The organism is Massilia sp. DD77, assembly GCF_036961685.1.
Classification (GTDB): Bacteria; Pseudomonadota; Gammaproteobacteria; order Burkholderiales; family Burkholderiaceae_D; genus Telluria.
The window spans coordinates 1-114321 of sequence record NZ_JBAMDH010000010.1; the positions used below are offsets into that span (position 1 = coordinate 1).

Consider the following 114321-nt stretch of genomic DNA (forward strand, 5'->3'; position numbering starts at 1 on the left):
TCGCGCTTTTTCGACCTTCCACCCCACCTTTTTCGCAGTCCGTCGCACACCGCTGGAGCCCCGCGGCCGCTTTTCCTATAGTGCATCCATCGACAGCCGATTTGGCTTACCCACTTACCCGAAGGAGCACATCATGAACGTCCTCAAGAACATGGAAGCCATCTTCCTCGCAGCCCTGATCGTTGTTAGCGGCAGCAGCTACGCGGTGGCCGCGACCGAGAAAGCCTCGGACAGCTACGCCGCCCAGGTCTCGGTCGGCATGGCCAAGGTCGCCGTGGTGAAGGTGAGCGCCGCCCGCTGAACCCTGTCGCAAGGCAAGCGGGCGAAAAAAAAGCCCGCTGTTGAGGCGGGCTTAAATCCAATTCTTTTCTGAGGAGAGTTGGAGGAGACAGGAGTAAGTATGCTGCGTCACAGCATATAAATCCAATTTCCTTTTCAAATACTCGACATTAGAATTGTGAATGTCTCTCAGGTGCGCGGCACGCAGGTGATGTTGATGTTCTCCACCTTGGCGTCGCCCATCACACCGGTCGCGTTGGCGATGGTGCAGTTCAGGCCGGCAGGATTGGTGATCACGGTCACGCCGTAGGTCACGCCGTAATTCACCGCCACCGGCATCTGGTAGTCGACCGCGGCCGAGGTCGTCGCCTTGGTCAGGGTCAGCGTACCGCCGGTGCTGCCGTTGGCCAGCACCAGGCCGTCCGCCGTCATTCCGGTGATCTTGCCGCCGATGCTGTAGGCGTTCACGGCGCAATTGACGATGACGTCGATGCGCGCCAGGCGGCCGGCCGTGTTCTTGTTGATCGGCTCGTAACCATTCTGGAAGTTGCAGGTCTGGTGCAGCGGCTGCTGCTTGAACTGGACGTTGTATTCGTCGCCGTACTCCAGCTTGTTCGGGAAGGCATAGCTGACCGCCGCGCCGGTCGTGGCAGGCGGGGCAACGGCGACTTCCATGCCGTTGGTCGTCAAGACCAGGCCCGGGTAGACCAGGCCGTTGACGGTGCCGGCCACCGTGTACTCGGCTTTGCCGCTACCGCCGCCGCAGGCGGACAGACCCAGGGCCAGCGCCAGCGCAAGCGCCGGACGAATCGGGAAAGACTTCATTGAATGACTCCAGGAGAATTTACGGGGTGCAAGTGACGGCCACGTTGTTGATGGCGGCGGCGCCCATGGTGCCGCTGGCGTTGGCGATCGTGCAGGTCTGGCCGGCCGGCTGGGTCAGGATGGCGATGCCATAGACGCCGTCCTGCGGCACCTTGGCCATGGCGAAGCTCGTGGCGCCGGCCGGAATGGTGACCTTGTCGGCGCCGTTGACCAGCACCAGCTCGCCCTTCAGGTTGGCGACGCTGCCGCCCAGGTCGTGTTTCTTGAAGGTGCAGGCGACATCCACGCGGTTGGTCGAGAACACCGCGCGCCCGGTAGGGGCGATGACCTGGCAGCTTTCCACGTTGTCCGGCTTGCTCTTGACCTCGACGTTGTACTTGGAGTCGGTTTCCACCAGGTTCGGGAAGAACCAGTTGCCGACGCCGCTGGTGGTCGGGACGACCGCGTAGTCCGAGCCGCCGTTGTTGGTCAGCACCAGGCCGGTCTTGGTCACGCCGGAAAAGCTGCCGCCAATGGCAAGCTGGCCATCGTCGCCGCCGCCGCAGGCGGTCAGCGCGAGCGTGCAAGCCAGCACGGCGCCGGCACGCAGATTGGAACTCTTCATGTACTTACTCCACAATATTCGGACGGGAAAGCGCGTTGCGCGGATAGATAGACAAAATCGCCCAACATTTTAGTCCATTTGGCAAGCTGCTGGTCCATTTGCCTTTGTATCGGGGTGTAACGACGTCTGTATGCGATTGATTTTCAAGGAGCGGCTCGTTATGCTTGGGGCGACACCTGCAACCCGCGCACCATGACAAAACCCTGGCCAAAAGCCGTTCTGTTCGATCTCGACGACACCTTGTGGCCGATCGCGCCCGTCATCATCGAAGCGGAGAAGATCCTCTATGCCTGGCTGGCCGAGCATGCGCCCCGCGTGGCGCAGCAATACACGATCGAAACCTTGCGCCAGGCGCGCCTGGAACTGCTGGCCAGCCGCCCCGAATTCCAGCTCGACCTGGGCGCGCTGCGCCGCGCCGGCCTGATCGCCGCCTTCGAGCAGGCGGGCGAGGATACCACCAAGGTCGAGCTTGCCATGGTCGAATTCTTTGCTGCGCGCAATGCCGTGATTCCCTACGACGATGTGGTGCCCGGCCTGCTGCGCCTGAAGAGCCGGGTGCTGATCGGCTCCGTGACGAACGGCAACGCCGACCTGGAGACCATCGGCCTGGCGCGCCACTTCCAGGCCTCGGTGGCCGCCCACCAGTTCGGCAAGGCCAAGCCCGCTCCCGAGATCTTCCAGGCCGCTTGCGCAGCGCTCGGCGTGCGATTTTCCGAGGCCGTGTACGTGGGCGACGACCTGCTGCTCGACGTCCAGGGCGCCCAGCGCGCCGGCCTGCGCGCCGTCTGGATGAACCGGGTCGGCAAGCGCAACCCGATACCTCATCTGGTGGAGCCCGACGCCGAAGTGACGAGCCTGGACGAACTCATCGACTGGCTCAAGCGCGAACATGCCTGAAACCGGTTTGAGCAGGCGCATGCCTCGCCTTGCGCAGGCTTGCAGTTGCGGCGCCGCGTCCCCACCTATTTATAATATAGGCAGCAACTCTTTTGCTTCCAGGAATCATGCAACTCGATAACCGTGCCCAAACCCTGCTCAAAGCGCTGGTCGAACGCTATATCGCCGACGGCCAGCCGGTAGGCTCGCGCGCGCTGTCGAAGATCTCCGGCCTGGACCTGTCGCCGGCCACGATCCGCAACATCATGGCGGACCTCGAGGAGATGGGCTACGTGGCCAGTCCGCATACCTCGGCCGGCCGCATCCCGACGCCGCGCGGCTACCGCCTGTTCGTGGATACCCTGCTGACGGTACGGCATCTCGACGAGCAGACCGTCGCCGCCGAGCGCATGCGCCTGCCGGTGCAGCAGCCGCAGAAGATCATCGCCAACGCCGCCCAGATGCTGTCCTCGCTGTCGCAGTTCGCCGGCGTGGTGCAAAGCCCGCGCCGCGAATCGGTGTTCCAGCAGATCGAATTCCTGCGCCTGTCCGAGAAGCGCATCCTGCTGGTGATCGTCGACCCGCGCGGCGATGTGCAGAACCGCCTGCTCCTGACCGACGTCGACTACACGCCCGGCCAGCTGACCCAGTCGGCCAACTACCTGAACCAGAACTATGCCGGCCTGACCTTCGACGAGGTGCGCGCCCGCCTGACCGGCGAACTGCGCCAGCTGCGCGACGACATGGGCAGCCTGATGCAGGCCGCGGTGGAGGCGGGCAGCGAGGCGATGGCCGAGGGCGACGACATGGTGATCTCGGGCGAGCGCAACCTGCTGTCGGTGTCCGACCTCTCCTCCAACATGAGCTCGCTGCGCCAGATGTTCGAGATGTTCGAGCAGAAGACCGGCTTGATGCAGCTGCTGGACGTGTCCAGCAAGGCGGGCGGGGTGCAGATCTTCATCGGCGGCGAGTCGAAGCTGGTGCCGATGGACGAGATGAGCGTGGTGACGGCGCCCTACGAGGTGAACGGGCGGATCGTGGGGACCTTGGGGGTGATCGGGCCGACGCGGATGGCGTATGAGCGGGTGATTCCGATTGTGGATATCACGGCGAAGCTGCTGTCCAACGCGCTCAGTCAGCCGTAAAAAAAAGCACGCGTCCGCGGCGTGCTTTTAACTTGGGTTCTCGCCTGCGCAGGGAGTCATAGCCGCCAGTGGCGGGTATGACGGTTTTTAGGTCGGTGGCAGGGAGCGCCGATCGTAGTCGGCTCCTTTAGAACGTCATCCCCGCGAAGGCGGGGACCCAAGTTCGTCGATCAGCCGGCAACGCATCCTTGCACCGCACGCCGTATTTACTGCTTCCTCGGGCAATTCACCTTCACGCAATTCCCATAAATCGCCAGCGCATGCTCGGCGATCTTGAACCCGCGCTCGGTCGCCACCTTGTGCTGGCGCGATTCGATCTCTTCGTCGTAGAACTCCTCGACATGCCCGCAATCCAGGCACACCAGGTGGTCGTGGTGGGAGCCGGCGTTCAGCTCGTAGATCGCCTTGCCGGTTTCGAAGTGGTTGCGGTTGAGCAGCCCGGCCTGCTCGAACTGGGTCAGGACCCGGTAGACGGTCGCCAGGCCCACGTCCATGTTATCGGCCAGCAGGATCTTGTAGACGTCTTCCGCCGTCAGGTGCCGCACTTCGCTGTTCTGGAAGATTTCCAGGATTTTCAGTCGCGGCAGGGTAGCCTTCAGGCCGCTGGCCTTCAGGTCGGAGGGGTTGTTACTCATGTTTGTTGCTCGTAGTTTGGCGGAGTGCTTTATGATATAGCGTTTTGGAGCTCCCGCTCAAACGTTTTGAGGTTATCTATGCGCGTCAACCATGCCGTTTTTCATCGATCCTCCGCCAGGACTGCGCTTCTTGCAGGCCTCGCGTGCACCCTGATGCTGTCCGGCTGCGCCAGCTGGCGTAACCAGACGCGTCCGGCAGCGCCGGTGAACACGGACCCGGCCGCAACCGCCGCCGCCGCCGAGAAATCGGCCGCGGCCGCCAATGCCGGCGCGCAGACCACCCAGGTCACCAAGCTGCAGAAATTCCTGTGGGTGTTTTCGCCTTACCGTCCGGACATCCAGCAGGGCAACTTCGTCTCGCAGGAGATGCTGGCCCAGCTGAAGGTCGGCCAGACCCGCGACCAGGTCCGCTTCATCCTCGGCAGCCCGCTGCTGACCGATGCCTTCCACGCCGACCGCTGGGACTATCCCTTTTACCTCGCACGCGGCAACGGCGAGCTGACCACCAGCCGCGTCACCGTCTACTTCAAGAACGACGTGGTCGAACGCTTCGAAGGCGGCAACCTGCCGAGCGAACGCGACTACATCGACCGCATCGCCGGTCCGGCCAAGGGCACCAAGGCCAAGCCCGAGACCCGCCCCGTCGAACCAGTAAAGGTCGGCGGCGCGCCTGTGGTGCAGCCATGAGCGCAAGCCTGAAGATCGCTGTCGCCGGCGCCAGCGGCCGCATGGGCCGCATGCTGATCGAAGCGATCCAGGCCGCGCCCGACGCCGAGCTGGCGGGCGCGCTCGACGTCGCCGGTACGCCGGCCATCGGCATGGACGCCGGCGCCTTCGCCGGCCAGCTGACCGGCGTGATCATCCAGTCCGACCTGGCCGCCGCGCTGGACCAGGCCGATGTCCTGATCGATTTCACCCGCCCGGAAGGCACCCTGCATCACCTCGCATACTGCGCCGCCCACGGCAAGCAGATGGTGATCGGCACCACCGGCTTCGACGAGGCCGGCAAGGCCGCGATCCGCGCCGCCGCCGAGAACACCGCGGTGGTGTTCGCCCCCAACATGAGCGTGGGCGTGAACGTGACCCTGAAGCTGCTGGAAATGGCGGCCAAGAGCTTCTCGGAAGGCTACGACATCGAGATCGTCGAAGCGCACCACCGCCACAAGGTCGATGCTCCCTCGGGCACCGCGCTGAAGATGGGCGAGGTGATCGCCGACGCCCTGGGCCGCGACCTGAAGGACTGCGCCGTCTACGGCCGCGAAGGCGTGACCGGCGAGCGCGACCCGTCGACCATCGGCTTCGCCACCGTGCGCGGCGGCGACGTGGTGGGCGACCACACCGTCATGTTCCTCGGAACCGGCGAACGCATCGAGATCAGCCACAAATCGAGCAGCCGCGTGACCTATGCCCACGGCTCGCTGCGCGCCGCGCGCTTCCTGGCGGGCAAGCCGAACGGCTTGTACGACATGCAGGACGTGCTGGGCCTGAAGGCTTGACATGGCAGTCGCGGAACTGAACGGCGCCGCCATCGTCGACGAGGCCTCCTTCCACGCCGAAAGCCGCCGCGCATTCGGCTTTCCGGATGCGTACGTGGACTCCATCGACGCCTGGGTGGACTGCATGAGCTACCTGCGCGACGACGAGAACATGACCAAGTTCCGGCTCAAGCCGGACGAGGTGCTGGAGATCGTCATTCTGGACGCCGCCAAGATGAAGGCGGCCGTGCCGGATTTGCTGGAAGAGATCGCCTTCTGCGTCGGCGGCATCAACGAGCGCTATGAGGATTATGGCGAGAAGCCGGCGCTGGAGCTGGTGCTGCGCTGAGTCGGCCACTAACCTAGACTCCGACCACTATCCTTGAAACCGTCATCCCGGCCTGCGCCGGGATGACGGTTTTTAGTTTTGTGGTCTTAAGGACAATATCCTTTGAGCTGGCTATCCCTACGGCAGCACACTTCGCCGCAGTGCAAAATGAACCAGTATAATGTTCTGTTCCACCCTCCACGTCCGCAAGAAATCATGCAAGAAAAATATAGTCCAGCCGAAGTCGAACAGGCCGCCCAGGCCTACTGGAAGTCGATCGACGCCTATAAAGCCGTCGAGAACGACCCGCGTTTCCCAAAAGGCAAGTACTACGCCTGCTCGATGCTGCCTTACCCGTCGGGCAAGCTGCACATGGGTCACGTGCGCAACTATACGATCAATGACGTGATGTACCGCTACCTGCGCATGAACGGCTACAACGTCCTGATGCCGATGGGCTGGGACGCGTTCGGCATGCCGGCGGAGAACGCCGCGATGGCCAATAACGTGCCGCCCGCGGAGTGGACTTATTCGAACATCGCGCACATGAAGAAGCAGATGGAGTCGATGGGCCTGGCCATCGACTGGTCGCGCGAGATGACCGCCTGCAAGCCGGAATACTACAAGTGGAACCAGTGGATGTTCCTCAAGATGCTGGAAAAGGGCATCATCTACCAGAAGACCGGCACCGTGAACTGGGACCCGGTCGACCAGACCGTGCTGGCCAACGAGCAGGTGGTGGACGGCCGCGGCTGGCGTTCGGGCGCGCTGATCGAGAAACGCGAGATCCCGATGTACTACGTGCGCATCACCGAGTACGCGGACGAACTGCTCGACTACGTCGACAACAAGCTGCCGGGCTGGCCGGAACGCGTGCGCGTGATGCAGGCCAACTGGATCGGCAAGTCGACCGGCGTGCGCTTCGCCTTCCCGCACGTGATCATGGACGAGGCCGGTGAGCTGATCAACGACGGCAAGCTCTACGTCTTCACCACCCGCGCCGACACCATCATGGGCGTGACCTTCTGCGCCGTGGCGGCGGAACACCCGCTGGCCCAGCACGCCGCGAAAAACAACCCGGAACTCGCCGCCTTCATCGCCGAGTGCAAGCTGGGCTCCGTGATCGAAGCCGACATGGCGACGATGGAAAAGAAAGGCATGCCGACCGGCCTTACCGTCACCCATCCGGTGACGGGCGAGCAGGTGCCGGTCTGGGTCGGCAACTACGTCCTCATGACCTACGGCGACGGCGCCGTGATGGGCGTGCCGGCGCACGACGAGCGCGACTTCGGCTTCGCCAAGAAGTACGACCTGCCGATCAAGCAGGTGGTGGCCGTCGACGGCCAGGAATTCTCGCTCGACGGCTGGCAGGAGTGGTACGGCGACAAAGAGCAGGGCAAGACCATCAACTCGGGCAAGTACGACGGCCTGGACTACACCGCCGCCGTGAACGCCGTGGCGGGCGACCTGGCGGGCCAGGGCATCGGCGAGAAGAAGACCACCTTCCGCCTGCGCGACTGGGGCATCTCGCGCCAGCGCTACTGGGGCACCCCGATCCCGATGATCCACTGCGGCGACTGCGGCGCGGTCCCGGTCCCGGAACAAGACCTGCCGGTCGTGCTGCCGGAACACCTGGTCCCGGACGGCACCGGCAACCCGCTGAACAAGGACGAAGCCTTCCTGAAGTGCGACTGCCCGAAGTGCGGCAAGCCGGCGCGCCGCGAGACCGACACGATGGACACCTTCATCGACTCGTCCTGGTACTACATGCGCTATACCTCGCCGGGCTCGAACGAGGCCATGGTCGACGCGCGCAACGATTACTGGATGCCGATGGACCAGTACATCGGCGGCATCGAGCACGCCGTCATGCACCTGCTGTACGCGCGCTTCTGGACCAAGGTCATGCGCGACTTCGGCCTGGTCAAGTTCGACGAGCCTTTCGTCAACCTGCTGACCCAGGGCATGGTGCTGAACGAGACCTACTACCGCGAAGACGCCTCCGGCAAAAAGACCTGGTTCAACCCCGCCGACGTCGAACTGACCTTCGACGACAAGGGCCGTCCGCAAAGCGCCATTCTCAAGGCCGATGGCCAGCCGGTAGTCCTGGGCGGCACCGAGAAGATGTCGAAGTCGAAGAACAACGGCATCGACCCGCAGGCCCAGATCGAGCAGTACGGGGCCGATACCGCGCGCCTGTTCACCATGTTCGCCTCGCCGCCGGAACAGACCCTGGAATGGTCGAACAGCGGCGTCGAAGGCGCCAGCCGCTTCCTGCGCCGCGTATGGGCCTATGGCTACGCACAGCGCGAGCGCATCGCCGCGGCACTCGGCGGCAAGCAGGAAGGCACGCTCGACGACGCCCAGAAGACCCTGCGCCGCGAAGTGCACAAGGTGCTGCAGCAGGCCGACTACGACCTCAAGCGCATCCAGTACAACACCGTGGTCTCGGCCTGCATGAAGATGCTCAATACCCTGGAATCCAGCAAGCTCGAAGATAACGTGGCCAGCAACGCCGTGATCGCCGAAGGCTTCTCGATCTTCCTGCGCCTGCTGAACCCCGTCTCGCCGCACATCACCCATGCGCTGTGGCAAGACCTGGGCTATGCCCAGGCCTATGGCGACATCCTGAACGTGCAGTGGCCGGAAGTCGACCCGGCCGCGCTGGAGCAGTCCGAGATCGAGCTGATGATCCAGGTGAACGGCAAGCTGCGCGGCTCGGTCAAGGTGCCGAAGGAAGCCGACAAGGCGGCCATCGAGGCGGCTGCGCTGGCATCCGAAGCGGTGCAGAAATTTGTCGAAGGGACGCCGAAGAAAGTCATCGTCGTGCCGGGCAAACTGATCAACATCGTGGTGTAAGCGAATGCGCGCACTCAAGACCCTGGTAGGTGTGGTGCTGGCGGCGGCGGTCCTCGCGGGCTGCGGCTTCCAGCTGCGCGGCTCGAACGGCCAGTACAACCTGCCGTTCCAGAGCATCTGGCTGGCCTTCCCGGAGGCTTCGCCGCTGGGCACTGAGCTCAAGCGCAACCTGCGCGCGGCCGAAACCGTGCGCATCGAGCAGGACGCGTCCAAGGCCCAGGCCTTGTTCGACGTGCTGTCCGAGTCGCGCGGCAAAGCGATCCTGTCGCTGAACAGCCTGGGCCGGGTGCGCGAATACACGCTGAGCTACACCCTGGTGTTCCGCGTGCGCGACGCCAACAACCGCGAGCTGCTGGCCCCGACCGAGATCACCCTGCGCCGCAACATCGCCTTCGACGAAGGCCAGGTGCTGGCCAAGGAATCGGAAGAAGCGCTGCTGTACCGCGACATGCAGACCGACCTGGTGCAGCAGATCCTGCGCCGCCTGGCCGCGATCAAGCCGGCCGCCTGAGGAAGCACGATGCAGTTGCGGCTCGAGGCGCTCGACGGCCACCTGTCCAAGGGGCTGGCGCCCCTGTATGTGATCACCAGCGACGAGCACCTGCTTGCGCTGGAGGCGGCCGACCGTATCCGCAAGACCGCGCGCGCGCAAGGCTACACCGAGCGCGACGTGCTCACGGTCGAGCGCAGCTTCAAGTGGGGCGAGCTGCTGGCGGCCAACCAGGCCTTGTCCCTGTTCGGCGACAAGAAGCTGATCGAGCTGCGCATCCCGGGCGGCAAGCCCGGCAAGGACGGCAGCGCCGCCCTGCAAAGCTACGCCAAGGACCTCAGTCCCGACAACCTGACCCTGATCACCCTGCCCAAGCTGGACTGGCAGACCGCCAAGGCCTCGTGGGTGACGGCATTGCAGCAGGCCGCGGTCTACATCGAGATCCCGAACGTGGAAAGGGCGCAGCTGCCGGGCTGGATCGGCATGCGCTTATCGGGCCAGGGACAGAGCGCCGAGCGCCAGAGCCTGGACTTCATCGCCGACCGCGTGGAGGGCAACCTGCTGGCGGCGCACCAGGAAATCCAGAAGCTCGGCCTGCTGTACGAGCCGGGCAAGCTGAGTTTCGAGCAGGTGCAGGACGCCGTGCTGAACGTGGCGCGCTACGACGTGTTCAAGCTGTCCGAGGCGATGCTGATGGGCGACCCGGCGCGCCTGGCGCGCATGCTGGAAGGCCTGAAGGGCGAAGGCGAGGCGCTGCCGCTGGTTTTGTGGGCGGTCAGTGAAGAAATCCGCACGCTGCTAAAATTGAAGACCGGGATGAGCCAGGGGCGGCCGCTGGGCGCGCTGCTGAAGGAATACCGGATCTGGGGACCGCGCGAGCGGATGATGGAACCGGCGCTGCGCCGCGTGTCGCTCGGCACGCTCGAGGCAGCGCTACAGGACGCGGCGCAGGTGGACCGGATGGTCAAGGGCCTGCGCGCGAAGCAGTTCGCGGGCGATGCGTGGGATGCCATGTTGCAGCTGGCCTTGAAGGTGGCGCGCTAGCGTCGCGGTCTGTCAGCGCCGGTTGAACGCGTCGGCAGAAACCTGCCGACCCTACGTAGGGTCGGCGGGTCCCCCGCCGACGCGTCCAGCTCACGCATGAACGACGGCACCACCCTCCGCATACCAACTTTGCAATTGGACGACACGATGGACATCACCGCACACATGCACACCTTGGGCCGCCAGGCCCGGGCCGCCTCGCGCGCCATGGCGCGCGCCGACGGCGCCACCCGCAACCGCGCGCTGCTCCTGATCGCCGAGGCGATCGAACGCGAAGCCGACGCCCTGCGTAGCGCCAACGGGCAGGACATGGATGCAGCCCGCGCCAACGGCCTGGCCCCGGCCCTGCTGGACCGCCTGGCCCTCTCAAGCGCCGCCATCGCCACCATGGTGACCGGCCTGCGCCAGATCGCCGAGCTGCCGGACCCGATCGGCGAAATCTCGAACATGAAGGTGCGCCCGACCGGCATCCAGGTGGGCCAGATGCGCGTGCCGCTGGGCGTGATCGGCATCATCTACGAAGCGCGTCCGAACGTGACGGTGGACGCGGCCGGCCTGTGCATCAAGAGCGGCAACGCGGCCATCCTGCGTGGCGGCTCGGAAGCCATCCACTGCAACCGCGCGCTGGCGAAACTGGTGGCCGAAGGCCTGCAGAAGGCCGGCCTGCCGCTCGAGGCGGTGCAGGTGGTCGACACGGTCGACCGCGCCGCCGTGGGCGCCTTGATCACCATGCCGCAATACGTGGACGTGATCGTCCCGCGCGGCGGCAAGGGCCTGATCGCGCGCCTGATGGAAGAGGCGACGGTCCCGATGATCAAACACCTGGACGGCATCTGCCACGTCTACATCGACGCCAAGGCCGACCTCGAGAAAGCCCTGCCGGTCGCCTTCAACGCCAAGTGCCACCGCTACGGCACCTGCAACACCATGGAAACCCTGCTGGTGTCGCGCGCGATCGCCCCGACGGTCCTGCCGCGCCTGGCGGAGCTGTACAAGACGAAAGAAGTCGAGCTGCGCGCCGATCCGGAGTCGTTCGCGATCCTGGCGGGCTATCCGCATCTCGTCGCCGCGACGGATGAAGACTGGAGCACCGAATACCTGGCGCCGATCCTGGCGGTCAAGATCGTGGCCGGCATCGACGAAGCGATCGACCACATCAACACCTACTCGTCCAAGCACACCGACGCCATCATCACCGAGGACTTCAGCGGCGCGATGCGCTTCCTGAAGGAAGTCGATTCGGCCTCGGTCATGGTGAATGCCTCGACCCGCTTCGCGGACGGCTTCGAATACGGCCTGGGCGCCGAGATCGGCATCTCGAACGACAAGCTGCACGCGCGCGGCCCGGTGGGACTGGAAGGACTGACCTCGCTGAAATACGTCGTGTTCGGTCACGGCGAAATACGTCAATAACAACAAGGAAGCGCATGTACCTCTGGATCAAGGCCCTGCACATCGTCTTCATCGCGTCCTGGTTCGCCGGGCTGTTTTACCTGCCGCGCATCTTCGTCAATCTGGCGCAGGAGACCAACCCGGCCGTGACCGAGCGCCTGCTGGGCATGGGGCGGCGGCTGTACCGCTTCACCACCATCCTGATGGTGCCGGCGCTGGTGCTGGGCCTGTGGCTGTGGCTGGGCTATGGCGTCAGCGGGGGCTGGCTGCATGCGAAGCTGGCGCTGGTGGTGGTGACGATCGGCTACCATCATGCGTGCGGGTCGCTGCTGAAGAAGTTCGAACGCGGGGTGAATGCGCGCAGCCACACCTGGTACAGGTATTTCAATGAAGTGCCGGTATTGCTGCTGCTGGCGATTGTGATTCTGGTGGTGGTGAAGCCGTTCTGATTGAACGCTGGCAATAATCACCTTACTTAGTTAGTTTCAAAACCGTCATCCCGGCGGAGGCCGGGATCCAAGGTCGTCGAGTCGCAACGAACGTCAACTTAGGTTCCGGCCTCCGCCGGAACGACGGTCTCACGGTTATCAGCGAAAACAGATAACGCGTAACTCAACAGTTTTATTAACGGACAAAGGGTACCCCTCATGGCCTCCTATTTTTGCCCATGCCCGCGCGGCATGGAAGCGGCGCTTGCCGAAGAACTGGGCGAGATCGCCCAGCTGAGCACCACCCTGAAGGTGCACAACCAGGTCCCCGGCGGCGTGCACTGCTCCGGGTCCCTGACGGACGCTTACCTGGTCAACCTGCACTCGCGCATCGCCTCGCGCGTCCTGATGCGCATGGGCCAGCGCAGCTACAACAACGAGAACGACATCTACGACCTGGTGCTCGAGCAGCCCTGGGAAGACTGGTTCGGCACCGAGCACACCATCCGCGTCGACGTCACCGCGGTTAAGTCGCCGCTGAAGAGCCTGGAGTTCACCACGCTGAAGATCAAGGACGCCATCTGCGACCGCTTCCGCGACCAGTTCAACAAGCGCCCGTCGGTCAACACCCGCGAGCCGGACATGCGCATCGTCGGCTTCCTCGACCAGCGCAACTTCATCATCTACCTCGACACCTCGGGCGAAGCGCTGTTCAAGCGCGGCTGGCGCGAAGAGACCGGCGACGCGCCGCTGCGCGAGAACCTGGCGGCGGGCATGCTGCGGGTGTCGGGCTGGAAGCCGGGCGTGCCGCTGTTCGACCCGATGTGCGGCTCCGGCACCATCCTGGTGGAAGCCGCCCAGATGCTGCAGGGGATCCCGCCCGGCGCGCGGCGCCGCTTCGCCTTCGAAAAATTCCGCGACTTCAACCGCCAGGCCTGGCAGGACATGAAGGCCGCGATCAAGCCGAACGCGCTGCCGAGCGAACCGACCATTTTCGGCTCCGACATCTCGGGCGACATGGTGGCCATGACGCGCCATAACCTGAAGGTGGCCGGCATCCTGTTCGAGGTGCCGCTCAAGCAGATCGAGGCCCAGCACGTGAACCCGCCGACCGAGCAGCCGGGCATCCTGCTGACCAACCCGCCCTACGGCGAGCGGATCGGCGTGCGCGGCGACTCCACCATGCCGCAGGACGAGATGGCCGTGGCCTTCTACTCGGCCCTGGGCACCACCCTCAAGCAGCGCTTCGCCGGCTGGACCGCCTGCCTGTTCACGGCCGACCTGGGCCTGCCCAAGATGCTGCGCCTGAAGGAATCGCGCAAGACGCCGTTCTTCAACGGCGCGCTCGAATGCCGCCTGTTCCGCTTCGACATGGTGGCCGGCTTCAACCGCAGGGAAGAAGCCAAACCGAAGCAGGAATAAAGACCCACGAAGGACCCACGATGCTGCCGCCGACCGAACCGCCCGATCTTCCCAAGGACCCCGTCATACCGGTCCCCTTGCCCAAGCCCCACAAGATCGCGATGCTGTCGGCCGGCGGCCTCGCCACCCTGCTGGCGGCCCTGTCGATGCTGGGGCCGTTCTCGATCGACGCCTACCTGCCGGCCTTTCCGCAGATCCGCGCCGAGCTGCACGCCACGCCGATCGAAGTCCAGCAGACCCTGACCGCCTACATGCTGGCCTTCGCCGGCATGGTGCTGTGGCATGGCGCGCTGTCCGACGCCTTCGGGCGCCGCAACGTGATCCTGGTGGCGCTGGTGGTGTTCGGCATCGGCACCTTCGGCTGCGCGGCCGCGTCTTCGGTCCATTACCTGTGGGTGTTCCGCATCATGCAGGGGGTGTCGGCCGGGGCCGGCGTGGTGGTGGGGCGCGCCATCATCCGCGACCTGTATTCCGACACCGCCGCGGCGCGCCTGCTGTCGATGGTGACCATGATCTTCTCGATCGCGCCGGCCATCGCGCCCGTGCTGGGCGGCTGGATCGTCACCTGGTTCGACTGGCGCGCGATCTTCCTGGCGCTGTGCGTCTATACCATCGTGCTGGGCTGGTTCTGCTGGAAGCATTTACCCGAGACGATGCCGATGGAGAAGCGCCAGCCCTTCAACCCGCGCTTCCTGGCCGAGAGCTATGGCGCGATCTTCTCGTCCTTCCTGTTTCACATGAAGGCGGGCGTCACGGCGCTGAACTTCGCCGGCCTGTTCCTGTACATCGCGGCCGCGCCGGTGATGCTGCCCGAGAGCCTCGGCCTGGGGCCGTCGGAATTCGCCTGGCTGTTCGTGCCGACCGTGAGCGGGATCTTCCTGGGCGCGCTGGCGGCCAACCGCCTGGCCGGCAAACTGGACTTCGCGCGCCAGATCCGCATCGGGTTCTTTTTCATGCTGGGCGCGATCGCGTTCAACGTGGCCTACCACATCTTCCTGCCGCCCGCGCTGCCCTGGACCGTGGCGCCGATGTTCTTCTTTACCTTCGGCAGCTCGATCATCGCGCCTGGCGCCACCCTGCTGGCGCTCGACCTGTTCCCGCACATCCGCGGCACCGTGGCCTCGTGCCAGTCTTTCGTGTCGACCCTGCTGGGCGCGATCGTGGCGGGGGTGGTGGCGCCGCTGCTGTCGCATTCGGTGCTGGCGCTGGCCCTGGGGCAGGCCGGATTCGCGCTGCTGTCGCTGGCGTTCTGGGCGACGGCGCGCCGCTACCGCCGCCGGATGCTCAAGATGGGCAGGAGCGGGGCGGGGCGCTAAACGAGGATCGGGGAAAGCGGGGAATTACTGCTGTGCTTGCCGCTTGCGGCGGATGACGGCCATCGCGCCCAGGCCCAGGGCCAGCAGCGGCAGCGATCCCGGCAGCGGCACCTCGTGGCCGAGCCTGGTCATGCCTTCGACGACGTCGTTCTGGCAGGTCTCGCCCCAGTGCAGGGCCATGGTCGAATACTGCGCCAGGTCGCTCTTGGCGACGTTGATGCTGAAGGTCAGCGACTGGTCGGCCAGCACTTTCCAGGTGCCGACCAGGCCCGTGTTGCGCACGGTCGACGAGGTGGTCTTGACCGCGGTCGCCTGGCCTTCGCGGTAGGTGCAGTCGACCCCGTTCCTGCAGCTCATGTAGGACTCGGCATTCCTGATGCTCTGCGCATTGGTCGTGCCGTTCAGTTCATACAGCTTGAAGGTGCCGCCGGTGTTGCTGAAGCGGTTGTCCAGGCTGAAGCCGTATTCCCACAGGGTGCCGTTGGCGGCGTTGTCCTTGGCGTGGTGGACATCGGTGCCGAAAGGGTTCCATTTTTGCGCGAGGAACACGTCGCCATAGCCGATGCCGCCCGGGGCCGAGCTGGGCGAGGCGCCCGCATGGCCGGCGAAATTGGTCGAAATGACGACGGTCAGCACATCCCCGGCGCGGGAGATATGGGCGCCCTGGATGTCGTACAGGCTGCCGCCGATCACATCTCCCGCCCCGTGATCGTTGCCTCCCCAATAGCCATTGACCGCGGAGTCGCCGATGTCCCCGGCATGTGCGGTCTGTGCGGCAAGCAGCACGAGGCCGGTCATGGAGTAGGCGAGCAATCTTTTCATGGGAGGCATGTAATAATGGATGAGTAGGGGCTGCGAAGCACAGATCATGCCATTAGGAAATTATTGTTATAAATCAATGGCTTGTGAGGTTAGCGCAGGAAACAACAGTTTCCGATGTAAAAGTTCTCGACAGATTGACTGACATTTAAGCAAGGAATCATAATCCATGGCAATAATTTCGTCGAGAATCTGATGGCCGAACAACACTCAACGCGGCGTACCTGGTCCACCAAGCACATGCTGGGCGGCGGCGCCGTCATTGGCGCCGTGGCGCTGTCGGTCGGCCTGGGGCTGCACGTCAAGCAGCCGCCGGTGCCTGAACTGCGCAGCAAAGCGGCGCATTACCAGCAGCGCGGCGAATACAGCGCAGCCGTCATCCTGCTCAAGAATGCCATCCAGGCCGCACCCGCGGATGCGCAGACACGCTTCGAGCTGGCCAAGGTTTATCTCGACAGTGGCGAATCCGAAAGCGCGGAAAAGGAAATTCGCGCAGCGCTCAAGCTGGGTTACCCGGCCGGCGCCGCCATGCCCGTGCTTGCGCAGTCCCTGGTGCTCCAAGCGCAGTACCAGAAAGCACTGGATGAGACGCAAGCGGCGGCCGCCGGGCGGGATCCCGAGCTGCTGGTTGTGCGCGCCGATGCCCTGTGCGGCCTGGGCAGGCTGGACGAGGCCAGGCAAGTGTATGAGGCGGTGCTGCAGGCTGCGCCCGGCACCGTGTCCGCCATGCTCGGGCTCGGACGCCTGGCCTTGCGCACCGGCCACGCGGACGAGGCGTCGGCACTGTCCGCCCGCGCGCTCGCGGCCCAGCCGACGAATACCTCGGCCCTGCTGTTCCAGGCTGAGCTCTTCCGCAGCACGGGACGCAGCGATGAAGCCATGCGCGTCTACCAGCGGGTCCTTTCGCTCAACCCGGGGCAGCGCTACGCCTATATCCTCAAGGCGGACCTGGAAATCGTGCTGGGCCAGTACGAGCAGGCGCAGAAAGACCTGGACGCCGTGCGCAAACTGGCGCCCAGGAGCATCCTGCTTTCCTATACCCAGGCGCTGCTGTACTTCTCGCAAGGGAAGTACCAGCAAGCCAGGGAATCGGTGCAGCACCTGCTCCGTGTGGCCCCCAACCATGCGCCGAGCATGCTGCTCGCCGGGGCCATCAGCCTGCGCCTGAACTCGCCCTACCAGGCCGAGAGCCACCTGCGCGAGTACTTGAAACACGATCCCGGCAACGCCTATGCACTCAAGCTGCTGGCAGCTTCCCTGCTGCGCAGCGGGCAGGCCGGCAACGCGCTGGACCTGCTGGCGCCTGCGCTCGAGGCGGGCGGCAAGGACGTCCAGTTGATGGCGCTGGCGGGCGAAAGCCATCTGCAGGCGCGCGACTTCCGCAAGGCCGCCGACCTCTTCCAGCAGGCCAGTGCGCTGGCGCCAGGTTCGGCGGAGCTGCGCACCTCGCTGGGCTTGAGCAAGCTCGGCATGGGCGAGATGGACAATGCGATTGCCGACCTGCGCGCCGCCACGGAGCTGGACCGCGGCGCCGTCGATGCCGGCGTCGCCCTGGTCAGGGCGGAGATGAACCTGAAGCGCTACGACCAGGCGCTGGCCTCGGTGGAGAAACTGGAGCGTGCGCATGCGCGCAACGCCGCCGTGGCCGACCTGAAAGGCAGCGTTCACCAGGCCATGGGAGCGCAGGCCAAGGCGCGCGAACAGTTCGAACGCGCACTGGCGCTGCAGCCGGACTACTATCCCGCGGCGGCTCACCTGGCCGAAATGGCGCTGGGCGGCGGAGACGCCGGCGCGGCGCGCGCGCACTTGCACGCCTTCCTGGAGAAGAACAAGAACCACGTCGAAGCCTTGACGGCCCTCGCCATCCTGGCCGACCGCGCGGGCAAGCCGCAGGAGGCCACCGGCTGGCTGGAAAAGGCCGCCGCCGCATCTAGCGAGCTGAGGTTGTCGGTCGGCCTGGTCACACAATATCTGCGCACCGGGCAGACCCAGAAGGCACTGGACCTGACCGGCAAGCTCATGGTGGCGCATCCGGAAAATACCGACCTGCTCGACCTGCTCGGCAAGGGCCAGCTGGCAAATGGGCAGGCTGAAGCCGCGCTCGGCACCTACAAGTCGCTGGCGGCCGCCTTGCCGCGCTCCGCGCAGGCGCGCATGCAGGTGGCGGCGCTGGAGTTGCTGCTCAAGCAGGATATCGCGGCCGAGAGCAGCTTGAAGGACGTGCTGGCGATCCAGCCGGACTTCCCCGCCGCGCAACTGGCCCTGGCCGAACTGCAGGTACGCAAGGGACAGCACGAGCTGGCCCTGATGACGGCCGAGCGCATGCAGCGCAAGCATCCCCGGGCATCGGCGGGCTATCAGCTCGAAGGCGATATCCTGATGGCCCGGCAGCAGGCCGCGCGCGCGCTCGAAGCCTACCGGCGCGCGTACGCGTTCACGCCGAATGCGGAGCTGACCATCAAGATCAGCCATGCCTTGCGCCAGGCAGGCAAGCCCGAGCAGGCAGCTGCGCAACTGGCGCAGTGGCTGCGCGATCACCCTGGCGACCAGCGGGTCCAGCTCTACCGGGGCGAAAGCCTGCTGCGGGAAAAACAGTACCCCCAGGCGGCCGCCCAATTCGAGGAGATACTGGCGAAGGATCCGCGCCAGGTCGCGGCCCTGAATAACCTGGCGCTGGCCTACCAGCGCATGAAGGATGCACGCGCGCGCCAGTTCGCCGAGAAAGCCGTCGCCCTGGCCGGCGAGCAGCCCGCGGTCATGGATACCCTTGCGTGGATCCTGGTCGAGGAAGGCGAGCTGGCGCGCGGCCTGGCGCTGCTCAAGAAGGCGCATGCGCTGGCGCCGCAGGCACGCGCCACGGCTTACCACCTGGCTGTGGCCATGTCCAGGTCGGGCGATGGGGCAGGCGCGCGCAAGCTGCTCGAAACCCTGCTCGCCGGTAAAGGGAGTTTTGCCGACGAGGAAAACGCGAGACGGCTGCTCGCCCAGTTGCCCTGAATATAGCCAGCACGTCGCGCCGAGGCCGGGATCACCCGGCCTTTTTCATTAACGCAACACTTTCACATTGCAAGTGAAACAATATTTCATGTATGCATACAAATCGTAATAATATTTCAAGACTGTGAACAATTTCTGTTGCTCTGTTACTATCAGAACAACCGATAGGCAACAGTTTTTCCCGAAACTATTGTTCCTGATCAGAAATGTATATATGCTAAGACAAGTTTTTTACATCCACGGAATAACAGGCCACAACCCCGCCTGTTCGATGGATGAAAAGACTAGATCTTGTGGCAACCCGTTTTCAGGCACGTCGGGCAGCCACTTTCCAACCTTCACAAGTGGCGGCCGTGTTTGATAACATGCACCAATCGGACCAGGATATCCGCAATCGTTTGCTGATTGCCCGTCTGCCGGCAATGCCGCAGATCCTCGTCAAGCTGATCGAGCACCTCCAGGCGGACGACCTGGGGATGCCGGAGCTCGCCGCTTTGATCTCGAAGGATGCCGGCATGACCGGCAAGCTGCTGGCCGTCGCCAACAGCTCGGCCTACCACCGCAACGGCCGCACCGTGAACCTCGAGCAGTCCCTGGTGTCGCTCGGCACGGACATGATCAAGACCCTGGTCATCAGCGACTCGGTATTCCAGACCTTTAACAGTTTCCCGCATTCGGGCAGCATCGACCTGCGCGCCTTCTGGAAGACCTCGCTGACCGCCGCCGTGCTGGCGCGCGAGGCCGCCCGTGCGATCGACTACCCGCACCATGAAGAAGCCTACCTGGCCGGCCTGCTGCACAACGTCGGCCGCCTGGCCTTGCTCGCCACCGCACCCAAGGAATACGGCTTCAACTTCACCGCGCGCGACGACGAAGACCTGTGCGCGGTCGAGCAGCGCACCCTGCAGATCACCCACGCCGAAGCGGGCGCCTGGCTGATCGAACGCTGGCAGCTCGATTCCTTCCTGGCCGACGCGGTGCTCTATCACCACGAGCCGAGCGACCGCCTGGAATCGGCCCATCCGCTGATCCGCGCCGTGCGCCTAGCCCACGTGCTGGCCAGCCATGCCGACGACCAGGCCGCCGTGATCGAGGCCGCCGCGCTGTGCAACCTCGATGCAACCCAGGCCCTGCAGCTGCTGGACGGCGCCGCGCGCCAGGTCGACAAGGCCGCCGCCCATCTCGGCATCGACCTGGCCGGCGCCGACGAGATTCCCGCGCCGCCGGCCTATGCGCCGCCGCCCGTCGATCCGGTGCAGCAGCGCCTGTCCGAGGAAGTGCGCAACATGGTGCTGGTGTCCGAAGTGGGCCAGACCCTGGCGCGCCAGCAGGGCGAATCCGGCCTGCTGGAAGCGATGACGCGCACCGCGCGCATCCTGTTCGATTTCGAGAACGCCGTCGTCCTGCTGGAAAACCCGACCGGCCACGCCCTGGTGGGCGCGCCGACCGCGGGCAGCCAGCGCATCGCCGAATTCGCCGTGCCGCTCGCCAAGGGCGGGCCGGTGGCCAAGAGCGCCCTCGAGCGCCGCCCCGCCTTTGTCCAGCGCGAGCGCCAGCCGATCGGCATGGCCGAGGAGCAGCTGCTGCGCATGCTCGGCACCGATAGCCTGGTCTGCCTGCCGCTGGTGGCGGGCGCGCGCTGCCTGGGCGTCCTGATCGGCGGCGTGGGCGCCTGGCAGCTCCCGCATTGTCAGCGCCGCGAACGCTTCATGCAGGCCTTCGGGGCCCAGGCCGCCACCGCCCTGGAAAACCTGCTGTCGGAACGCGGCCACGCGCGCCGCCAGCTGGCCAACGTGGCCGAGGAATACCGCGAGGCCTCGCGCCGCGTGGTGCACGAGGTGAACAACCCGCTGTCGATCATCAAGAACTACCTGAGTGTCCTGGACAGCAAGCTGGCGCGCCAGGAACCGGTGGGCGGCGAGCTGTCGATCCTGAACGAAGAGATCGACCGTGTCGGCCAATTGATCGGCAGCCTGGCCGAGCTCAAGCCGCTCGACGCCGGCCCGCGCGCCACCGACGTGGCCAAGGTGGTCGACGACGTGCTGCGCCTGTTCCGCTCCAGCGGCTTCGTGCCGGCCTCGGTCGAGATCGTGTCGCACATGCACGAGGACGCGAGCCGCATCGAGGGCGACGCCGATGTGCTGAAACAAATCCTTGTCAACCTGGTCAAGAACGCGGTCGAGGCCCTCAGCGGCGCCGGCGGCCGGGTCGAGATCCTGAACCGCGGCCACGTCAACCGCGAGCGCCAGCTCTACATCGAGCTGGTGGTCAGCGACGACGGCCCCGGCCTGTCGCGCGAGGTGCTGGCCAACCTGTTCTCGCCGGTGAAGAGCACCAAGGACGGCGCCCACCATGGCCTGGGCCTGTCGATCGTGCACAGCCTGGTCAAGAAGCTGGGCGGCCACATCGCCTGCCGCAGCGGCCGCACCGGCACTGCTTTTGAAATCCTCCTGCCGGCGTGGTCCGGCGCCGGCACGGCGGTCGCCCTGCCGCCGGCGCGCGCGCTCGGTTCAGCTTAGTTCGGCTCGAATATTCCACCATGAACGCGAACCCCGCCACCATGTACTCCGGCGAACCCGCTCCGATCTCGGATACCCTGGGGACCGACAGCCTGCCACGCCTGCTGCTGGTCGATGACGAACCGCGCCTGCTGTCCTCCCTCCATGAGCTGCTGCAGGGACGCGGCTACCGCCTGGTCACGGCCTCCTCGGGCAGCGAAGCGCTGGCCCAGCTGTCGCGCCAGCGCTTCGACCTGGTCCTGCTCGACCTGCGCCTGCCCGACATCGGCGGCCACGACATCATGGACTTCATCAACGAGAAGGGCATCGACGCCCACGTGATCGTGATGAGCGGCGAAGTCGGCATCGACGCGGCGATCGGCGCCCTCAAGCGCGGCGCCTACGACTACCTGCGCAAGCCCTACAGCCGCGAAGAGCTCCTGACCACGGTCTCCAACGCCCTGCAGCAGCGCCGCCTGGCGTCGGACAACGAGCGCATGAGGCACCAGCTCGAGGCCTCCGAGAAGATGTACCGCTACCTGGTGGACTCGTCGCCGGACATCATCTATACCCTGAACCACGAAGGCCGCTTCACCTTCGTGAACGACCGCGCTTACCAGCTGCTGGGCTATACCCGCGAAGAGCTGATCGGCCAGCACTACTCGATCCTGGTGCACGAGGAAGACCTGGAGCGCGCGCGCTACGTGTTCAACGAGCGCCGCGTCGACGAACGCGCTTCGCGCAACGTCGAGCTGCGCCTGAAGTGCCGCGGCGGGAATGGCCACGACCGCACCTTCAACAACACCCTGATGACGATCTCGCTCAACGCGATCGGCATGCACGTGCCCGACCAGGAAGTGAAGAAGCTGGAGTTCTTCGGCACCTACGGCGTGGCGCGCGACATCACCGACCGCAAGCGCGCGGAAGAAGTGATCTCCTACCAGGCCTACCACGACATCCTGACCGACCTGCCGAACCGCATCCTGTTCAAGGACCGTCTCGGCCTGGCCGTGATCCAGGCCAAGCGCAAGCAGACCGAGCTCGCGGTGATGTTCATCGACCTGGACCGCTTCAAGCTGGTCAACGACACCCTCGGCCACGTGAAAGGTGACGAACTGCTGCAGCAGGCCGCGCGCCGCCTGAAGGAATGCCTGCGCAAGGGCGACACCCTGGCGCGCCAGGGCGGCGACGAATTCACCATCGTGCTGCCGGAACTGCGCGACCGCGATGACGCCCGCGTCATCGCCGACAAGTTCCTGGAAACCCTGCAGAAGCCCTTCGACCTGGATGGCCACGAAGTGCACATCTCGGCCTCGATCGGCATCGCGATCTACCCGAGCGACGGCGAATCGATCGACGAGCTGCTGCGCCATGCCGACATCGCGATGTACCAGGTCAAGGCTCTTGGCAAGAACGGCCACAGCTTCTACCACACCTCGATGCTCGACGTGTCGCACCAGAAGATCGCGCTGGAGCAGGCGCTGCGCCGCGCGCTGGAGCAGGACGAGCTAGAGATGTACTACCAGCCGCAGATCGACGCCATCACCGGCCGCATCGTCGGCGCCGAAGCGCTGATGCGCTGGAACCACCCGACCCGCGGCCTGCTGTCGGCCGGCGAGTTCCTGCCTTTCGCCGAAGAGAACGGCCTGATGCTGCCGATCTCGGACTGGATGATCGGCGCCCTGTGCCGCGACATGCTGCAATGGAAGGCGGTCGGCGGCGGCAACGTGCGCCTGTCGCTCAACCTGTCCCCGCAATACCTGGACCGCGGCGACTTCTTCGAGAAGATGCGCGGCGCCCTGGTGCGCTACGGGATCGCGCCGGGCCAGATCGAAGTCGAGATCACCGAGAACATCTGCATCCGCAATCCGCAGTACGCGATCGACCAGTTGAACAAGCTGTGCCAGCTGGGCGTGTCGATCGCGATCGACGACTTCGGCACCGGCTATTCCTCGCTGTCCTACCTGCACCGCTTCCCGATCCACACCGTCAAGATCGACCAGTCCTTCGTCAAGGAGATCCACGAGGAGAACGGGCACTACCCGGTCATCCTGGCGATCATCTCGATCGCGCGCGGCCTGGGCCTGAACCTGATCGCCGAAGGCGTGGAAACCGAGGAGCAGGCGCGCTACCTGCGCTCCAACGGCTGCCTGACCATGCAGGGCTACCTCTTCTACCGTCCGATTCCGCTGCAGGACTTCATCGGCGCGCTGCGTGCGCAGTCGAGCCCGAATTTACGTGCTGTCCAGGCGTAAGCGGCCATGCTCGATACTCCCAGTCATTCCAGCGACGCGCAGGAACGCCACACGGCCGAATTCCTGCGCGTAAAAGGCCTGGCCGAGCGCGGGGTGGCCCAGGCCCAGCACACGCTGGGCTTCATGTACGTCAACGGCCAGGGCGTGGCGCGCAACTACGAGCTGGCCGTGGCCTGGTACCGCATGGCCGCGTCCTCGGGCCTGGAGCAGGCCCAGTACAACCTCGGCGTGATGTACCAGAAGGGCCAGGGCGTGGAGCAGGACTTCGGCCAGGCCGCCTACTGGTACCGCCGCGCGGCCGAGCAAGGCTATGCGCCGGCGCAGTACAACCTGGGCTGGCTGTATGCGAAAGGACAGGGCGTGCCGAACGACGTGCAGCAGGCGCTGCACTGGTTCGGCCAGGCCGCCGAGCAGGGCGAGCCGGGCGCCCAGCACAACCTGGGCATGATGTACGAGACCGGCAAGGGCGTGCCGCAAGACCTGGACACGGCCCTCGACTGGTACCGGCGCGCCGCCGAACAAGGCTATGCGCGCTCGCAGTTCAACCTGGCGCTGCGCCACGACAGCGGACAGGGCCTGCCGCGCGACCCCTTTGCGGCGCTGGACTGGCTGCGCAAGGCGGCCGCCCAGGGCTATGCCCCGGCCCAGTTCAACCTCGGCCTGCGCTATGACAAAGGCCAGGACCTGCCCCAGGACAGCGAACAGGCCATCCTGTGGTACGGCCGTGCCGGCGAGCAGGGCCACGCCAGTTCCCAGTTCAACCTCGCCCTCATCTACGACAGCGGTCACGGCGTGCCGCGCAACGAGGAGCTGGCCCTGGGCTGGTACCTGCGCGCGGCCGAGCAGGGCCACGCGGGCGCCCAGGACAACCTGGGCATGCGCTACGAGCATGGCCAGGGCGTCGAGCGCGACCCGGCGCGGGCATTGCACTGGTACCGCCAGGCGGCGGAACAGGGCCTGCCTTCGGCCCAGTACCACCTGGGACAGCTTTATGACAGCGGCAACGGCATCGCCCAGGATGTGGAGCAGGCGGCCGCGTGGTATCGCAAGGCGGCCGAGCAGGGCCATCTGCGCGCCCAGTTCGACCTCGGCCTGCGCTACGAGGGCGGCGTCGGCGTGCCCCAGGACAGCGCGCAAGCCCTGGCCTGGTACCGCCGCGCCGCGGCCCAGAACTACGCCCCGGCCCAGTACATGGTGGGTGCGCTGCTCGACCGCATGGAAGAGAGCGACCCGCGCGAGGCGGCCGACTGGTTCCACAAGGCGGCCGACCAGGGGCACGCGCTGGCCCAGTTCGAGCTGGGGCTGCACTACGACTGCGGCAAGGGCGTCGATCGCGACTACGAAGCAGCGCATTTCTGGTACCTGTGCGCGGCGCGCCAGGGGCATGCGCGGGCGCAGTACAACCTGGGCGTGATGTACGCGGCGGGGCAGGGCGCGCAGCGCGATTTGGTGGAGGCCTATGCCTGGCTGCACCGGGCGGGGAGCGCGGGGGTGGCGCTGGCGGGGAGTTATCTCAAGAAGATCGCCGGACGGATGGAGCCGCAGGTGCTGGCGCAGGCGCAGCGATTACTGTAGGGCGGACGGCTTAAGACTACGACGGATCTGCTTCAGAAAAAAAGGCGGCCCTCAAGCCGCCTTCTCTTCAGCCGCGATTATTGCGCTTCAAACAGGCCATCAATGAGGCCACGGGTGAAGTCGCGTACTTGTTCGGCGCCAGTGATCAATCCGAGTGCGATGGCAGCGAGCGCCAAGGCGCGGCCGCCATTTACCGATTCCATTTCGGCGAAAGTCAGTTCTTGCATAATATTACCTTAATCTTTGAGTAAACGACATCAATCAGCTTTTATGCTGAGTGCTTACGAAACGTAGTGATCGGTATTTGGGGCCGGGAAGCGCGGGATATTGTCCCATGCCCAGCGCAGCGCTTTGCCGATGTTGTTACCCATTTCGTATGCGGCGCTCTTTTCGCCACCCGACACAGCTTCAATTTCAAAAAAATTCAGTTCCTGCATGACTCTTCTTTCTAACGCTTGTTAAAGTGCTTAGAGACATTCCAAGCAGATAAATTATTTTATTAATTCGACATCGCTGTCAAACATAAATTGCAAATAATTCCATCAACATAATCACGGTAATGTTGGTTGTAAAATTGCAACTTGACGCAATGTTCCTAATGCTGGATGATAAGATTCAATACGAAAGTGTTGGTACAGCTGTTTTCGCGGAATGAAGCTTCTCGTCTAATGCAATGAGGTTAGCAGTGCGTTTTTTCTATATATTTGCCCATATTGGGGTGGCTTTACTTTTCGCTGCAACCGGAGCGACGGTCAATCGGGAATTATTTGGAGCGCAGTATTCCGGACTGATTGGTAGTATCTTGTTCTTTATCCTCATCGCAAGCGGCTGCATTTATATATTCCGTCCGCACGTTGGTCTGGGCCGTGGCGCGCTTTTTTACGCGTGGGGCATAATTTTTCTGCTGTACACGCTGATAGGCTTTGCTCTTCGGTTTGCAAGTGGTGTGGATTTGTCGATCTCTCCGCTAGCACTTATTGCTGGCGGAGTGCTTCTTCTGAGCGCCTCATGCAGGAAGCATCAAGCGCGGTAACATTCCCAATTGATAGATTGTCAGCACACGTCTTTTTGCTGATATTCCGAATTTCCGAGTCGGTATAATTTGCGCTTTATTATTGCTAAGTAATGGTGCTACAAGTTACTGTGGCTGTTGTGTTTGGTGTCCCGACTTTGAACCACTAAAACGTCCGTTACCTGTGCTGGCGCAGTCGGGGTAGAGGTTCGCCGCGCTATACTGTATGTTCATACAGTCAAGCCGCCGCGATGGAACTCAACGACAAGCTCGAAATCCTGGCCGATGCCGCCAAGTACGACGCCTCCTGCGCCAGCAGCGGCGCGCCCAAGCGCGGATCCGAGGGCAAGGACGGCCTGGGCGCCACCACCGGCATGGGCATCTGCCACAGCTACACGCCCGACGGCCGCTGCGTCTCGCTGCTCAAGATCCTGCTGACCAACTTCTGCATCTACGACTGCCAGTACTGCATCAACCGGCGCAGTTCCAACGTGCCGCGCGCCCGTTTCGCGGTCGAGGAAGTGGTCAAGCTGACCCAGGATTTCTACCTGCGCAACTACATCGACGGCCTGTTCCTGAGCTCGGGCATCATCCGCTCGGCCGACTACACGATGGAGCAGCTGGTCGCCGTCGCGCGCCAGCTGCGCCAGGTGCACCAGTTCCGCGGCTACATCCACCTCAAGACCATTCCCGACGCCGACCCGGCCCTGATCGAGGAAGCGGGACGCTGGGCCGACCGCCTGTCGGTCAACATCGAGCTGCCGACCCACGACAGCGTGACCCGCCTGGCGCCTGAAAAAAGCGTCCACACCATCAAGCTGGCGATGGGTTCGATCCGCCGCAAACTCGACGAAAAGGCCGAGGAGCCGAAGGCGCCCAGTTTCGCGCCGGCCGGCCAGAGCACGCAGATGATCGTCGGCGCCGACGCCAGCGACGACCACACCATCCTGAACACCGCCGAGACGCTCTACGGCAGCTACAAGCTCAAGCGCGTGTATTACTCGGCCTTCAGCCCCATTCCGCAAAGCCCCAAGAGCGTGCCGGCCGCGCCGCCGCCGCTGCTGCGCGAGCACCGCCTGTACCAGGCCGACTTCCTGCTGCGCGGCTACGGCTTCACGGCGGGCGAGCTGATGCCCCAAAGCGGCAACCTGGCCCTGGACGTCGATCCCAAGCTGGCCTGGGCCCTGTCCAACCGCGATCACTTCCCGATGGACCTGAACCGCGCCGACGCCAGCATGATCGCGCGCATCCCCGGCATCGGGCTGCGCAACGCCAAGCGCCTGGTGGAGCTGCGCCGCTTGCGCCGCATCCGCTGGGAAGACCTGTCGCGCCTGCGCTGCAGTCTCAAGAAGCTGGCGCCCTTCGTGGTCACCGCCGACTACAAGCCGGCGCAAGGGGCGGCGGAGTCCGGCATCCTGCGCCGCCACCTGGCCGACCACCAGCCCGCGCAGCAGATGAACCTTTGGCCGGAGCTGCAGGCGGCATGAACGCCCAGGGCGCCGCCCAAGCCGTCCTGCAGGGCCGGGCCCTGGAAGTGAACGGCTTCGCGCAGTGGCGCGAGGCGGCGCGCGAGCTGCTGCGCGCCGGCGTGCCGCCCGAGGCGGTGACCTGGGGCGCGCCCGGCGCGGACCTGTTCTCGGGTGCGCCGGCGCCGGAAAGCCCCCCGCATAATGCGCCTATCCAGTTGCAGGAACCGAAACCGGCACCGCATTTGCCGCGCTCGCTGCTCGACATGCTGCAATCCGCCGCCTGCTACCGCGAGGCCGACCGCTGGGCCTTTTTATACCGGGTGCTGTGGCGCTGGCAGCTGGGCGAGCACGACGTGCAGTCGCCCGCCGACCCGGACGGCGCGCGCCTGCACGCCATGGTCAAGGCGGTGCGCCGCGAGGAGCACGACATGCACGCCTACATCCGTTTCCGCGAACGTCCCATCGAGGCCGGCGCGCCGCGCTTCGTGGCCTGGTTCGAGCCGCGCCACGACGTGCTGCCCCAGGTCGCCGAACACTTCGTCAGCCGCATGGGCAAGGTGAGCTGGATGATCGCCACCCCCGAGGCCAGCGTGCTGTGGGACGGGAACACCCTGCACAACTGCGGCCCGCTGATGTCCAGCGCCGCCGACCTCGAGGACAGCGGCGAGGCGCTCTGGCTCACCTACTACCGCAGCATCTTCAACCCGGCGCGCCTGAATACCTCGGTGATGCAGAGCCACATCCCTTCGCGTTTCTGGAAGAATTTGCCGGAAGGCGCCCTGGTGCCGTCGCTGGTGAGCCAGGCCGGCCTGGGCGCGCGCCGCATCGGCCAGGTGCAGGCGGTGGGACGGCGCAGCGGCGCCACCATCCCGATCGCGCCCGAGGCCGCCCAGCCCGAACGCCAGCAGCCGTCGAAGCTGGACGAATGCCGGCGCTGCGAGCTGTGGGAACACGCCACCCAGGCGGTCGGCGGCGCGGGGCCGAAGCGCGCGCCGATCATGATCGTCGGCGAGCAGCCGGGCGACCAGGAAGACCTGGCCGGCGCGCCCTTCGTAGGGCCGGCCGGCAAGCTGCTCGACCAGGTCTTCGAGCAGGCCGGGCTGGACCGCAAGACCGTCTACCTCACCAACGCCGTCAAGCATTTCAAATGGGAGCCGCGCGGCAAGCGCCGCCTGCACAAGACGCCGGTCCAGCGCGAGATCGAGGCCTGCCACTACTGGCTCGAGAAGGAACTGGCGGCCTGCAAGCCCAAGGTCATCGTGGCCATGGGCGCCACCGCCCTCAAGTCGGTCATGCAAGAGAAGAACGTCACCCTCAAGGACACGCTGGGCCGGCCGGTGCGCCACGGCGACAGCTGGGTCGTGACCATCTACCACCCGTCCTACGTGCTGCGCGTCCCCGACGAAGCGTCCAAGCACGAAGCCTTTTCCGTGATGGTGAAAGGGCTGCGCCTGGCCCAGGAACTGCTGGAACGTCCGGACCTCCCCGAGCCACTCCAATAAGTCATCGTTCAATGCGTGACGCATCGCGCAGCACGGTCGTTCTACTGTAACTGCGCCTATTTACAAGCTATCTACGCTTTTTGCCGGGTTGTTGCGCCGATGACGCAAGCTCAGCAAAAAGTCGTTATCGCATTAGCCAAATTCTCTCGAAAACTCTCTTTCGGCCCATAGAATTTCCGCAAGGAACTAATTCTTTGAATGCGCCGGCTGGATATCCTGCCGCACCACGCCGCGCACCGCTGTGAACCGACTTGATTGAGATTGACGATGAAATCCGCCTTTTTCCGGCTCTTGCCGGTGCTCTCCCTGACCATGCTGGCTATCCCGGCGGTGCACGCCGATGACGCCCCTCCGGCGCCCGCCACCATGACGCCCGTCGCAGCCGCGGCGCTGCCCATCACCACCACCGTGACCGTCGCCTCGCAATACGTGTCGCGCGGCGTGCGCCAGACCTGGGGCCGTCCGGCCCTGCAGGTGGGTGTCGACTATGTGCGTCCCGATGGCTGGTCCGCCGGCACCTGGGCCTCGACCATCAGCGACCGCTTCGTCGAGGGCGGGCGCGTCGAATGGGACCTGTACGGCGGCTACAGCGGCACGGCCGGTCCGGTCGGCTACAGCCTGATGGCCTATTACTACCTCTATCCGGGCGCCGCGATCAGCGCCACCAGCACCAAGTTCAACTACGGCGAACTCTCCCTCGGCGTCACCTGGAAGTCCTTCTACGCCAAGTACAACCGCACCATGACGCGCGACTTCTTCGGCATCGTGAACGCGCGCGGCACCGGCTACCTGGACGTGGGCATGAACCACGACCTGGGCGGCGGCTACGTGCTGAACCTGCATGCCGGCGACGGCCGCGTGGCCGGCGCGGGCAACGACTACTGGAACTGGCGCGACGTGAAAGCCGGCGTGACCCGCAGCTTCGACGGCGGCTGGACCGTGTCCACGGCCTGGACCCGTGCCCGCGGCGCGACCGACGCCTACGACCGCTACACCACCGGCATGGCGCGCGGCGACGGCAAGCTGGCCGTCTCGAACCCCGCCAAGGGCACCTTCACCGTCAGCGTGGCCAAGACCTTCTGACCTGCGGAGTACATCCACCATGAACGAACCGACGAAGCCGCGTAGCGGCCTGTCCTTGTCCCTGACCGCCAAGATCTGCGCCACCGCCACCGCGCTGGTGGTGCTAAGCCTGGGCATCACCTCCGCCTTCATCGGTGTCAAGAGCAGCCACAGTGCCGAAGAGGCGGCGATGGACCTGGCGCGCACCTCGGCGCGCGAGGCATCCGCCGCGATGCAGAGCCGCATTGGCGCCAACCTGGCCATTCCCGCCACCATGGCGGGCACCATGCGTTCGACCCTCGCCGCGGCCCAGCCGCTGGCGCGCGACCAGATTGCCGAGATGACCAAGGCTGCGCTGCTGAGCTCCGACGACCTGTTCGGCGCCGCCGTGACCATGGAAGCGAATGCGCTAGACGGCAAGGACGCGGAATTCTCCGGCCAGAAGCCGATGTACGACGACAGCGGCCGCTACATGCCTTACTTCACGCGTAACGGCGCGGACGGCGTGAGCGTCGAGCCGATCATCTTCCCGACCACGCCCGGCGCCAACGACTGGTACGACGTACCCAAGGCCAGCAAGCGCATGTTCTTCACCGAGCCATACTTGTACCCGGTGAACGGCAAGGACGTCATGATGGCCTCGCTGGTGGTGCCGATCCTGGTCGACGGCCAGTTCAAGGGCACCGCCAGCGCCGACTTCAACGTCAACCGCCTCGGCGCCATCCTGGCCGAGATGAAGCTGGTGGAAGGCGGCTCGCTGGCGCTGATCTCGAACGGCGGCCTGTACGCCAGCCACAAGGAGCACGCCCGTAACGGCAAGAAGGCCGAGGACCTGCCGGCCGCCGCGCTCGATGCGGTACGCGCGGGCAAATCCTATGAGTTCGTCGACGCCAAGGGCATGGTGCGCCTGCTGCAGCCGCTGCGCATCCATCCGGACATCGCTCCGTGGGCGATCTCGCTGAGCTTCCCGCACAGCGTGGCCACCGCATCGGCGCGTGACCTGATCGGCTATGCGCTGCTGGTCTCGGTGGTGTGCGCGATCGCCGCGGCCTTCATCATGGTGACCGTGCTGCGCCGCCTGACCCGCCCGCTGCGTGTGCTGAGCAAGACCATGACCGGCCTGTCCAGCGGCAACGCCGACCTGAGCGCCCGCCTGGACGTGCGCGGCAACGACGAGCTGGCGACCATCGCCAGCGGCTTCAACGGCTTCGTGGCCAAGATCGAATCGGTGCTGGCGCGCGTGCGCACCAGTTCCGACAGCGTGGCCATGGCCGCGAACGAGATCAGCCAGGGCAACAGCGACCTGTCCTCGCGCACCGAACACCAGGCCAGCGCGCTGGAAGAAACCGCGGCCTCGATGGAAGAGCTGACCAGCACCGTGCGCCAGAACGCCGACAACGCCCAGCAGGCCAACCAGCTGGCGCGGTCGGCGTCGGAAACCGCCACCCGCGGCGGCGAGGTGGTGGCGCGCGTGGTCGACACCATGTCCTCGATCAGCGAGTCGTCGAAGAAGGTGGTGGACATCATCAGCGTCATCGACGGCATCGCCTTCCAGACCAACATCCTGGCCTTGAACGCGGCGGTGGAAGCGGCGCGCGCCGGCGAACAGGGCCGCGGCTTCGCGGTCGTGGCCAGCGAGGTGCGCAACCTGGCCCAGCGCAGCGCCGCGGCGGCCAAGGAGATCAAGACCCTGATCGGCGACTCGGTCGACAAGGTCGGCATCGGCAGCGCCCTGGTGGCGGAAGCCGGCCAGACCATGGACGACGTGGTCGGCAGCGTACGCCGCGTGAGCGACATCGTGGCCGAGATCACCGCCGCCAGCGCCGAGCAGAGCGCCGGCATCGGCCAGGTCAACCAGGCCATCGGCCAGATGGACGGCGTGACCCAGCAGAACGCCGCCCTGGTCGAGGAAGCCGCCGCCGCAGCCGAAAGCCTGCAGCGCCAGTCGGCCCTGCTGGTGTCGCTGGTGGGCGAATTCAAGATCCAGGGCCAGCCCGCCGTCCCTACGCGCCTCGCGAAGAACCCTCCGCAGTTGATGATCGATTGAAAAGCATGGAACCAACATGAGCCAGACCACGCACGCGCGCCCGGCGCGCCGACTTTCCCTGTCCTTGAGCGCCAAGATCTGCGCCACCGCGACCACGCTGGTGGTGCTGAGCCTGGGCATCACCTCGTCCTTCATCGGCGTCAAGAGCAGCCAGAGCGCTGAAACCGAGGCGATTGCGCATGCTCACACGCTGACGCGCGAAGCCACCGCCATGCTGCAAGGCCGCCTGGCGCAGAACATGGCCGGCATCGACGCCATCGCTGGCGCGCTGGAAGCCACGGTCGGCGCCCAGCAGGCGCCGACGCGCGAGCAGATCAACCACATCATCCACAAGCACATTTCGCGCGCCGGAGACCTGGTCGGCAGCGCTGCGACTTTCGAGCCGAACGCGCTCGACGGCAAGGATGCCGAATTTGCCGGCCAGAAGCCGCACTATGACGACAGCGGCCGCTACATGCCGTACTTCTCGCGCGGCGCGGATGGCAAGGTCAATATCGAGCCCATCGTGTTCGGCAGCGACGCCGCCATGAACGCCTGGTATGAGGCGCCGAAGGCCAGTGGCCGCGTGTTCTTCTCGGAGCCCTATGTGTATCCGATCAACGGCAAGGACGAGCTGATCGCCTCGCTGGTGGCGCCGATCATGGTAAACGGCAAATTCCATGGAGCCGTCACGGGCGACTTCATGCTCACCAAGCTCGGCGCCATGCTGGCCGGCCTGAAGACGATGGAAGGCGGCACCCTGGCGCTGATCTCGAACGGCGGCCTCTACGCCAGCAACAAGGACCACGCCCGCAACGGCAAGAAGGCCGACGACTTGCCGGCCGCGGCGCTGGAAGCGGTACGCCAGGGCCAGCCTTACCAGTACCTCGACGACCAGGACGTGCTGCACCTGCTGCAGCCGCTGCGCGTGCATCCGGACATCGCGCCATGGGCGATCTCGCTGAGCTTCCCGCGCAGCGTGGCGACCGCCTCGGCGCGCGAACTGGTCGGCTACAACCTGCTGGTCTCGGTAGCCTGCGCAATCGCCGCGGCCCTGATCATGGTCACCGTGCTGCGCCGCCTGACCCGCCCGTTGCGGGTGCTGGGCCAGACCATGACGGGCCTGTCCAGCGGCAACGCCGACCTGAGCGCCCGCCTGGATGTGCATGGCAATGACGAACTGGCGACCATCGCCAGCGGCTTCAACGGCTTCGTGGCCAAGATCGAGAGCGTGCTGCGCCGCGTGCGCGAAAGCTCGGAGAGCGTGGCCACGGCTGCCGGTGAAATCCGCCAGGGGAATACGGACCTGTCCGGTCGCACCGAGCAGCAGGCCAGCGCGCTGGAAGAAACCGCGGCCTCGATGGAAGAGCTGACCAGCACCGTGCGCCAGAACGCCGACAACGCCCAGCAGGCCAACCAGCTGGCGCGGTCGGCGTCGGAAACCGCCACCCGCGGCGGCGAGGTGGTGGCGCGCGTGGTCGACACCATGTCCTCGATCAGCGAGTCGTCGAAGAAGGTGGTGGACATCATCAGCGTTATCGACAGCATCGCTTTCCAGACCAATATCCTGGCCCTGAACGCGGCCGTCGAGGCGGCGCGCGCCGGCGAACAGGGCCGCGGCTTCGCGGTCGTGGCCAGCGAGGTGCGCAACCTGGCCCAGCGCAGCGCCGCGGCGGCCAAGGAGATCAAGACCCTGATCGGCGACTCGGTCGACAAGGTCGGCGTCGGCAGCGCCCTGGTGGCGGAAGCCGGCCAGACCATGGACGACGTGGTCGGCAGCGTGCGCCGCGTGAGCGACATCGTGGCCGAGATCACCGCCGCCAGCGCCGAGCAGAGCGCCGGCATCGGCCAGGTCAACCAGGCCATCGGCCAGATGGACGGCGTGACCCAGCAGAACGCCGCCCTGGTCGAGGAAGCCGCCGCCGCAGCCGAAAGCCTGCAGCAGCAGTCGGCCATCCTGGTGGCCCTGGTGGCGGAGTTCCGCATGGACGGCCAGGCATCGCAGCCGCGCCTGGACAAGGAGCGCGCCCCGCTGATGCTTGGCTAATGGATTTGCAACATCCTGTTACCACCTGGTGGTGACCGGAGCAAACGCGGTAAGCTCCGTCACACATCAATAACAACAGGATGTCTTCATGAGCAAATTCGCTGTTCCGGCACTGTGCCTGTGCTTGTGCCAGTATCTGTGGTCAGCGCCGTCCTTGGCCCAGTCGGGCGATCCCGCCCCGGTTCCGCTGGAGGCGCAAGCCGAAGTGGAGAGCGTCCCCGAGCAGATCCATGTGGTGGCCCAGCGTCCCGGGCCGGGCATGTGGAAGGTGTCGAAGGACGGACACGTGCTGTGGGTGTTCGGCACCTATGCGCCGCTGCCGAAGAACATGGAATGGCGTGCGCACGAAGTCGAGGCGGCGATTGCCGGCTCGCAGGAATACCTGGCGCCAATGGGCGCCAAGGCCGACGCGGGAATTTTCAAGGCGATCACCTTGCTGCCGCACTTGATCGGCATCCGCAAGAACCCCGACGGCGCCACCTTGCGCGAGCTGATGCCGCCGGAGCAGTATGCACGCTGGACCGAACTCAAGGCCAGGTACATGCCGGACAACGACGATGCGGAGCGCGAGCGCCCCGTGTTCGCCGCCGAAGCCCTGATGCGCATCGCGCGCAAGCAGGCGGGCCTGCATGGCGACGAGGCGGTGCGCAAGCGCGTGCAGGAGCTGGTCAAGAAGAACAAGCTCAAATATACGTCCTCCACCGTCGACCTGCCGATGGACAATGCGCGGACCATGCTCAAGAACTTCAAGAAGACTTCGCTCAACGACGTCGCCTGCCTGACCAACACCATGGCCACGCTCGAGTCCGAGATTGCCGAGGCCAGCGCGCGCGCCAAAGCCTGGGCAAAGGGCAACATCGACGAGATCCGCAAGCTGGACTTCGCCGGGCGCGAGGAAGCCTGCTTCAGCAATGTGTTCGACAGCGCGGTGTTCGACGCCGATCCGGCCTTCAAGAACATGCGCACGCTAATGCGCCAGAAGTGGCTGGCGGCGGCCGAGCAGGCGCTGGCAAGCAATGCCTCGACCTTCGCGCTGCTGCAGATCAAGGACATCATCGACCCGAAGGGCGTGATTGCGGCGCTGGCGGCCAAGGGCTATACGGTCGAACAGCCTGATTGAAGCCCGTCCGGCCCGTGCGATTCGCCAGGCCGGATTGCTTGAAGGTTTGTCAAATGCCGGCAAACGCGCGTAGAATGCTGGCAACGCGGGTGTAGCTCAATGGTAGAGCAGGAGCTTCCCAAGCTTAAGACGAGGGTTCGATTCCCTTCACCCGCTCCATCCCTTGACTACCTCGACTGGGTTGTCGACATCAGTCCTTGCCGGCGCCTTCCACCTGTTTCGGCGCCGCCGCCTCGACCGGCTTGCTGAGCGTGAACGGCTGCTCCAGGTAGCGCATGCGCCATTCCGGCTGCTCCCGGTCCAGCAACAAGGCCAGTCCCGCGCCCATCGCATACACCGCCAGCCGGCGCTGCTTGGCCAGTTGCGCCCTTTTGAGTTCGCGCAGCATGGCGGCGCGCATCGCGGCGGCCTGTTCGCCATACGGCTTGAAGTCGGGCAGGGCGGCGAACGGCGCGCTGGGCTGGTAGCCTGATGCCGCCAGGCCTGCCACGCGCAGCTCGGTGTAGCGGGCCACGCCTTCCTGCCATAGCTGGAAATCGAGGTAGCGGAATTCGTCCCGGCTGACCTGCGCAGCCAGCCGCGCCTGCGCCCCCGCGACCGTGTCGGCGCCGCCCTGGTCGGTCTCCAGCGCCCGCGCCAAGGCCAGCGACAGCGTGCGGAACTGGCTTGCCACCGCCGGTTTGGTATAGGGGAAGGGATAGTTCAGCATCCACATGCCGGTCTTGTCGCCGCCGGACAGGCCCAGGCTGTCGACGCTGTCGAAGTAGCCGGGCGCGCCGGACTGCCATTGATGGAAATGCTCGTGCAGCAGGGTCAAGACCCAGGCGGTCGATTGCGGGCTGTCCGTGTTGGGCGCCTGGCCGACGACGACCGTGGAGATGCCGTTCACGGCCGGGAAGGTGGCCATCAGATTGGGCGGAAAGACCCGCTTGCGCACCAGGACTTCCTGGCCGAGCAGGGCGTCGCGGCCGAGCGGGCGGAAGTCGTCGCTGGGGGCCGGATGGCCGACCAGGAATTCGTGATCCCGGGTCACCAGCAGCACGGGGAAGATCGTACGGCTCCAGCCCGGCCAGACGCGCTCGCCGATCCAGGCTTTCAGGCGGAAGGCTTCGGCCAGCCGGATGCGGTCGGCGGAAGGCAGCGAAGGTTCGGGGACAGCTTGTCCCCGGGCCGGGTGCATGGTGATCAGGCAGAACAGGAGCGGCAGCAGTCGCCGCAAAAGGGAAGGGATCATCGTGTGCTTCGTGGAGGCGTGCGGGACGCGCGTATCCCTGCGGTTGATCGGTGGTTGAGCGGCGGCATTCGGCACGCGGCCAGACCCCATCCGTGGAAAGCCATTCTAACCAGAACCGCGCATTCCCCCTCACGCACTTGGCCAGGCTTACTGACGCAGCTCACCGCGCACCACCCAGACCCGGCTGCCCTCGCCGGGAACCAGGTTGCTGTTGACGATGGCGATGCCCCCATCGGGTGCGACGGCAAGCTTCCTGCCGAGCAGGCCCTGGTAACTGCCGTTGCCGCCGCGCGCCGGCGCGCTGCCGGGGACGGGCTGCGGCGCGCCGAAGCTGGCGCCGCCGTCCGTCGACACCGCAAGCGCCAGGCCGCGCGGGCGCGCATCGGGCCGCGGGAACACTTCCCACGACACCAGCAGCCGACCCTGTGCATCCATCGCCAGCCCCGGATAACCCGCGCCGGGCGGCGAGATGGGACGGGGTGCTTCGAATGCCGTACCACCCCGGGGCAGGCGCGCGTACATGAGCTGCGCCGGCCCGCGCCGGCGGTCCGGCTGGCGGGCATACACGAGGTGCAGGACGCCGTCCGCGCCCATGGCCAGCCGGGGCGCGTCGGCGAAGGCGTTTGCAGTACCGACCAGCCGTGGCGGGCCGAAGCTGGCGCCGCCGTCGTCCGAGACGGCCACGCGGATGGCGGCGGCGTCGTCCTCGCCCACGGTCCAGGCCAGCGCAACCCGGTTACCAGCACCGCTTGCCAGGGCGGGGGCGCGTGCAGGAACCTTTTCATCGCCCGCGATCCGCACCGGCCGCGCAAAGCCGGCGCCGGCATCCGCCGAGCGCGCGAGCCACAGCGCGCCATCGAATTCGGTCCATGCGGCGACGACCGCGCCGTCGCCCGCCACCGCCAGGTCCAGGCTGCCGTTGGACCAGGTGGCGCGGTCCAGGCGGCCCTTGCCGTCGCCGCCCCGCGAGCGGGACAGGTTGAGGGGAGGGCCGAAGCTGCGCCCCTTGTCGGTGGAGCGTGCGAACAGGATGTCGCCGCCGTGCGAGCCGCCCGAGAAGATGATCTCCTGCCAGAGCAGATAGACATGCTCCTTGCTGGCCGCGATGCGCGGATGCCAGGAGAAAGTAGCGCCGGAGCGCGACACGTTGACCGCTTCGGCGCCGGGGCTGGCGCGGAACAGCACGTCCTTGCGGCGCTGGTCGGCCCAGGCGACACCGGGCCCGCCGCCATCGAGCCAGGCGACAGTGGCGTCGTCGACGTAGTCGTAGCGCGATGCGTTCTGGCGCCACGGCCCCTTCGTGCCGCCACCGGAGGCGACCGTGACGGCTTCCTGCCAGTCGATACGGGGCGCCGGCGCGCTCCGGACCGTGGCCCAGGCCAGCAGCGCCACGATCCAGAGCGCGGCGGCGCCCGCCAGGCGCGGCAGGGGACAGGAGGCGGAGGACATGGCGATCTCCTTGAGGCACGAGGACGCTGGACAGCGCCGCGGCGTGCGCGGCCGAGGTATGCTGCATCCTACGCGCCGCATCTGGAAAGGAGCGCCCGCATGGGCCCACGTCTGCCGTCCCGCCGCCGTCTGCTGGAAACCCTGCTGGCCCTGCCCGCCGGCCTGGCGCTGCCCGCGCTGCCGGCGCTAGGCGGCGCTCCCTTGCCGCTCCTGGCCCGGCCCCTGCCTTCCTCAGGCGAAGCGCTGCCGCTCGTCGGCCTGGGCAGCTGGATCACCTTCAATGTCGGCCGCGATCCGCAGGGACGGGCCGCGAGCGCCGCCGTGATGCGCGCCTTTTTCGACGGCGGCGGCCGCATGATCGATTCCTCGCCCATGTACGGTTCGGCGCAGGAGGTGATCGGCGAGGCGCTGCGGGCCATCAGGCCGGCGCGCCTGTTCGCCGCGGACAAGGTATGGACCGCCGCCGACGGCCCGGACCAGATCGAGACCACGCGCCGGCGCTGGGGCGTGGCGCGCTTCGACCTGCTCCAGGTGCACAACCTGCTGGCCTGGGAAGCGCACCTGCCCGTCCTGCTGGCGATGAAGCGCGCGGGGCGCCTGCGCTACGTCGGCATCACGACTTCGGAAGGACGGCGCCACGCGGAGGTCGAAAAGATCATGGCCAGCCAGCCGATCGACTTCGTGCAGGTGTCCTACAACGCGCTGGACAGGGAGGTCGAGCGGCGCATCCTGCCGCTGGCGCGCGAGCGGCGCATCGGCGTGATCGTCAACCGGCCCTTCCGCCAGGGCGACCTGACGCGGGCCCTGGCCGGCAAGCCCTTGCCCGGCTGGGCGGCGGAGATCGGCTGCACCAGCTGGGCCCAGGCGCTGCTCAAGTTCATCGTCGCCCACCCGGCCGTCAGCTGCGCGATTCCGGCCACCACCAGCGTGGCCCACGTGCGCGAGAACCTGCTGGCCGGGGCCGGCCGCCTGCCCGACGAAGCCCTGCGCAAGCGCATCGCGCAAGATGTCGAAAGGCTGGCATGAGCGAATGGTGGACCTATACGCTGTCGGACCTGCTGATGTTCTCGGCGCGGAGCTACCATCGCCTGTTCGAGCTGTACAACCAGGACATCTGGCCGGCCCAGATCGTGGCGCTGCTGGCCGGGCTGGCCATCCTCGCCGGCGCGGTGGGCGGCGGTGCGCGGCCGTCGCGGATCGCCTCGCTGCTGCTGGGACTGGCGTGGCTGTGGGTCGCCTGGGCCTTCCACCTCGAGCGCTACGCCGCCATCAATACCGCGGCGCCCTGGTTCGGGGCCGGCTTTATCCTGCAGGGCCTGATGCTGCTGTGGATGGCCGCCAAGCCCATGCCGCGCCTGCTGCGCTTCACCGCCAGTCCCATCTCCTGGCTGGGACTGGCCCTGGTCTGCCTGGCGGTCGGCGTCTATCCGCTGCTGCCCATTCATGCAGGGCGCTACCAGACCCAGGGCGAGGTGTTCGGCGTGGCGCCCGACCCGACCGCGGTGGCGACCCTGGGCATCCTGCTGCTGATGCGCGCGCGCTGGCCCATGTGGGTGGTGCCGGTGGCCTGGTGCGCCATCAGCGGCGCCATCCAGATGGAGCTGCGCGTGCCGCTTGCCTGGCTGCCGGTGACCGCAGCGGCCCTCGCCGTCGGCGGATGGCTGGTCAGGCGCAGTGCGCTCAGCTCGACAGCAGATTCCCGGACCTGAACGATTCCGTCCCCGCCACCTTGCAGATGTGCATCCCGCGCAGCAGGTGGCGGTGCGCGGTGCTGGCGAACAGCAGGCCCGGCCGCGTGGCCGCAACCGTGCTCACCTGGCCGCTGACGGGATTGACGATGTCCGCCAGCGGTTCGCCCGCCTCGACGGTGTCGCCCAGCTGCTTGTGGAAGACCAGCACGCCCGCGTGCGGCGCCTCCAGCGGCTCGACGGCGTCCAGCGGCGTGGGCGTGCACAGCGCCGGCGGCAGCGCCCGCGTGGGAATGTCGAGCACGCCGGCGTGGGCCAGGTACTGGAGCAGGGCGTCGGCATCCTTGCGCGCATAGTCGTAGCGCACGTCCATCTCTCCGCGCAGTTCGACGGTGACGGCGACGCAGGCCGGCGGGATGGCGGCGTCCTTGAAGTGCTCGGCCAGGTCCCACCATGGCTTGCCGCAGGCCTCGTCGAAAGGCTCGCCGCCGGACTGGGTGGCCACCAGCACCACGCGCGCGCCCATCAGGGCCGCCAGCGGCTGCACCGCCCCGGTCAGCGGCGTGCCAGCATACATGTGCAGCACCGCCTCGTTGTCGCAATGCAGGTCGAGCATGATGTCGGCATCGATGGCCATGCCCAGCAGGATTTTCTTGAGCGTCCCGGTGGCGTCCTTGACCTTCCACTCGGCCACCGAGCGCAGCGCGTGCTGGCGGATCAGCGCGACGTTGGCCTGCGCGTCCTGGCCCAGGCGGCCGGCGAGCGCTTGCTTGAGCTCGTCCGTCACGTGGTGGTAGCCGCGGTTGAAGTTGGTGCCGGTGCCCAGGTCGTAGCGGCCGAAGGGCGCGCCGTGCAGGACCTGCGACAGGCCGAGCGGGTTGGCGACCGGCACCAGGATCACCTCGCCCTTGACCCGGCCCGCGGCGTCGAGCCGTTCCAGCTCCTGGCGCAGGAAGTGGGCCACCAGCATGGCCGGCACCTCGTCGGCGTGCAGCGAGGCCTGGATGTAGACCTTCTTGCCCGCACCGCGTTTGCCGTAGTGGTAGGAGGTGAGATGGGCGGTCGTGACGTTGTCGTCGGTGGCGATCGGGTGTTTCGTCATGTGCATGAGCGGGCTCCGGCAAGCGCTGGTGGCATCGATACCTGCGATTATGGCCGAATCGCGCCTGCCGGAACGCACGCCCGGATGGCTGGCGCACCGGGTACCTGGGCTATAATGACAGCCGTTTTTTCCTCATTCTCTTTCCCCATGTCCTCTGATACGCCAACCGACGGCCCGGCGCGGCCCATGCTTTACGATCCCACCGAACACCGCATCCGCAGCTTCGTGACGCGTGCCGGCCGGCTCTCGACCGGGCAGGCGCGGGCGCTGGAGGAACTCGGTCCCAAGTTCCTGATCGAGTACAAGAAGGAGCCGCTGGACCTGGCCCAGGCCTTCGGCCGCCAGGCGCCGGTGGTGCTGGAAATCGGCTTCGGCATGGGCGACACCACGGCCCACATCGCGCGCCTGATGCCGGAAACGGACTTCCTCGGCGTCGAAGTGCACACGCCCGGCGTGGGCAGCCTGCTCAAGCAGATCGGCGAGCAGGACATCGCCAACCTGCGCCTGATCCAGCACGACGTGGTCGAAGTGCTCAACTTCATGATCGCGGACGGTTCGCTGCACGGGGTGCACGTGTTCTTCCCGGACCCGTGGCACAAGGCGCGCCACAACAAGCGTCGCCTGATCCAGCCGGCCTTCGTCAAGCTGCTGTGCCAGAAGCTGGCCCCGGGCGGCTATATTCACCTGGCCACCGACTGGGAAGACTATGCGGTGCAGATGCTGGAAGTGCTGGGCGCCGAGCCGCAACTGCAGAACACCGCCGAAGGCTATGCGCCGCAGCCGGCCTACCGCCCGCTGACCAAGTTCGAGAACCGCGGCCTGAAACTGGGCCACGGCGTCTGGGACCTGGTCTTCACCCGCAAGTAATCGCTTTAAAGTAAGCGCTTTAAAGTAAGCGCTTTAAAGTAATCGCTTTAAAGTAATCGCTTCATCGAGGCGGATCGTCGTTCGAACGTCCGCCTTCGTCGCTCGTCGCTTACCGCTGTCCTGGACGCCAAGGGATTCCTAGACTGGGTTCATTGCTATACATTAATGAACTTAGGAGGTAGTCATGTTGCTGCGCGCCATACGGTGGTACCGGGAGTGGGAAGACGAGATCCTGGCCGTGCTCAAGCAGCCGGACCGGGCTGCCGCCGTGCCTCGTGGATACCGGCGCGGCGCGGCGGAGCGGATTGCGATGCTCTCTCCCGTCGAGCGCCGGGAGCTGCACGACTTCTTCACGCAATACCAGGGCCGCAAGGGCTTCCTGCTGATGGCCAAGATGATGCTGGCATTCAGCCTGGGCGGCGTTTTCCTCAAGCTCGTCCTGCGGCCCCAGCTCGACTGGCTCGCGGCGCTGGTCGCCGCCAACCTGCTCGGCCTGTTCATGGCCTTCATGTTTGTCGGCGTGTGGTTCAACTACCGCAAGGTGGTCCAGGCCAAGATGAAGATGTTCGTCGCCATGGTCGGCCTCGGCTTTGCGGGCGGCCTGGTCGGGATGGCGATCAGCACGCTCCTGCGCGGGAAGTCGTTCGAGGCGGCGCTCGAGCACCTGCCGCAAAACATGGCGCTGGTCCTGGTCATTCCGGCCGTGCTGTTCGCGCTGCCTTCGCTCGCCATCGCCGTCATCCGCAACCGCCGCTACGAAAGCCTGACCGCACAGCTGCAGGCCGAGGCCGAGCGCGAACGCCTGGCGCGCGCGCTGAGCGAATCCCAGCTGCGCCTGCTGCGCGCCCAGATCGAGCCGCACTTCCTCTTCAACACCCTGGGCGCGGTCCAGCAGCTGGCCGAGCAGGGGGCGCAAGGGGCGCCTCGAGCGGCGGCGCTGACCGCCGACCTGATCGAATTCCTGCGCGCCAGCCTGGGCGACATGCGCACCGAGCAGGTCAGCCTGCGGGCCGAGTTCCGCCTGGTCGAATCCTACCTGCGCGTCATGCAGGCGCGCCTGGGCAGCCGCCTCTGCTACGAGCTGGCCTTGCCCGACGCGCTGGCGTGCGTGCAGCTCCCCAGCATGATCGTGCTGACCCTGGCCGAGAACGCGATCAAGCACGGCATCGAGCCGGCCCTGCGCGGCGGCACGATCCGGGTGACGGCCGAGGACGCGGGCCCGGCCATCCGGATCCGGGTGCGCGACAGCGGCGTCGGCATGAGCGTTACCCCGGGTGAAGGCCTGGGCCTGGACAACGTCCGCCACCGCTTGCGCCTGGCCTTCGGCGAGGCCGCCGGCCTGGCCCTGTACGACGCCGACCCCGGTTTCGAAGCCGAGATCACCATCCCTAAACAGGAGACAGCATGAGCATCAAGATCCTGGTCGCCGAGGACGAACCCCTGATGCGCGAGCGCCTGCTCGGCATGCTGCCCGTCGCCTGGCCAGAGGCCGAGGTGGTGGCGGTGGCCGAGAACGGCAACGATGCCTGGGACGCCTTCCTCGAGCACGAGCCGCAGGTGGTCTTCCTGGACATCCGCATGCCCGGCATGTCGGGGCTGGAGGTGGCGGACCGCATCGGCAAGCTGGCCCACGTGGTCTTCGTCACCGCCTACGACCAGTATGCGGTGGACGCCTTCGACGCCGGCGCCATCGATTACCTGCTCAAGCCGGTGCAGCCGGGACGCCTGGACCGCGCGGTGGCGCGCCTGCGCGAGAAGCTGGGCAGCCGCCCGGCCGATCTGGGCGACGTGCTGCGCCAGCTGAAGGCGGACGCGCCCGAGCAGAAAACGGAAAAGCTCAAGTGGATCAAGGCCAGCGTCGGCAAGCAGATCCGCCTGATCGACGTGGACGAGGTGCTGTTCTTCCAGGCCGATACCAAGTACACGCGGGTGGTGCTGGCCGGTTCGGAAGCGCTGGTGCGCATTCCGCTGAAGGATTTATTGAGCGGGCTGGACCGCGAGCGCTTCTGGCAGATCCACCGCGGGACCCTGGTGAACGTGAACGCCATCGCGGCGGCCGAGCGGATCGACGCGGAACGGATGCAGGTACTGCTGCGCGGGTGCGAGGAGAAACTGCCGGTGAGCAGGACCTTCACGCACCTGTTCCGCGACTGATGGCGCCCGTTGATTGAAGCCATGGCCAGCGGAGCTGTTCTTGCCGGTTGCTCAACATCAGCACGCTGAATTGTGGTTTTCCAGCCAGACCTCCATTTTGTAGTTGCAACTCTCTCGAAATCTCACGTACTGTTGCCTTGCGGACATAATGGCTGAGATACCGCAACGGCAGCTGTCTCGGCATTCGAGAGGGAGAAATCGTCATGGGAATCCAAGGTCGCCTCGAGCAATTGCTGCTCTGGCATAAATTCGCCATCCTGAGCGTGGTAGGTGTGATCGTCGCTGCTATTCCGGCCACGCTTTACCTGCATGAGACCGGCGCAAAGCTCAAGGCACTGGAGCTCGAAGCCCAAGCGCGCGCGCCCGTGGCCACCATCCTCAAGTCCATCCAGGCCACCCAGCAGCATCGCGGCCTGGCGGCGCTGGTGCTCGGTGGCGTCGCCGAGGCTGGTTCCAAGCGGGAAGAGAAGCAGCGCGAAGTGGACGCCCACTATGCGGCGATGTCAGGCATCGTGGCCGAGCTCGGCGATGCGCGCATCAGCGAAGCATGGGCGCGGGCGCAGCGTCACTGGGAAGGACTGCGCGACCGCGTGGCCGCGCGCTCCATCACGGTGGCGGAGAGCTACCAGGGCCATACCTCGCTGATGCCCGAGCTGCTCGAGGTGGCGGACCAGGTCGCCGATCACCATGGCCTGAACCTGGACCCGGACCTCGATTCGTACCAGCTGATCCAGGCGGTCTACTACCAGTTGCCATATCTGTCCGAAGAACTCGGCAAGATGCGGGCCAAGGGCGCCGGCCTGCTGGCGACCCACGCTGCCAGCGTCGAGGACAGGTTGACCCTGTCCGCCATCGTAGCCCGTGTCGCGGACCGGCTGCACCAGACCACCAGCCAGTTCGCCAAGGCCGCGCGCGCCAATCCGGAACTGGCAGCGCCGCTCGACGTGTCGATGCGCGAGATGCAGGAGCAGGCCCAGCAGACCATGAAGTTGGCCACGGAACAGATCGTGAAGGCCGATCCGCTGAGCTACTCCGGGCCGGAGTACGTCAAGCGCACCACCGCGGCGATCGACGCGCAGTACGCGTTTGCAGCCCTGGCGACGACGCAATTCAACGCCCTGCTCGACGCCAGGATCGCGGCCGTCAAGCGCACCAGGCTAGGCATGCTGGCAGCGCTTGCCGCCCTGTTCGCATTCGGCGGCGCCATGCTGGTGTTGATCGCCCGCTCCGTGACCAAACCCTTGAACAATGCCGTCGAGATCGCGGAGCGGGTCGCCGCGGGCGACCTGACGGCCGATATCCCCTCGGAAGGCCGCAACGAAACCGCGCGGCTGCTGGTTTCACTTGGCCGCATGAACGATAACCTGCGCAATATCGTGAGCGAAGTGCGCGAGAGTGTCGATACCATCGGCGCCGCCACCAAGGACATCGCCAACGGCAATGCCGACTTGTCTTCGCGTACGGAATCCCAGGCGTCGAGCCTGGAAGAGACGGCGGCCTCGATGGAAGAGATTACCTCCACCGTCAAGCAAAACGCCGACAATGCCGCCGAGGCGAACCAGGTGGCGAGCCAGGCCTCGGCCGTGGCCCAGCGCGGGGGGCAGGTGGTGACCGATGTGGTGGCGAACATGGGAGCGATCAACGACAGCGCGCGCAAGATCGCCGACATCATCGGCGTCATCGACGGCATCGCTTTCCAGACCAATATCCTGGCGCTCAATGCCGCTGTCGAGGCCGCACGCGCGGGAGAGCAGGGGCGCGGCTTCGCGGTCGTGGCCAGCGAGGTACGCAATCTGGCGCAGCGCAGCGCGGCAGCGGCCAAGGAAATCAAGCAGCTCATCGGTGAAAGCGTCGAGAGAGTCGATGCCGGCAACCGTCTGGTGACCCAGGCAGGCGCGTCGATGGAAGAGATCCTGGACAGCGTGCATCGCATGTCGCGCATCATTTCCGAGATCGTCATCGCCTCGAAGGAACAGGCGTCGGGCATCCACCAGGTCAACGACGCCATTACCCACCTGGACGACACTACCCAGCAGAACGCTGCGCTGGTGGAGCAGGCCGCGGCGGCGGCGGCGAGCCTGGACGAGCAGGCGCAGAACCTCGCGCGCACCATGCGCCACTTCCGCACCGGCGACGAGCGCGCAGCCCAGCCTGAGGCGCCGGCCATTCCATCCCGGCGCGCGCGCGTGGTCAGGCTGGCCGCCTGAGCCCGCGGGGAGCGCTATCGAGCTCGGGTGCGGCAGTGGTGCTGGTGGGAGTCGGTATGGCCGTGGGGCGAGACGGGTTGGACTGGAACAAGCCGTGACGCTACATCATCTCGCCGATGATGGCGACGATCTCGTCGCCATAGGAAACCAGTTTCTTCTCGCCCACGCCGCTTACGCCGCGCAGGGCCTCGAGCGAGGTGGGCTTGACCTTGGCGATCTCGCGCAGGGTGGCGTCCTGGAACACGACATAGGCAGGCACGCCGTGCTCGCGCGCCGCGCCCATGCGCCAGGAGCGCAGGCGCTCGAAGATCTGCTGCTCGGAGCGCGACAGCTCGACTTCCTCGTAGTTCGAGCGCGAGGAACTCTGGCGCTTGGGCTTGACCGGTTTCTGGTACTGGCGCAGCTGCACCTTCTGTTCGCCCTTGAGCACCGGACGCGCGGCGTCGGTCAGCTTGAGCGAGCTGAAGGCGTCGTGGTCGACCGTCAGGAAGCCGAGCGCGATCGCCTGGCGCACGATGGCGCGCCATTCCTGCTCGCCGCGGTCGGCGCCGACGCCGAACACGGTCAGCTTGTCGTGGTGCCACTGGCTGATGCGCTCGGTCTGCGCGCCGCGCAGCACGTCGATCACGTGGCCGGCGGCGAAGCGCTGGTCGACGCGGTACACCGCCGACAAGAGCTTTTGCATCGGCACCGTGCCGTCGACCTGCACCGGCGGAATCAGGCAGGTGTCGCAATTGCCGCAGGGGCCGGAGCGCTCGCCGAAGTAGTCGAGCAGGCGCATGCGCCGGCACGAGAGCGTTTCGCACAAACCCAGCATGGCGTCGAGCTTCATCGACAGCACGCGCTTGAAGCCCTCGTCGGCCTCGGATTCGTCGATCATCCGGCGCTGCAGCACCACGTCCTGCAGCCCGTAGGCCATCCAGGCGCTGGCGGGAGCGCCGTCGCGGCCGGCGCGGCCGGTTTCCTGGTAATAGCCCTCGATGCTCTTGGGCAGGTCGAGGTGGCACACGAAGCGTACGTCCGGCTTGTCGATGCCCATGCCGAAGGCGATGGTCGCCACCATCACGATGTTGTCTTCGCGCAGGAAGCGGGCCTGGTTGGCCGCGCGCGTGGCGTGCTCCATGCCGGCGTGGTAGGCCAGGGCGCGGATGCCGTTTTCGTTCAGGAAGTCGGCGGTCTCCTCGACCTTCTTGCGCGACAGGCAGTAGACGATGCCGGAATCCTGGGCGTGCTCGGCGGTGATGAAATCGATCAGCTGCTTGCGGCCGTTGGTCTTCTCGACGATCGAGTAGCGGATGTTCGGGCGGTCGAAGGACGAGACGAACTGGCGCGCGTCTTCCAGCTGCAAGCGGTGCGCGATCTCGGCGCGGGTCTGCTGGTCGGCGGTGGCGGTGAGCGCGATGCGCGGCACGTTCGGGAAGCGTTCGTGCAGGATCGACAGGCGGATGTATTCCGGCCGGAAGTCGTGGCCCCATTGCGAGACGCAGTGCGCCTCGTCGATGGCGAACAGCGAGATGTGCGAGGCTTCGAACAGTTCCAGGCAGCGCGGCGTCATGAGACGCTCGGGCGCTACGTAGACCAGGTCGATCTCGCCGCTGCGCACCAGGCGCTCGATGCGCAGGGTTTCTTCGAAGGTCTGGGTGGAATTCAGGAAGGCGGCGCGCACGCCGACCTCGGCCAGCGCGTCGACCTGGTCCTGCATCAGCGCGATCAGCGGTGAGACCACCACGCCCACGCCGTCGCGCAGCAGGGCCGGGATCTGGTAGCACAGCGACTTGCCGCCGCCGGTGGGCATCAGCACCAGCGCGTCGCCGCCGCTGGCCACGTGCTCGACGATCTCGCCTTGCTGCCCGCGGAAGGCGGGATAGCCGAAGACCGTCTCGAGAATATGGAGGGCGCGTGCGCCGATGTCGGCGCCGATGTCGGGGTTCATGCTAAGTATTGATTGCACCGGGTTATTCGGCCCAGTTCACCAGGTCGAAGTGGGCGGTCACGAGGACCAGGATACCGAATACGATACGGTACCAGGCGAAGATCGTGAAGTCGTGCGTGCTGATGTAGCGCAGCAGCCAGCGCACGCACAGGAAGGCCGAGACGAACGCGGCCAGGCCGCCCAGGCCGAACATCGGCAGGTCGCTCATCGACAGCAGCTCGCGCTGCTTGATGACCGAGTAGGCGGTGGCGCCCAGCAGGGTCGGGATCGCCAGGAAGAAGGAGAATTCGGTGGCCGCCTTGCGCGACAGGCCGAACAGCATGCCGCCGATGATGGTCGCCCCCGAGCGGCTGGTGCCCGGGATCAGCGCGAAGGATTGCGCCAGCCCCACCTTGAGGGCGTCGGCATAGCCCATGTCGTCGACCGACTCGATGCGCGCCGGCTTGGCGTCGCCATGGTTGCGGCGCTCGACCCACAGGATCACCAGGCCGCCGACGATGAAGGCGGTCGCCACCGGCACCGGCGCGAACAGGCGCTCGGTGATCGCCTTGTTGAATAGGAAACCGAGGATGGCGGCCGGCAGGAAGGCGATCAGCACGTTGGTGGCGAATTTCTGCTGGCGCGGGTCCGAGCCCAGGCCCGCCAGGACGGTGCGGATGCGCTCGCGGTATTCCCAGATCACCGCCAGCATGGCGCCGGCCTGGATCGCGATCTCGAACACCTTGACCTTCTCGCCGGTGAAGTGCAGCAGGCTGCCCGCCAGGATCAGGTGACCGGTGGAGGAGATCGGCAGGAATTCCGTGAAGCCCTCGACCAGGCCCATGATGATCGCCTTGATGGCGAGAACGATGTCCATGAAGCGATAAATGATGTGATGGGAATGTGAGAAAACCGCGCGGGGTGGAAGCTTACCATGCGCAGGGCCTTGCCCGTTGAGTTCGGCATGACGGGACACAAGATTTTATCGGACCGGATTGCCGTTCTGTTACCGCATGTCGCTTACATCGTACGCGAGCTAACATTCCTCATCCCATCCGTGCGCGGCGCGCCTGGCAGCGTGCTAGACTCAAGCGCATGAGTGTTCTCATCGTTCTTTTGCTTGTCGTGGCCGCCATCGCGGTCCTCCAGGGTGGCCAGCTTCACAACCCCCTTCGCTACCGCCCTTGCCAGGGCCGGCTTTGGCGGCGCGCCTTTCCCGGCGCTTCCCGTAAAGACATCAGCGACTTCCTGTCTCTGGTGGTATCCACTTTTTCCTTCAAGGATGGCGACCGCCTGCGCTTCCGTCCCGACGACCAGCTGCTCGGCATCTTCCGCGCCGCGTATCCGCACCGCCGCCCAAGCGAAGCGGGCGAGATCGCAAGCCTGGCGCATGCCCTGCGCAGCCGCTATGGCGTGATGCTGCCCGATATCTGGCACGAGCAATTGACCCTGGGCGCCTTATTCCGCGACATCCAGGCGCTGCGCGGCAAGCCGGCCGCAGCCTGAGTTTTCCAGGCGTGCATATCCAAAAGTTACCTTGCGCGGGTAACCGATCCTCTTGAATTGCCTGAGCACAGCACCACGTGTTGGCAATGATGAAAGAAAAGCTCAACTGGCGGCGGCCGCTGTTCTATGCGCTGCTGCCCATCTTCTTCGTGATGGCCTTCCTGGGCTTTCCCTTGCCCGTCGCACCGCCGCCGGCCACCAAGCCGGCGCAGGAACAGACCCAGGTCGTCAAGAAAAAGAAGAAGCGGGTGGGCTTGTTCGTTACCGATGATGAGCCTGATAAACCATAGGGTGGACGGCGGAGTCGTGCACCCTACGCACCCGATCACGGCGCGGTCGCCAGCTCCAGCTCCCCCAGCCACTTGATCGCCTGCTCGCGGCTGGTCCCGCACATCTCCGCCGAAGGCTGCAAACCCCCGCAGAACGCCGGCCGTTCCGGCTTGCCGAAGATACGGCAGCGTTCGTCTTCCCCCAGCTGCACACAGCGCACGCCCGCCGGCTTCCCGTCCGGCATGCCGGGAATCGGGCTGGTAATCGAGGGCGCGGTGCAGCAGGCGCCGCAGTGGGGCCGGCAGGAAAAGGTGGTGGACGTGTTCATGATCGTGCGGCAGTAAGGGCGCCAGTATACCCGGGAGCGGGCGCAAACCGGGCGCTTCCCCGCCCCGAATCCTGTTACGTTGTTCCCCATGAACACCCTGGATCACGCAGCAAGCGGAGGCATCGATGTCGAGTCCCCTTAAACCCCTGGACCGCCAGGTCGTCGTCATTACCGGCGCCACCAGCGGCATCGGCCTGGCCACCGCGCAGGAGGCGGCGAAGCAGGGCGCCCGGCTGGTGCTGGCCGCGCGCGGCGCCGACGTGCTCGACGCCGTGGTGGCCGGCTTCAACGCCAAGGGCCAGGAAGCGATCGGCGTCGCGGCCGACGTGGCCGACCGGGCCCAGGTCGAGCGCATCGCGCAGGCGGCGATCGCGCGCTTCGGCCGCATCGACACCTGGATCAACAACGCCGGCAGCACCATCTACGGACGCATCGACGAAGTGGCCGAGGCCGAAAGCCGGCGCCTGTTCGACATCAATTTCTGGGGCATGGTGCACGGTTCCCTGGTGGCGCTGCCCCATCTCAAGCGCCAGGGCGGCGCCCTCATCAACATCGGCAGCGAAGCCTCGGAAGTGGCCATCCCCATGCAGGGCATGTACTCGGCCAGCAAGCATGCGGTGAAGGGCTTCACCGACGCCTTGCGCATCGAAGTCGAGCAGCTGGACGAGGCGCCGGTATCGATCACCCTGATCGAACCGACCGCGGTCGACACGCCGCTGCCCCAGCACGCGCGCAACTACATGGACCGCGAACCCAAGCTGCCTTCGCCCCAGGTCGATCCGCACCAGGTGGCCGCGGCGATTCTGCACGCGGCGGTGGTGCCGATGCGAAACGTACGGGTCGGCATGATGGCCGACATCGACATCATGATGGAACGCCTGCTGCCCGGCGTGTCCGACCGCCTGGCGACTTCGCTGGTGCCGCGCCAGCAGCAGGATGGCCCGCCGCGCGATCCGGACGGCAGCCTTTATGCATCGCGGGCAAGCGGCCGCATTTACGGTCCGGGTAATGCCTGAGCACTTGTGACAACGAGCAGTTTCATCCGCACAACGGTCGCTTGACGCTGGCACGAACGGCGCTCTATAGTTGATGATCCTTTAATTAGTTTCTGGGCGGAAACGATGCATTGCCATATCGACAGCAAGCCACGATGGGAGCGCCGCAAGGATGCGCGTCCGCAGGAGCTGCTGGCTGCCGCGATCGATCTCTTCGTCGAACGAGGTTACGCGGCCACCCGTCTGGAAGACGTGGCGCGCCGCGCCGGCGTGTCGAAAGGCACGCTCTACCTCTACTACGCCAACAAGGAAGACCTGTTCAAGGCCGTGGTGCGCGAGAGCATTGTGCCCGTCATCGGTGATGCCGAAGTCTCGGTCGCCGGCTTCGACGGCCACAGCGCCGACCTGCTGCGCGACGTGATCCTGACCTGGTGGCGCCGTCTCGGCAGCACCAAGGCGTCCGGCATCAGCAAGCTGATCATGGCGGAAGCGGACAATTTCCCCGAGCTGGCGCGCTTCTACCAGGAAGAAGTCATGATGCGCGCCGCCCGCATGATCTCCAGCATGCTCGAGCGCGGCGTGAGCCGCGGCGAGTTCCGCGCCATCGACATCGCCCAGGTGACCCAGGTCCTGATCGCGCCGACCCTGATGCTGTCGACCTGGCAGCACTCCATCGGTCCCTGCGAACGCTGCGAGCTGCAGCCGCAAGCCTTCCTGGATGCCTTCCTCGACATTACCCTGCATGGGTTGGTGCCGGCGCCCGCAGCGGGCAAGCCGTAAATTGTCAGGACATCACATGTCCTGAAAATTGGCGTTCATCCCTTCTAAACTGCAGACTGTCGCAATTTCCCGCGCCCAAGGCTAGCCATCGTTAAGATGTGCGTCCTGAGGCCGTTCAACGATAAAATATCGGATTATTTATTTTTCCACTGAGAACTCAGATGAATATCGAACAAGCCCGCTTCAACATGATCGAACAGCAGATCCGTCCGTGGAACGTGCTGGACCAGGACGTGCTGGACATGCTGCACGTGGTCAAGCGCGAACAGTTCGTGCCGCAGGCCTACCAGAACCTGGCGTTCGCGGACGTCGAGATTCCGCTGCCGGGTGGCGAAGCGATGTTCAACCCGAAGGTCGAAGCGCGCATCGTGCAGGAAATCGCGGTGAAGAAGCATGAGAACGTCCTCGAGATCGGCGCCGGTTCGGGCTACATGGCGGCGCTGCTGGCGCACAAGGCGCGCCACGTGACCACCGTCGAGATCCTGCCGGAAACCAAGGAAGTGGCCGAACAGAACCTGGCCAAGGCCGGCGTCACCAACGTGACCGTCGAACTGGGCAACGGCGCCGAGGGCTGGGCCAAGGGCGCGCCCTACGACGTGATCGTGGTGTCGGGCGCGCTGCCGGTGCTGCCGGAAGCGCTGGTCAAGCAGGTGAAGGTGGGTGGCCGCCTGGCGGTGATCCTGGGCGAAGCGCCGGCGATGACCTGCAACATCATCACCCGCACCTCGGAAACGGCCTATGACTCGGTCAAGGTGTTCGAGACCAACGTCAAGACGCTGAGCGGCGCGGTCGCGCCCTCGCGCTTCACGTTCTAAGGAACGGCGATGCGACAGATGACCGCCCCCGAGTTGGCCGCCTGGCTGGCCGACCCGGCGCGCGAGCAGCCGCTGCTGCTGGACGTGCGCGAGAACTGGGAGTTCGAGACCTGCCATATCGCAGGCTCGACCCAGATCCCGATGCACCTAGTTCCGATCCGGGTCGGCGAGATCGACGACGACCGCGAGATCGTGTGCATCTGTCACCACGGGGCGCGCAGCATGCAGGTCGCTGCCTTCCTCGAACGGAACGGATTTGCCAACGTAACGAATTTGACGGGCGGAGTACACGCCTGGGCCGTACAGGTCGATCCTTCGATGCCGAAGTACTGACCTGAATCCTAACTTTTGATGACTCCTGTGGAGAAAGCAATGCAGAAACCCCTTATCGCCGTCCTGCTGGCCGGCGCGTTCTTCTCGCTCAATGCCAGCGCGGCCGACCTGATCCAGGTGTACCAGCAGGCGCTGGCCAATGACGCGACCTATGCCAGCGCGCGTGCGGCGTTGAACGCGGGCCGCGAGCGGACGACACAGGGGCGTGCAGGGCTGCTTCCCACGGTGGGCGTCACCGGTTCGCTCACCAGTGGCGAAGACGGCTCGCAGAACATCTTCGACCGCAGTGGCCCGACCGTGCGCACGAATGGCTACACCGTCTCGCTGCTGCAACCGCTGTTCCGCTGGGAGAACTGGCAAGCATACCAGCAGAGCAAGCTGAACCAGGCTATCGCCGAGGCCGAGTTCGCCCGAGCCCAGCAAGACCTGATCACGCGCGTGGCGCAAGCCTACTTCGACGTGCTGGCGGCCCAGGACAAACTGGAATCGACCCGCGCCCAGAAGACCGCAGTGGCCGAACAGCTGGCATCGGCCAAGCGCAACTTCGAGGTCGGCACCCAGACCATCACCGATACGCATGAAGCGCAGGCCGCGAATGACCTGGTCATCGCCCAGGAGTTCGCCGCGGTGAACGACCTGGACAACAAGCGTAACGCACTGCAAGCCATTATCGGCTCCGTGCCGGACAGCCTGGCGCCACTCAAACCGGGCGTGACGCTGGCGCTGCCACAGCCGGCCACGGTCGATGCCTGGGTTTCGTCGGCCGAGACGCAGAATTACAGCGTCACGGTGCAGGAACTCGTGGTCGAACGCTCCAAGCGCGATATCTCGCGCAATCGCGCCGGCCACCTGCCGACGCTGGACCTGCTGGCCAGCTCGAGCCGCACCGACGTCAATGGCCCAAGCCGTGCCGCGACGGGCGTGAGCAAGAACAACGCCATCGGCGTGCAGTGGAGCGTACCGATCTTTAACGGCTTTGCGGTGACCAGCCGCGTGCGCGAAGCAATCGCGCTGGAAGACAAGGCGCGTAACGACCTGGAAGCCACCCGCCGTAACGCGGCGCTGCAGGCGCGCCAATCCTTCCTGGGCGTCAGCAGCGGGTTGGCTCAGGTTAAGGCGCTGGAAGCGGCGGAAGTGTCGAGCAACTCGGCGCTGGAATCGAACAAGCTGGGCTATCAGGTGGGCGTGCGTATCAACATCGACGTGCTGAATGCGCAGCGCCAGCTGTACCAGACCCGGACCGACCTGTCGCGTGCGCGTTACGATACCATCGTCAATGGGCTGCGCCTGAAGGCCGCGTCGGGTTCGCTGCGTGAGGCGGATCTGGTGCCGGTGAATAATCTGCTGGATAAGTAATCGTGTGCACGCCCTTGCGGCGTGCATGCATGAAAAAACCCGGGGGCCGGTTTGCTGGCTTGCCCGGGTTTTTTTTAGTCTTCACTGCGCTTGGGAATTGGGTTCCCGCCTTCGCGGTAATGACGGTTTGAAGGCTACGGATGCTTTCAGCGTTAGCTCGCGCTCGTCATCCCCGCGAAGGCGGGGACCCAAGTTTGCACGCAGCACCGCAAGCGCTCAAACTCCCCGTACCTTCCGCCACTGGATCATCTCCGCAATCGTCAACACCGGAAACCCGCGCTCCTGCGCGAAGCGCTCGATCGCCTCCCCACGCATCATCGTGCCGTCGGCATTCATCAACTCGCACAGCACCGCCGCCGGCCAGACTTAGTTGTTCAGCCCGCCGCCTGCGGCTTGGTCCTTGCGCTCGATGAGCTCGACCTTGTAGCCATCCGGATCGGTGATGAAGGCGATCACGGTGCTGCCGCCCTTGACCGGGCCCGGCTCGCGCGTGATGTTGCCGCCGGCCGCGCGCACCCCTTCGCAGGTCTGGTAGATGTCGTCGGCCGAGATCGCGATGTGACCGTAGGCCGTGCCCATGTCGTAGCTGTCGACGCCGTAGTTGTAGGTCAGCTCCAGCTCCGCGTGCTCCGGGTTGCTGCCATAGCCGAGGAAGGCGAGGGTGTACTTGTACTCGGGATTGTCGCTGGTGCGCAGCAGCTTCATGCCCAGCACCTGGGTGTAGAAATCGATCGAGCGCTGCAGGTCGCCGACGCGTAACATGGTGTGCAAGATGCGCATGAGAGAAGTCCTTTCATTGATACGGAAGAGGCCATTCTATGCGCTCGCCATGATTCTTGCCGGCGGCCGGGAAGGATCCGCGCTCAGTTCTCCAGCTTCGCGCTCAGCGTGATGTTCGCGTTCAGCAGCTTCGACACCGGGCAGTTCTCCTTGGCCGTGCTGGCCGCCTTGTCGAAAGCCTCCTGGCTGGCGCCGGGAATCTTCGCCACCAGGTCGAGATGCACCGCCGTGATCGAGAAGCCGCCTTCGACCTTTTCCATCGACACCGTGGCGGTGGTGCGCAGCTCCTGCGCCGTGAGGCCGGCCTGGCCCAGCTGGCCCGAGAGCGCCATCGTGAAGCAGCCCGCATGGGCGGCGCCGATCAGTTCTTCGGGATTGGTGCCGGGACCGTCTTCGAAGCGGGTATTGAAGCCGTACTGGGCGTCCTTGAGCACCCCGCTCGCGGTCGAGACCGCGCCCTTGCCGTCCTTCAGGCCGCCGCTCCAGACGGCGCTGCCATTGCGTTTGATCGTCATCGTATTTCCTTTACTGTTTCTTGTCGGGCGCCTGCTGGCCACCGGGTTGCCCATTATCGTGATCGCGCATCGATCGATGGCGGTCGGGTTGCGGGTTGGCCTGGCCGGTAGCGCCCGGGGCCGGCTCGACGGCCTGCTCCAGACCCTGGCCGCGGGTGCCGTAGCGGTCGGTGTCCTTCAGCCCCTGGGCCAGGTCTTCCGCCGCCTGCTTCATGATGCCGCGCGGTTCCTGGTCCTGTGCATCGGGCGACTCGTCGCGCTCGTGCGGCTGGCGCTTGACGCCGTCGTTCTCGACCGGGGCTTTCGTGTTGACGAAACGGTCCTTGGTTTCGGTAACCATGATGTCCTCCTTTGCATTTCCGTTGTACCAATCCTAACTGCGTAAGAGCGAGCAAGTCGCGCAATTGGATGATGCATTTTTGCAATGAAGGCCTTAACATGCAGTCTTGACTCCCACTGCCTGGAACCACGCCGTGAAACCCGAAGCGCTTCCCCATGCCGACCCGTCCACCTGCAAGAACTGCGGGGCGTCCACGACCGGCAACTACTGCCACCAGTGCGGCCAGGCGACCCACCTGCATGTGCCGAGCGCCTTCGAGTTCCTGCACGAGTTCGTCGGCCACTACGTGGCGCTGGAGGGCAAGCTGTGGAAGTCGCTCAAGCTGCTGCTGTTCAAGCCGGGCTTCCTGACCCGCGAATACATCGAGGGCCGGCGGGTGCGCTACCTCGAACCGCTGCGCCTCTACCTGAGCTTCAGCATCATCTTCTTTGCCCTGTTCAAGTTCGGCGGCCTGGACTTCAATGTCATGAGTACGGACCGCGACGAACTGAACCGGGCGGCGGTGGAAAGCGCGGCGGCGGCCAAGGATGCCAGGGAGGACAAGGAGGCGGCGGAGGTGAAGCGCCCGGTCACGCCCGAGGACCTGGCCGCGCTCGAGCAAACCGAGAAGCGGATCGTGGACGCCGCCAGTTCGGTGAGCCCGAAGCTGGGCCGCAGCACCCAGGACCTGCTCGACCAGCCCGAGAAGGAACGCAGCGATGCGCTGAAGCGCGCCTTCTTCGGCAACGCGCCCTACGCGATCTTCGCGCTGATGCCGATCTTCGCCCTGTTCCTGAAAATCCTCTACCTCGGCAAGGGCCGCACCTATGGCGAGCATTTCCTGTTCGCGCTGCACACCAACGCCTTCGCCTTCTTCATGCTCAGCCTGCTGGTCCTGGTGCCGGAAGGCTGGGGCATCGTCAGCTTCGCCCTGATCGTCTGGCTGACCTTCTACCTGCCCACCGCCATGCGGCGCGTCTACGGCGGCACCCGCACCATGACGGCGGTGCGCTGGTTCGTGCTGATGAACCTGCATTGCATCAGCTTGATCGTGGCGGTTGTCGTGGCGGTGGGACAGGCCTTTCTTCACTGATCTTGCGGCCGGGCGGGGCTCGCCGTTATACTGTTCTTTTGTACAGTGTCTGACGGGTCTGGGGCGGGGCGCCCAACTGGCAGGCGAGGGGATTATCGGTTAATCTCCAGCGTGTCCTTACCCATCACCGCCGAGATCGATATGTCCGCTGTCACGCCTGCACCACAACCCATCATCGCGCTCGTGGTCCGGCAAAACACGGCCGGGGTCGAAGAGCCGGTCGGCCGCATCGTGGACTTCCTGCGCCAGGCCGGTTACCGCGTGGTGTTCGAGACCGATACCGCGGCCCATCTTTCCATGGATGGCATCGAGGCCATGGATGTCGCCGCGATCGGCGAGCAGGCCCAGGCGGCGGTCGTGGTCGGCGGCGACGGCACCATGCTCGGCATCGCGCGCCAGCTCGCCAGGTACGACACGCCTTTGATCGGCATCAACCAAGGCCGCCTCGGCTTCATCACCGACATCCCGATCCAGAACATGCTGCCGGCCCTGGGCCAGATCCTGCAAGGGAACGCGCGGCGCGAGGAACGCACCCTGCTGGAGGCGCGCGTGATGCGCGACGGCGAGCAGCTCTTCTGCAGCGTGGCCGTCAACGACGTGGTCGTGGCGCGCGGCACCGGCGCCGGCATGGTCGAACTGAAGCTGACCGTGGACGGCGAGTTCATGTACAACCAGCGTTCCGACGGCCTGATCGTCTCGACCCCCACCGGATCGACCGCCTATTCGCTGTCGGCCGGCGGCCCGTTGCTGCACCCCAGCCTGCAGGGCATCGTGCTGGTGCCGATCGCGCCGCACGCGCTGTCGAACCGTCCGATCGTGGTGCCCGACACCAGCGAGATCGTGGTCGAGCTGGTGAGCGGGCGCGACATCAGCGTCAACTTCGACATGCAGACCTTCACCAGCGCGCAACTGGGCGACCGCATCGTGATCTCGCGCTCGCCCCACGCGGTCACCTTCCTGCATCCGCAGGACTGGAGCTATTACCATACGCTGCGCGAAAAACTGCACTGGAACGAATACCCGACCAACGACGGCAAGCTCAAGTAAATCGCCAAAGCAATCCCACCAACGGAGACCCGATTTTTCATGCTGCGCACATTAACCATCCGTGACTTCGTCATTGTCGACGCCATCGAGCTCGAGTTCTCGAACGGCTTCACGGTATTCACCGGCGAGACCGGCGCCGGCAAGTCGATCCTGATCGATGCGCTGCAACTGGCGCTGGGCGGCCGGGGCGACGCCAGCATGGTGCGCGAAGGGTCGGCCAAGGCCGACATCACGGCCGATTTCGCCCTCACCAAGCTGGCCGCGGCCTGGCTGGACGAGAATGAATTCAGCACCGAGGAGGGCGGGGCGCTGCTGCGCCGCGTGATCGACAATGCCGGCCGCTCGAAGGCCTACATCAACGGCATCTCGGCCACCGCGGCCCAGCTGCGCGAGCTGGGCGAGATGCTGGTCGACATCCATGGCCAGCACGCCCACCAGACCCTGCTGAAACCCGACGCCCAGCGCGACCTGCTGGACAACCAGATCGCCGTGCGCGACCCCGAGGCGCGCGCCGAGGTGCTGGACGTGGCCAGCCTGTACCGCGCCTGGCGCGCGCTGGTGCGCCAGCGCGAGGAATACGAGACCAACGCCAAGAACGTGCTGATCGAGCGCGAGCGCCTGGAATACCAGGTGAGCGAGCTGGACAAGCTGGCGCCGAAGGCCGGCGAGTGGGCCGAGATCAGCAACGAGCACAGCCGTCTGTCGCACGCCGCCAGCCTGCTCGAAGGCGCCCAGGAAGCCCTGAACGCGCTGTCGGAATCGGACGACCACCCTATCCTGTCGCAGCTATCCTCGCTGAACACCAAGCTGGGCAAGCTGGTCGATGTCGATGTGCAGCTGCAGGCCGTGCTCGACTGCATGGAGCCGGCCCGCATCCAGCTGCAGGAAGCGGTGTACGCGCTGAACAACTACATCGACAAGGTGGAGCTCGACCCGGGCCGCCTGCGCGAGGTCGACGCGCGCATGGAAGCGCTGCACAGCGCCGCGCGCAAGTACCGCGTCACGCCCGAGGAGCTGCACGACGAGCACGCGGCGCTGGCCGCCAAGCTGCGCCAGCTGGCCGACGCCACCGACATCGACGGCCTGCGCAAGCAGGAGGACAAGGCCAGGGCCGCCTACATGGACGTGGCCCAGCGCCTGTCGACCCGGCGCGAGAAGGCGGCCAGGGAACTGGGCGCGCAGGTGACCAGCGCGATGCAGGAACTGAGCATGAGCGGCGGCAGCTTTGCCGTGGCACTGAACAGCGCCGAACCGGGCGCGCACGGCCTCGAGCAGGTCGAATTCCTGGTGGCCGGCCACCAGGGCGTGGCCCCGCGCCCGCTGGCCAAGGTGGCCTCGGGCGGCGAACTGGCGCGCATTTCGCTGGCGATCTCGGTGATCACCTCGAACGCGACCACGGTGCCGACCCTGATCTTCGACGAGGTCGACACCGGCATCGGCGGCGGCGTGGCCGAGGTGGTGGGCCGCCTGCTCAAGCGCCTGGGGCGGGAGCGCCAGGTGCTGTGCGTAACCCACCTGCCGCAGGTGGCCAGCCAGGCCAACCAGCACTTCCAGGTGGCCAAGGGCACCACCGACGCGGGGCGCACGGTGTCGCGCATCGACGTGCTGGACAACCGGGCCAGGGTGGAAGAGGTAGCGCGCATGCTGGGCGGGATCGAGATTACGGAGACGACGCGCAAGCACGCGAGGGAGCTGCTGGCGTCCTGAAGACTGCCCGCCACGTCGCCACGTCGCCACGCCCGTTAGCCGTAAAACCGTCATCCCCGCGCAGGCGGGGACCCAAGTTTGCGTGCTTACCTATAACGTGAAAAGTAGTGGGCTGCGCAACGAACTTGGGTCCCCGCCTTCGCGGGGATGACGTTTACACGCTAGAAGTACTGCCACCTCTCCCATTCGCCCAACCGTCATCCCCCCTTCATCATTCTGTGGCAAAGTGACCATCGTTCCACACCCACCCACCACAAGAAGGGAGTCCGCATGAGCATCGAAAAAGTCCTCTACCGCGCCCAGGCCACCTCGCAAGGCGGCCGCGAAGGCAACTCGAAGAGTTCCGACGGCGTGCTCGACATCAAGCTGTCCACCCCCAAGGAACTGGGCGGCGGCGGCGGTCCAGGCACCAATCCCGAACAGCTGTTCGCGGCCGGCTACTCGGCCTGCTTCCTGGGCGCCTTGAAGTTCGTCGCCGGCCAGGCCAAGGTGAACCTGCCGCCCGACCTGACCGTCACCGGCGACGTCGGCATCGGCCAGATCCCGACCGGCTTCGGCATCGAGGTCGACCTGAGCATCAAGGGCCCGGGCATGGACCAGGCCCAGCTGAAGGAGCTGGTCGACAAGGCCCACATCGTCTGTCCTTACTCGAACGCCACCCGCAACAACATCGACGTGCGCCTGCACGTGTCCACCTGACGACAGGCGGGCGCGCAGAGCGCCCGCCGCACGGGACCCCCACTTATAATAGAGGGCGTCCCGTCACCCACCCTTTATACATGCCATTTCGCAAAGAACCGCCTCACGCCCACGGCGCCGTACCCCAGCATGCCATCGTCCTGGTGAACCTCGGCACACCTGACGAGCCCAACCGCAAGGCCGTGCGCCGCTACCTGAAGCAGTTCCTGTCCGACCCGCGCGTGGTCGAGATCCCGAGCCGGATCTGGTGGTTCATCCTGCACCTGTTCATCCTGCCTTTCCGCTCCGGCAAGTCGGCGGCCAAGTACCGCACGATCTGGACCCGCGACGGCTCGCCGCTCAAGGTCCACACCGCCAAGCAGGCGGCGCTGCTGCAGGACATGCTCAAGGAGCGCGGCCACGAAGACGTGAAGGTGGCGATGGCGATGCGCTACGGTTCGCCCTCGATCCCTGAGGTCCTGGACCGTCTCAAGGAAGAGGGCTGCGACCGCATCGTCGTCCTGCCCGCCTACCCGCAATATTCCGGCACCACTACCGCCTCGATCTGGGACGCCGTCTACCAGCACTATGCGCGCGTGCGCAACGTGCCGGAACTGCGCCTGGTGAAGCACTACCACGACCACGAAGGCTATATCAACGCCCTGGCCGAGAGCGTGCAGGGCCATTGGGACAACCACGGCCGCGGCCAGAAACTGGTGATGAGCTTCCACGGCGTACCCAAGCGCACCCTGCTGCTGGGCGACCCGTATTTCTGCGAGTGTCAAAAATCCGCGCGCCTGCTGGCCGAAGCCCTCGGCATCGGGCCGGAAGACTACCTGGTCACCTTCCAGTCGCGCTTCGGCAAGGCCGAATGGCTGCAGCCCTATACCGCGCCCACCGTGCAGCAGCTGGCGCGCGAGGGTGTCGAGCGCATCGACCTGATCTGCCCGGGTTTCACCAGCGACTGCCTGGAGACCCTGGAAGAGATCAACATGGAAGTGCGCCACGAGTTCGAGGCCGCCGGCGGCAAGGACTTCCATTACATTCCCTGCATGAACACCTCGAAGGCCTGGGTCCTCGGCCTGGCCGAGATCGCGGAGCAGCACCTGATCGGCTGGCCCACCATCCTCACGCCCGCCCAGAGCGCCAGCCAGCGCCGCGACGCGCAGGTCGGCGCCCAACATGCGGCCCAGCTTGGCGCCTGAGCAGCTTCCCTTGCCGATCTGCTAGAATGGCCGGTTTGTCAAGGCGTCGCGCCGATGCCCACGTAGCACAGCCAGGCCATCACGGCCAGGGTGTACAGCACGACGGCGCCGCTGATCAGTGGTAATCGCATGATGTCTGCTCCCGGGTCGCTTGCTCATCCATAAGCAAGCTTATCGAGAAGCTTACGGCTTCTCGTTGGGAAATGAATCACGGAAATAGTAAATACTGTAACAATTGTTATCAGGCCGGCTTCGGGATGCTTTTTCTGCAATTCCCCTTGAAATTGTAGGAGATCGCCCCATCTGGATGCCTGACCATCCAGGCGGGAATCTGTCCTGTCTCAGCCAAGTCCTTGATTCTAGGAGTTTTTTCGATGCAAGACCAAGAAAACAAAGAGGTGATGAACCAGCCTGAAGGCGAAGCGCCCGTTATCGACGCGGCAGCAGCCCAGCCTGCCGCCGCCGCATCGGGCGAGCCGGGCCTCGAAGAACAGCTGAGCGCTACCGAAGCCAAGCTGGCCGAGATGCACGACGCCTTCATGCGCGCCAAGGCCGACGCGGAAAACATCCGCCGCCGCGCCCAGGAAGACGTGAGCAAGGCCCACAAGTTTGCGATCGAGAGCTTCGCCGAAGCCATGGTGCCGGTGCGCGACAGCCTGGAAATGGCCCTGAAGGTCGAGACCCAGACCGTCGAAGCGATCCGCGAAGGCGTCGAGATGACCCTCAAGCAGCTCAGCGCGGCCTTCGAAAAGAACCGCCTGCTCGAAGTGATGCCGCAGCCGGGCGACAAGCTCGACCCGAACAAGCACCAGGCCGTCGCCGTGGTGCCGTCCGAGCAGGAAGCCAATACCGTGGTCGCCGTGCTCCAGAAGGGCTACATGATCGCCGACCGCCTGCTGCGTCCGGCCATCGTCACCGCAGCCGCACCGAAATAAGCGAAAAACAAAAACGGGAGCGTGCGGCGAGTTAAGCTCTTGAAAGCACGCAGTTTTTCCCAATATTGAATCCATCCGAAACATAAAGCTAAAAGGAAAAAAATCATGGGCAGAATCATTGGTATCGACCTGGGAACCACTAACTCCTGCGTCGCGATCATGGAAAACGGCCAGCCGAAGGTGATCGAGAACGCCGAAGGCGCGCGTACTACGCCGTCGATCATCGCTTATCAGGAAGATGGTGAAATCCTCGTGGGCGCGCCGGCGAAACGCCAGGCCGTCACCAACCCGAAGAACACCCTGTTCGCCGTCAAGCGCCTGATCGGCCGCAAGTTCCAGGAAAAGGAAGTCCAGAAGGACATCTCGCTGATGCCTTACCAGATCCTGCAAGCCGACAACGGCGACGCATGGGTCGGCGTGCGCGACAAGAAGCTGGCGCCGCCGCAGATCTCCGCGGAAGTCCTGCGCAAGATGAAGAAGACCGCCGAGGACTACCTGGGCGAGGAAGTCACCGAAGCGGTCATCACCGTGCCGGCCTACTTCAACGACTCGCAGCGCCAGGCGACCAAGGACGCCGGCCGCATCGCGGGCCTGGACGTCAAGCGCATCATCAACGAGCCGACCGCGGCCGCGCTGGCCTTCGGCCTGGACAAGACCGACAAGGGCGACCGCAAGATCGCCGTGTATGACCTCGGCGGCGGCACCTTCGACGTGTCGATCATCGAGATCGCCGACGTCGAAGGCGAGAAGCAGTTCGAAGTGCTGTCGACCAACGGCGACACCTTCCTGGGCGGCGAAGACTTCGACCAGCGCATCATCGACTACATCATCGACGAGTTCAAGAAGATCAACGGCCTCGACCTGTCGAAGGACCCGATCGCCCTGCAGCGCATCAAGGCTTCGGCCGAGCGCGCCAAGATCGAGCTGTCGTCCTCGCAGCAGACCGAGATCAACGAGCCCTACATCGCCATGGCGAACGGCGCGCCGGTCCACCTGAACCTGAAGATGACCCGCGCCAAGCTGGAATCGCTGGTCGAGGAACTGATCTCCAAGACCATCGAGCCATGCCGCATCGCGATCAAGGATGCCGGCGTCAAGGTCTCGGACATCGACGACATCATCCTGGTCGGCGGCATGACCCGCATGCCGAAGGTGCAGGAGAAGGTCAAGGAGTTCTTTGGCAAGGATCCGCGCAAGGACGTCAACCCGGACGAAGCCGTCGCCGTCGGCGCCGCGATCCAGGGTTCGGTCCTGTCGGGCGAGCGCAAGGACCTGCTGCTGCTGGACGTGACCCCGCTGTCGCTGGGCATCGAGACCCTGGGCGGCGTGATGACCAAGATGATCCACAAGAACACCACGATCCCGACCAAGTTCTCGCAGGTGTTCTCGACCGCCGACGACAACCAGCCGGCCGTGACCATCAAGGTCTACCAGGGCGAGCGCGAGATCGCCGCGGGCAATAAAGGCCTGGGCGAATTCAACCTCGAAGGCATCCCGCCGGCGCCGCGCGGCACCCCGCAGATCGAAGTGACCTTCGACATCGACGCCAACGGCATCCTGCACGTGGGCGCCAAGGACAAGGCCACCGGCAAGGAAAACAAGATCACCATCAAGGCCAACTCGGGCCTGTCGGAAGAAGAAATCCAGAAGATGGTGAAGGACGCCGAGCTGAACGCGGAAGAGGACAAGAAGGTCAAGGAAATGGCCGAAGCCCGCAACCAGGGCGACGCGCTGGTGCACTCGACCAAGAAGTCCCTGGCCGAATACGGCGACAAGCTGGAAGCCGGCGAGAAGGAAAAGATCGAAGCGGCCATCACCGACCTCGAAGGCGCGATCAAGAGCGGCGACAAGGCCGACATCGACGCCAAGACGGCGGCCCTGTCGACCGCGGCCCAGAAGCTGGGCGAGAAGATGTACGCCGACATGCAGGCGCAGCAGGCAGGCGCCGCGGGTGCGGCCGGCGGCCAGCAGGCTCCTGGCGGCGACGGGTCGGCCAAGCAGGACGACGACGTGGTCGATGCGGACTTCAAGGAAGTGAAGGACGCCAAGTAAGACCAGCGCGCGGGGCCGTCGGGCCCCGCCCGTACGGGACCGAGCCGATGACCAGACTGGTTCCCGGCTCGGTTTTTTTGCATAGACCGTTCTGTAAATAGACTTAACAGCAAGGTGCCGAGCATGGCAAAGCGTGATTTTTACGAGATCCTCGGGGTGGCCAAGAATGCGTCGGAAGACGACATCAAGAAGGCATATCGCAAGCTGGCGATGAAATACCATCCCGACCGCAATCCTGACAACAAGGAAGCGGAGGAGAAGTTCAAGGAGGTGAAGGAAGCCTACGAGATGCTGACCAACGCGGAAAAGCGCGAGGCCTATGACCGCTTTGGTCACGCCGGCGTGGATCCGAACAGCGGCATGGGCGGAGGCGGTTTCGGCGCGGGCGGCTTCGGCGATGCCTTCGGCGACATCTTCGGCGACATCTTCGGCGGCGGCCGCGGCCGCGGCTCGGGCGGCCCCCAGGTCTACCGTGGCGCCGACCTGCGCTACAACCTCGAGATCACGCTGGAGCAGGCGGCCAACGGCTTCGACACCACCATCCGCGTGCCGAGCTGGGACAAGTGCGACACCTGCCACGGCAGCGGCGCCAAGCCGGGCACCCAGCCCGTCACCTGCACCACCTGCGCCGGCCACGGCCAGGTGCGCATGCAGCAAGGCTTCTTCAGCATCCAGCAGACCTGCCCGAAGTGCCATGGCAGCGGCAAGATCATTCCTGAACCCTGCGCGGCCTGCGCCGGCGCCGGACGCATCAAGCGCAACAAGACCCTGGAAGTGAAGATCCCGGCCGGCATCGACAACGGCATGCGCATCCGCTCCTCGGGCAATGGCGAGCCGGGCACCAACGGCGGGCCGCCGGGCGACCTGTACGTGGAGATCCACATCAAGCCGCACGCCGTGTTCCAGCGCGAAGGCGACGACCTGCACTGCGAGATGCCGATCTCGTTCTCGAAGGCCGCCCTGGGCGGCGAGATCGAGGTGCCGACCCTGACCGGCAAGGTCTCGTTCACGGTGCCCGAAGGCACCCAGACCGGCAAGACCTTCCGCCTCAAGGGCAAGGGCATCAAGGGCGTGCGCTCGGGCTACGTGGGCGACCTGTTCTGCCACATGATCGTCGAGACCCCGGTCAAGCTGACCGACAAGCAAAAAGACCTGCTGCGCGAGTTCGACCGCCTGACCAACGAGGGCGGCGCGAAGCACAGCCCGCAGAGCAAGGGCTGGATGGACAAGGTCAAGGACTTCTTCGAGTAAGCGGTCCGGATCGAACCAAACGCCGAGCGGTGCGAGCCCTCGGCGTTTTTTTGTATCTTGCCGCCCAAACCCACGGGACCACACCATGTCAACGATGAATGCGTCCGCCTTCGAACACCGCCTGCGCCCGCTGGCCGACCTCGAGCGCGCAGTTCCGATGCGCGCCTACATGAAGGACCAGTTCGCCTTCCTGGGCCTGCCCGCGCCGGTACGGAGAGCCGCGGTCAAGGACCTGGTCGCCGCCCACCCGCAGGACCCGGGTCATCTGCTCGGCACCGCGGAAGCCCTGTGGCGGCTGCCGGAGCGCGAATTCCGCTACACCGCCATCGATCTGCTGCACCACCACCACCGGCGCCTGGCGCCGGCGCAGCTGCCGCGCCTGCAGGACTGGCTGCTGCGCGACAGCTGGTGGGACACGGTGGACGGACTGGCCGCGGTGATCGGCCGCATCGTGCTGGCCGGGCGCGGCGCCCAGGTGACCATGGACGCCTGGATCGCGCATCCCGATTTCTGGGTCCGGCGCGCGGCGATGCTGCACCAGCTGGGCTGGAAGGGTGCGACCGACACGGCGCGCCTCGGGCGCCATGCCCTGCTGCTGGCGGAAGAACGCGAATTTTTCATCCGCAAGGCGATCGGCTGGGCGCTGCGCGACTATGCGCGTACCGACCCGGCCTTCGTGCGCGCCTTCGTGGACGCCCATCGCGCACGGCTGTCGCCCCTGAGCCTGCGCGAAGCCGCCAAGCATTGCTGAGCGTGGCGCGCGGGACGGCGCTTCTCAACACTGGTAAACTTCGGGGTTGCCGAAGATGCATACGACAAAAGGAGTCAAGATGGACAACAAGACCAAGGGATTGACCGCGGAAGAGCTGTTTGCCCGCAACCGCGACTGGGCCGCCTCGATGGTGGCCAAGGACCCGACCTTCTTCAAGGCGCTCTCCGAGCAGCAGGCGCCGGAATACCTGTGGATCGGCTGTTCTGACAGCCGCGTGCCGGCGAATGAACTGCTGGGCATGGCGCCGGGCGAGCTCTTCGTCCATCGCAACATCGCCAACGTGGTCGTGCACTCCGACCTGAACTGCCTGAGCGTGCTGCAGTTCGCGATCGACGTGCTGAAGGTGAAGCACGTCATCATCTGCGGCCACTACGGCTGCTCGGGCGTGCATGCCGCGCTGACCGACGGCCGCGTGGGCCTGGCGGACAACTGGCTGGGCCACGTGCGCGACGTGCGCGAGAAGCACGGCAAGTACCTGGGCGCGGTGAGCGGCCGCGCGGCGACCAACCGCCTGGTGGAGCTGAACGTGGCCGAGCAGGTGATCAACACCGCCCAGACCACGATCGTGCGCGACGCCTGGGAACGCGGCCAGCCGCTGACCATCCACAGCTGGGTCTACGGCGTGCACGACGGCCTGCTGCGCGACCTGGGCATCACCATCAGCAGCCAGGACGAGATCGCACCGAAGCTGGCGCGCGTGCTGGACGGCTACGTGGAGAAGGACGCGGCGTGAGCGAGCTGGCACGGCTGCGCGGCATCGTCCGCGAGTTCGTGGACGAGCGGGACTGGGACCAGTTCCACACGCCCAAGAACCTGGCATCCGCCCTGAGCGTGGAAGCGGCCGAGCTGCTGGAGCATTTCCAGTGGCTGCAGCATGGCCGCCTCGAGGAGCTCGGGCCGGACAAGCTGGTGGAGGTGCGCCACGAGATGGCGGACGTGCTGGTGTACCTGGTGCGCCTGGCGGACAAGCTCGATGTGGACCTGTTCGCGGCGGTGCAGGAAAAGATGGTGCTGAACCGGGCGAAGTATCCCGCCGAGCAGGTGAGGGGGGATGCGAGGAAGTATTACGAGTACAAGAAGTAGGGAGCGCAGCCCGCGGCCCTAAGACCGTCGTACGCGCCACTGGCGCGTACGACGTGCCGGTGCGGCAGGCTGGCGCTTACACCCCTCCCATGCAGATGTATTTCACGACCAGGTAATCGTCCATGCCGTACGTGGAGCCTTCGCGCCCCAGGCCCGATTGCTTGACCCCGCCGAAAGGCGCCACTTCGGTCGAGATCAGGCCGGTGTTCACGCCGACCATGCCGGTCTCGATCGCCTCGGCCACCCGCCATACGCGCCCGATGTCGCGCGCGTAGAAATAGGACGCCAGGCCGAACTCGGTGGCGTTCGCCATGGCGATGACTTCGTCCTCGGTCTTGAAACGGAACAGCGGCGCCACCGGCCCGAAGGTTTCTTCGCCCGCAATCAGCATGTTCGAGGTCACCTCGGCCAGCACGGTCGGCTGGAAGAAGCTGTGCCCCAGCGCGTGGCGCTTGCCGCCGGCCAACAGCTTGGCGCCCTTGCCCAGCGCATCCTCGATGTGCTGTTCGACCTTGCGCACCGCCTTCTCTTCGATCAGCGGGCCCTGGTTGACGCCTTCGTCGACGCCGTTGCCGACCTTGAGCTTGCCCACCGCCGCCACCAGCTTGCGCGCGAATGCGTCGTACACGCCGTCCTGCACGTAGATGCGGTTGGCGCACACGCAGGTCTGGCCGGCGTTGCGGTATTTCGAGGCGATCGCGCCCTCGACCGCCGCGTCGAGATCGGCGTCGTCGAACACGATGAAGGAAGCGTTGCCGCCCAGTTCCAGCGAGAGCTTCTTGATCGTGGGCGCGCACTGTTCCATCAGCAGGCGGCCGACGGCGGTGGAACCGGTGAAGCTCAGCTTGCGCACCAGCGGGTTGGACGTCATCTCGCCGCCGATGGCCTTGGCGTCGCCGATCACGACGCTGAACACGCCTTTCGGCACGCCGGCGCGTTCGGCCAGCACCGCCAGGGCGAGTGCGGAATAGGGCGTCAGCTCGGCGGGTTTCAGCACGATGGGGCAGCCGGCGGCGAGCGCCGGACCGACCTTGCGGGTGATCATCGCGGCCGGGAAGTTCCAGGGCGTGATCGCGGCGCACACGCCGATCGGTTCCTTGGTGACGACGATGCGGCGGTCCGGCCAGGGCGATTGCAGGGTCTCGCCCGCGATGCGCTTGGCTTCCTCGCCGAACCATTCGAAGAACGAGGCGGCGTAGGCCACTTCGCCTTTGGACTCAAGCAAGGGCTTGCCCTGTTCGGCCGTCATCAGGAGCGCCAGGTCGCCAGCGTTGGCCAGCATCAGGTCGGACCAGGCGCGCAGGATGGCCGCACGTTCCTTGGTGGTCTTCTTGCGCCATGCCGGCCAGGCGGCGTTGGCGGCCTCGATGGCGCGCCGGGTCTCGAGCGCGCCCATGTGCGGGACGGTGCCGAGCTGCTCGCCGGTGGCGGGATTCACGACCGGGAAGGTGGCGCCGTTGTCGGCATCGACCCAGGCGCCGTCGATATAGGCCTGCTGGCGCAGCAGGGAAGGATCGTTCAGGTTCAGCATGGAACTCCTCGCGCGTGTTGCGTTGTCTGGAAAGGAAGCATGGTAGACCTTTTCGACAAGCCGCGCTGCGCGCCCGGCCTCCGTTGCTACTGCTTGCGCATCAGGTCCTGCAGCGCGACCACGGTGGCCTCGACGCCCAGCTTCACGGCGGGGCCGGGCAAGACCTTGAACAGCGGGCTGTGATGGCTGGGCAGCTTCAGCTTGCCGGCCTTGGCCGCGGCGATGTCCTCGGGCGCGGTGCCGCCGACCGTGAAATAGACGCTCGGGATATAGGGATCGGTGACGAACTGCGGAAAGTCTTCCGAGCCCATGCCTTCGCGGAATTCCTCGTCGCCGATGGCGTCCGCGCCGATGTCGCGCTTCCAGGCCGCGCTCAGGCGGCGTACCAGCTCCACGTTGTTGAGCACGGGCGGGGTCGGGTGGTCGACCAGCTTCACCTCGGGCAGTTCGTTCTCCGCCATGCCGGCGGCGCGCGCGGTGTGTTCGGCCACGCGCCTGATCGCGTCCAGCAGCAGCTTGCGCGTCGCCGGGCTCTCGCTGCGCACGGTCAGCTGGAGCCGGGCGTTGTCGCCGATGATGTTGGCCTTGGTGCCGCCATGGAAGGAGCCGACCGTGATCAGGCCCGGTTCGCGCGGGCTCAGTTCGCGGCTGACGATGGTCTGCAGGCCGAGCACGATCATCGAGCCGAGCACGATCGGGTCCTTGCCGCGGTGCGGACTGGCGCCATGCGCGCCCACGCCCTTGACCAGGATCTCGACGGTGTCGGCGCCGGAATAGGGCGAGACCTCGGATGCATGCACCTTGCCGGTCGCGAGGTCGGCCTTGACGTGGAAGCCGAGCGCGTAGTCCGGCTTGCCGAAGCGCTTGTACAGGCCGTCCTTCATCATCGCCAGCGCGCCGCCGATGCGTTCCTCGGCCGGCTGGCCGATCAGCATCAGGGTGCCCGACCACTTGCCGCGCTCCGCCGCCATGCGGCGCGCCGTGCCCACCAGGCTGGTGATGTGCACGTCATGGCCGCAGGCGTGGGCGACCGGCATCACGTTGCCCTCCATGTCCTTCTGGGTGGCGGTCGAGGCGTTCGGCAGGCCGGATTTTTCCTGCATCGGCAAGCCGTCCATGTCGGCGCGCATCATCACCAGTGGACCGGGACCGTTCTTCAGGATCGCCACCACCCCGGTACCGCCCACCTTCTCGGTGACCTGGAAGCCGGCGTCGCGCAATTCCTTCGCCAGGCGCGCCGCGGTCTTCACTTCCAGGAAGGACAGTTCGGGGTTGCGGTGGAAGTGGTCGAACAGGGCGGCGAGGTGGCTGTCGTAGTCGCGCGCGATGGCCTTCTCGAGTTCGGAGGCGTGGAGGGCGGGAGCGGCAAGCAGGGATGCGGCGAGGAGGGCGGGCAGGAGTTTTTTCATGGGTCCGTAGGCGCAAGGTGGTAGGAGCGTTGCGTAACGGACATAGTAGAGCCTTTCTCAACCGGCGTCATCCGCATGGACGCCGCCGCGAACAATGCGGCGCAGCTCAGGGTTGACGCTGCGCCGCCCGTCCTCAGCGGCGGCGGCGCGCCGCGGCCAGGCCCAGCAGGCCCAGGGACAGGGTGAGCAGGGAGGCCGGTTCCGGCACCGGCGCCGTGACCTCGGCCGTCAGCACCGACTTGTCGAACACGACGTCCTGCGGCAGGACGCAGATCCGGCCGAAGCGCAGATTGCAGCCGGCCGTGATCGTTACCGTCAGCAAGCCGTCGTCGAGCAGGGCCGCCGCGACATTGAGGCTGTAGTCGGCGCCGCCCAGCGCGACATCCTTGACGGTGCCGCCGCTGGCGCCATCGAAACTGAAGTTCAGGGTCTCCGGCAGGGGGAACAGCAGGTCGGTCAGGTCCCACAGGGAGACCACCAGGGTCGCCGAATCGATCTGCATGCCCGGCAGCAGCTGGCTGCGCAGGTCATGGGTGTAGGTATAGGGTGTCAGCAGCGAGACATAGGTGTCGAGATGGGGATCGACCACGCTGGTGATGGGGACGGCATTGGCGCTGCCGCAGGCGGCGATCGCGAGGCTGGCCGTAGCCACGAGACGTTTGAGGAGCTTCATCCGTTTTCCTGTCGAGGTGAGCCCGGCGATTCCGGGTTCAATTAACTATGCAACAAGCGTGCCACTGCTCGTTCCCAGAGCTGGGGTAAGGAAGCCGATTTGACAAAACCTTGTCATTTGTAAATTTGACCGACAGTTCACTTTTTCCGGCGGTGAAAGAATATTTCTTACATGAGCATTTGCTGAAAGAATCTTTCACCCCATTGCCTAGCCTAACCGTGTTGGCGTCCCGGTCGAGTTACCGTTAAGCTTTTGTCACCGGAACTTAGTTCCTTGGCAGATTGGCACAGGAGCACGACTCTGCGGTTTTGTTGATCTGGATCAACAGCATCTCGCGTCCGAGCCCGAATCCTCGTATGATGGACTCGTGCGCTTCACCACAAGGTAAAGACCATGCGCCCCCTCGTCATCGTTCCCGCCTGCACGCGTGATTTCGGCGAACATCCGTACCACGCCGCGCAGCACAAGTATGTCGACGCCGTCGTCCTCGGCGCCGACTGCGCTCCCATGATCCTGCCTTCGCTCGGCGCGTCGCTGGATCTGGACACCATGTTTTCGCTGATCGACGGCATCATGCTGACCGGGTCGGCGTCCAACGTCCATCCCAGCTATTACTCGGAAGAGCTGCTCGATCCCACGCTGCCGCAAGATCCGGCGCGCGACCAGACCACCTTGCCGCTGATCCGCGAAGCGGTGAAGCGCGGCGTGCCGATCATCGCGATCTGCCGCGGCTTCCAGGAGATGAACGTGGCGCTGGGCGGCAGCCTGCACCAGGCGGTGCAGGCGGTGCCGGGCAAGTTCGACCACCGCGAAAAACCGGAACTCGGCATGGACGAGCAATACGGCGACGCCCACAACGTCAAGCTGTGCGAGGGCGGCATGCTGCACGGGATCCTTGGCGTGGACGAGATCCCCGTCAACTCGCTGCACGGCCAGGGCGTGAACTCGATCGCGCCTTGCCTGAGCGTGGAAGCGGTGGCCGAGGACGGTCTGGTCGAGGCCTTCACGGTGTCCGACTCGCCGGGCTTTACCCTGGCGGTGCAGTGGCACCCGGAGTGGCGCATCCAGCACAACCCTTACTCGATGAAGATGTTCGGCGCGTTCGGCGAAGCCTGCCGCAAGTACAAGGAGGCGCGCGAGGCAAGGTGCCTGGAACAGCTCGAGCAACAATCCGAGCAACAGCGCCGGAGCCGCGGATGATCGTTATTGAACACAGGGCTGCCACCCGCAAGTGGGCAACCGCAGTCCCCTAGCTTCCCTGCCTGCCGCATCCCCGCGCGCGGCGTTCGCGCCTGCGCGTCCGTATTGGAAAAGACAGTGAGGCAAACATGGCAATCCGCGAAAATTTCAGCTACACCGACATGGAAGAATGGCTCGATGCGAAACGGGCCACCGAAATCGAATGCCTGGTCCCCGACCTGACCGGCGTTGCGCGCGGCAAGATCCTGCCGCGCGTGAAATTCACCGAAGACCGCGGCATGCGGCTGCCCGAAGTGGTGCTGGGCATGACCGTCACCGGCAACACGCCGGAGCGCGACGAGGCCTATAACCGCGCCATCTCCGCCACCGACCGCGACATGATCCTGAAGGCCGACCCGACCACCATCACCATGGTGCCGTGGGCGGTGGACCCGACCGCCCAGGTCATCCACGACTGCTATTTCGCGGACGGCAGCCTGGTCGACTTCGCGCCGCGCAGCGTGCTGCGCCGCGTGCTCAAGCTGTATGCGGAACGAGGCTGGAAGCCGCTGGTCGCGCCCGAGCTCGAGTTCTATCTGACCGCCAAGAACATCGACCCCGACCTGCCGCTGGCCGCGCCGATCGGCCGCAGCGGCCGCGCCGAGACCAGCCGCCAGGTCTACAGTATCGACGCGGTCAACGAGTTCGATCCACTGTTCGAGGACATCTACGACTATTGCGAGATGATGAACCTCGACGTCGACACCCTGATCCACGAGATCGGCGCCGGCCAGATGGAAATCAACTTCCAGCACGGCGACCCGCTCGGCCTGGGCGACAAGGTGTTCTACTTCAAGCGCACCCTGCGCGAGGCGGCGCTCAAGCACGACATGTACGCGACCTTCATGGCCAAGCCGATGGAAGGCGAACCCGGTTCGGCCATGCACGTGCACCAGAGCGTGGTCGACGCCAGGACCGGCCGCAACATCTTCAGCAACGAGGACGGCTCGGCCTCCAGGCTGTTCCAGCACTACATCGGCGGCCTGCAGCGCTACATGCCCTCGGCGATGGCGATCGTCGCCCCTTACGTGAATTCCTACCGCCGCATCGTGCGCCACACCGCCGCGCCGATCAACCTGCAATGGGGCATGGACAACCGCACCGTGGGCTTCCGGGTGCCGGTGTCGGGCGCCCAGGACCGTCGCGTCGAGAACCGCGTGATCGGCGCCGACGCCAATCCCTACCTGGCGCTGGCCGTGACCCTGGCCTGCGGCTATCTCGGCATGACCGAGGAAATCGACGCCCTGCCGATGGTCGAGGGCAGCGCCTACGACATGCCGGTCGAACTGCCGCAGGGCCTGTCCGAGGCGATCACCCTGCTGCGGCGCGAGGAGCGCCTGCGCGAGATCCTGGGCGAGCGCTTCATCGACGTCTACTCGGCGGTGAAGGAAGTCGAGCACCAGGAATTCATGCGCGTCATCAGCCCGTGGGAGCGCGAGCACCTGCTGCTGCATGTCTGATCAACGAACATTCACGATGATGGGAGTCGATCATGACAGCCAAGCTCACGGCACAAGCCCCGGTGCGCGTCCAGGCAGCGGACAACTTTGACACGTACGACACGGCGGCGCTGCAGCAGCTCGACGCGGCGCACTACCTGCATCCCTTCACCGACCACGCCGCCTTGCGCGAGCGTGGCGCGCGTGTCATCGTGCGCGGCGACGGGGTGTATCTCTGGGATTCGGAAGGCAGGAAGATCATCGACGGCATGGCCGGCCTATGGTGCGTGAACGCCGGCTACGGCCGCGCGAGCATCGCCGAGGCCGTGCATGCGCAGATGCTGGCCCTGCCTTTCTATAACAGCTTCTTCAACACCACCAACGTGCCCGCGGTGAAACTGGCGGCGCTGCTCGCCAGCCTGGCGCCGCCGCAGTTCCAGCACGTGTTCTTCACCACCTCGGGCTCGGAAGCGAACGACACCATTGTGCGCATGGTGCGGCGCTTCTGGCAGCTGCAGGGCCAGCCGGAGCGCCAGGTGATCATCAGCCGCCGCAACGCCTACCACGGCAGCACCATGGCCGGGGCCTCGCTGGGCGGCATGGCGGCCATGCATGCCCAGGGCGGGCTGCCGATCCCCGGCATCACCCATATCGAGCAGCCCAGCTATGCCGAACATGGACACGGCATGAGCGAAGCCGGCTTCGGCCTGGTGGCGGCCAGCTGGCTCGAGGACAAGATCCTCGAAGTGGGCCCGGACAAGGTGGCGGCCTTCATCGGCGAGCCGGTGCAGGGCGCGGGCGGCGTGATCATCCCGCCGGCGACCTACTGGCCCGAGATCCAGCGCATCTGCGAGAAGTACGACATCCTGCTGGTGTCCGACGAGGTGATCTGCGGCTTCGGCCGCCTGGGCACCTGGTTCGGCTGCGAACTGATGCAGGCCAAGCCGGACCTGATCGCCTTCGCCAAGGGCGTCACCTCGGGCTACGTGCCCCTGGGCGGGGTGCTGGTGGGCAGCCGCGTGGCCCACACCCTGGTCGAGAAGGGCGGCGACTTCAACCACGGCTTCACGTATTCCGGCCACCCGGTGGCCTGCGCCGCGGCGCTGGAAAACCTGCGCATCCTGATCGAGGAAAAGCTGGTGGAGCGGGTGGCGCTGGAAACCGGGCCGCACCTGAAGGCGCGCTTCGCCTCGCTGGTGTCGCACCCGCTGGTGGGCCATGCCGAGACCTGCGGACTGGCGGCGGGGCTGAACCTGGTGCGCCGCAAGGGCGCCACGGTGCACGACTGCGAAGCCTTCCCGCCCTTGAACGCGGTGGGGATGCTGTGCCGCGGCTTCATGTTCGACAACGGGGTGATCATGCGCGCCGTAGGAGACAGGATGATCGTGGCGCCGCCCTTGTCGATCACGGTGGCGGAGATCGACGAGATGGTGGAGAAGATCAGGGATTGCCTGGATTTGACGCTGGAGGAGGTGCGGAAAAGGGGATGGGTTGAGTAGCGGCGCTTGTGGTTGCTCAACGAAACTTGGATTCCCGCCTTCGCGGGAATGACGGTTTAAAAGCTGCGGACTACGACAGTTTTCGTAGCCAGCTCACTTTGCCCGTCATTCCCGCGAAGGCGGGAACCCAAGTTCGCACCGCACCCGCTACCTTATCCGAGCGCAGCGAGCCGTAATCAATCAGGCCGCCACCACCTTCGCCTCACCATGATTCTTGAACACCTGCGGCGCCAGCGACCCCACGAACATGCCCGCGAACGCCGCCAGCAGGCCCGCCAGCTGCCCCGGGAAATGCTCGCCCCACGTGGTCAGCTGCGGGAAGAACAGCAGCCACACGAGAATGCCCGCGCCGATCGACAGGATCGCGCCCTGGGTGGTCGCGCGCTTCCAGTACAGGCCCATCACCAGCGGCACGAAGGCGCCGACCAGGGTCACCTGGTAGGCGCTCGACACCAGTTCGTAAATCGAGGTGCCTTCCATCGCGATCGCATAGGTCAGCACGATCGCCGCGAAGATCACCACGGTCACGCGCATCGCCAGCAGCTGCTGCTTGTCGCTCATGCCGGGACGCAGGTGCTTGAGGATGTTCTCGACGAAGCTGGTCGACGGCGCCAGCAGGGTGGCCGAGGAGGTGCTCTTGATCGCCGACAGCAGGGCGCCGAAGAACAGGATCTGCATCACCAGCGGCATCTTGGTCATGATGAAGGTCGGCAGCAGGCGCTGGTAGTCGTTCTTGGCGATCTCCATGGCGGAGCCGCCCATCACCACGACGGCTGCTGCGACGATGAACATCGGCACGAAGGCGAACAGGATGTAGCTGGCGCCGCCGATCACGGCGCCGGTGCGCGCGGTCGGGGCGTCCTTGGCCGACATCACGCGCTGGAACACGTCCTGCTGCGGGATCGAGCCGAACATCATGGTGATGGCCGCGCCGATGAAGAACATGATGTCGGTGAAGCTCGGCTCCGGCAGCACGCGCCACAGGTCGGCCTGCTGGGCCATCGCCAGCACCTTGTCGGAACCGCCGGCCAGGTCGGCCGCGAAGACCGCGATGATGCTCATGCCGACCACCAGCACGATCATCTGGATGAAGTCGGTGATCGCCACCGCCAGGAAGCCGCCCACCACCACGTAGACCAGCACCGCCAGGGTGCCGATCAGCATCCCGGTCGCGGGCGCCATGGCGCCGTTGGTCAGCACCGAGAACACCAGGCCCAGGGCGGTGATCTGCGCCGCCACCCAGCCCAGGTAGCTCAGGATGATGGCCACCGAGCAGAACACCTCGATGCCCTTGCCGTAGCGCTGGCGGTAGTAGTCGCCGATGGTCAGCAGGTTGAGTTTATAGAGCTTGGTGGCGAAGAACAGGCCGACCAGGATCAGGCAGGTGCCGGCCCCGAACGGGTCTTCGATCACGGCGTTCAGGCCGCCCTGGACGAACTTGGCCGGCACGCCCATCACGGTCTCGGCGCCGAACCAGGTGGCGAACGTGGTGGTGATCACCATGATCAGGGGCAGGCTGCGACCCGCTACGGCGAAGTCGCTGGTATTCTTGATCCGTGTACCCGCCCACATCCCGAGCGCCAGCGTACCCAGCAGGTAGAGCACGACAAAAATGATCAAAGTGGTGTTCATGCGGTGTGCTCCGAGGGACAGAATATTATCGGGCGGAAAATCCGCGATTATAAATGCAGAACCTGGCGATTGGAGCAACTTTCCCAGGATTTGTACCGGGTTGTTGCTCCTCGGTTGCTTTTCATTGAAGGATGGGCGAAATGACAACAAAAACCTGGCATGAACAAGCCGCCGCACTCAACGCCGACGGCCGCGCCTTCATCGACGGCTGGCGCGTGGACGCGCGTTCCGGCCTGTGCTTCGATTCCCTGTCGCCGGTCGACGGCCGCAAGCTGGCCGAGGTGGCCCGCTGCGACGTGCTCGACGTCGACCTGGCCGTCACCGCGGCGCGCCGGGCCTTCGAGGACCGGCGCTGGGCCGGCATGGCGCCGGCCGCGCGCAAGCGCGTCCTGGTCCGCTTCGCCGACCTGATGCTGGCGCACCGCGACGAGCTGGCCCTGCTCGAGACCATGGACATGGGCAAGCCGATCCGCTACAGCCTGAGCGTGGACGTGCAGCTGGCCCAGAACTGCATCCGCTGGTACGGCGAGGCGGTCGACAAGATCTACGACCAGGTCGCGCCCACCCCCGAGGACAGCCTGGCATTGATTACCCGCGAGCCGGTGGGCGTGGTGGCCGCCATCATCCCCTGGAACTATCCGATGCTGATGGCGGCCTGGAAGATCGCCCCGGCCCTGGCGGCCGGCAACAGCGTGGTGCTGAAACCGTCCGAGAAAGCGCCTCTCAGTGCGCTGCGGCTGGCCGAGCTGGCGCTGGAGGCGGGCGTGCCGCCGGGCGTGTTCAACGTACTGCCCGGCTACGGCGACGAAGCGGGCAAGGCCTTGGCCCTGCACATGGACGTCGATTGCATCGGCTTCACCGGCTCCACCCGCGTGGGCAAGCAGATCGTGCAGATGGCGGGCCAGTCGAACCTGAAGCGCGCCTGGACTGAATTGGGCGGCAAGTCGGCCAATATCGTGTGCGCCGACTGCCCGGACCTGGACGCCGCCGTCGAGAGCGCGATCGGCTCTATCTATTTCAACCAGGGCGAAAGCTGCAACGCGCCTTCGCGCCTGTTCGTCGAGGAATCGATCCGCGAAGCCTTCCTCGACAAGGCGATGACGCTGATCCCGCGCCACGCGCCGGGCGACCCGCTCGACGAGGAAACGGTGATGGGCGCCATCGTCGACCAGGCCCAGATGAAGACCGTGCTCGGCTACATCGAGGACGGCAAGGCGGCCGGGGCGCGCCTGCTGGCGGGCGGCGCCGCGGCGCGCCAGGACAGCGGCGGCCTGTACATCGAACCCACCCTGTTCGACGGCGTCGACGGCGCGATGCGCATCGCGCGCGAAGAGATCTTCGGGCCGGTGCTGTCGGTGCTGTCCTTTACCGACCTCGATGAGGCCATCAAGCAGGCCAACAGCACGCCCTATGGCCTGGCGGCGGCCGTGTGGACCCGCGACATGAGCAAGGCGATCCGCACCTCCCGCGCCCTGCGTGCGGGCACGGTGCACGTGAACCAGTACGACAGCGACGACATCACGGTGCCTTTCGGCGGCTACAAGCAGTCCGGCAACGGGCGCGACAAGTCGCTGCATGCGTTCGACAAGTACACGGAGTTGAAGACGACCTGGATCCAGGTGTGAGCGCGCTCGGGGCAGGCGACCTACGAGCAGACTGAGCTTCAACGTTTTTTCACGCCATGATTCCGGTGGCAATCCTAGTTGATGCCTGCCAAGCTCATTCACAAGGTTTCGCGCAACGATAAGCGTCGCTTAGACTCCGAGGAGACGCTTATGTCCGGATTTTAACCACGCGATTCACGCGGCATGTTCATGCTTCCCCAAGCCCCGGAGGACGGTGGCTACTACACATATGGCACCCATACAGGGCTTCAACGACCTGCATATCCCCGGCGTGAAATATTGGAATAAGCACAACGACCACCTGCATAGCGCTTAGTAAAGGAAGCCTCATGCGAAGTACTACGTTTCTGCTGCTGGCCGGTGCCATGCTATTCGCGGTTGCCGCTTTCTCCCATTCACACGCTGCGGCACCGCAAGAATGGGACGGAGACTTCCATCCTGCCAAGGTGAGCTACCTGAGCTACTCCGGCAGTCTGAGCGAAAAAGAGCCGCCCAAAGCGGGCAAGCAGAAGCTTTCATTGATGATGGAAGGTCAGCTTGCCCAAGAGTTGTTTGCCTCGATCGGTCCCGACCAGAAAGACGCCTGTGGTGAGGAATCGGGGCTTCGGATCAGGCGGCGAGGGGACGTTTCATGTACCTTCGACAAAGATTCGAAGTCGTATCCTTACACCTGCTACATCGGCGTCGACATCAAGACTGGGAAAAGTACGACAGGATCGATCTGCTAGCTGCAGGATTCAACGAATTTCCGGCTCAAGTGACTAGATCGACATGTCGCGCAGCGCCTTGGACGCCTCCCGGTTGGCGCCCAGGCGGGTGCCGTCGCGCATGTCGATCTGCAGTTGCGACTGGTCGTCCGGGGTCATCGATTCGACGAAATCGAGGTTCACCAGCACCGAGCGGTGGATGCGGATGAAGCGCGCCGGGTCGAGCTGGGCTTCCAGTTCCGAGATGCCGAGCCGCACCAGGAAGTTCTGGCCGCGCGCGACGATCACCGTGTACTTGGAATCCGATTTCATGTACTCGATGTCGCTCACCGCCAGCGGGAAGATGCGGCCGCGGTCGCGCACCAGGATGCGTTCGACGCGCTTCACCTCGCGCTGCCCGGCCTCGGCCAGCACCTCGCCCAGTTCCGCCGGAGAGCGCTCCGGCGTATCGAGCAGGCGCGTCACGGCCGCCTCGAAGCGCGCGCGGGTGAAGGGCTTGAGCAGGTAGTCGACGGCGTTCAGCTCGAAGGCGGTCACGGCGTACTGGTCGTAGGCCGTGGTGAACACGATGCGCGGCAGGTAATCCAGGCGGCGCAGCACCTCCAGCCCGGTCATCTCGGGCATCTGGATGTCCATGAACACCACCTCGGGCCGCAGCCGGTGGATCTGGGCGAGCGCCGAAGCGCCGTCGGCGGCTTCGCCCACCAGGCGCAATCCGGCGTGGGCCTGGATGGCATCGCGCAGCACCTCGCGTGCGAGGGGTTCGTCTTCCGCGAAGAATACGGTCTTGGTGGTCATGCGGGTTTCCCTGTCGTTTCGAGCGGAATGGAAAAGGCCACGGCGAAGCCGGCGCCGGGCGCGGTGTCGATGCGCAGCGCCGACTCCGCGCCGTAGTCGAGCACCAGGCGCTTTTCCACCGTGCGCAGGCCGAGGCCCGCGCTGCGCCGGATCGCGTCCGCCTCCACGCCCGGCCCGTCGTCGCGCACGGCGAAGCGGAGGCGGCCCGCCGCGTCGTCGCGCACGGTCTGGATGTGCAGGGTGCCGGGGCGGCTGTGCGGGTTGAACGCATGCTTGATGCTGTTCTCGACCAGCGGCTGCAAGGACAGCGCGGGCACCTGTTCGCTGCCGGCATCGGGGTCGAGCTGCCATTGCACGTTCAGCCGGCCGCCCAGGCGCAGCGCTTCCAGTTCCAGGTAGTCGCGCACGAAGTCGAGCTCCGCATCCAGCGTGACCCGGTCGCTGCCGCTCTTTTCCGTATCCAGCACATAGCGCAGCATGTCAGAGAACTGGAATAGCGCGGTTTCCGCCGCATCCGGGTCCTTGCGGGTCAGGGCGATGATCGAATGCAGGGTGTTGAACAGGAAGTGGGGATTGAGCTTGCTGCGCAAGGCGTTCAGTTCCGAGGCGATCAGGAGCCGCTGCGTTTCCTGCATCGCCAGGGCATGGCGGTGCGCCGTGTCGCCTGCGCGGATCAGGTGGAACACGCCGGCGCCGAGCAGGTAGGTCATGCAGTGGTAGAGCAGGGGCCAGATGTACCAGACCACCGGCTTGTTGGCGCCGAAGAACAGCCAGAACGGGCCTTGCGACACCAGGGAGAAGCTGAGCGCGGCGAACGCATGGACCGCGACGATGGTCGAGAGCCTTGCGCGGCGGCGCTCCAGGCAGCCGGTCAGCGGCCAGGCCAGGGCCAGCAGCAGGGCGGAGGGCAGCATGCCGAAGAAGGAGAGGGCGGCCTTGCCGAGGTCGGGCTGTCCCGCCACGACCTGGTCCAGCTGGTCGGCGGTGGCCAGGAAAGCGGCGTAGACCACCCAGCCGATCGCATAGATCTTCCACATCAGGCGATGGCCGGGCTGCTTGGGTGTTGATGTTTTCATAGTGAAAGTATCGCGCAGAATGCGCCGCCGGTGGCCGGCCATGACGCGAAATGCGGGATTCGGTGCCTGGATTGAGGAAAGCCGCCAGCGGCGCGCGGGGCGGGTGGGCGTGGTGCTATATTGACCATCCCGAGGCAGCGGCGGAACCACGATGGACGACAGTGCGATGCGCGAGTTTCTGCGCGAACACAACATTCACGAAGTCGAATGCGTCATCACGGACATGACGGGTATCGCGCGCGGCAAGATCCTGCCGAAAGACCTGTTCCTCGACGGCGGCCCCATGCGCCTGCCCAAGAGCGTGCTGCTGAACACCGTCAACGGCGAACAGCCCAACAACGCGCCCTATGTCGGCACCACCGACCCCGACATGATCTGCATGCCCGATCCGCGCACGATGCGCGTCGTGCCATGGGCGTCGGAGCGGGTGGCCGTGGTCATTCACGACTGCCGGAACTTCGACGGTTCGCTGGTGGAGCTGGCGCCGCGCGCGGTGCTGCGGCGCGTACTCAAGCAGTACGAGGAACGCGGCTGGCGCCCCGTGGTGGCGCCCGAAATGGAGTTCTACCTGGTGGCGCGCAACACCAATCCGCACGAACCCCTGACCCCGCCGATGGGCCGCACCGGCATGGCCGAGACGGGCCGGCAGTCCTACTCGATCGACGCGGTGAACGACTTCGATCCCTTCTTCCTGGAGCTCTCCAGCTTCTGCAAGGCGCATGACCTGGGCGTGGAAACCCTGATCCACGAAGCCGGCGCGGGCCAGATGGAAATAAACTTCGCCCACGGCGACGCGCTCGAGCTGGCCGACCGCGTGTTCCTGTTCAAGCGCGCCGTGCGCGAGACGGCCCTGCGCCATGGCATCTTCGCCACCTTCATGGCCAAGCCCATGGAAACCGAGCCGGGGAGCGCCATGCACGTGCACCAGAGCGTGGTCGACATCGTCACGGGACGCAACATCTTCACCGCGGAGGATGGCGGACCGAGTCCCTTGTTCTTCCAGTACATCGCGGGACTGGAGCGCTACGTGCCCGATGCGCTGCTGATGTTCGCGCCGCACGTGAATTCCTACCGCCGCCTGTCGCGCTTCCAGTCGGCGCCGACCAATGTGCGCTGGGGCTACGACAACCGCACCTGCGGCATCCGCGTGCCCAACTCCTCTCCCGAGGCGCGGCGCGTGGAGAACCGGGTGCCGGGAGTGGACGTGAACCCCTACCTCGCGATGGCGGCGACCCTGAGCTGCGGGCTGCTGGGCATGACGGAGCAGCTCAGGCCTTCCAAACCGACCGGCGACAGCGCCGAGCACGTACACGACGATTTGCCGCGCGACCTGGAGGATGCGATTCTGCGGCTGCGGCAGTGTCCGCAGCTGGCGGGGATGCTGGGAGACTTATTCGTGCAGGCCTACTGCGAAGTGAAAGAGCTGGAGTTTGCGACCTTCAGCAGGGTGATCAGCTCTTGGGAGAGGGAGCATTTGATGCTGCTGGTGTGAGATGCGCGATCGGCTGCGGTAAGAGAACTTGGGTTCCGGCCTTCGCCGGAACGACGGTCTTAAGGCTATAGGTAAACTTAATCAACGTCATCCCGGCGAAGGCCGGGATCCAAGTTTGCCCGCATCACGGACAAGGCAGCGTAATCGTCAGCTTGGTCACCCCCGACCCCGACTCCATGCTCACGCTCCCACCCTGCACCTCGGCCATCAGCCGGATCGAGTACGTCCCCAGCCCCGTCCCGCCAATCTTGTCGCTGGACGCGTATTTGTCGAAGAAGCGCTCCCGCAGCCCCACCGGCACTTCTCCCGGATTGTCGATCATGACATGCAGGTTGCCGTAGCCCGGCGCCACGACCATGCGCACCGCCGCGCCCTGCGGCGACGCTTCCACCGCGTTCTTCAGCGCGTTGTTGAACATCGAGTAGCACAGGATCGGCTCGCCCAGGCACATCAGGTCCTGGGGCGGCTCGAAGCGGATCACCACATCCTTCTCGGTGAAGGCCAGCTGCACCTGCTGCGCCACCTTGGCCAGCAGCGCGCCCAGGTCGAACATCTGCAGGACCGGCTGGTAGCTGCCTTGCTCCATCTTATAGACGTCGAGGGTGCGGTTGATCATCTCGAGCGCGTGCTCGGCCGCCTCGCCGATCATGCGCACCTGCTCTTCCTGCGCTTCGTTCAGCGCGCTCCCGAGCAGGAACTGGCTGCCGTGCAGGGCCACCGCGATCGGGCTCTTGAGGTCGTGGCGGGTCATGCGCTCGACGTCCTCGCGCAGGCGCGCGTTCTCGATCAGGAGTTCGTTCTGGCGCTTCAGGTCCTGCATGGCGGTGGCCAGCATCAGGTGGGCCGACAGGCGCGCCTTGAGGATGGTCGGATCGGCCGGCTTGGCCACGTAGTCGACCGCGCCCAGGCGCAGGCCGGACACCACGTCCTCGGTGCCGTCGCGCGCCGACAGGAAGATGATCGGGATGTGGGCCGTCTTCGGATTCGCCTTGAGCTGGCGGCAGACCTCGAAGCCGTCCATCACCGGCATCATGATGTCGAGCAGGATCAGGTCGACGTGGAAGGCGTCGGCGATCTCCAGCGCCTTCTTGCCGCTGATCGCGACCTTGATCGCGTACTCGTCCTTCAGCACCCCGGCCAGCACCTCGATGTTGGTCGGGATGTCGTCGACGATCAGCACCGTGCACTTCCTGACCCGCTCGCCGATCGGCTGGTCCAGGCCGATCACGTTCGATGGCGGCAGGGACGGCGCCACGGCCACCGCCGCAGGGGCCGCGGCCGGAGCTGGAGCTGGAGCTGAGGGTGGTGCGGGACGGGCAGGGCGCGCAGGCGGGGCGAAAGGAGAGGCGGGCGCGCTGTCGAGCGTCACGCCGAGCATGCTCATGAACTTGCTGGCGAAGCTGTGCACCGTGAAGGGCTTGATCATGTAGGCGTTCACGCCCGCCTGCAGCGCGGTGCGCACCGAGGCCGGGTTGGCCTCGGCGGTCAGCATCATGAAGGGCGTGTGGGCGTAGCGATGGTCGCTGCGCATCCATTTGAGCAGGTCGATGCCGCTCATGACCGGCATGCCCCAGTCCCCGACCACGATGTCGATCTGCTGCTTGCGCATCAGGTCCTGGGCCGACTTGCCGTTGTCGGCCTGGAAGACGTTCAGGTAGCCGAGTTCGGCCAGCACCTGGCGCACGTGGGTGCGGATCAGGAGGTAATCGTCGACGATGAGGATGGCGGAGGACTTGTCCATGATATTTATAGCAACGTAAGTTAATGGAGTTTAACAACTAATCGGTAGGCCGCCTATGTGGCTGGGAGGCCACTGTTGCATCCTTGTTTAGTCATGCTTGCCTGTTTTTGCGTGTTTCTACGTTTACTTGCGTGTTATTGCCCGTTTGTGTAGAGTTGACCTCTCATCGGGAGGACACATGCAGTTAGCGGAAGAGCGCCGCCAGGCGATCGTCGAGGCGGTGGAGCGCGAGGGCCGGGTGCTGGCCGTCGAACTGGCGCGCAGCCTGGACACCTCGGAAGACACGATCCGGCGCGACCTGCGCGACCTGGACGCCGCCGGCCTGCTGCGCCGCGTGCATGGCGGGGCCGTGCGCCTGCGCCGCGAAGCCAGCTTCAGCGAGCGGGCCGAGGCCGACATGGCGCGCAAGGGCCAGCTGGCGCAAGGCCTGCGCGAGTGCATCCGCCCGGGCGACACGGTGCTGGTCGACGCCGGCTCCACCCACCTGGCGCTGGCGCGCCAGCTCGAGGACGGCTGCGCCGCGGCCATCGTCACCAACAGCCCCCAGATCGCCATGGCGCTGGGCCACTTCCGCCGCACCCGCATCGTGCTGCTGGGCGGGACCTATCACCCGGACGCCGGCGCCACCGTCGGCGCCGCTACCCTGCTCGAGGTGCAGCGCCTGCGCGCCGACCTGGCCCTGGTCGGCGTGTGCGGACTCGATCCCGCGCGCGGCCTGGCCGCCGCGAACCCCGAGGAAGCGGCGCTCAAGGGCGCCATGCTGGCCGGCAGCGCACGGCGCGTGGTGGCCGTGCTCAACGAACGGCTGGAAGACGGCGCGGCCTTCGTGTTCGGTGCGCTGGCCGACCTCGACCACCTTGTGCTGGAGGCCGACGCGCCGCCGGAAGCCGTCGAGCGGCTGCGCAGCGCCAACCCGGCGCTCGACATCAAATTTTCAGGAAAGGCCAAGGCATGAACCCGATGTCAAGTACCGGCGCGCGCAGCATCGAAGCGGGACGCTGGGCCATCTCCACCGTCTTCCTGCTGAACGGCGCCGGCATCGGCCTGTGGGCCGCCCACGTGCCGGTGGTGCAGGAGCGCATGGGCATCGATACCTCGACCCTGAGCATGGTGCTGCTGACCATCGCCGCGGGCGCACTGATGGCCATGCCCCTGATGGGCGGGCTGACCTCGCGCTTCGGCACGCGCCGCATGACCCTGCTGTCCGGCTTCGCGTTCGCGCTCATGCTGGGACTGATCATGAAGGTGGATGGGCTGGCGCCGCTCTTCGTCACCGCCTTCCTGTTCGGCATCTCCAATGGCGCGCTGGACGTGGCGATGAACGCCAACGCCAGCGAGGTCGAGACCGCGCGCGGGCTCCCGACCATGTCTTCCTTCCACGGGTTCTTCAGCCTGGGCGGCCTGTTCGGCGCCGCGCTGGGCGGCCTGTTCATCGGCCAGGGCTGGGGACATGGCCAGGGCGCGCTGGCGATGGGCGTGCTCACGGCGGCGGTGCTGGCCGTGGCCGCGCCGCGGGTGCTCGCCTTTGCGCCGACCCATGCGCATGGCAGCCATTTCAGCCTGCCGCGCGGCGCCGCGCTCGGTCTCGGGCTGCTGGCCATGCTGTGCTTCGCGGTGGAGGGCGCGCTGGTGGACTGGAGCGGCCTCCTGATGCAGGAGCGCACCGGCGCGGCGCCGGCCACCGCGGCCATCGGCTTCTCGGCGTTCTCGATCGCGATGGCGGCGTGCCGCTTCGCGGGCGACCGGATGATCGTGCGTTTCGGCGCCCTGCGGGTGATGGTGGTGGGCGGGATCGCGATGTTCGCAGGGCTGGCCACGGCGGTGCTGAGCACGCACTTTTTACTGTCGGCCTGCGGCTTCGCGCTGATCGGCCTGGGTGCGGCGAACGTGGTGCCGCTGCTGTTCGGCGCGGCCTCGCGCATTCCGGGCATGAGCGCCGGGGCGGGCGTGGCGGCGGTGGCCACCCTCGGCTATGGCGGGCTGCTGCTGGCGCCGCCGGTGCTGGGGTGGATCGCGACGCAGTCGAGCGTGATGGTGGCGCTGGGGATGCTGTCGCTGTCGGGGCTGGTGATTGCGGTGAGTGCGGGGGTGGTCAAGCGGCATACCTGATCGCCGACGCGGTGATAGTCAGCTTAAGCGTAGTCGCGCAGGACGATATATCCCCCGCCATCCCCCGGCCGCGATTCCACCAGCGCATACCCCCGCGTTTCCCACGTGATTGCCGGCCCGGACACGGGAAGCTCCGCACCGCCAGCCCGCCGCGCCATGGTCACATGCGGCCGATACTTGCGCGCTTCCGGAACGAGTCCAAGCTTCTCCAGCGCCTCGCCCAGCCGCGCATGCAGGGCCAGCAGCTCGGGCGGCTCCGCATTGGGCTCCAGCACCGCCAGCCCGTGCGGCCACATCACGGCCCGCCCCAGCTCCAGCCGGAAGGGTTCGAAGGGCACCGTCAGTTCCTCCCGCAGCGCGGACAGCCGGTCGGAAGGCAGGTTGCCCAGGAAGTGCAGGGTGAGGTGGAGCTTGTCGGTATGCACCGGCGCCGCCCCGCGCGGCCAGCCCCAGGCGTCGCGCCATTCGCGCAGCTGGTGGCGAATGGCCGGGTCCGGCCAAAGAGCCAGAAATAGACGGGTTGACTGCGGGCCGGTCGACTGCGGCTGGCCTTCCACCTCGCCTCCTTTAGAAGCAGTGCTCCGGCCCGGGGAAGCTGCCGTCCTTCACGGCCGCCACGTAGGCGGTGACGGCGGCGTCGATGCTGGTCTGGCCGTCCATGAAGTTGCGCACGAAGCGCGCCTTACGGCCCGGGAACACGCCCAGCAGATCGTGCATCACCAGCACCTGGCCCGAGCAGTCCGGGCCGGCGCCGATGCCGATGGTCGGGATGAACAGCAGCTCGGTGACTTCCTTGCCCAGGGCCGCCGGAATGGCTTCCAGCACCACCATCATGGCGCCCGCGGCCTGCAGCGCGAGCGCGTCGGCCTTCAGGCGTTCGGCCGCCTCGTCGGTCTTGCCCTGCACCTTGAAGCCGCCGAAAGTGTGCACGAACTGCGGGGTCAGGCCGATGTGGGCGCACACGGGAATGCCGCGCTCGACCAGGAAACGCACGGTGTCGGCCAGCCAGGCGCCCCCTTCGATCTTGACCATCTGGGCGCCGGCGCGCATCAGCTGCACGGCGCTGTCGTAGGCCTGCTGCGGATTGCCGTAGGCGCCGAAGGGCATGTCGGCCAGCACCAGCGCGTTTTTATTGCCGCGTGCGACGGACGCCGTGTGGTAGGCCACCTCGGCCACGGTCACCGGCAGGGTCGAGTCGTGGCCGGCGCAGACCATGCCCAGCGAATCGCCGATGAGCAGGACTTCGACGCCGCAGCGGTCCATCAGGGACGCGAAGCTGGAATCGTAGGCGGTCAGCATCGCGATCTTGTTGCCGGCAGCGCGCATGGCGAGCAGGGAGGGAACGGTCACGGCCTTGGCCACGGGCTTCGGCGCCTCGTTGCCGCCACCACCGAGATAAGCGCTCATAGATATCCTTTTGAAAACGAAACTTCCAGAGCGCGTAGTGTAATGCGGCGGCCGCGATTGCGCAGGAAAGCTTCTAGAAAGGGTCTTCTAGGAATGAAACGGCGCCCCGGCGGGTTTTGCTAAGATGAACAGGGTTTACATGCAGAATGCCGTTTATCGACGCCCCAATGGCCACGACTATCCTCATTATCTTTCTCGTTGTTTATCTCGGAATGATCCTCGGGGGACTGCCCTTCCTCCAGCTCGACCGCACTGGCGTGGCTTTGCTGGGGGCCATCGCGCTCATCGGCATCGACGCGCTGAGCCTCGACGAAGCGGTGGCGGCGATCGATCTGCCGACAATGATCCTGCTGTTTTCCTTCATGGTGATATCGGCCCAGATGCGTCTTGGCGGGTTTTACGATTGGGTCACCCACCGGCTGGCGGGCTTGCCCTTGCGTCCCGCGGGCTTGTTGGCTGTACTGGTCGTGATCACCGCCGCGCTGTCTGCCATATTCAGCAACGACATCGTTTGCCTGGCGGTCGCGCCAGTGCTGATCGAGGCCTGCAGGCGGCGCCGGCTCGCGCCGCTTCCTTTCCTCCTGGCGCTGGCCATTGCCGCCAACATCGGCTCGGCCGCGACCTTGATCGGCAATCCGCAGAACATGCTGATCGGTCAGACGCTGCGCCTGCCTTTCGGCGCCTACTTCCTGAAGGCGCTCCTGCCCGTCGTGGTAGGGCTCTTCATCAGCTGGGCGCTGATCGTCCGGCAGATCGGCGGGCGATGGAAAGAAGCCGGCGCCTTGGCAGACGGTGCAACCGCTCCCGGGCCGCAAGCAGAGGAAGTGCCTTTCGACGCGTGGCAGACGATCAAGGGGCTCGTCATCGCCGGTGCGCTGCTGGTGGCCTTCCTGGTGGCGCCCTGGCCCAGGGAACACATGGCGCTGATCGGCGCCGGCATTTTGTTGATGAGCCGCCGGCTGCATTCCCGCAAGATGCTGGGCCTGGTGGACTGGGAGCTGCTCGTCCTGTTCATGAGCCTTTTCGTGGTGAACCATGCCCTGCAGCGCACCGGCATGCCCGCCGACGCCATGGCGTATCTCGCCACCGCCGGCGTCCGGCTGGACGAGCCGGGATCGCTGTTCCTGGCCACCTTCCTGCTTTCCAACCTCGTCTCCAACGTGCCCGCGGTGATGCTGCTCCTGCCCGCTGTCCACCATGAAATCGGCGGCGTGCTGCTTGCCCTGGTCAGCACGCTGGCAGGGAACCTCTTGATTGTAGGAAGTATCGCGAACATCATCGTGGTGGATGCCGCGGCCAGGTACGGAATCGCCATCGACTGGAAAAACCATGCCCGCGTGGGTGTGCCGGTCACGCTGGCGACTCTGGCGGTCTCGGGAATCTACCTGGCGCTGCTTTTCTGACGCGGCAAAAAGGACACCATGGACAGGCTTGATGCGATGCGCGTGTTCTGCGCGGTGGTGGATGCGGGAGGATTCAGCAGGGCTGCGGAGCGGCTCGGCATGTCCACGTCCTCCGTCACCACCCACGTGGCCAGCCTCGAGGCGCATTTCCGCGTGAAGCTGCTGCACCGGACCACGCGCAGCATGTCCCTGACCAGCGAGGGCAGCCAGTGCTACCAGCATGCATTGCAATTGCTGGCCGACATGCAGGAACTGGAAGCGCGGCTCCATGACGCCGCCGACACGCCGAGCGGAACCTTGCGGGTGGACATGCCGGGACTCGTCTCGCGGCTGATTGTCTCTCCGGCGCTGCCGCGTTTCCTGGCGCAATACCCTGACATCACCGTCCGTGCGACCGTCAGCGACCGCTGGCTCGACATGGTCGAGGAAGGCGTGGACGTGATGATCCGCATCGGGCCTGTGGCGGATTCCGGCCTCGTCGCACGCCAGCTCATGCAGACCAGCTTCATCTGCTGCGCCTCGCCGGACTTCGTGCGCCGCTACGGCCTGCCCGCGTCGCCCGATGCATTGCATGATTTCGCCTGCCTTGGTTTCATGCTGCCGAAAGCAAGGCGTCTGCGGCCGTGGGTGTTCAAGGGCGCCGGCGAAGTCGTCCCCCAGACGCGCTTCAGCTCCGACCATGCCGACTCCCTGCTCGAGTTGTGCAAGGCGGGCGCCGGCATTGGCCAGTTCCTGTCGCTTTCCGTCGCGGACGCCTTGCGTAGCGGCGAACTGCTGCCCCTGCTGGTGCCCTGGCAAGCCGATGGCCCGTTGGTGCACGCCCTGTTCCAGCAAAGGCAGCAGCGCGCCGCGAAGGTGCGGGCCTTCGTCGACTTTGTGGCGGAACTGTTCGCTGCGCGGGCCGGCATCCAGGCGCCGATTATCCCGGCTTCCTGAAAACTGCATCCGCTCTTGCTCCATTGAACTGCCCCGGCCGGCTCACTACACTGAATCATCCTTCACCCACCGGAGCAGATCATGGAACAGACGATGAAAGCAGTTGTCCTCAGCGCATTCGACGCGCCGATGACCGTGACCGAGCTGAGCCGTCCGCATGCGGGCGCCGGCCAGGTCCTGGTCCGCGTCATGGCCAGCGGCGTCAATCCCCTCGACCTCAAGGTCGCTGCCGGCAAGGCGGATCATGCCAAGGTCAGCCTCCCCGCCATTCTCGGCATCGACATGGCCGGCGTGGTGGAAGCGGTCGGTGAAGGCGTGCAAGGCTTCGCACCGGGAGACGAGGTGTGGGGCATGACCGGCGGCGTGGGCGGCGTGCAAGGATCGCTCGCCGAATACGCCGCCGTGGACGCTCTCCTGCTCGCCCATAAGCCGGCCAGTATCGGGATGCGCGAGGCCGCGGCCCTGCCGCTGGTATTCATCACCGCATGGGAAGGGCTGGTGGACCGCGCCCGGCTCGCAGCCGGCATGAAGGTGCTGGTGCATGGCGGCGCCGGCGGCGTCGGGCATGTCGCCGTGCAGATCGCCAGGGCGGCCGGCGCCGAGGTCTACGCGACCGGCAGCGCCCAGCAGCGCGCCACCATCGAAGGCTTCGGCGCCGTGTTCATCGACTACCAGGCCAGCAGCGTCGAGGACTACGTCAAGCGATACACGGACGGCGAAGGCTTCGACATCGTGTACGACACCGTGGGCGGCGCCACCCTCGACGCCTCCTTCTTGGCGGCGCGCCGCTACCACGGCCACGTCGTCAGCTGCCTGGGCTGGGGAACGCACGCGCTGGCGCCGCTCTCATTCCGCGCCGCCACGTATTCCGGTGTGTTCACCCTCCTGCCACTGTTGAGTGGCAAGGGCCGCGCCAACCATGGCCACATCATGGCGCAGGCAGCCAGGCTGGTGGACGAAGGGAACATCAAGGTCTTGCTCGACGAGCGGCATTACGCGCTGTCCGAGGCCAACCAGGCCCACGCGGCCATGCAGGACCGCAGCGCACGTGGCAAGATCGTGGTGGATGTGGCGTGAATCGGACTGCCTGATCCGGTCAGGCAATCCGGGCGATGAACTGGTCGGCCACCCGCGGCACGAAGCCCGCCGCGGGGCCCAGGCCAGGGATCACCGCGTCGGGCGCGATTTCCAGCAGCGGCGCCAGCACGAAGGCGCGTTCGTGCATGCGCGGATGCGGCACCGTGAGCGTGCCGGTGGCGATGGTCCCGTCGCCGTACAGCAGCAAGTCGAGGTCGAGGGTGCGCGGCGCGTTGCGGTAGGGCCGCTCGCGGCCGTGCGCCAGTTCGATGGCCTGCAGGGCTTCCAGCAAGGCTTGCGCCCCCAGGGAGGTCTCGATGCTGGCGACGGCATTGACGTAGTCGCCGCCGCCCGAATCGATGGGCGCCGTGCGGTACAGGCTGGAGCTGGCGATCAGGGTGGCGCCGGGCAGGGCGCCGAGGCGCGCGATCGCGTCCAGCACGTTTCCTTGCGCATCGCCCAGGTTGGCGCCGATGCCGATGTAGGCGATCATTCCTCGCCGCCGCCCGCCCCCTGGGCTGCCGGCGCACCTTCGCCGCTGGTCTTGCGCGGACCGCGGCGCGGACGGCGCTTCTTGGGAGGGCCGCCGCCTTCGCGTTCGCGGGTGTTGGCCGCGGCCACCAGGCGTTCGCGTTCGCCGCCTTCGGCGTCGTAGAACTCGGTCCACCATTCGCCGATCTCGGCCGGCAGTTCGCCCGAGGCGCAGCGCAGCAGCAGGAAGTCGTAGCCGGCGCGGAAGCGCGGGTGCTCCAGCAGCTTGTAGGGTGCGCGGCCGACGCGCCGCTCGAAGCGCGGCTGCATGGCCCAGATGTCGCGCATGTCGGTGGCGATGCGGCGCTGCAGGGCCAGGTTGTCGGTTTGCGTCTCCAGCACGTCGTCGGCCGCCAGGTGCAGGGCCGGGATCGGCGATTCGCCGGCGGCGCGGTAGGCGTTCCACTTCTCCAGCACCTGGTGCCACAGCAGGGATGCGAACAGGAAGCCCGGCGAGACGCCCTTGCCGGCCTTGACGCGTCCGTCGGTCGACTCCAGCGCCAGGGTCACGAACTTCATGCCGATCGGCTGCTCCAGCACCACGTCCAGCAGCGGCAGCAGGCCATGGTGCAGGCCGGCCGAGCGCAGCTCCTTGAGGCAGGCCAGCGCATGGCCCGAGAGCAGCAGCTTGAGCATCTCGTCGAACACGCGCGCGGCGGGCACGTTGTCGATCAGGGGCGCCATGACGGGGATCGGCGCGCGCGTGGTGGGCTCGATGGTGAAGCCCAGCTTGGCGGCGAAGCGCACCACGCGCAGCATGCGCACCGGGTCTTCGCGGTAGCGCGCTTCCGGCATGCCGATGATGCGAAGGGTCTTGGCGCGGATGTCCTCGATGCCGCCGTGGTAGTCCAGCACGCTCTGGGTGGCCGGATCGTAGTACATCGCGTTGATGGTGAAGTCGCGGCGCGCCGCATCCTCGTGCTGGGGGCCGAAGCTGTTGTCGCGCAGGACGCGGCCATGCTCGTCCTTGGGCGCGTTGTCGCTGCCGTTGCCGCGGAAGGTGGTCACCTCGAGCAAATCCTGGCCGAACATCACGTGCACGATCTGGAAGCGGCGGCCGATGATGAAGGCGCGCCGGAACAGGCGCTTGACCTGCTCCGGCGTGGCGTCGGTGGCGATGTCGAAGTCCTTGGGCTTCACGCCCAGCAGCAGGTCGCGCACCGCGCCGCCCACCACGAAGGCCTTGTAGCCGGCTTCCTGCAAGGTCTGGGTCACCCGGACCGCGTTCGCCGAGACGTTCTTCGGGTCGATCTGGTGCTCTTCCGGCCCCAGGATCACCGGTTCGGTCGGATCGCGATCGTCTTTGACGCCGAGGATTTTGCGGATGAATTTTTTAATCATTGAATAAACGGATGGTTGGCCAGCCCTGCGCCTGCGCATGGCTTGCGAGCGCGCTGCTCGGGTTGGTGGCGATCGGGTGGGACACGATCGACAGCAGCGGGATGTCGTTGTGCGAATCGCTGTAGAAATGGCTGCGCTCGAAACTCTCGAACGGCCTCCCCATGCGCTCCAGCCAGGCGTGCATGTGATGGATCTTGCCGGGGCCCGAGGTCGGGGTGCCGGCCAGCTTGCCCGTCAGCCGGCCCTGGGCGTCGACTTCCGGCATGGCGGCGATATGGTGCTCGACGCCGAAGGCGCGCGCGATCGGGGCGGTAATGAAGTGGTTGGTGGCGGTGATGATCGCCACCAGGTCGCCCGCGTCGACGTGCTCGCGCACCAGCTTCACGGCCTGGGGCAGGATCGCGGGCTCGATCACTTCGCGCATGTACTGCGCGTGCAGGGCGTCGAGGCGCTCGCGCGGGAAGCGCGCCAGGGTGCCGAGGGCGAACTCCAGGTATTCGACCGGGTCGAGCACGCCGGCCTGGTACTGGGCGAAGAACTCGTCGTTGCGGCGGCGGAAGGCGGCTTCGTCGACCGCGCCGACGCGCACCAGGAACTCGCCCCACTCGTAGTCCGAATCGATCGGCAGCAGCGTGTGGTCCAGATCGAAGATGGTAAGGTGTTTCATACTTTGGGTTCCGACTGCGTATTGTCCGGTTGCTGGTTTTCCTGCAGCAACAAATCACGCAGCAGGGGCAGCGTGACCGGGCGCTGAGTCTCGAGCGAATATTGGTCGAGGGCGTCCAGCATGGTCGCCAGGGAGCGCATGTCGCGCTTGAAATGCGACAACAAATAGGGTAACACGCTGGCCGACAAGGTCAAACCGCGCGCTTCCGCCGCCTGGGTGAGCGCGGCGATCTTCTCGTCGTCCGACAGCCCGTGGATCTGGTAGACCAGGCCCCAGCCCATGCGCGTGCGCAGGTCCTCGCGCACCTGCAGCAGGGCGGGCGGCACCGGGCCGGTGCACACCATGTAGGCGCCATGCTCGCGGATCTGGTTGAACAGGGCGAAGGCGTCGATCTGGCGCTGCGGCGACAGGCGGTCGCAATCGTCCAGCAGGTAGAGGCTGACCTCCGGCGCAAAGACGAACTGGTCTTCCGGCGCATCGGCCGGGATGTAGCGCGAGCCCGGGCTGGCCGCCAGGGCTTGCAGCAGGTGGGTCTTGCCGGTGCCGGTGTCGGCCCACAGGTAGGCGAAGTGCTCGCGCGATGCGCGCTGCGCGAACTGGTGCATCAGGTGCGCCATTTCCGCGTTTTCGCCCACCTGGAAGGTGTCCAGGCTCTGCGCCGGATCGGCGCCCAGGTCAAGCACCAGCTGTTTCATGGTGTTGGTCGTTTGCAAACACAATCGAATGCGCAATCATCTGCGCTGTAATAGTTGTCAGGCATTATAGAAGCTGCTGCGCAGGTAGTGGCTGCGCACGTGACGGAAGCCCACCATCAGCAGCGCCGATGCCGGCAGCGCCAGCAGCACGCCGGCAAAACCGAACAGCTCGCCGAAGGCCATCAGGGCGAAGATCACGGCCAGCGGATGCAGGCCGATGCGCTCGCCCACCAGGCGCGGAGTCAGGATAAAACTTTCCAGCAGCTGGCCGACCGTATAGATGACGGCCACCCAGATCACGGCGCTCCAGCCGGCGAACTGCAGCAGGGCCGCCACCAGGGCCAGCAGCATGCCCAGGCCGAAGCCCAGGTAGGGCACGAAACCCAGCACCCCGGTCAGCACGCCCACCGGGAGCGCCACGTCCAGGCCGAGCACGGCCAGCGCCGCCGAGTAGTACACGGCCAGCACGATCATCACCAGCAACTGGCCGCGCAGGTACTGGGCCAGCAGCGCGTCGGACTCGCGCGCCATGCCGGTGACCTTGGCCACGTAGCGGCGCGGGATGGCGCCCTCGATGCGCGCCAGCAGGGCGTGCCAGTCGAGCAGCAGGTAGAACAGCACCACCGGCACCAGGGTCAGGGTGGCGATCCAGCCCAGCAGGGCGCTGCCGCCCACCCTTACCTTGGCCAGCACCGTGGCCCAGACGTCGTCGCCGCTGGCGGCCACCTGGCGCGTGAGGAGCTCGCGCAGGCCCTCGCTGTCGAGTTTCACATGGACGCCGTACTGGGCCAGCCAGGGCGAGAACATGGCGTCGAGCTTGGTGAAGAAGGCGGGAATCTTGGCCTGCAACAGGGGAATCTCGGCGCGCAGCACCGGCACCACGATCAGCACCAGGGCCAGCACGGCCAGGATGAAGGCGGTCAGCACGATCGAGACCGCGACCACGCGCGGCATATGGGATCTGCCCGTCCGGGCGCGGCTCAGGCGGTCGACGGCGCCGCCCAGCATGTACGCCAGGATGGCGGACGCCAGGAAGGGCGAGAGGATCGGCCCCAGGGTGTACAGCAACAGCGCCAATGCCAGCCAGAGCGCCAACCAGAATGTCGATTGCTTTTGCTCCGGGGTGAGGAAAAAGGGCATGCGATGTTGGTTTTATTGGGTAAACGGGTTGGAAGAGGGCCGTTTTGTTAAAATAGCGGATTGACCAGTTTGGTCTGCCGCCTTCTATTTTACCGCCTCCGCTGCCAAATACCATGAGCCAACCATCTAATGTTTCTCTCTCCTACCGCGACGCGGGTGTCGACATCGACGCCGGCGACGCCCTGGTCGAAGCAATCAAGCCGTTCGCCAAGCGCACCATGCGCGAGGGTGTCCTGGGCGGGATCGGCGGCTTCGGCGCGCTGTTCGAGATCAGCAAGAAGTACAAGGAACCGGTCCTGGTATCGGGCACCGACGGCGTCGGCACCAAGCTGAAGCTGGCCTTCGAGCTGAACCGCCACGACACGGTCGGCATCGACCTGGTCGCGATGAGCGTGAACGACATCCTGGTGCAGGGCGCCGAGCCGCTGTTCTTCCTCGACTACTTCGCCTGCGGCAAGCTGGACGTGCCGACCGCGACCGACGTGGTCAAGGGCATCGCCCAGGGCTGCGAGCAGGCCGGCTGCGCCCTGATCGGCGGCGAGACCGCCGAGATGCCGAGCATGTACCCGGACGGCGAATACGACCTGGCCGGCTTCGCCGTCGGCGCGGTCGAGAAGTCGCAGATCATCGACGGCACCAGGATCGCCCCCGGCGACGTGGTGCTGGGCCTGGCCTCGTCGGGCGCGCACTCGAACGGCTACTCGCTGGTGCGCAAGATCATCGACGTCGCCAAGCCGGACCTGGAAGCCGACTTCCACGGCCGCAAGCTGGCCGACGTGCTGATGGCCCCGACCCGCATCTACGTCAAGCCGCTGCTGGCGCTGATGGCGGCGATGGAAGTGAAGGGCCTGGTGCACATCACCGGCGGCGGCCTGGTCGAGAACATCCCGCGCGTCCTGCAGGACAATCTCACCGCGGTCCTGGACGGCAATTCCTGGACCATGCCGCCGCTGTTCCAGTGGCTGCAGCAGCACGGCGGCGTCGCCGACGCCGAGATGCACCGCGTGTTCAACTGCGGCATCGGCATGACCGTGATCGTGGCGAAAGAGAACGCGGATGCGGCGATGGCCCAGCTGCAGGCGGCGGGCGAGACCGTGTACCGTATCGGCGAGATCCGTGCGCGTGCGGAAGGGCAGGCGCAGACGGTTGTCGAATAGGTCGGTTGTTTTCGGCTGATGGAAAACGGGCGCCCTTGGGCGCCCGTTTTGTTTCGCTAGAGTCCACGCAGTGGAACTTAGGTTCCCGCCTTCGCGGGAATGACGTGCATGCGCTAGTGGCAAACTGTAAAACCGTCATACGCGCCACTGGCGCCTACCACTTCCCGCGCAGGCGGGAACCCAAGTTTGCCAGCAGACAGCTAGCTCAGCGCCCAGCCCCGCCGCCAATATGCCTGTCCAGGAACCTCTCCACCCGCCCCCAGAAATCGACCCGGTTCTTCGGCAGCGACCAGCCGTGTCCTTCGTCCTGGTACTCGATCCACTCCACCTGCTTGTTGGTGCGCTTGACCACGTCGCGGAACTTGGTGCCGTGGTACATCGGCACACGCTTGTCCACGCCGCCGTAGGCCAGGATCAGCGGCTGGGTGATGCGGGCCGCCTGTTCGATCGGAGACGTCGCCTTGAGCTGGTCCGCATCCTTGACCTGGTCGCCGACCAGCACCGGCATGCCGTACTTCTTCCAGTCTTCGCCGAGGTCCGAATCGAAACTCCAGTGGCCGTCGTACATCAGGTTGATGTCGGTGACGCCTACCCAGTTGACGCCGCATCGGTACAGGTCGGGGTCGCGCACCAAGCCCATCAGCGTCGCGTAGCCGCCATAGCTGGCGCCGGCGATGCACACGCGCTTGGGGTCGATCGTGCCCTGCGCTGCCGCCCAGCGCACGCCGTCGGCGATATCGTCCTGCATCGCCAGGCCCCACTGCTTCCAGCCGGCGCGGTAATGCGCCTGGCCGAAGCCGCGACTGCCGCGGAATTCCGGTTCCAGCACGGCATAGCCGCGCGAGGCCAGGAACTGCGACTGCGGATTCCAGCCCCAGACGCTGCCGCGCACGTAGGGACCGCCGTGGACCAGCACCACCAGCGGCAGGTTCTTTCCACCGCCCGGAGGCAAGGTCAGGAGACCGGGGATCTCGCGGCCGTCGCGCGCCTTGTAGCGCACCGGTTCCTGGCGGCCCATGCGTTTCGGATCGATGCCGGGATAGGTGTCGCCCACCTTGCTCAGCTTGCCGGTCTGGAGGTGGTACAGGAGCCAGGTCAGCGGCTGGCGGTCGGAATAGGCGCGTACCAGCACCCACGGCGCATCCGCGTTGGCGGCCACCGACAGCAGGTTGACGGTGCCGGGCAGCACGGCGTCGATCTTCTTCTGCAAGGCCTGCATGTCCGGATCGAGCCAGACATTGCCGCGGGCGTCGGTGGTCATCGATACCCCGAGCAGCTTGCCGCGGCGGCTGATCAGGTCCCCGTTGAAGTCGTAGCCTTCCGCCACCACGACCGGCTGGGGATCGACCGTCGCTGTCTTGAGGTTGAAGGTATGCAGCGCGGCCAGGTCCTTGCCGCCCGAGGCGCGCACGTACAGGGTGCCGTCGCTGCCGAAACCTTCCGGCATGAAGGCGCCGGGATTGTCGCCCCAGGTGGCGAAGCTGGCGAGGCTGCGCCACTGCTTGCCGGCCTGGTCGCGGAGATACACGGTGGTGACGCCGTCCTTCGAGCCCATGGCCAGGCGCGGCTCGCCGGCATTGTCGAGGAGCCAGTAGTTGACGGGCGCCGGGCGCTGTACGGTTTCGCTCTGGCCGGTCAGGGTATTCAGGCGCAGCAGGTCGACCGTATACAGGTCACCGGTGTCCCGGTAGCGGGTGCTGTACACGTAGACCCAATCGGAATCCTGCGCGCCGCGCTGGCCCGTCATGAAGGTATGCCAGGGCAGCATGCGGCTCTTGATGCTGCTGATCTCGGCCGACACGATGAATTCCTCGCCGCGGCGCGCGGCCAGCTGGCGCATCCGGGAGCCGTCCCGGTTGACCGCATACAGGCCGCTGGCGAGCAGCTTGCCACCCGTGCCGACCTGCTTGTCCGTGACATCGAACAACAGGCGCTCGTCGTTGACCCATTCGAAACTCAGGATATCGACGTCCGCATAGCCCGCCACCACCTTCATGTCATGGGTCTGGAGGTCGATCACCGCCAGCACGTGGCGTCCGGCGCCGGTCCCCGACAGGGCGGCCAGGTAGCGTCCTCCCGGCGACAGGGCCGCGTCGTCGAGCTGCGGATTGGCGAAGAACTTCTCGATCGGCGGCAGGGCCGGCGCCTGGGCGCTTGCCGCCAGTGGCAGCAGCACGCCGCAGCAGGCGAGAAGGAGGGCGGCGAGGCCGCGCGAACGGGGGAAGGTCATCCTGGTCTCCAGTCGGTGCGCCAGCTGGGCGGCCGGCGCTTCATTGCATGCGTTCTGCACGGGCTTATTGCGGCGCCGCGCCCTTGCCGATGTGCTTGTCGAGGAATCGTTCGACCCGGTTCCAGAAGTCGACCCGGTTCTTCTCCAGCGACCAGCCGTGGCCCTCTTCCGGATACTCGATCCACTCGACCTGCTTGTTGGTGCGCATGACGGCGTCGCGGAACTGGGTGCCGTGGTTGATCGGCACGCGGCGGTCGACGCCGCCGTAGGCCAGCAGCAGCGGCTGGGTGATGCGGGCCGCCTGCTGGATCGGCGAGGTGGCCTTGAACTGGGCCGCGTCCTTGACCCGGTCACCGATCATGACCGGCATGCCATAGACCTTCCACTCCTCCCGCAGGTCGGACTCGAAGTTCCAGCCGTTGTCGAACAACAGGCCGATGTCGGTGACGCCGACGATGTCGATGCCGCACTTGTACAGTTCCGGATCGTTGACCAGGCCCATCAAGGTGGCATAGCCGCCGTAGCTGCCGCCGGCGATGCAGACCCGCTGGGAGTCGATGATGCCCTTGTCCACCGCCCAGCGCACGCCGTCGGCGATATCGTCCTGCATCGCCAGGCCCCATTGTTTGAAGCCGGCCTTGAAGTGCTTGATGCCGAAGCCGGTGCTGCCGCGGAATTCCGGCTCCAGCACGGCATAGCCGCGCGAGGCCAGGAATTGGGAAGCCGCGTTCCAGCCCCAGGAATTGCCTCGTACGTAAGGACCGCCGTGCACCATCACTACGAGGGGCAGCTTGCCGGCCCTGGCGCCGGCCGGGACGGTCAGCAGGGCCGGAATCTCGAGGCCGTCGCGCGCCTTGTAGCGTACGAACTGCTGGGTGCCCATTTGCGCAGGCTGGATCGCCGGGCGCGAGTTGCCGACTGGGTTCAACAGCCCGGTGCTCTTGTCATACACGAAGTAGCTGGTCGGGATCCTGTCGGAGTAGGCCATGACCAAAACCCGAGGCGAATCCGCCTGCGCAGGCACGCTGATCACGTTGACGGTGGCCGGCAGCCGCTTGTCGACCGCAGCCTGGACCCGCTTCATCTCCGGATCGAACCATTCGTTCGAGACGGCGTCGGTCCGGAAGCGCACGCCCAGCGTCCTGGTGCGGTTGGTCACCAGGCCGCCGTCGAAGTCATAGCCCTTCACCGACACAACCGGTTCCGGGTTGATCTTGCCGGTGCCGAGATGGAAGGTGTGCACGGCGGTCGTGTCGCCGTTCGTGCGCGCCTCGACGAACAGGGTGCCGTCCGCGCCGAAGCCGAGCGGGGCGAGGGCATCGCGGCCGTTGCCAAAGGCGGGATAGCTGGCCAGGGTCCGCCATTCCCCGCTCGCCGGTTCGCGGTAATGCAGGGTAATCGTATCTTTCTCGAACGACGAGGCCACGCGCGGCTCGCCCTTGTGGTCGAGGAGCCAGCCTTGGACCTTATTCGCCGGGCGCGGCACGGACTGGGCGAAGCCGGTCCGGGTGTGCAGGCGCAGCAGCTCGACGCTGTGCACCTTCTGGCTGGTGTCCAGCACGATGCTGGAGACGTAGGCGTAGTCGGAGTCCTGCGCGCCGCGCTGCCCAAGCAGGAAGGTATGCCAAGGCAGCAGCTTGCGCCCCTTGCCTTCGCCTTCGGTCCTGCCGGCCATGGAACGCTCGGCCAGCTTCACCAGGTCGCTGCCGTCGCGGTCGACCGCATACAGGCCAGGCGCAAAGCGCATGTCGCCCGGCCCGACACCTTTCTCCCGCGTGTCGAAGATCAGGCGGTCGTTGCTGACCCATTCGAAGCCGCCGACGTCGCCGTCGCTGTAGGAGGCGACGATCTTGGCGCCGTTGGTCTGCAGGTCGATCACGGCCAGGTAGTCGCGCCGGCCAGGGGCGCTGGCGCGCACGGCCAGGTTGCGGCCATCCGGGGACAGCTTGACTTCGCCGAACGGAGAGCCGGTAAAGAAACTGGAGACTGGCGGTGGCGAGGCGGGCGCCTGGGCGAGCGCAGCGGGAGCGCCGCACAGGACCAGTGCCGCCAGGGCGGCGGCGCGCAGGGCGCGTGTAAGGACAGGCATCGTATTTCCGTAAGAGTGTAGTTATTCTGCCGATGAGGGCTCGGCGAGAATAACATCTGCATGCCTGCGCAAATCTCCTCAAATCTAACGGGTTGACCGCATTCGCGTCCTTATTCCGGCGTGCGGATGTAATCCACCATGCCGGCGCTGTTGCGGCTCGGCGGCGCCGTCGCCAGGCTGACCACGACGATCGCCAGCAGCCCGGCCGGCACCCCGAATACCCCGGCCGCCGTCGGCATGATCCCGAGCCAGGCCCCGTCCGCGCTGCCGCCCAGGGTCGGGCTGGCGCGGAACATGTAGTAGAGGCAGACCGCGAAGCCGGCCGCCATGCCGGCGATGGCGCCGCTGTGGTTGGCCCGCTTCCAGAACACGCCCAGCACCAGCACCGGGAACAGGGTCGAGCCGGCCAGCGAGAAGGCCGCGCCCACCAGCGACAGGATGTCGGCCGGCTTCTGCGAGGCCGCATAGGCCGCGATGAAGGCCACCGCCAGCAGCAGCAGCTTGGAGATCGTCACCCGCTTCTGGGTCGAGGCGCCCGGGTCGACGATCTTGTAGTAGACGTCGTGCGACAGCGCGTTGGAGATCGCCAGCAGCAGGCCGTCGGCGGTCGACAGGGCCGCCGCCAGGCCGCCCGCCGCCACCAGGCCCGAGATCACATAGGGCAGGCCGCCGATCTCCGGCGTGGCCAGCACCAGCACGTCGGCGTCGATCGCGATCTCGGCCAGCTGCACCACGCTGTCGCGGTTGATGTCGATCACGCTGATCAGGGGACTGGCCTTGTCCACATTGGCCCAATATGAGATCCAGGTGGGCAGCGAGGCGAAGTCGCTGCCGACCAGCGAGGTGTAGATGTCGTACTTGGCCAGCACCGCCAGCGCGGGAATCGTCAGGTAGACCAGCAGGATGAAGAACAGGGTCCAGAACACCCCGCTGCGGGTGGCGCCCACCGAGGGCGTGGTGTAGGCGCGCATCAGGATGTGGGGCATGGCGGCGGTACCGAACATCAGGCAGAACACCACCGCCAGGAAGTTGTTGCGCTGGCGGTCCGATTCTTCCCGGGTGGCGCCCGGGAAGGGCGTGGCATGCGGCACCGGCGGGCGGGCGCGCGCCAGGTTGGCGTCGCGCAGCTCGGTCCACACCGCATGCGCCTCGTCCGGCGAACTCGGGTAGGTGTTCAGCTCGCGCTCGGCTTCGCGCACTTCGTTCAGCGAGGCGTTGCGGGAGCGCGCTTCCACCAGCCGGCGCTGGGCCTCGATCTTGCCCGCTTCCCACGACGCCGGCAGCGCCCCCAGGCGGGCGCCGTATTCCTCGGCGCGGCGGCGGAACTCGGCGCGCACCTGCTCCTCGCGCGGATCCTTTTCCAGCTCGTGCTCGCGCGCGGCCAGCTTGGGCAGCAGCTTGCCGTAGGCGACCTGCGGCACCGGGTTGTCGGCATGCTTGGCCGACAGCCAGATGGTCGGGATCAGGAAGGCCACCAGCAGGATGATGTACTGCGCCACCTGGGTCCAGGTGATGGCGCGCATCCCGCCCAGGAAGGAACACACCAGGATGCTGGCCAGGCCGAGGAAGATGCCGACCGAGAAATCGACGCCGGTGAAGCGCGAGGCGATCAGGCCCACCGCGTAGATCTGCGCCACCACGTAGGTGAACGAGACGATGATGGTCGCGCCCACCGCCACCGCGCGCACCGCGGCGCCGCGTCCGTCCGCGCCGCCGCCGTAGCGCGCCGCCAGGAAGTCGGGGATGGTGTACTGGGCGAAGCGCCGCAGGTAGGGGGCGATCAGGAGCGCCACCAGGCAGTAGCCGCCGGTCCAGCCCATGATGTAGGCCAGGCCGTCGAAGCCCTGCAGGTAGAGGCCGCCGGCCAGGCTGATGAAACTGGCCGCCGAGATCCAGTCGGCGGCCGTCGCCATGCCGTTGAACATGGCCGGCACGCGCCGCCCCGCCACGTAGTACTCGGTGACGTTCGAGGTGCGGCAGATCACCCCGATGATGGCGTACAGCAGGATGGTGGCGAACATGAACAGGTGCCCGATCCACAGGCGCGGCATGCCTTCCTGTTCCAGCAGCGCCACCGCCGCCAGGAACAGGCCGAAGCAGCCGGTGTACCACAGGTAGTAGCGGCTCAGCTTCTTGAAGTAGGACGGGGCTGCGCTCACAGGCCCTCCAGTTCCGCGGCGTAGCGGCGCTCCAGCCGCCGCATGCGCCAGGCGTACACGCCGATGGTGGCCAGCGACAGCAGCGAGGCGCCTTGCGCGGCCATGTAGAAGGACAGGGGCCAGCCGAACAGATACACCTCGGCCAGTTCGCGCGCGAAGAACACGGTGCCGAAACCGGCCACCAGCCACAGGGCCAGCAGGATCGCCGTCAGGCGCCGCGTGCGCCGCCAGTGCGCGTCGCGCGCGTCCAGGATGCGGCGGCGCCTGGCCATGCCGGCGTCTTGGGTGGAAGGCTCGTCAGGGGGCGTCGATGGCGTCATGGGCGGGAGGCGGGAAGGTCAGCCGGAACAGGCTGCCCGGGTATTTTTTGGAATGGCTGCGCGGATTATTGAAGATGTCGATCTCGGCGCCGTGCTGCTGCGCGATCTCGCGCACGATGGCCAGTCCCAGGCCGCTGCCCTGGGTGTTGCTGCCCAGGATGCGGTAGAAGCGCTCGAACACGCGCTCGCGCTCGGCCGGCGCGATGCCGGGACCGGTGTCCTCGACCTCGAGCTGGGCGCGCTCGTCCTCGCGGCGCACGCGCACGGTGACGCTGCCGCCGGCGGGGGTGTAGCGCAGCGCATTGTCGATCAGGTTCGACAGCAGTTCGCGCAGCATCATCGGGTTGCCGGCGATGTGGATGGCTTCCTCGGGCGGCTCGAAGCCGAGGTCGATCTGGTGCGCGAACGAGGCCTGCACCCAGTCCTGCACGGTCTCGCGCGCCACGCGCGGCAGGTCGACCTCGCCGAAGGCCAGGCCGGCCTGGGGCTGGTTCTCGGCGCGCGCCAGGGCCAGCAGCTGGTTGACCAGGCGGGTGGCCGATTCCGAGCTCTTGGCCACCTGCTCGAGCGAACGGCGGATCTCGTCCGGGTCGATCTGGCGCAGCGCCAGCTCGGACTGCATGCGCATGCCGGCCAGCGGCGTCTTCATCTGGTGCGCGGCGTCGGCGATGAAGCGCTTCTGCATCTCGATGGTCTGGGCCAGGCGTTCCAGCATGTCGTTGAAGGAGCCGACCAGCGGCGAGATCTCTTCCGGCACCTGGCGCGGATCAATCGGCGACAAGTCGTCCTGGGGACGGGCGCGGATGCGCTCCTGCAGGTCGGCCAGCGGGGTCAGGCCGCGCGACAGCGCAAACCACACCAGGGCCAGGATCACCGGCAGGATGATGAACTGGGGCAGGATCACGCCCTTGATGATTTCGTTGGCCAGGTGGGCGCGCTTGTCGAGCGTCTCGGCCACCTGTACCAATGCAAGCTCCGGCGCGGCGGCATCCGAGCGTTCGCGCAGCGGATCCAGGTTGAGGTAGGAATACGCCACCCGCACCGGGATGCCGTGGAAGCTGTCGTTGCGGAAGGCCACCGCGCCGCCGCGCGCCGCGTCGTCGGCGCTGCCGGGTTTGGGGCGCGGCAGGTCGCGGTCGCCGTCGAGATGTTCGCCGGCCGGGCCGTTGATCAGGAAGTAGACGCTGTCGACGTCGTCGGCGCGCAGGATGTCGACCGCGCGCGCCGGCAGTTGGGCGGTGACACGCCCGTCCACGCTGCGCACCTGCTGGCTCAGCACTGTCACCCGGTCTTCCAGCGCGTCGTCGAAAGGCTGGTTGGCGATCGACTTGGCCACCAGGTAGGTGATCGCGATGCTCATCGGCCACAGCAGCAGCAGCGGGGCCAGCATCCAGTCGAGGATTTCGCCGAACAGCGAGTGGCGGATGTTCTCGTCCGGCTCGGGGTTGGGCGGGACGTAGAGCGGCTCGGCCGGCTCGTCGTCGAGCCCGGGACCGAACCCGGAGGTGAGCTCGCCCTCGCGGTCGTTCACTTGTTCTCTGCGCCGGGCGGCGCCGTGCGCGGCGCCTCGCTGAATTTCTCGAGGCAGTAGCCGAGGCCGCGCACGGTGGCGATGCGCACGCCGCCGACCTCGATCTTCTTGCGCAGGCGGTGCACGTAGACCTCGATCGCGTTGTTCGAGACTTCCTCGCCCCATTCGCACAGGTGGTCGACCAGCTGCTCCTTCGACACCAGGCGGCCGGAGCGCGCCAGCAGCACTTCGAGCAGGCCCAGCTCGCGCGCGGACAGGTCGAGCATCTGGTCGTTGATATAAGCGCTGCGGCCGACCTGGTCGTAGACCAGCGGGCCATGGCGCACCACGGCCGGGCCGCCGCCGGCGCCGCGCCGGGTGAGGGCGCGCACCCGCGCCTCGAGCTCGGACAGGGCGAAGGGCTTGGCCATGTAGTCGTCGGCGCCCAGGTCCAGGCCCTCGACGCGCTGCTCGACCGAGTCGGCGGCGGTGAGGATCAGCACCGGCAGGTGCGAGGCGCGCGCGCGCAGGCGCCGCAGCACCTCCAGGCCCGACATCTTGGGCAGGCCCAGGTCGAGGATGAGCAGGTCGAACTCCTGCGTGGACAGCGCGGTGTCGGCATCCTGGCCGTTCTTTACACAATCGATGGCATAGCCGGATTGGCGCAGGGAGCGCGTCAGCCCATCGGCAAGTACGCTATCATCTTCGGCGAGCAAAATTCGCATGGGGCACCTCGGGAAAACCGTTAGACCTTCAACAAGTCCGTATTGTGTTTGATTTGTCGCAACAATGCGAGTCTTGACCGCGCAACAGGTACTCGTCATTTCACATTTTGTGCTTGCCAAAACCACTGGATTTTTATACAGTAGTGACTCTTGATTCGGGCCGTATCGACCCTACCTTGCCTACTCCACGATTGAAAGTACACCATGGACGACAAAAAACTCGCAGTAAACGCCTCTGAAAAAGGCAAAGCGCTGGCAGCCGCCCTGGCGCAAATCGAAAAGCAGTTCGGCAAGGGCTCGGTCATGCGCATGGACACCAATGCGCCGGTCGAAGAAGTGCAGACTGTTTCCACCGGCTCGCTGGGCCTGGACATCGCGCTCGGCGTCGGTGGCCTGCCGCGCGGCCGTATCGTTGAGATCTACGGTCCGGAATCGTCGGGCAAGACGACCCTGACCCTGCAGACCATCGCCCAGATGCAAAAGCTGGGCGGCACCTGCGCCTTCATCGACGCCGAGCACGCGCTCGACGTGGGTTACGCACAAAAGCTGGGCATCAACCTGTCCGAACTGCTGATCTCGCAGCCGGACACCGGCGAACAGGCCCTGGAAATCACCGACGCCCTGGTGCGTTCGGGTTCGGTCGACCTGGTGGTCATCGACTCGGTGGCGGCACTGACCCCGCGCGCCGAGATCGAAGGCGACATGGGCGATTCGCTGCCGGGCCTGCAGGCGCGACTGATGTCGCAGGCGCTGCGCAAGCTGACCGCCTCGATCAACCGCACCAACACCCTGGTCATCTTCATCAACCAGATCCGTATGAAGATCGGCGTGATGTTCGGCAGCCCGGAAACCACGACCGGCGGTAACGCGCTGAAGTTCTACGCCTCCGTGCGCCTGGACATCCGCCGTACCGGTTCGATCAAGTCGGGCGACGAGGTGATCGGTAACGAAACCAAGGTCAAGGTCGTCAAGAACAAGATCGCGCCGCCGTTCAAGGAAGCCCACTTCGACATCCTGTACGGAGAAGGCACCTCGCGCGAAGGCGAAATCCTGGATCTGGGCGCCGACAACAAGGTCGTCGAGAAGTCGGGTTCCTGGTACAGCTACGGCGGCGAGCGTATCGGTCAAGGCAAGGACAATGCCCGCCTGTTCCTGAAAGAGCGTCCAGCCCTGGCACGCGAGATCGAGAACAAGGTCCGCGCCGCCCTGGGTGTGCGCGAACTGCCGCCGGTTGCGAACGACGACGACAGCCGTCCGAAGCTCCAGGCTGTTGGTGAGTAATTAATCGGCAGGACGGGCCGGCAATCGATCGCCGGTCCCGTCCCGCCGTCACACCATGCCAGCACCCCAACTGAGCCTGAAAGGACGGGCGCTACGCTACCTGTCCCTGCGCGAGCACAGCCGGCTTGAGCTGGGACGCAAGCTGGCCCGTTATGCCGAGGAGGGCGACGACATCGAAGCCCTTCTGGATTTCCTTGAAAAGAACAACTGGCTGTCGCAAGAGCGTTTCGCCGAATCCCTGGTCAACAGGAAGGCGAGCCGCTTCGGCAACAGCCGCGTCATGGCCGAGCTGCAAAGCCACGGCGTCAGCGGCGATGCGCTGGCCGACATCAAGGCCGGGTTGTCCGAAAGCGAGACGGCGCGCGCGCGAGAGGTCTGGCAGCGCAAGTTCGGCCGGGTCGCCCTGGACGCGGCGGAGCGCGCCAAGCAGATGCGCTTCCTGCTGCAACGCGGCTTCTCCCAGCGCGCCGCCCGCACCGCCATGCAAGGCAGTCCGGACGAGGACGAGCTGTAGCAGCACCACACGCAAGACGTCTTCGGACTCGCAATCTCCAGGCGCCAGCGTGGAGCGTCATTCCCGATATGTTTCGGCATATTCCTCAACGGGCAATGGCGCTGCACGCTGGCGCTTTTTCGTTAACTGATTTCCCCACTGGCCGCAAGACCGTCGCACCGGCGCAGGCCGCCAAGTTCCTGGCGCACCAGGGACGCGCGCAAGGCCGCAGACGCGTGACGGCAGGCGCGGGCAAGCCTAGAAATACTTCGACAAATAGAACACCCCCGAGTCGGGAAAGATGGTCGCGATGCGCTTGCCCTCCAGCCGGGGAAGCAGCTTGGCGATGCCCGCCGTCACGCTGCCGCTCGAGCCGCCGGCCAGGATCCCTTCTTCCTGCGCAAGCCGGCGCACCCAGGCCAGCCCATCCTCGTCGGCCACCTGGATCACCTCATCCACTACCGAGGGATCGAAGCTGCTCGAGGGATGGCGCTTGCCGATCCCTTCGATGACGGACGCGAACTCCGACCCCGACTCCCTGTTCTCGAGCAGATCGCGGTAGGAAGAGTTCACGGGTTCGACCCCAATGACGCGGATCGCCGGATTGCGTTCCTTCAGGTAGCGGCCGATGCCGGATATGGTGCCGCCCGAGCCGATCCCGCAAACGAACACGTCGATCTCACCATCCAGCTGCTGCCACAGCTCGGGACCGGTATCCACGTAATGCGCTTCCCTGTTGAGCTCGGAACAATACTGGTCGAGCAGGAAGGCGCCCTTGCGCGCGGCGATCTCCCTCGCCATCGACAGGTAGTCGGACGGGGCCTCTCCATCGCCCTTGTCGGCGCAAACATGCACTTTCGCCCCATAGGTGGCGATGCGCTTGATCTTCTCGCCGCTGGTGGTCGCCGGCACCGTGATCTCGCAGCCCAGCTGGCGCACCGCGCTGGCCATGGCCAACGCCGCGCCCGTATTCCCGGACGAGCTCTCGACGACACACCTGGTCCCCGGAGGAAGGTGCGTGAGCATGTAGCGCACCATGCGATCCTTGATGCTGCCGCCCGGGTTCATGTATTCCAGCTTGGCCACGACATTCGCCGCCGGGAAGAGCCGGCCGAGCTGGACCAAGGGAGTGTTGCCCACCGCTTCCATTACCGACTGCCTTACTTCACGCGCCATGTTCGCCTTCCACGAATTTGCCCGCCGTCCAGTGTATCGTCATGATATGTCATTACGATAAATTTCTCGCAGGCCGCGTGTTCAGGAGGTGGCGGCTGGGTAAGCAGGCTTCTCCATGGCGCACATGGCGCGTACGACCCTTTGGGGTGGCGTTCGGCCCGCACAAGCGCCAGGCCACGGCTCCACGGCCCGGCAAGGCCCTGGATCCTCAAGCGCCATGCCGGACCGGCGCATCCAGCCGTGCCCTGAATCTGCTGAATGCGGCGGCGTTCAAAGGCGCCGAAATGAAAAAGCCCTGGAGCTCGTCGCAGGTTTGGGCAAGCAGGTAATCACGCTGGCGGACGGTCTCGACGCCTTCGGCCACGATGCGCAGGCCGAGCGAGTGGGCCAGGCCGATCATCGCGACCACGACCTTGGCCGAAATGGCGTCGTCAGGCAGGCCGGCAACGAAAGTGCGGTCGAGCTTGAGCACATCGACCGGCAGCGATGTCAGGTATTCCAGCGACGCGCAACCGGTGCCGAAGTCGTCCAGGGAGATCGAAACCCCCAGCGCGCGCAGGGCCATGATCACCTCGAGTCCGGTTCCCTTGCTATCCAATACATCGTGCTCGGTCAATTCCACCGACAGGTAGGTCGATGCCAGGCCGTGCTCGCGCAGCGCCGTTTCGATCACCGCGACGATATCCGTTGTCGACAGTTCGCGTGCGCACAGGTTGATCGCCACTTGTACCGGCGGGTATCCCTGCTTTCGCCACGCTTCGGCGTCACGGCATGCCTGCGCCACGATCCATCGGCTCATCTCGCACATCGAACCGCTGTTGCGCAACAGTTCCAGTACCTCCAGGATCGGCAGGTCTTTCAACAGGCCGTGGTCACAGCGCAGCAGGGCCTCGGCGCGTCCGATGCTGCTGTCGCGTGCCGACATGATCGGCTGGTACTCCAGGTGGAACTGCCGCAGGCGAACCGCTTCGCGCACCGCCGCCACATGCTCGCCATGGAGCTTGGCCTTTTCGTCGAGCGCCTCGGTGAAGTAGCAGTAGTTGTCGCGGCCATCGCTCTTGACGCGATACAGCGCCAGGTCGGCTTTGCGCAACAATTCGGCGGGAACCCTGCTGTCGTCCGGGTAGGTGGCGATGCCGATACTGGCCGATAGTTTCACTTCGTGATTATGCAGGTAGACAGGCTGGCGGCACAGCGTCACCAGCTTGCGCGCGAGATAGCCGCCCTCGAGCAGCGAGCTCGTACCTGTCTGCAGGACAGCGAACTCGTCGCCGCCGAGGCGGCCAACATAATCGGTTTCCCGTGTGACACTTTTGAGCCGCAGGGCGATCTCACGCAACACCGCATCGCCGGACGCATGGCCCAGCGTATCGTTCACATCCTTGAACAGGTCAAGGTCGATCAGATGCAGGATCACGCATTTGGGAGCACGGGCGTTGAGCGCGACGTACTGGTCGATCTTCTCGTAGAACGCGCGCCGGTTCAGCAAGCCCGTGAGCTGGTCGATGCCGGCGTGGCGGCGCATGGTTTCGTCGCTCAGGTAGCGTTCGTTGACATCCTGGGCAATGCGCAAGTATCCAAGGTGCGCGCCGGCGGCATCGAACAGCGGCGACAGCTCGGCTTCGAACCAGCGCTCGATCCCGGATTCCGCGTGGCGGTAGAGCCGTGTTTCTACCGCGCCACCATGGACCAGTGCATCCTGCATCTCGCTATCCAACAGGCCAAGATGCCGTTGCCGATCGGTGAACATGCAGGTCAATTCGGCGCCGACCAGGCCGGAATGCAAGCCGAACAGCGTTTGGGCCGCACTGTTGGCGCTCACCAGGCGTCCGCCAGGGTCCGTGATCACCAGGGCGAAACGCGTCCTTCCGGACAGCAGGGCACTGCACAACGCTTGGGTATCCATGTTTCCTGCCCGCGTGACGGAGGTCGTGAATACCACGACCATGGGGCAGTGTACTCCTAATGTAAATACGTATCGTTTTTTCGCGAAAAGCAACATTGCCCACTCGGCAATATGAGGTCGCCGGGGGTGCCGCCCTCTTGCAAAAGCCTTCTGTTGCAGTGCAACGGCACGCATGCTGTGATAAACTTTTAGGGTTTAAGCAGCGCCGCATGAGCGGTTGTTGCCGTGGAAGCCGCGGCAACGTGCATGAAGCACACCGGCTGCACCACTAACCGCCGCTCTGACGGCATTGGTTTTTATGCCCCTGTCTCCTCCCGTATCGCGCTCGCTCCGGCATACGCGCGCCATCACAGTCGATGCCTATGCGCGCGACGATGGCTTGTGGGATCTCGACGCCACGATCAGCGACGTCAAAACGCGTGACATCGCGCTCGCCTCAGGCGACCGCCCGGGCGGCGTTCCGGTGCATGACCTGAAGCTGCGCGTGACCATTGACCGCGACCTGACGATCGTCGATGCCGAAGCCGCGTCCGATTCCGTCCCGTATCCCGGTTTCTGCGATACGATCGCTCCCGCCTACAAGAAGCTGATCGGCCTGTCGCTGATGAAACACTTCCGGCTGCACCTGAAAGACCGCCTCTCGGGCGTGCTCGGCTGCACCCACCTGACCGAATTGGCCCAGGTGCTGCCTACCGCGGCGCTGCAGGCCTATGCCGACGACGTCTTCGACGAGCGCGGCGGCGCCGACGCAGACCAGAAGGAACGCGCGGCCGAACGGCCCTTCGAGCTCGACCGTTGCCATGCCCTGCGCAGCGACGGCCCCGCCGTGGCCAAGTACTATCCGCGCTGGTCGATCAAAGCCGTGTCGGGCTAGCATGCGTTGTTAAATTTGTAGTTCAACCGTATTTCTACACACATCAGTAATAGAGAAGAAGGGAAGCCAGCATGAAAATCCATGAGTATCAGGGCAAAGAGATCCTCCGAAAATTCGGAGTGACCGTTCCGCGCGGCATTCCGTGCATGTCGGTCGACGAAGCGGTCAAGGCTGCTGAAGAGCTGGGCGGCCCGGTGTGGGTCGTCAAGGCGCAGATCCATGCTGGCGGTCGCGGCAAGGGCGGCGGCGTCAAGGTCGCCAAGTCGCTGGAACAAGTCCGCGAATACGCGGAGCAGATCATGGGTATGCAGCTGGTCACGCACCAGACCGGCCCTGAAGGCCAGAAAGTGCGCCGCCTGCTGGTCGAAGAAGGCGCCGACATCAAGAAAGAACTGTACGTCTCGATGGTCACCGACCGCATTTCGCAACGCGTCGTGCTGATGGCCTCGTCGGAAGGCGGCATGGACATCGAAGAAGTCGCGCACAGCAACCCGGAAAAAATCCACTCGATCGCGATCGACCCGGCCGTCGGCCTGACCGATGCCGAAGCGGACGAAATCTCGACCAAGATCGGCGTGCCTGCCGAATCGCTGGCCGACGCCCGCGTGCAACTGAAGGGCCTGTACAAGGCGTACTGGGAAACCGATGCGTCGCTGGCCGAAATCAACCCGCTGATCCTGACCGGTTCGGGCAAGGTCATCGCCCTCGACGCGAAGTTCAACTTCGACTCGAACGCGCTGTTCCGCCAGCCGGAAATCGTCGCCTACCGCGACCTGGACGAAGAAGATCCAGCCGAAGTCGAAGCATCGAAGTTCGACCTGGCCTACATCTCGCTCGACGGCAACATCGGCTGCCTGGTGAACGGCGCCGGCCTGGCGATGGCCACCATGGACACCATCAAGCTGTTCGGCGGCGAGCCGGCCAACTTCCTGGACGTGGGCGGCGGTGCGACGGCTGAGAAAGTCACCGAAGCATTCAAGATCATGCTGAAGAACCCTGGCCTGAAAGCCATCCTGGTCAACATCTTCGGCGGCATCATGCGCTGCGACGTGATCGCCGAAGGCGTGATCACCGCATCGAAGGCCGTGTCGCTGCAAGTGCCGCTGGTCGTCCGCATGAAGGGCACCAACGAAGACCTGGGCAAGAAGATGCTGGCCGACTCCGGCCTGCCGATCATCGCCGCCGATACGATGGAAGATGCAGCCAAGGCCGTGGTCGCCGCTGCAGCTGGTAAAGCCTAATTAAGGAATAAAGAAATGTCGATCCTGATCAACAAAGATACTAAAGTCATCACCCAGGGTATCACCGGCAAGACCGGTCAGTTCCATACCCGCATGTGCCGCGACTACGCGAACGGCAAGGCCGCTTTCGTCGCCGGCGTGAACCCGAAGAAGGCTGGTGAAGACTTCGAAGGCATCCCGATCTACGCCAACGTGTCGGAAGCGAAAGCTGCCACCGGCGCCACCGTGTCGGTCATCTACGTTCCGCCGGCAGGCGCAGCGGCTGCAATCTGGGAAGCTGTCGAAGCCGAACTGGACCTGGCGATCTGCATCACCGAAGGCATCCCGGTCCGCGACATGATGGCCCTGAAGGACCGCATGGCCAAGGCCGGCTCGAAGACCCTGCTGCTGGGCCCGAACTGCCCAGGCCTGATCACCCCGGACGAAATCAAGATCGGCATCATGCCGGGCCACATCCACAAGAAGGGCCGCATCGGCGTCGTCTCGCGTTCGGGCACCCTGACCTATGAAGCAGTCGGCCAGCTGACCGCACTGGGCCTGGGCCAATCGTCGGCAGTCGGCATCGGCGGCGACCCGATCAACGGCCTGAAGCACATCGATGTGATGCGCATGTTCAACGACGATCCTGATACCGACGCGGTCATCATGATCGGCGAAATCGGCGGTCCGGACGAAGCCAATGCTGCCTACTGGATCAAGGACAACATGAAGAAGCCGGTCGTCTGCTTCATCGCCGGTGTCACCGCTCCTCCGGGCAAGCGCATGGGCCACGCCGGCGCGCTGATCTCGGGCGGCGCCGATACCGCGCAAGCCAAGCTGGACATCATGGAAGAATGCGGCATCAAGGCCACCAAGAACCCGTCGGAAATGGCGCGCCTGCTGAAGGCCATGCTGTAATCGACGATTCTTAGTAATCGCCAGTCAAAACGGGGAGCGCAAGCTCCCCGTTTTTTTTCGTCCACGAGGACCGCTGCGGGACTCCGGCCATCGCGCTGCCGACGCGTTCACGCCACTTTCAGGCACCAAAAACCGTCCACTCGACAAAAATTGCCACAAGGAA

At 65.8% G+C, this 114321-nt stretch carries 102 protein-coding genes, 1 tRNA gene and 1 pseudogene; 66 read left to right on the forward strand and 38 right to left on the reverse strand.

The annotated features are described in order from the left end of the window. The first annotated feature begins 133 nt into the window (after positions 1-133). Entirely contained in the window at positions 134-301 is a 168-nt protein-coding gene (locus tag V7778_RS07305) for a hypothetical protein (protein WP_335553279.1), read from the forward strand. 167 nt (positions 302-468) lie between these two features. Here the strand turns inward: V7778_RS07305 and V7778_RS07310 are convergent, their stop codons facing one another. Continuing rightward, positions 469-1104 (reverse strand): hypothetical protein, encoded by a 636-nt coding sequence (locus V7778_RS07310; protein WP_335553280.1) that lies wholly within the window; start codon positions 1102-1104, stop codon positions 469-471. Between the two features lie 19 nt (positions 1105-1123). Further along, positions 1124-1708, reverse strand: a complete 585-nt coding sequence (locus V7778_RS07315; protein ID WP_335553282.1) for a hypothetical protein — start codon at positions 1706-1708, stop codon at positions 1124-1126. A 192-nt stretch (positions 1709-1900) separates the two neighbouring features. Here V7778_RS07315 and V7778_RS07320 point away from each other — a divergent pair, with 192 nt between their 5' ends. Together V7778_RS07320 and hrcA are read left to right on the forward strand one after the other, a co-directional pair. Beyond that, positions 1901-2605 (forward strand): HAD family hydrolase, encoded by a 705-nt coding sequence (locus V7778_RS07320; protein WP_335553283.1) that lies wholly within the window; start codon positions 1901-1903, stop codon positions 2603-2605. A gap of 107 nt (positions 2606-2712) precedes the next feature. Then, positions 2713-3729, forward strand: coding sequence for a heat-inducible transcriptional repressor HrcA (gene hrcA, locus V7778_RS07325; RefSeq protein WP_335553285.1), 1017 nt, complete (start codon positions 2713-2715; stop codon positions 3727-3729). A gap of 206 nt (positions 3730-3935) precedes the next feature. Here hrcA and fur read toward each other — a convergent pair whose 3' ends face one another. Continuing rightward, on the reverse strand, positions 3936-4364 hold the full coding sequence (gene fur, locus V7778_RS07330) for a ferric iron uptake transcriptional regulator (protein ID WP_335553288.1): 429 nt from the start codon (positions 4362-4364) through the stop codon (positions 3936-3938). A 153-nt stretch (positions 4365-4517) separates the two neighbouring features. Here fur and V7778_RS07335 point away from each other — a divergent pair, with 153 nt between their 5' ends. The 10 genes from V7778_RS07335 to V7778_RS07380 all read left to right on the forward strand — a co-directional run bounded on the left by V7778_RS07335 (position 4518) and on the right by V7778_RS07380 (position 15118). Further along, positions 4518-5051, forward strand: coding sequence for an outer membrane protein assembly factor BamE (locus V7778_RS07335; RefSeq protein WP_335553289.1), 534 nt, complete (start codon positions 4518-4520; stop codon positions 5049-5051). Then, positions 5048-5860 (forward strand): 4-hydroxy-tetrahydrodipicolinate reductase, encoded by an 813-nt coding sequence (gene dapB / locus V7778_RS07340; RefSeq protein WP_335553292.1) that lies wholly within the window; start codon positions 5048-5050, stop codon positions 5858-5860. The genes V7778_RS07335 and dapB overlap by 4 nt, the downstream gene beginning before the upstream one ends. 1 nt (position 5861) lies before the next feature. After that, positions 5862-6188 (forward strand): barstar family protein, encoded by a 327-nt coding sequence (locus tag V7778_RS07345; protein ID WP_335553294.1) that lies wholly within the window; start codon positions 5862-5864, stop codon positions 6186-6188. A gap of 195 nt (positions 6189-6383) precedes the next feature. Then, positions 6384-9026, forward strand: coding sequence for a leucine--tRNA ligase (leuS, locus tag V7778_RS07350; protein ID WP_335553298.1), 2643 nt, complete (start codon positions 6384-6386; stop codon positions 9024-9026). A gap of 4 nt (positions 9027-9030) precedes the next feature. After that, positions 9031-9537 carry an LPS-assembly lipoprotein LptE gene (locus V7778_RS07355; protein ID WP_335553300.1) on the forward strand — a complete coding sequence of 169 codons (507 nt, stop codon included), beginning with the start codon at positions 9031-9033 and terminating at the stop codon, positions 9535-9537. 9 nt (positions 9538-9546) lie between these two features. Continuing rightward, positions 9547-10560 carry a DNA polymerase III subunit delta gene (holA, locus tag V7778_RS07360; protein WP_335553301.1) on the forward strand — a complete coding sequence of 338 codons (1014 nt, stop codon included), beginning with the start codon at positions 9547-9549 and terminating at the stop codon, positions 10558-10560. Positions 10561-10707: 147 nt separating this feature from the next. Further along, on the forward strand, positions 10708-11973 hold the full coding sequence (locus tag V7778_RS07365; protein WP_335553303.1) for a glutamate-5-semialdehyde dehydrogenase: 1266 nt from the start codon (positions 10708-10710) through the stop codon (positions 11971-11973). 14 nt (positions 11974-11987) lie between these two features. Then, the gene (locus V7778_RS07370) at positions 11988-12401 is read left to right on the forward strand and encodes a CopD family protein (protein ID WP_335553305.1); all 414 of its coding nucleotides are present in this window, start codon (positions 11988-11990) and stop codon (positions 12399-12401) included. Between the two features lie 198 nt (positions 12402-12599). Beyond that, the gene (locus tag V7778_RS07375) at positions 12600-13802 is read left to right on the forward strand and encodes a THUMP domain-containing class I SAM-dependent RNA methyltransferase (protein WP_442920706.1); all 1203 of its coding nucleotides are present in this window, start codon (positions 12600-12602) and stop codon (positions 13800-13802) included. A gap of 20 nt (positions 13803-13822) precedes the next feature. Then, positions 13823-15118, forward strand: a complete 1296-nt coding sequence (locus V7778_RS07380; protein WP_335553308.1) for a multidrug effflux MFS transporter — start codon at positions 13823-13825, stop codon at positions 15116-15118. A gap of 24 nt (positions 15119-15142) precedes the next feature. Here V7778_RS07380 and V7778_RS07385 read toward each other — a convergent pair whose 3' ends face one another. Continuing rightward, positions 15143-15940, reverse strand: a complete 798-nt coding sequence (locus tag V7778_RS07385; protein WP_335553310.1) for a VPLPA-CTERM sorting domain-containing protein — start codon at positions 15938-15940, stop codon at positions 15143-15145. A gap of 192 nt (positions 15941-16132) precedes the next feature. On the opposite strand from V7778_RS07385, the gene prsT reads away from it, so the two are divergent. The 4 genes from prsT to V7778_RS07405 all read left to right on the forward strand — a co-directional run bounded on the left by prsT (position 16133) and on the right by V7778_RS07405 (position 25262). After that, positions 16133-18934, forward strand: coding sequence for an XrtA/PEP-CTERM system TPR-repeat protein PrsT (gene prsT, locus V7778_RS07390; protein WP_335553312.1), 2802 nt, complete (start codon positions 16133-16135; stop codon positions 18932-18934). A 365-nt stretch (positions 18935-19299) separates the two neighbouring features. Further along, positions 19300-21453, forward strand: coding sequence for an HDOD domain-containing protein (locus V7778_RS07395; RefSeq protein WP_335553314.1), 2154 nt, complete (start codon positions 19300-19302; stop codon positions 21451-21453). 20 nt (positions 21454-21473) lie between these two features. Then, positions 21474-23687, forward strand: a complete 2214-nt coding sequence (locus V7778_RS07400) for a putative bifunctional diguanylate cyclase/phosphodiesterase (protein WP_335553316.1) — start codon at positions 21474-21476, stop codon at positions 23685-23687. 6 nt (positions 23688-23693) lie between these two features. Further along, on the forward strand, positions 23694-25262 hold the full coding sequence (locus V7778_RS07405) for a tetratricopeptide repeat protein (protein WP_335553318.1): 1569 nt from the start codon (positions 23694-23696) through the stop codon (positions 25260-25262). 77 nt (positions 25263-25339) lie between these two features. Here the strand turns inward: V7778_RS07405 and V7778_RS07410 are convergent, their stop codons facing one another. Together V7778_RS07410 and V7778_RS07415 are read right to left on the reverse strand one after the other, a co-directional pair. Next, on the reverse strand, positions 25340-25489 hold the full coding sequence (locus V7778_RS07410) for a class IIb bacteriocin, lactobin A/cerein 7B family (protein WP_335553320.1): 150 nt from the start codon (positions 25487-25489) through the stop codon (positions 25340-25342). A gap of 54 nt (positions 25490-25543) precedes the next feature. Then, positions 25544-25699 (reverse strand): hypothetical protein, encoded by a 156-nt coding sequence (locus V7778_RS07415; RefSeq protein WP_335553322.1) that lies wholly within the window; start codon positions 25697-25699, stop codon positions 25544-25546. Positions 25700-25947: 248 nt separating this feature from the next. Here V7778_RS07415 and V7778_RS07420 point away from each other — a divergent pair, with 248 nt between their 5' ends. The 8 genes from V7778_RS07420 to V7778_RS07455 all read left to right on the forward strand — a co-directional run bounded on the left by V7778_RS07420 (position 25948) and on the right by V7778_RS07455 (position 35659). Continuing rightward, positions 25948-26295: a hypothetical protein gene (locus V7778_RS07420; protein WP_335553324.1), complete on the forward strand. Its 348-nt coding sequence runs from the start codon at positions 25948-25950 to the stop codon at positions 26293-26295. Between the two features lie 230 nt (positions 26296-26525). Then, positions 26526-27761 (forward strand): putative DNA modification/repair radical SAM protein, encoded by a 1236-nt coding sequence (locus V7778_RS07425; RefSeq protein ID WP_335553326.1) that lies wholly within the window; start codon positions 26526-26528, stop codon positions 27759-27761. Then, on the forward strand, positions 27758-29245 hold the full coding sequence (locus V7778_RS07430; protein WP_335553328.1) for a UdgX family uracil-DNA binding protein: 1488 nt from the start codon (positions 27758-27760) through the stop codon (positions 29243-29245). The genes V7778_RS07425 and V7778_RS07430 overlap by 4 nt, the downstream gene beginning before the upstream one ends. A 267-nt stretch (positions 29246-29512) precedes the next feature. Next, positions 29513-30328: a TorF family putative porin gene (locus V7778_RS07435; RefSeq protein ID WP_335553329.1), complete on the forward strand. Its 816-nt coding sequence runs from the start codon at positions 29513-29515 to the stop codon at positions 30326-30328. A gap of 19 nt (positions 30329-30347) precedes the next feature. Next, complete coding sequence (locus V7778_RS07440; protein WP_335553331.1) at positions 30348-32354, forward strand: methyl-accepting chemotaxis protein; 2007 nt, start codon at positions 30348-30350, stop codon at positions 32352-32354. 16 nt (positions 32355-32370) lie between these two features. After that, on the forward strand, positions 32371-34380 hold the full coding sequence (locus V7778_RS07445) for a methyl-accepting chemotaxis protein (RefSeq protein WP_335553333.1): 2010 nt from the start codon (positions 32371-32373) through the stop codon (positions 34378-34380). Between the two features lie 88 nt (positions 34381-34468). Further along, a complete protein-coding gene (locus V7778_RS07450) occupies positions 34469-35500 on the forward strand; it encodes a TraB/GumN family protein (RefSeq protein ID WP_335553335.1) in 1032 nt (343 codons plus the stop codon). An 85-nt stretch (positions 35501-35585) separates the two neighbouring features. Next, positions 35586-35659, forward strand: a tRNA-Gly gene (locus V7778_RS07455). 31 nt (positions 35660-35690) lie between these two features. On the opposite strand, the gene V7778_RS07460 is transcribed toward V7778_RS07455, so the two are convergent. Both V7778_RS07460 and V7778_RS07465 read right to left on the reverse strand, forming a co-directional pair. Continuing rightward, the gene (locus V7778_RS07460; protein ID WP_335553337.1) at positions 35691-36734 is read right to left on the reverse strand and encodes a hypothetical protein; all 1044 of its coding nucleotides are present in this window, start codon (positions 36732-36734) and stop codon (positions 35691-35693) included. Positions 36735-36881: 147 nt separating this feature from the next. Then, positions 36882-38183: a sialidase family protein gene (locus V7778_RS07465; RefSeq protein WP_335553339.1), complete on the reverse strand. Its 1302-nt coding sequence runs from the start codon at positions 38181-38183 to the stop codon at positions 36882-36884. Positions 38184-38282: 99 nt separating this feature from the next. Between V7778_RS07465 and V7778_RS07470 the strand changes: the two genes are divergently transcribed. Both V7778_RS07470 and V7778_RS07475 read left to right on the forward strand, forming a co-directional pair. Then, positions 38283-39209 (forward strand): aldo/keto reductase, encoded by a 927-nt coding sequence (locus V7778_RS07470; protein ID WP_335553341.1) that lies wholly within the window; start codon positions 38283-38285, stop codon positions 39207-39209. Continuing rightward, the gene (locus V7778_RS07475) at positions 39206-39892 is read left to right on the forward strand and encodes a DUF6064 family protein (RefSeq protein WP_335553343.1); all 687 of its coding nucleotides are present in this window, start codon (positions 39206-39208) and stop codon (positions 39890-39892) included. Before V7778_RS07470 ends, V7778_RS07475 begins: the two co-directional genes overlap by 4 nt. Here V7778_RS07475 and V7778_RS07480 read toward each other — a convergent pair. Then, complete coding sequence (locus V7778_RS07480) at positions 39864-40979, reverse strand: succinylglutamate desuccinylase/aspartoacylase family protein (RefSeq protein WP_335553346.1); 1116 nt, start codon at positions 40977-40979, stop codon at positions 39864-39866. The two genes, V7778_RS07475 and V7778_RS07480, sit on opposite strands and share 29 nt — an antisense overlap. A 180-nt stretch (positions 40980-41159) precedes the next feature. Here V7778_RS07480 and trmB point away from each other — a divergent pair, with 180 nt between their 5' ends. The 4 genes from trmB to V7778_RS07500 all read left to right on the forward strand — a co-directional run bounded on the left by trmB (position 41160) and on the right by V7778_RS07500 (position 46201). Continuing rightward, positions 41160-41840 carry a tRNA (guanosine(46)-N7)-methyltransferase TrmB gene (gene trmB, locus V7778_RS07485; protein WP_335553347.1) on the forward strand — a complete coding sequence of 227 codons (681 nt, stop codon included), beginning with the start codon at positions 41160-41162 and terminating at the stop codon, positions 41838-41840. A 184-nt stretch (positions 41841-42024) separates the two neighbouring features. Beyond that, on the forward strand, positions 42025-43248 hold the full coding sequence (locus V7778_RS07490; RefSeq protein ID WP_335553349.1) for a sensor histidine kinase: 1224 nt from the start codon (positions 42025-42027) through the stop codon (positions 43246-43248). Beyond that, positions 43245-43994, forward strand: a complete 750-nt coding sequence (locus V7778_RS07495; RefSeq protein WP_335553351.1) for a LytR/AlgR family response regulator transcription factor — start codon at positions 43245-43247, stop codon at positions 43992-43994. Before V7778_RS07490 ends, V7778_RS07495 begins: the two co-directional genes overlap by 4 nt. A gap of 203 nt (positions 43995-44197) precedes the next feature. Next, positions 44198-46201 carry a methyl-accepting chemotaxis protein gene (locus V7778_RS07500; protein WP_335553353.1) on the forward strand — a complete coding sequence of 668 codons (2004 nt, stop codon included), beginning with the start codon at positions 44198-44200 and terminating at the stop codon, positions 46199-46201. A gap of 100 nt (positions 46202-46301) precedes the next feature. Here V7778_RS07500 and recQ read toward each other — a convergent pair whose 3' ends face one another. Further along, on the reverse strand, positions 46302-48134 hold the full coding sequence (recQ, locus tag V7778_RS07505) for a DNA helicase RecQ (protein ID WP_335553355.1): 1833 nt from the start codon (positions 48132-48134) through the stop codon (positions 46302-46304). Between the two features lie 22 nt (positions 48135-48156). After that, positions 48157-48990, reverse strand: a complete 834-nt coding sequence (locus tag V7778_RS07510) for an undecaprenyl-diphosphate phosphatase (RefSeq protein ID WP_335553357.1) — start codon at positions 48988-48990, stop codon at positions 48157-48159. 380 nt (positions 48991-49370) lie between these two features. Between V7778_RS07510 and V7778_RS07515 the strand changes: the two genes are divergently transcribed. Together V7778_RS07515 and V7778_RS07520 are read left to right on the forward strand one after the other, a co-directional pair. After that, positions 49371-49619 carry a hypothetical protein gene (locus tag V7778_RS07515; RefSeq protein ID WP_335553359.1) on the forward strand — a complete coding sequence of 83 codons (249 nt, stop codon included), beginning with the start codon at positions 49371-49373 and terminating at the stop codon, positions 49617-49619. Between the two features lie 86 nt (positions 49620-49705). Continuing rightward, positions 49706-49909, forward strand: a complete 204-nt coding sequence (locus tag V7778_RS07520; RefSeq protein ID WP_335553536.1) for a hypothetical protein — start codon at positions 49706-49708, stop codon at positions 49907-49909. Positions 49910-49944: 35 nt separating this feature from the next. Here V7778_RS07520 and V7778_RS07525 read toward each other — a convergent pair whose 3' ends face one another. Further along, entirely contained in the window at positions 49945-50217 is a 273-nt protein-coding gene (locus tag V7778_RS07525; RefSeq protein ID WP_335553361.1) for a YkgJ family cysteine cluster protein, read from the reverse strand. 125 nt (positions 50218-50342) lie between these two features. Between V7778_RS07525 and V7778_RS07530 the strand changes: the two genes are divergently transcribed. The 5 genes from V7778_RS07530 to V7778_RS07550 all read left to right on the forward strand — a co-directional run bounded on the left by V7778_RS07530 (position 50343) and on the right by V7778_RS07550 (position 54496). Then, on the forward strand, positions 50343-51233 hold the full coding sequence (locus V7778_RS07530) for an SDR family oxidoreductase (protein WP_335553363.1): 891 nt from the start codon (positions 50343-50345) through the stop codon (positions 51231-51233). A 105-nt stretch (positions 51234-51338) separates the two neighbouring features. Then, positions 51339-51992, forward strand: a complete 654-nt coding sequence (locus V7778_RS07535) for a TetR/AcrR family transcriptional regulator (protein WP_335553365.1) — start codon at positions 51339-51341, stop codon at positions 51990-51992. 161 nt (positions 51993-52153) lie between these two features. After that, a complete protein-coding gene (locus V7778_RS07540; protein ID WP_335553367.1) occupies positions 52154-52807 on the forward strand; it encodes a protein-L-isoaspartate O-methyltransferase family protein in 654 nt (217 codons plus the stop codon). A gap of 9 nt (positions 52808-52816) precedes the next feature. Further along, a complete protein-coding gene (locus V7778_RS07545) occupies positions 52817-53140 on the forward strand; it encodes a rhodanese-like domain-containing protein (protein WP_211521481.1) in 324 nt (107 codons plus the stop codon). A 39-nt stretch (positions 53141-53179) separates the two neighbouring features. After that, positions 53180-54496 carry a TolC family outer membrane protein gene (locus tag V7778_RS07550; RefSeq protein WP_335553371.1) on the forward strand — a complete coding sequence of 439 codons (1317 nt, stop codon included), beginning with the start codon at positions 53180-53182 and terminating at the stop codon, positions 54494-54496. Between the two features lie 216 nt (positions 54497-54712). On the opposite strand, the pseudogene V7778_RS07555 reads toward V7778_RS07550, so the two are convergent. The 4 genes and pseudogenes from V7778_RS07555 to V7778_RS07570 all read right to left on the reverse strand — a co-directional run. Beyond that, a pseudogene (locus tag V7778_RS07555) lies at positions 54713-54856 on the reverse strand (3,4-dihydroxy-2-butanone-4-phosphate synthase); the annotation flags it as partial. 6 nt (positions 54857-54862) lie between these two features. Beyond that, the gene (gene gloA / locus V7778_RS07560) at positions 54863-55276 is read right to left on the reverse strand and encodes a lactoylglutathione lyase (protein ID WP_335553372.1); all 414 of its coding nucleotides are present in this window, start codon (positions 55274-55276) and stop codon (positions 54863-54865) included. Positions 55277-55359: 83 nt separating this feature from the next. After that, positions 55360-55791: an OsmC family protein gene (locus tag V7778_RS07565; protein ID WP_335553376.1), complete on the reverse strand. Its 432-nt coding sequence runs from the start codon at positions 55789-55791 to the stop codon at positions 55360-55362. A 10-nt stretch (positions 55792-55801) separates the two neighbouring features. After that, positions 55802-56131: a hypothetical protein gene (locus tag V7778_RS07570; protein WP_335553378.1), complete on the reverse strand. Its 330-nt coding sequence runs from the start codon at positions 56129-56131 to the stop codon at positions 55802-55804. A 133-nt stretch (positions 56132-56264) separates the two neighbouring features. Between V7778_RS07570 and V7778_RS07575 the strand changes: the two genes are divergently transcribed. The 11 genes from V7778_RS07575 to V7778_RS07625 all read left to right on the forward strand — a co-directional run bounded on the left by V7778_RS07575 (position 56265) and on the right by V7778_RS07625 (position 67933). Beyond that, a complete protein-coding gene (locus V7778_RS07575; RefSeq protein ID WP_335553380.1) occupies positions 56265-57203 on the forward strand; it encodes a DUF3667 domain-containing protein in 939 nt (312 codons plus the stop codon). A gap of 141 nt (positions 57204-57344) precedes the next feature. After that, positions 57345-58250 carry an NAD kinase gene (locus V7778_RS07580; protein ID WP_335553382.1) on the forward strand — a complete coding sequence of 302 codons (906 nt, stop codon included), beginning with the start codon at positions 57345-57347 and terminating at the stop codon, positions 58248-58250. Positions 58251-58289: 39 nt separating this feature from the next. Next, the gene (gene recN / locus V7778_RS07585) at positions 58290-59957 is read left to right on the forward strand and encodes a DNA repair protein RecN (protein WP_335553384.1); all 1668 of its coding nucleotides are present in this window, start codon (positions 58290-58292) and stop codon (positions 59955-59957) included. Between the two features lie 270 nt (positions 59958-60227). Beyond that, the gene (locus V7778_RS07590; protein ID WP_335553386.1) at positions 60228-60656 is read left to right on the forward strand and encodes an organic hydroperoxide resistance protein; all 429 of its coding nucleotides are present in this window, start codon (positions 60228-60230) and stop codon (positions 60654-60656) included. A gap of 80 nt (positions 60657-60736) precedes the next feature. Continuing rightward, positions 60737-61840 carry a ferrochelatase gene (gene hemH / locus V7778_RS07595; protein ID WP_335553388.1) on the forward strand — a complete coding sequence of 368 codons (1104 nt, stop codon included), beginning with the start codon at positions 60737-60739 and terminating at the stop codon, positions 61838-61840. Positions 61841-62214: 374 nt separating this feature from the next. After that, entirely contained in the window at positions 62215-62775 is a 561-nt protein-coding gene (gene grpE / locus V7778_RS07600) for a nucleotide exchange factor GrpE (RefSeq protein WP_335553392.1), read from the forward strand. A gap of 105 nt (positions 62776-62880) precedes the next feature. Continuing rightward, the gene (dnaK, locus tag V7778_RS07605; protein ID WP_335553394.1) at positions 62881-64827 is read left to right on the forward strand and encodes a molecular chaperone DnaK; all 1947 of its coding nucleotides are present in this window, start codon (positions 62881-62883) and stop codon (positions 64825-64827) included. Positions 64828-64950: 123 nt separating this feature from the next. Next, on the forward strand, positions 64951-66078 hold the full coding sequence (gene dnaJ / locus V7778_RS07610) for a molecular chaperone DnaJ (protein WP_335553396.1): 1128 nt from the start codon (positions 64951-64953) through the stop codon (positions 66076-66078). Between the two features lie 85 nt (positions 66079-66163). After that, the gene (locus tag V7778_RS07615; protein WP_335553398.1) at positions 66164-66829 is read left to right on the forward strand and encodes a DNA alkylation repair protein; all 666 of its coding nucleotides are present in this window, start codon (positions 66164-66166) and stop codon (positions 66827-66829) included. Between the two features lie 79 nt (positions 66830-66908). Next, entirely contained in the window at positions 66909-67583 is a 675-nt protein-coding gene (can, locus tag V7778_RS07620) for a carbonate dehydratase (RefSeq protein WP_335553400.1), read from the forward strand. Then, entirely contained in the window at positions 67580-67933 is a 354-nt protein-coding gene (locus V7778_RS07625; RefSeq protein ID WP_335553402.1) for a nucleotide pyrophosphohydrolase, read from the forward strand. The genes can and V7778_RS07625 overlap by 4 nt, the downstream gene beginning before the upstream one ends. Positions 67934-68009: 76 nt before the next feature. Here V7778_RS07625 and V7778_RS07630 read toward each other — a convergent pair whose 3' ends face one another. The 3 genes from V7778_RS07630 to V7778_RS07640 all read right to left on the reverse strand — a co-directional run bounded on the left by V7778_RS07630 (position 68010) and on the right by V7778_RS07640 (position 71546). After that, positions 68010-69464, reverse strand: a complete 1455-nt coding sequence (locus tag V7778_RS07630; protein ID WP_335553404.1) for an NAD-dependent succinate-semialdehyde dehydrogenase — start codon at positions 69462-69464, stop codon at positions 68010-68012. An 86-nt stretch (positions 69465-69550) separates the two neighbouring features. After that, the gene (locus V7778_RS07635; RefSeq protein WP_335553406.1) at positions 69551-70873 is read right to left on the reverse strand and encodes an amidohydrolase; all 1323 of its coding nucleotides are present in this window, start codon (positions 70871-70873) and stop codon (positions 69551-69553) included. Between the two features lie 133 nt (positions 70874-71006). Further along, a complete protein-coding gene (locus V7778_RS07640; RefSeq protein WP_335553408.1) occupies positions 71007-71546 on the reverse strand; it encodes a PEP-CTERM sorting domain-containing protein in 540 nt (179 codons plus the stop codon). Positions 71547-71939: 393 nt separating this feature from the next. Here V7778_RS07640 and V7778_RS07645 point away from each other — a divergent pair, with 393 nt between their 5' ends. The 3 genes from V7778_RS07645 to V7778_RS07655 all read left to right on the forward strand — a co-directional run bounded on the left by V7778_RS07645 (position 71940) and on the right by V7778_RS07655 (position 75723). After that, positions 71940-72746: a gamma-glutamyl-gamma-aminobutyrate hydrolase family protein gene (locus V7778_RS07645; RefSeq protein WP_335553410.1), complete on the forward strand. Its 807-nt coding sequence runs from the start codon at positions 71940-71942 to the stop codon at positions 72744-72746. 128 nt (positions 72747-72874) lie between these two features. Beyond that, entirely contained in the window at positions 72875-74245 is a 1371-nt protein-coding gene (locus V7778_RS07650) for a glutamine synthetase family protein (protein ID WP_335553413.1), read from the forward strand. A gap of 32 nt (positions 74246-74277) precedes the next feature. Beyond that, on the forward strand, positions 74278-75723 hold the full coding sequence (locus tag V7778_RS07655) for an aspartate aminotransferase family protein (RefSeq protein WP_335553415.1): 1446 nt from the start codon (positions 74278-74280) through the stop codon (positions 75721-75723). Between the two features lie 180 nt (positions 75724-75903). Here the strand turns inward: V7778_RS07655 and V7778_RS07660 are convergent, their stop codons facing one another. Continuing rightward, positions 75904-77355, reverse strand: a complete 1452-nt coding sequence (locus V7778_RS07660) for a sodium:solute symporter family protein (protein WP_335553417.1) — start codon at positions 77353-77355, stop codon at positions 75904-75906. A 140-nt stretch (positions 77356-77495) separates the two neighbouring features. Between V7778_RS07660 and V7778_RS07665 the strand changes: the two genes are divergently transcribed. Next, positions 77496-78980: an aldehyde dehydrogenase gene (locus V7778_RS07665; RefSeq protein ID WP_335553419.1), complete on the forward strand. Its 1485-nt coding sequence runs from the start codon at positions 77496-77498 to the stop codon at positions 78978-78980. A gap of 329 nt (positions 78981-79309) precedes the next feature. Further along, positions 79310-79708 carry a hypothetical protein gene (locus tag V7778_RS07670; RefSeq protein WP_335553421.1) on the forward strand — a complete coding sequence of 133 codons (399 nt, stop codon included), beginning with the start codon at positions 79310-79312 and terminating at the stop codon, positions 79706-79708. A gap of 33 nt (positions 79709-79741) precedes the next feature. Here V7778_RS07670 and V7778_RS07675 read toward each other — a convergent pair whose 3' ends face one another. Together V7778_RS07675 and V7778_RS07680 are read right to left on the reverse strand one after the other, a co-directional pair. Then, on the reverse strand, positions 79742-80485 hold the full coding sequence (locus V7778_RS07675) for a LytR/AlgR family response regulator transcription factor (RefSeq protein WP_335553423.1): 744 nt from the start codon (positions 80483-80485) through the stop codon (positions 79742-79744). After that, positions 80482-81561, reverse strand: coding sequence for a sensor histidine kinase (locus V7778_RS07680; RefSeq protein WP_335553425.1), 1080 nt, complete (start codon positions 81559-81561; stop codon positions 80482-80484). Before V7778_RS07680 ends, V7778_RS07675 begins: the two co-directional genes overlap by 4 nt. 151 nt (positions 81562-81712) lie before the next feature. Between V7778_RS07680 and V7778_RS07685 the strand changes: the two genes are divergently transcribed. Beyond that, entirely contained in the window at positions 81713-83053 is a 1341-nt protein-coding gene (locus V7778_RS07685) for a glutamine synthetase family protein (RefSeq protein WP_335553427.1), read from the forward strand. Positions 83054-83177: 124 nt separating this feature from the next. Here V7778_RS07685 and V7778_RS07690 read toward each other — a convergent pair whose 3' ends face one another. Then, positions 83178-84794: a response regulator gene (locus tag V7778_RS07690; RefSeq protein WP_335553429.1), complete on the reverse strand. Its 1617-nt coding sequence runs from the start codon at positions 84792-84794 to the stop codon at positions 83178-83180. Between the two features lie 178 nt (positions 84795-84972). Here V7778_RS07690 and V7778_RS07695 point away from each other — a divergent pair, with 178 nt between their 5' ends. Further along, on the forward strand, positions 84973-85749 hold the full coding sequence (locus V7778_RS07695; protein ID WP_335553432.1) for a DeoR/GlpR family DNA-binding transcription regulator: 777 nt from the start codon (positions 84973-84975) through the stop codon (positions 85747-85749). Next, positions 85746-86903, forward strand: coding sequence for an MFS transporter (locus V7778_RS07700; protein ID WP_335553434.1), 1158 nt, complete (start codon positions 85746-85748; stop codon positions 86901-86903). Before V7778_RS07695 ends, V7778_RS07700 begins: the two co-directional genes overlap by 4 nt. A gap of 23 nt (positions 86904-86926) precedes the next feature. On the opposite strand, the gene thpR is transcribed toward V7778_RS07700, so the two are convergent. Together thpR and panB are read right to left on the reverse strand one after the other, a co-directional pair. Continuing rightward, positions 86927-87460, reverse strand: coding sequence for an RNA 2',3'-cyclic phosphodiesterase (gene thpR / locus V7778_RS07705; RefSeq protein ID WP_335553436.1), 534 nt, complete (start codon positions 87458-87460; stop codon positions 86927-86929). A 10-nt stretch (positions 87461-87470) separates the two neighbouring features. Continuing rightward, positions 87471-88310, reverse strand: a complete 840-nt coding sequence (panB, locus tag V7778_RS07710) for a 3-methyl-2-oxobutanoate hydroxymethyltransferase (RefSeq protein ID WP_335553438.1) — start codon at positions 88308-88310, stop codon at positions 87471-87473. A 167-nt stretch (positions 88311-88477) separates the two neighbouring features. Here panB and V7778_RS07715 point away from each other — a divergent pair, with 167 nt between their 5' ends. The 3 genes from V7778_RS07715 (at position 88478) to V7778_RS07725 (ending at position 91726) form a co-directional block, all read left to right on the forward strand. After that, the gene (locus V7778_RS07715) at positions 88478-89713 is read left to right on the forward strand and encodes an anion transporter (RefSeq protein ID WP_335553439.1); all 1236 of its coding nucleotides are present in this window, start codon (positions 88478-88480) and stop codon (positions 89711-89713) included. Between the two features lie 18 nt (positions 89714-89731). Then, entirely contained in the window at positions 89732-90649 is a 918-nt protein-coding gene (locus V7778_RS07720) for a LysR family transcriptional regulator (protein ID WP_335553441.1), read from the forward strand. A gap of 81 nt (positions 90650-90730) precedes the next feature. Then, positions 90731-91726, forward strand: a complete 996-nt coding sequence (locus tag V7778_RS07725) for a zinc-dependent alcohol dehydrogenase family protein (protein ID WP_335553443.1) — start codon at positions 90731-90733, stop codon at positions 91724-91726. 19 nt (positions 91727-91745) lie between these two features. Here the strand turns inward: V7778_RS07725 and folK are convergent, their stop codons facing one another. Genes folK through V7778_RS07750 form a run of 5 tightly spaced genes read right to left on the reverse strand, consistent with a single transcriptional unit; the run spans position 91746 to position 96100 of the window. Continuing rightward, positions 91746-92219: a 2-amino-4-hydroxy-6-hydroxymethyldihydropteridine diphosphokinase gene (gene folK / locus V7778_RS07730; RefSeq protein ID WP_335553445.1), complete on the reverse strand. Its 474-nt coding sequence runs from the start codon at positions 92217-92219 to the stop codon at positions 91746-91748. After that, a complete protein-coding gene (gene pcnB, locus V7778_RS07735; protein ID WP_335553447.1) occupies positions 92216-93598 on the reverse strand; it encodes a polynucleotide adenylyltransferase PcnB in 1383 nt (460 codons plus the stop codon). The genes folK and pcnB overlap by 4 nt, the downstream gene beginning before the upstream one ends. Beyond that, positions 93591-94265 carry an HAD family hydrolase gene (locus tag V7778_RS07740; protein ID WP_335553449.1) on the reverse strand — a complete coding sequence of 225 codons (675 nt, stop codon included), beginning with the start codon at positions 94263-94265 and terminating at the stop codon, positions 93591-93593. Before V7778_RS07740 ends, pcnB begins: the two co-directional genes overlap by 8 nt. After that, positions 94262-94960: a DnaA regulatory inactivator Hda gene (hda, locus tag V7778_RS07745; protein WP_335553451.1), complete on the reverse strand. Its 699-nt coding sequence runs from the start codon at positions 94958-94960 to the stop codon at positions 94262-94264. Before hda ends, V7778_RS07740 begins: the two co-directional genes overlap by 4 nt. Positions 94961-95017: 57 nt before the next feature. Beyond that, the gene (locus tag V7778_RS07750; RefSeq protein ID WP_335553452.1) at positions 95018-96100 is read right to left on the reverse strand and encodes an AI-2E family transporter; all 1083 of its coding nucleotides are present in this window, start codon (positions 96098-96100) and stop codon (positions 95018-95020) included. Between the two features lie 113 nt (positions 96101-96213). Here V7778_RS07750 and purM point away from each other — a divergent pair, with 113 nt between their 5' ends. Continuing rightward, complete coding sequence (gene purM / locus V7778_RS07755; RefSeq protein WP_335553454.1) at positions 96214-97257, forward strand: phosphoribosylformylglycinamidine cyclo-ligase; 1044 nt, start codon at positions 96214-96216, stop codon at positions 97255-97257. Positions 97258-97462: 205 nt separating this feature from the next. Here purM and V7778_RS07760 read toward each other — a convergent pair whose 3' ends face one another. The 6 genes from V7778_RS07760 to V7778_RS07785 all read right to left on the reverse strand — a co-directional run bounded on the left by V7778_RS07760 (position 97463) and on the right by V7778_RS07785 (position 106290). Continuing rightward, positions 97463-99487: a S9 family peptidase gene (locus V7778_RS07760; protein WP_335553456.1), complete on the reverse strand. Its 2025-nt coding sequence runs from the start codon at positions 99485-99487 to the stop codon at positions 97463-97465. A 64-nt stretch (positions 99488-99551) separates the two neighbouring features. After that, positions 99552-101576, reverse strand: a complete 2025-nt coding sequence (locus V7778_RS07765; protein WP_335553458.1) for an alpha/beta hydrolase family protein — start codon at positions 101574-101576, stop codon at positions 99552-99554. Between the two features lie 110 nt (positions 101577-101686). Then, positions 101687-103735, reverse strand: a complete 2049-nt coding sequence (locus V7778_RS07770; RefSeq protein WP_335553460.1) for a sodium:solute symporter family protein — start codon at positions 103733-103735, stop codon at positions 101687-101689. Next, complete coding sequence (locus tag V7778_RS07775; RefSeq protein WP_335553461.1) at positions 103732-104007, reverse strand: DUF4212 domain-containing protein; 276 nt, start codon at positions 104005-104007, stop codon at positions 103732-103734. The genes V7778_RS07770 and V7778_RS07775 overlap by 4 nt, the downstream gene beginning before the upstream one ends. Positions 104008-104032: 25 nt before the next feature. Further along, a complete protein-coding gene (locus tag V7778_RS07780; protein WP_335553463.1) occupies positions 104033-105586 on the reverse strand; it encodes a sensor histidine kinase in 1554 nt (517 codons plus the stop codon). Then, positions 105583-106290: a response regulator transcription factor gene (locus V7778_RS07785; RefSeq protein WP_335553465.1), complete on the reverse strand. Its 708-nt coding sequence runs from the start codon at positions 106288-106290 to the stop codon at positions 105583-105585. The genes V7778_RS07780 and V7778_RS07785 overlap by 4 nt, the downstream gene beginning before the upstream one ends. Before the next feature lie 204 nt (positions 106291-106494). Here V7778_RS07785 and recA point away from each other — a divergent pair, with 204 nt between their 5' ends. Then, entirely contained in the window at positions 106495-107571 is a 1077-nt protein-coding gene (gene recA / locus V7778_RS07790) for a recombinase RecA (protein ID WP_335553467.1), read from the forward strand. 55 nt (positions 107572-107626) lie between these two features. Further along, a complete protein-coding gene (recX, locus tag V7778_RS07795; protein ID WP_335553469.1) occupies positions 107627-108085 on the forward strand; it encodes a recombination regulator RecX in 459 nt (152 codons plus the stop codon). A gap of 237 nt (positions 108086-108322) precedes the next feature. On the opposite strand, the gene V7778_RS07800 is transcribed toward recX, so the two are convergent. Further along, positions 108323-109240: a PLP-dependent cysteine synthase family protein gene (locus V7778_RS07800; RefSeq protein WP_335553470.1), complete on the reverse strand. Its 918-nt coding sequence runs from the start codon at positions 109238-109240 to the stop codon at positions 108323-108325. A 208-nt stretch (positions 109241-109448) separates the two neighbouring features. Continuing rightward, complete coding sequence (locus V7778_RS07805) at positions 109449-111188, reverse strand: putative bifunctional diguanylate cyclase/phosphodiesterase (RefSeq protein ID WP_335553472.1); 1740 nt, start codon at positions 111186-111188, stop codon at positions 109449-109451. A gap of 256 nt (positions 111189-111444) precedes the next feature. Between V7778_RS07805 and V7778_RS07810 the strand changes: the two genes are divergently transcribed. The 3 genes from V7778_RS07810 (at position 111445) to sucD (ending at position 114158) form a co-directional block, all read left to right on the forward strand. Next, complete coding sequence (locus V7778_RS07810; protein WP_335553474.1) at positions 111445-112020, forward strand: DUF2889 domain-containing protein; 576 nt, start codon at positions 111445-111447, stop codon at positions 112018-112020. A gap of 71 nt (positions 112021-112091) precedes the next feature. After that, entirely contained in the window at positions 112092-113261 is a 1170-nt protein-coding gene (sucC, locus tag V7778_RS07815) for an ADP-forming succinate--CoA ligase subunit beta (protein WP_335553475.1), read from the forward strand. A 15-nt stretch (positions 113262-113276) separates the two neighbouring features. After that, positions 113277-114158: a succinate--CoA ligase subunit alpha gene (gene sucD / locus V7778_RS07820; protein ID WP_335553477.1), complete on the forward strand. Its 882-nt coding sequence runs from the start codon at positions 113277-113279 to the stop codon at positions 114156-114158. Positions 114159-114321 lie beyond the last annotated feature (163 nt).

Excerpts from the sequence above, each read along its gene's own strand:
- purM (WP_335553454.1), top strand. The coding sequence starts at position 96,214 with ATGAGCCAACCATCTAATGTTTCTCTCTCCTACCGCGACGCGGGTGTC.
- V7778_RS07635 (WP_335553406.1), bottom strand. The coding sequence starts at position 70,873 with ATGAAAAAACTCCTGCCCGCCCTCCTCGCCGCATCCCTGCTTGCCGCT.
- V7778_RS07495 (WP_335553351.1), top strand. The coding sequence starts at position 43,245 with ATGAGCATCAAGATCCTGGTCGCCGAGGACGAACCCCTGATGCGCGAG.
- dnaJ (WP_335553396.1), top strand. The coding sequence starts at position 64,951 with ATGGCAAAGCGTGATTTTTACGAGATCCTCGGGGTGGCCAAGAATGCG.
- V7778_RS07655 (WP_335553415.1), top strand. The coding sequence starts at position 74,278 with ATGACAGCCAAGCTCACGGCACAAGCCCCGGTGCGCGTCCAGGCAGCG.
- V7778_RS07510 (WP_335553357.1), bottom strand. The coding sequence starts at position 48,990 with ATGGACATCGTTCTCGCCATCAAGGCGATCATCATGGGCCTGGTCGAG.
- V7778_RS07785 (WP_335553465.1), bottom strand. The coding sequence starts at position 106,290 with ATGCGAATTTTGCTCGCCGAAGATGATAGCGTACTTGCCGATGGGCTG.
- V7778_RS07630 (WP_335553404.1), bottom strand. The coding sequence starts at position 69,464 with ATGCTGAACCTGAACGATCCTTCCCTGCTGCGCCAGCAGGCCTATATC.
- V7778_RS07700 (WP_335553434.1), top strand. The coding sequence starts at position 85,746 with ATGAACCCGATGTCAAGTACCGGCGCGCGCAGCATCGAAGCGGGACGC.
- V7778_RS07695 (WP_335553432.1), top strand. The coding sequence starts at position 84,973 with ATGCAGTTAGCGGAAGAGCGCCGCCAGGCGATCGTCGAGGCGGTGGAG.
- V7778_RS07400 (WP_335553316.1), top strand. The coding sequence starts at position 21,474 with ATGAACGCGAACCCCGCCACCATGTACTCCGGCGAACCCGCTCCGATC.
- V7778_RS07720 (WP_335553441.1), top strand. The coding sequence starts at position 89,732 with ATGGACAGGCTTGATGCGATGCGCGTGTTCTGCGCGGTGGTGGATGCG.
- V7778_RS07375 (WP_442920706.1), top strand. The coding sequence starts at position 12,600 with ATGGCCTCCTATTTTTGCCCATGCCCGCGCGGCATGGAAGCGGCGCTT.
- V7778_RS07385 (WP_335553310.1), bottom strand. The coding sequence starts at position 15,940 with ATGAAAAGATTGCTCGCCTACTCCATGACCGGCCTCGTGCTGCTTGCC.
- V7778_RS07805 (WP_335553472.1), bottom strand. The coding sequence starts at position 111,188 with ATGGTCGTGGTATTCACGACCTCCGTCACGCGGGCAGGAAACATGGAT.
- V7778_RS07525 (WP_335553361.1), bottom strand. The coding sequence starts at position 50,217 with ATGAACACGTCCACCACCTTTTCCTGCCGGCCCCACTGCGGCGCCTGC.
- V7778_RS07725 (WP_335553443.1), top strand. The coding sequence starts at position 90,731 with ATGGAACAGACGATGAAAGCAGTTGTCCTCAGCGCATTCGACGCGCCG.
- V7778_RS07750 (WP_335553452.1), bottom strand. The coding sequence starts at position 96,100 with ATGCCCTTTTTCCTCACCCCGGAGCAAAAGCAATCGACATTCTGGTTG.
- V7778_RS07315 (WP_335553282.1), bottom strand. The coding sequence starts at position 1,708 with ATGAAGAGTTCCAATCTGCGTGCCGGCGCCGTGCTGGCTTGCACGCTC.
- V7778_RS07535 (WP_335553365.1), top strand. The coding sequence starts at position 51,339 with ATGCATTGCCATATCGACAGCAAGCCACGATGGGAGCGCCGCAAGGAT.
- V7778_RS07370 (WP_335553305.1), top strand. The coding sequence starts at position 11,988 with ATGTACCTCTGGATCAAGGCCCTGCACATCGTCTTCATCGCGTCCTGG.
- sucC (WP_335553475.1), top strand. The coding sequence starts at position 112,092 with ATGAAAATCCATGAGTATCAGGGCAAAGAGATCCTCCGAAAATTCGGA.
- panB (WP_335553438.1), bottom strand. The coding sequence starts at position 88,310 with ATGAGCGCTTATCTCGGTGGTGGCGGCAACGAGGCGCCGAAGCCCGTG.
- folK (WP_335553445.1), bottom strand. The coding sequence starts at position 92,219 with ATGATCGCCTACATCGGCATCGGCGCCAACCTGGGCGATGCGCAAGGA.
- V7778_RS07430 (WP_335553328.1), top strand. The coding sequence starts at position 27,758 with ATGAACGCCCAGGGCGCCGCCCAAGCCGTCCTGCAGGGCCGGGCCCTG.
- fur (WP_335553288.1), bottom strand. The coding sequence starts at position 4,364 with ATGAGTAACAACCCCTCCGACCTGAAGGCCAGCGGCCTGAAGGCTACC.
- V7778_RS07365 (WP_335553303.1), top strand. The coding sequence starts at position 10,708 with ATGGACATCACCGCACACATGCACACCTTGGGCCGCCAGGCCCGGGCC.
- V7778_RS07690 (WP_335553429.1), bottom strand. The coding sequence starts at position 84,794 with ATGGACAAGTCCTCCGCCATCCTCATCGTCGACGATTACCTCCTGATC.
- V7778_RS07640 (WP_335553408.1), bottom strand. The coding sequence starts at position 71,546 with ATGAAGCTCCTCAAACGTCTCGTGGCTACGGCCAGCCTCGCGATCGCC.
- hrcA (WP_335553285.1), top strand. The coding sequence starts at position 2,713 with ATGCAACTCGATAACCGTGCCCAAACCCTGCTCAAAGCGCTGGTCGAA.
- V7778_RS07460 (WP_335553337.1), bottom strand. The coding sequence starts at position 36,734 with ATGATCCCTTCCCTTTTGCGGCGACTGCTGCCGCTCCTGTTCTGCCTG.
- V7778_RS07320 (WP_335553283.1), top strand. The coding sequence starts at position 1,901 with ATGACAAAACCCTGGCCAAAAGCCGTTCTGTTCGATCTCGACGACACC.
- V7778_RS07645 (WP_335553410.1), top strand. The coding sequence starts at position 71,940 with ATGCGCCCCCTCGTCATCGTTCCCGCCTGCACGCGTGATTTCGGCGAA.
- V7778_RS07440 (WP_335553331.1), top strand. The coding sequence starts at position 30,348 with ATGAACGAACCGACGAAGCCGCGTAGCGGCCTGTCCTTGTCCCTGACC.
- pcnB (WP_335553447.1), bottom strand. The coding sequence starts at position 93,598 with ATGATTAAAAAATTCATCCGCAAAATCCTCGGCGTCAAAGACGATCGC.
- V7778_RS07410 (WP_335553320.1), bottom strand. The coding sequence starts at position 25,489 with ATGCAAGAACTGACTTTCGCCGAAATGGAATCGGTAAATGGCGGCCGC.
- recN (WP_335553384.1), top strand. The coding sequence starts at position 58,290 with ATGCTGCGCACATTAACCATCCGTGACTTCGTCATTGTCGACGCCATC.
- V7778_RS07545 (WP_211521481.1), top strand. The coding sequence starts at position 52,817 with ATGCGACAGATGACCGCCCCCGAGTTGGCCGCCTGGCTGGCCGACCCG.
- prsT (WP_335553312.1), top strand. The coding sequence starts at position 16,133 with ATGGCCGAACAACACTCAACGCGGCGTACCTGGTCCACCAAGCACATG.
- dnaK (WP_335553394.1), top strand. The coding sequence starts at position 62,881 with ATGGGCAGAATCATTGGTATCGACCTGGGAACCACTAACTCCTGCGTC.
- V7778_RS07425 (WP_335553326.1), top strand. The coding sequence starts at position 26,526 with ATGGAACTCAACGACAAGCTCGAAATCCTGGCCGATGCCGCCAAGTAC.
- V7778_RS07405 (WP_335553318.1), top strand. The coding sequence starts at position 23,694 with ATGCTCGATACTCCCAGTCATTCCAGCGACGCGCAGGAACGCCACACG.
- V7778_RS07550 (WP_335553371.1), top strand. The coding sequence starts at position 53,180 with ATGCAGAAACCCCTTATCGCCGTCCTGCTGGCCGGCGCGTTCTTCTCG.
- V7778_RS07680 (WP_335553425.1), bottom strand. The coding sequence starts at position 81,561 with ATGAAAACATCAACACCCAAGCAGCCCGGCCATCGCCTGATGTGGAAG.
- V7778_RS07355 (WP_335553300.1), top strand. The coding sequence starts at position 9,031 with ATGCGCGCACTCAAGACCCTGGTAGGTGTGGTGCTGGCGGCGGCGGTC.
- sucD (WP_335553477.1), top strand. The coding sequence starts at position 113,277 with ATGTCGATCCTGATCAACAAAGATACTAAAGTCATCACCCAGGGTATC.
- hemH (WP_335553388.1), top strand. The coding sequence starts at position 60,737 with ATGCCATTTCGCAAAGAACCGCCTCACGCCCACGGCGCCGTACCCCAG.
- V7778_RS07395 (WP_335553314.1), top strand. The coding sequence starts at position 19,300 with ATGCACCAATCGGACCAGGATATCCGCAATCGTTTGCTGATTGCCCGT.
- V7778_RS07590 (WP_335553386.1), top strand. The coding sequence starts at position 60,228 with ATGAGCATCGAAAAAGTCCTCTACCGCGCCCAGGCCACCTCGCAAGGC.
- hda (WP_335553451.1), bottom strand. The coding sequence starts at position 94,960 with ATGAAACAGCTGGTGCTTGACCTGGGCGCCGATCCGGCGCAGAGCCTG.
- V7778_RS07450 (WP_335553335.1), top strand. The coding sequence starts at position 34,469 with ATGAGCAAATTCGCTGTTCCGGCACTGTGCCTGTGCTTGTGCCAGTAT.
- V7778_RS07765 (WP_335553458.1), bottom strand. The coding sequence starts at position 101,576 with ATGCCTGTCCTTACACGCGCCCTGCGCGCCGCCGCCCTGGCGGCACTG.
- V7778_RS07380 (WP_335553308.1), top strand. The coding sequence starts at position 13,823 with ATGCTGCCGCCGACCGAACCGCCCGATCTTCCCAAGGACCCCGTCATA.
- V7778_RS07670 (WP_335553421.1), top strand. The coding sequence starts at position 79,310 with ATGCGAAGTACTACGTTTCTGCTGCTGGCCGGTGCCATGCTATTCGCG.
- V7778_RS07335 (WP_335553289.1), top strand. The coding sequence starts at position 4,518 with ATGCTGTCCGGCTGCGCCAGCTGGCGTAACCAGACGCGTCCGGCAGCG.
- V7778_RS07580 (WP_335553382.1), top strand. The coding sequence starts at position 57,345 with ATGTCCGCTGTCACGCCTGCACCACAACCCATCATCGCGCTCGTGGTC.
- gloA (WP_335553372.1), bottom strand. The coding sequence starts at position 55,276 with ATGCGCATCTTGCACACCATGTTACGCGTCGGCGACCTGCAGCGCTCG.
- V7778_RS07475 (WP_335553343.1), top strand. The coding sequence starts at position 39,206 with ATGAGCGAATGGTGGACCTATACGCTGTCGGACCTGCTGATGTTCTCG.
- recX (WP_335553469.1), top strand. The coding sequence starts at position 107,627 with ATGCCAGCACCCCAACTGAGCCTGAAAGGACGGGCGCTACGCTACCTG.
- V7778_RS07685 (WP_335553427.1), top strand. The coding sequence starts at position 81,713 with ATGGACGACAGTGCGATGCGCGAGTTTCTGCGCGAACACAACATTCAC.
- V7778_RS07470 (WP_335553341.1), top strand. The coding sequence starts at position 38,283 with ATGGGCCCACGTCTGCCGTCCCGCCGCCGTCTGCTGGAAACCCTGCTG.
- V7778_RS07520 (WP_335553536.1), top strand. The coding sequence starts at position 49,706 with ATGATGAAAGAAAAGCTCAACTGGCGGCGGCCGCTGTTCTATGCGCTG.
- grpE (WP_335553392.1), top strand. The coding sequence starts at position 62,215 with ATGCAAGACCAAGAAAACAAAGAGGTGATGAACCAGCCTGAAGGCGAA.
- V7778_RS07435 (WP_335553329.1), top strand. The coding sequence starts at position 29,513 with ATGAAATCCGCCTTTTTCCGGCTCTTGCCGGTGCTCTCCCTGACCATG.
- V7778_RS07310 (WP_335553280.1), bottom strand. The coding sequence starts at position 1,104 with ATGAAGTCTTTCCCGATTCGTCCGGCGCTTGCGCTGGCGCTGGCCCTG.
- V7778_RS07660 (WP_335553417.1), bottom strand. The coding sequence starts at position 77,355 with ATGAACACCACTTTGATCATTTTTGTCGTGCTCTACCTGCTGGGTACG.
- V7778_RS07800 (WP_335553470.1), bottom strand. The coding sequence starts at position 109,240 with ATGGCGCGTGAAGTAAGGCAGTCGGTAATGGAAGCGGTGGGCAACACT.
- can (WP_335553400.1), top strand. The coding sequence starts at position 66,909 with ATGGACAACAAGACCAAGGGATTGACCGCGGAAGAGCTGTTTGCCCGC.
- dapB (WP_335553292.1), top strand. The coding sequence starts at position 5,048 with ATGAGCGCAAGCCTGAAGATCGCTGTCGCCGGCGCCAGCGGCCGCATG.
- V7778_RS07565 (WP_335553376.1), bottom strand. The coding sequence starts at position 55,791 with ATGACGATCAAACGCAATGGCAGCGCCGTCTGGAGCGGCGGCCTGAAG.
- V7778_RS07810 (WP_335553474.1), top strand. The coding sequence starts at position 111,445 with ATGCCCCTGTCTCCTCCCGTATCGCGCTCGCTCCGGCATACGCGCGCC.
- V7778_RS07675 (WP_335553423.1), bottom strand. The coding sequence starts at position 80,485 with ATGACCACCAAGACCGTATTCTTCGCGGAAGACGAACCCCTCGCACGC.
- V7778_RS07465 (WP_335553339.1), bottom strand. The coding sequence starts at position 38,183 with ATGTCCTCCGCCTCCTGTCCCCTGCCGCGCCTGGCGGGCGCCGCCGCG.
- leuS (WP_335553298.1), top strand. The coding sequence starts at position 6,384 with ATGCAAGAAAAATATAGTCCAGCCGAAGTCGAACAGGCCGCCCAGGCC.
- V7778_RS07760 (WP_335553456.1), bottom strand. The coding sequence starts at position 99,487 with ATGACCTTCCCCCGTTCGCGCGGCCTCGCCGCCCTCCTTCTCGCCTGC.
- V7778_RS07345 (WP_335553294.1), top strand. The coding sequence starts at position 5,862 with ATGGCAGTCGCGGAACTGAACGGCGCCGCCATCGTCGACGAGGCCTCC.
- V7778_RS07665 (WP_335553419.1), top strand. The coding sequence starts at position 77,496 with ATGACAACAAAAACCTGGCATGAACAAGCCGCCGCACTCAACGCCGAC.
- recA (WP_335553467.1), top strand. The coding sequence starts at position 106,495 with ATGGACGACAAAAAACTCGCAGTAAACGCCTCTGAAAAAGGCAAAGCG.
- V7778_RS07615 (WP_335553398.1), top strand. The coding sequence starts at position 66,164 with ATGTCAACGATGAATGCGTCCGCCTTCGAACACCGCCTGCGCCCGCTG.
- V7778_RS07715 (WP_335553439.1), top strand. The coding sequence starts at position 88,478 with ATGGCCACGACTATCCTCATTATCTTTCTCGTTGTTTATCTCGGAATG.
- V7778_RS07490 (WP_335553349.1), top strand. The coding sequence starts at position 42,025 with ATGTTGCTGCGCGCCATACGGTGGTACCGGGAGTGGGAAGACGAGATC.
- V7778_RS07305 (WP_335553279.1), top strand. The coding sequence starts at position 134 with ATGAACGTCCTCAAGAACATGGAAGCCATCTTCCTCGCAGCCCTGATC.
- V7778_RS07650 (WP_335553413.1), top strand. The coding sequence starts at position 72,875 with ATGGCAATCCGCGAAAATTTCAGCTACACCGACATGGAAGAATGGCTC.
- V7778_RS07530 (WP_335553363.1), top strand. The coding sequence starts at position 50,343 with ATGTCGAGTCCCCTTAAACCCCTGGACCGCCAGGTCGTCGTCATTACC.
- recQ (WP_335553355.1), bottom strand. The coding sequence starts at position 48,134 with ATGAACCCCGACATCGGCGCCGACATCGGCGCACGCGCCCTCCATATT.
- holA (WP_335553301.1), top strand. The coding sequence starts at position 9,547 with ATGCAGTTGCGGCTCGAGGCGCTCGACGGCCACCTGTCCAAGGGGCTG.
- V7778_RS07500 (WP_335553353.1), top strand. The coding sequence starts at position 44,198 with ATGGGAATCCAAGGTCGCCTCGAGCAATTGCTGCTCTGGCATAAATTC.
- V7778_RS07415 (WP_335553322.1), bottom strand. The coding sequence starts at position 25,699 with ATGCAGGAACTGAATTTTTTTGAAATTGAAGCTGTGTCGGGTGGCGAA.
- V7778_RS07480 (WP_335553346.1), bottom strand. The coding sequence starts at position 40,979 with ATGCACATGACGAAACACCCGATCGCCACCGACGACAACGTCACGACC.
- V7778_RS07445 (WP_335553333.1), top strand. The coding sequence starts at position 32,371 with ATGAGCCAGACCACGCACGCGCGCCCGGCGCGCCGACTTTCCCTGTCC.
- V7778_RS07740 (WP_335553449.1), bottom strand. The coding sequence starts at position 94,265 with ATGAAACACCTTACCATCTTCGATCTGGACCACACGCTGCTGCCGATC.
- V7778_RS07540 (WP_335553367.1), top strand. The coding sequence starts at position 52,154 with ATGAATATCGAACAAGCCCGCTTCAACATGATCGAACAGCAGATCCGT.
- trmB (WP_335553347.1), top strand. The coding sequence starts at position 41,160 with ATGCTTTACGATCCCACCGAACACCGCATCCGCAGCTTCGTGACGCGT.
- V7778_RS07775 (WP_335553461.1), bottom strand. The coding sequence starts at position 104,007 with ATGGCCAGGCGCCGCCGCATCCTGGACGCGCGCGACGCGCACTGGCGG.
- V7778_RS07570 (WP_335553378.1), bottom strand. The coding sequence starts at position 56,131 with ATGGTTACCGAAACCAAGGACCGTTTCGTCAACACGAAAGCCCCGGTC.